Source organism: Actinoplanes sp. NPDC000266 (assembly GCF_042899005.1).
In the GTDB taxonomy this organism is placed as follows: Bacteria; Actinomycetota; Actinomycetes; order Mycobacteriales; family Micromonosporaceae; genus Actinoplanes.
The window spans coordinates 111,390-222,446 of the sequence record NZ_JBIAZI010000010.1; the positions used below are offsets into that span (position 1 = coordinate 111,390).

General features: G+C 69.5%; 118 protein-coding genes, 1 tRNA gene, 1 other RNA gene and 1 pseudogene (2 of these 121 running past the window's edge). 54 read left to right on the forward strand and 67 right to left on the reverse strand.

Translation table 11 applies throughout. From position 1 onward, the window contains the following. On the forward strand, positions 1–215 hold the 3' portion of the coding sequence (locus ACFY36_RS35865; protein ID WP_499750348.1) for an STAS domain-containing protein. 145 nt of this gene lie to the left of the window's left edge; 215 of the gene's 360 nt are visible here — the last part of the coding sequence; its start codon lies beyond the left edge, outside the window; the stop codon is at positions 213–215. A 3-nt stretch (positions 216–218) separates the two neighbouring features. On the opposite strand, the gene surE is transcribed toward ACFY36_RS35865, so the two are convergent. The 4 genes from surE to ACFY36_RS35885 all read right to left on the reverse strand — a co-directional run bounded on the left by surE (position 219) and on the right by ACFY36_RS35885 (position 3,424). Further along, positions 219–1,061, reverse strand: coding sequence for a 5'/3'-nucleotidase SurE (gene surE, locus ACFY36_RS35870; protein WP_499750349.1), 843 nt, complete (start codon positions 1,059–1,061; stop codon positions 219–221). Next, positions 1,061–1,990: a 1-phosphofructokinase family hexose kinase gene (locus tag ACFY36_RS35875; protein ID WP_499750350.1), complete on the reverse strand. Its 930-nt coding sequence runs from the start codon at positions 1,988–1,990 to the stop codon at positions 1,061–1,063. Before ACFY36_RS35875 ends, surE begins: the two co-directional genes overlap by 1 nt. Before the next feature lie 77 nt (positions 1,991–2,067). Further along, positions 2,068–2,400, reverse strand: coding sequence for a hypothetical protein (locus ACFY36_RS35880; protein ID WP_499750351.1), 333 nt, complete (start codon positions 2,398–2,400; stop codon positions 2,068–2,070). A gap of 109 nt (positions 2,401–2,509) precedes the next feature. Next, positions 2,510–3,424: a cation diffusion facilitator family transporter gene (locus ACFY36_RS35885; RefSeq protein WP_499750352.1), complete on the reverse strand. Its 915-nt coding sequence runs from the start codon at positions 3,422–3,424 to the stop codon at positions 2,510–2,512. Between the two features lie 168 nt (positions 3,425–3,592). On the opposite strand from ACFY36_RS35885, the gene ACFY36_RS35890 reads away from it, so the two are divergent. Continuing rightward, positions 3,593–4,486 (forward strand): SMP-30/gluconolactonase/LRE family protein, encoded by an 894-nt coding sequence (locus ACFY36_RS35890; RefSeq protein WP_499750353.1) that lies wholly within the window; start codon positions 3,593–3,595, stop codon positions 4,484–4,486. Here the strand turns inward: ACFY36_RS35890 and ACFY36_RS35895 are convergent. Next, a complete protein-coding gene (locus ACFY36_RS35895) occupies positions 4,476–6,605 on the reverse strand; it encodes a HelD family protein (protein ID WP_499750354.1) in 2,130 nt (709 codons plus the stop codon). The two genes, ACFY36_RS35890 and ACFY36_RS35895, sit on opposite strands and share 11 nt — an antisense overlap. 821 nt (positions 6,606–7,426) lie before the next feature. Next, positions 7,427–8,359: an alpha/beta fold hydrolase gene (locus tag ACFY36_RS35900; RefSeq protein ID WP_499750355.1), complete on the reverse strand. Its 933-nt coding sequence runs from the start codon at positions 8,357–8,359 to the stop codon at positions 7,427–7,429. A 162-nt stretch (positions 8,360–8,521) separates the two neighbouring features. Between ACFY36_RS35900 and ACFY36_RS35905 the strand changes: the two genes are divergently transcribed. Further along, positions 8,522–9,142, forward strand: coding sequence for a carbonic anhydrase (locus tag ACFY36_RS35905; protein ID WP_499750356.1), 621 nt, complete (start codon positions 8,522–8,524; stop codon positions 9,140–9,142). Positions 9,143–9,408: 266 nt separating this feature from the next. Here ACFY36_RS35905 and ACFY36_RS35910 read toward each other — a convergent pair whose 3' ends face one another. Next, positions 9,409–9,735 (reverse strand): hypothetical protein, encoded by a 327-nt coding sequence (locus tag ACFY36_RS35910; RefSeq protein WP_499750357.1) that lies wholly within the window; start codon positions 9,733–9,735, stop codon positions 9,409–9,411. A gap of 234 nt (positions 9,736–9,969) precedes the next feature. Between ACFY36_RS35910 and ACFY36_RS35915 the strand changes: the two genes are divergently transcribed. Both ACFY36_RS35915 and ACFY36_RS35920 read left to right on the forward strand, forming a co-directional pair. After that, positions 9,970–10,461, forward strand: a complete 492-nt coding sequence (locus ACFY36_RS35915) for a DUF3145 domain-containing protein (protein WP_360252233.1) — start codon at positions 9,970–9,972, stop codon at positions 10,459–10,461. Between the two features lie 85 nt (positions 10,462–10,546). Further along, the gene (locus ACFY36_RS35920; RefSeq protein WP_499750358.1) at positions 10,547–12,253 is read left to right on the forward strand and encodes a glycoside hydrolase family 3 protein; all 1,707 of its coding nucleotides are present in this window, start codon (positions 10,547–10,549) and stop codon (positions 12,251–12,253) included. 988 nt (positions 12,254–13,241) lie between these two features. Here ACFY36_RS35920 and fabF read toward each other — a convergent pair. The 5 genes from fabF to ACFY36_RS35945 form a co-directional block, all read right to left on the reverse strand. Beyond that, the gene (gene fabF / locus ACFY36_RS35925) at positions 13,242–14,468 is read right to left on the reverse strand and encodes a beta-ketoacyl-ACP synthase II (protein ID WP_499750359.1); all 1,227 of its coding nucleotides are present in this window, start codon (positions 14,466–14,468) and stop codon (positions 13,242–13,244) included. A 1-nt stretch (position 14,469) separates the two neighbouring features. Next, on the reverse strand, positions 14,470–14,712 hold the full coding sequence (locus tag ACFY36_RS35930; protein WP_097320124.1) for an acyl carrier protein: 243 nt from the start codon (positions 14,710–14,712) through the stop codon (positions 14,470–14,472). 54 nt (positions 14,713–14,766) lie between these two features. Then, on the reverse strand, positions 14,767–15,717 hold the full coding sequence (locus ACFY36_RS35935; RefSeq protein WP_499750360.1) for a beta-ketoacyl-ACP synthase III: 951 nt from the start codon (positions 15,715–15,717) through the stop codon (positions 14,767–14,769). Between the two features lie 11 nt (positions 15,718–15,728). Continuing rightward, entirely contained in the window at positions 15,729–16,655 is a 927-nt protein-coding gene (locus tag ACFY36_RS35940; protein WP_499750361.1) for an ACP S-malonyltransferase, read from the reverse strand. Between the two features lie 94 nt (positions 16,656–16,749). Beyond that, a complete protein-coding gene (locus tag ACFY36_RS35945; RefSeq protein ID WP_498695496.1) occupies positions 16,750–17,925 on the reverse strand; it encodes a PucR family transcriptional regulator in 1,176 nt (391 codons plus the stop codon). Positions 17,926–18,127: 202 nt separating this feature from the next. Between ACFY36_RS35945 and ACFY36_RS35950 the strand changes: the two genes are divergently transcribed. The 4 genes from ACFY36_RS35950 to ACFY36_RS35965 all read left to right on the forward strand — a co-directional run bounded on the left by ACFY36_RS35950 (position 18,128) and on the right by ACFY36_RS35965 (position 20,431). Further along, the gene (locus ACFY36_RS35950) at positions 18,128–18,352 is read left to right on the forward strand and encodes a hypothetical protein (protein ID WP_499750362.1); all 225 of its coding nucleotides are present in this window, start codon (positions 18,128–18,130) and stop codon (positions 18,350–18,352) included. A gap of 251 nt (positions 18,353–18,603) precedes the next feature. Continuing rightward, entirely contained in the window at positions 18,604–19,146 is a 543-nt protein-coding gene (locus tag ACFY36_RS35955; RefSeq protein WP_499750363.1) for a TetR/AcrR family transcriptional regulator, read from the forward strand. A 47-nt stretch (positions 19,147–19,193) separates the two neighbouring features. Beyond that, a complete protein-coding gene (locus ACFY36_RS35960; RefSeq protein ID WP_499750364.1) occupies positions 19,194–19,682 on the forward strand; it encodes a sigma factor-like helix-turn-helix DNA-binding protein in 489 nt (162 codons plus the stop codon). Further along, complete coding sequence (locus ACFY36_RS35965; protein WP_499750365.1) at positions 19,679–20,431, forward strand: hypothetical protein; 753 nt, start codon at positions 19,679–19,681, stop codon at positions 20,429–20,431. Before ACFY36_RS35960 ends, ACFY36_RS35965 begins: the two co-directional genes overlap by 4 nt. Here the strand turns inward: ACFY36_RS35965 and ACFY36_RS35970 are convergent. The 3 genes from ACFY36_RS35970 to ACFY36_RS35980 form a co-directional block, all read right to left on the reverse strand. Next, entirely contained in the window at positions 20,428–21,075 is a 648-nt protein-coding gene (locus tag ACFY36_RS35970; RefSeq protein WP_499750366.1) for a hypothetical protein, read from the reverse strand. The genes ACFY36_RS35965 and ACFY36_RS35970 overlap by 4 nt on opposite strands. Positions 21,076–21,288: 213 nt before the next feature. Continuing rightward, the gene (gltX, locus tag ACFY36_RS35975) at positions 21,289–22,695 is read right to left on the reverse strand and encodes a glutamate--tRNA ligase (RefSeq protein ID WP_499750367.1); all 1,407 of its coding nucleotides are present in this window, start codon (positions 22,693–22,695) and stop codon (positions 21,289–21,291) included. A 13-nt stretch (positions 22,696–22,708) separates the two neighbouring features. After that, a complete protein-coding gene (locus tag ACFY36_RS35980) occupies positions 22,709–23,950 on the reverse strand; it encodes an MFS transporter (RefSeq protein ID WP_499750368.1) in 1,242 nt (413 codons plus the stop codon). A 113-nt stretch (positions 23,951–24,063) separates the two neighbouring features. Between ACFY36_RS35980 and ACFY36_RS35985 the strand changes: the two genes are divergently transcribed. Then, positions 24,064–24,597: a dihydrofolate reductase family protein gene (locus tag ACFY36_RS35985; protein WP_499750369.1), complete on the forward strand. Its 534-nt coding sequence runs from the start codon at positions 24,064–24,066 to the stop codon at positions 24,595–24,597. Here ACFY36_RS35985 and ACFY36_RS35990 read toward each other — a convergent pair. From ACFY36_RS35990 to ACFY36_RS36000, 3 genes are all read right to left on the reverse strand, one after another. Next, a complete protein-coding gene (locus ACFY36_RS35990) occupies positions 24,594–26,705 on the reverse strand; it encodes a methyl-accepting chemotaxis protein (protein WP_499750370.1) in 2,112 nt (703 codons plus the stop codon). The genes ACFY36_RS35985 and ACFY36_RS35990 overlap by 4 nt on opposite strands. A gap of 90 nt (positions 26,706–26,795) precedes the next feature. Further along, positions 26,796–29,537, reverse strand: a complete 2,742-nt coding sequence (gene aceE / locus ACFY36_RS35995) for a pyruvate dehydrogenase (acetyl-transferring), homodimeric type (RefSeq protein WP_499750371.1) — start codon at positions 29,535–29,537, stop codon at positions 26,796–26,798. Positions 29,538–29,693: 156 nt separating this feature from the next. Continuing rightward, the gene (locus ACFY36_RS36000; protein ID WP_499750372.1) at positions 29,694–30,098 is read right to left on the reverse strand and encodes a YjbQ family protein; all 405 of its coding nucleotides are present in this window, start codon (positions 30,096–30,098) and stop codon (positions 29,694–29,696) included. 227 nt (positions 30,099–30,325) lie between these two features. Here ACFY36_RS36000 and ACFY36_RS36005 point away from each other — a divergent pair, with 227 nt between their 5' ends. The 6 genes from ACFY36_RS36005 (at position 30,326) to ACFY36_RS36030 (ending at position 39,202) form a co-directional block, all read left to right on the forward strand. After that, positions 30,326–35,569, forward strand: coding sequence for a fibronectin type III domain-containing protein (locus tag ACFY36_RS36005; protein WP_499750373.1), 5,244 nt, complete (start codon positions 30,326–30,328; stop codon positions 35,567–35,569). Positions 35,570–35,686: 117 nt separating this feature from the next. After that, positions 35,687–35,827, forward strand: a complete 141-nt coding sequence (locus ACFY36_RS36010) for a hypothetical protein (protein WP_499750635.1) — start codon at positions 35,687–35,689, stop codon at positions 35,825–35,827. Next, positions 35,788–38,040, forward strand: a complete 2,253-nt coding sequence (locus ACFY36_RS36015; protein ID WP_499750374.1) for a thiamine pyrophosphate-dependent enzyme — start codon at positions 35,788–35,790, stop codon at positions 38,038–38,040. The genes ACFY36_RS36010 and ACFY36_RS36015 overlap by 40 nt, the downstream gene beginning before the upstream one ends. A 99-nt stretch (positions 38,041–38,139) precedes the next feature. Next, positions 38,140–38,571 carry a DUF3052 domain-containing protein gene (locus ACFY36_RS36020; RefSeq protein ID WP_360923124.1) on the forward strand — a complete coding sequence of 144 codons (432 nt, stop codon included), beginning with the start codon at positions 38,140–38,142 and terminating at the stop codon, positions 38,569–38,571. A gap of 63 nt (positions 38,572–38,634) precedes the next feature. Then, complete coding sequence (locus ACFY36_RS36025) at positions 38,635–39,090, forward strand: peroxiredoxin (RefSeq protein WP_499750375.1); 456 nt, start codon at positions 38,635–38,637, stop codon at positions 39,088–39,090. 37 nt (positions 39,091–39,127) lie between these two features. Beyond that, a tRNA-Val gene (locus ACFY36_RS36030) sits at positions 39,128–39,202 on the forward strand. Positions 39,203–39,275: 73 nt separating this feature from the next. Here ACFY36_RS36030 and ACFY36_RS36035 read toward each other — a convergent pair. The 19 genes from ACFY36_RS36035 to ACFY36_RS36125 all read right to left on the reverse strand — a co-directional run bounded on the left by ACFY36_RS36035 (position 39,276) and on the right by ACFY36_RS36125 (position 50,494). Beyond that, a complete protein-coding gene (locus ACFY36_RS36035; RefSeq protein ID WP_499750376.1) occupies positions 39,276–40,523 on the reverse strand; it encodes a tyrosine-type recombinase/integrase in 1,248 nt (415 codons plus the stop codon). Next, positions 40,520–40,753, reverse strand: a complete 234-nt coding sequence (locus ACFY36_RS36040) for a helix-turn-helix domain-containing protein (RefSeq protein ID WP_499750377.1) — start codon at positions 40,751–40,753, stop codon at positions 40,520–40,522. Before ACFY36_RS36040 ends, ACFY36_RS36035 begins: the two co-directional genes overlap by 4 nt. Continuing rightward, complete coding sequence (locus ACFY36_RS36045; RefSeq protein ID WP_499750378.1) at positions 40,750–42,690, reverse strand: replication initiator; 1,941 nt, start codon at positions 42,688–42,690, stop codon at positions 40,750–40,752. Before ACFY36_RS36045 ends, ACFY36_RS36040 begins: the two co-directional genes overlap by 4 nt. 1 nt (position 42,691) lies before the next feature. Continuing rightward, positions 42,692–42,985: a hypothetical protein gene (locus tag ACFY36_RS36050; RefSeq protein ID WP_499750379.1), complete on the reverse strand. Its 294-nt coding sequence runs from the start codon at positions 42,983–42,985 to the stop codon at positions 42,692–42,694. Continuing rightward, positions 42,982–43,785, reverse strand: a complete 804-nt coding sequence (locus ACFY36_RS36055; RefSeq protein ID WP_499750380.1) for a DUF2637 domain-containing protein — start codon at positions 43,783–43,785, stop codon at positions 42,982–42,984. Before ACFY36_RS36055 ends, ACFY36_RS36050 begins: the two co-directional genes overlap by 4 nt. After that, a complete protein-coding gene (locus ACFY36_RS36060; RefSeq protein WP_499750381.1) occupies positions 43,782–44,072 on the reverse strand; it encodes a hypothetical protein in 291 nt (96 codons plus the stop codon). Before ACFY36_RS36060 ends, ACFY36_RS36055 begins: the two co-directional genes overlap by 4 nt. Continuing rightward, positions 44,069–44,521: a hypothetical protein gene (locus ACFY36_RS36065; RefSeq protein WP_499750382.1), complete on the reverse strand. Its 453-nt coding sequence runs from the start codon at positions 44,519–44,521 to the stop codon at positions 44,069–44,071. Before ACFY36_RS36065 ends, ACFY36_RS36060 begins: the two co-directional genes overlap by 4 nt. Then, positions 44,518–44,904, reverse strand: coding sequence for an RRQRL motif-containing zinc-binding protein (locus ACFY36_RS36070; RefSeq protein WP_499750622.1), 387 nt, complete (start codon positions 44,902–44,904; stop codon positions 44,518–44,520). The genes ACFY36_RS36065 and ACFY36_RS36070 overlap by 4 nt, the downstream gene beginning before the upstream one ends. A gap of 26 nt (positions 44,905–44,930) precedes the next feature. Next, positions 44,931–45,254 carry a hypothetical protein gene (locus tag ACFY36_RS36075; protein ID WP_499750383.1) on the reverse strand — a complete coding sequence of 108 codons (324 nt, stop codon included), beginning with the start codon at positions 45,252–45,254 and terminating at the stop codon, positions 44,931–44,933. Then, positions 45,251–45,694 carry a DUF6197 family protein gene (locus ACFY36_RS36080; RefSeq protein ID WP_499750384.1) on the reverse strand — a complete coding sequence of 148 codons (444 nt, stop codon included), beginning with the start codon at positions 45,692–45,694 and terminating at the stop codon, positions 45,251–45,253. Before ACFY36_RS36080 ends, ACFY36_RS36075 begins: the two co-directional genes overlap by 4 nt. Positions 45,695–45,806: 112 nt before the next feature. Then, a complete protein-coding gene (locus ACFY36_RS36085) occupies positions 45,807–45,980 on the reverse strand; it encodes a hypothetical protein (protein ID WP_499750385.1) in 174 nt (57 codons plus the stop codon). After that, positions 45,977–46,864 (reverse strand): FtsK/SpoIIIE domain-containing protein, encoded by an 888-nt coding sequence (locus ACFY36_RS36090; protein WP_499750386.1) that lies wholly within the window; start codon positions 46,862–46,864, stop codon positions 45,977–45,979. The genes ACFY36_RS36085 and ACFY36_RS36090 overlap by 4 nt, the downstream gene beginning before the upstream one ends. A gap of 85 nt (positions 46,865–46,949) precedes the next feature. Then, the gene (locus ACFY36_RS36095) at positions 46,950–47,309 is read right to left on the reverse strand and encodes a hypothetical protein (protein ID WP_499750387.1); all 360 of its coding nucleotides are present in this window, start codon (positions 47,307–47,309) and stop codon (positions 46,950–46,952) included. Between the two features lie 11 nt (positions 47,310–47,320). After that, positions 47,321–48,265 carry a hypothetical protein gene (locus ACFY36_RS36100; protein ID WP_499750388.1) on the reverse strand — a complete coding sequence of 315 codons (945 nt, stop codon included), beginning with the start codon at positions 48,263–48,265 and terminating at the stop codon, positions 47,321–47,323. An 84-nt stretch (positions 48,266–48,349) separates the two neighbouring features. Further along, on the reverse strand, positions 48,350–48,577 hold the full coding sequence (locus ACFY36_RS36105) for a hypothetical protein (RefSeq protein ID WP_499750389.1): 228 nt from the start codon (positions 48,575–48,577) through the stop codon (positions 48,350–48,352). A 96-nt stretch (positions 48,578–48,673) separates the two neighbouring features. Further along, positions 48,674–48,913 (reverse strand): hypothetical protein, encoded by a 240-nt coding sequence (locus ACFY36_RS36110; RefSeq protein WP_499750390.1) that lies wholly within the window; start codon positions 48,911–48,913, stop codon positions 48,674–48,676. A 15-nt stretch (positions 48,914–48,928) separates the two neighbouring features. After that, positions 48,929–49,486, reverse strand: a complete 558-nt coding sequence (locus ACFY36_RS36115) for a hypothetical protein (RefSeq protein WP_499750391.1) — start codon at positions 49,484–49,486, stop codon at positions 48,929–48,931. Positions 49,487–49,515: 29 nt separating this feature from the next. Next, on the reverse strand, positions 49,516–49,941 hold the full coding sequence (locus ACFY36_RS36120) for a DUF3307 domain-containing protein (protein WP_499750392.1): 426 nt from the start codon (positions 49,939–49,941) through the stop codon (positions 49,516–49,518). Between the two features lie 235 nt (positions 49,942–50,176). Further along, on the reverse strand, positions 50,177–50,494 hold the full coding sequence (locus tag ACFY36_RS36125) for a hypothetical protein (protein ID WP_499750393.1): 318 nt from the start codon (positions 50,492–50,494) through the stop codon (positions 50,177–50,179). A gap of 205 nt (positions 50,495–50,699) precedes the next feature. Between ACFY36_RS36125 and ACFY36_RS36130 the strand changes: the two genes are divergently transcribed. Beyond that, a complete protein-coding gene (locus ACFY36_RS36130) occupies positions 50,700–51,962 on the forward strand; it encodes a helix-turn-helix transcriptional regulator (RefSeq protein WP_499750394.1) in 1,263 nt (420 codons plus the stop codon). 65 nt (positions 51,963–52,027) lie between these two features. Further along, positions 52,028–52,624 carry a 2'-5' RNA ligase family protein gene (locus ACFY36_RS36135; RefSeq protein ID WP_499750395.1) on the forward strand — a complete coding sequence of 199 codons (597 nt, stop codon included), beginning with the start codon at positions 52,028–52,030 and terminating at the stop codon, positions 52,622–52,624. A gap of 544 nt (positions 52,625–53,168) precedes the next feature. Here the strand turns inward: ACFY36_RS36135 and ACFY36_RS36140 are convergent. Continuing rightward, complete coding sequence (locus ACFY36_RS36140; RefSeq protein WP_499750396.1) at positions 53,169–54,548, reverse strand: toll/interleukin-1 receptor domain-containing protein; 1,380 nt, start codon at positions 54,546–54,548, stop codon at positions 53,169–53,171. 798 nt (positions 54,549–55,346) lie between these two features. Between ACFY36_RS36140 and ACFY36_RS36145 the strand changes: the two genes are divergently transcribed. The 3 genes from ACFY36_RS36145 (at position 55,347) to ACFY36_RS36155 (ending at position 57,028) form a co-directional block, all read left to right on the forward strand. Then, on the forward strand, positions 55,347–55,667 hold the full coding sequence (locus ACFY36_RS36145; RefSeq protein ID WP_499750397.1) for a hypothetical protein: 321 nt from the start codon (positions 55,347–55,349) through the stop codon (positions 55,665–55,667). A 94-nt stretch (positions 55,668–55,761) separates the two neighbouring features. Next, complete coding sequence (locus tag ACFY36_RS36150; RefSeq protein ID WP_499750398.1) at positions 55,762–56,070, forward strand: hypothetical protein; 309 nt, start codon at positions 55,762–55,764, stop codon at positions 56,068–56,070. Positions 56,071–56,080: 10 nt separating this feature from the next. Continuing rightward, positions 56,081–57,028, forward strand: a complete 948-nt coding sequence (locus ACFY36_RS36155; RefSeq protein WP_499750399.1) for a zinc metalloprotease — start codon at positions 56,081–56,083, stop codon at positions 57,026–57,028. Positions 57,029–58,047: 1,019 nt separating this feature from the next. On the opposite strand, the gene ACFY36_RS36160 is transcribed toward ACFY36_RS36155, so the two are convergent. The 4 genes and pseudogenes from ACFY36_RS36160 to ACFY36_RS36175 all read right to left on the reverse strand — a co-directional run bounded on the left by ACFY36_RS36160 (position 58,048) and on the right by ACFY36_RS36175 (position 60,295). Beyond that, complete coding sequence (locus tag ACFY36_RS36160; RefSeq protein WP_499750400.1) at positions 58,048–58,575, reverse strand: hypothetical protein; 528 nt, start codon at positions 58,573–58,575, stop codon at positions 58,048–58,050. 40 nt (positions 58,576–58,615) lie between these two features. Further along, on the reverse strand, positions 58,616–59,245 hold the full coding sequence (locus ACFY36_RS36165; protein ID WP_499750401.1) for a maleylpyruvate isomerase family mycothiol-dependent enzyme: 630 nt from the start codon (positions 59,243–59,245) through the stop codon (positions 58,616–58,618). A 29-nt stretch (positions 59,246–59,274) separates the two neighbouring features. Next, positions 59,275–59,775: pseudogene (locus tag ACFY36_RS36170) on the reverse strand (MSMEG_1061 family FMN-dependent PPOX-type flavoprotein); the annotation flags it as partial. A 10-nt stretch (positions 59,776–59,785) separates the two neighbouring features. Further along, the gene (locus tag ACFY36_RS36175) at positions 59,786–60,295 is read right to left on the reverse strand and encodes a DUF402 domain-containing protein (RefSeq protein ID WP_499750402.1); all 510 of its coding nucleotides are present in this window, start codon (positions 60,293–60,295) and stop codon (positions 59,786–59,788) included. Between the two features lie 83 nt (positions 60,296–60,378). Here ACFY36_RS36175 and ACFY36_RS36180 point away from each other — a divergent pair, with 83 nt between their 5' ends. After that, positions 60,379–60,672, forward strand: coding sequence for a barstar family protein (locus ACFY36_RS36180; RefSeq protein WP_499750403.1), 294 nt, complete (start codon positions 60,379–60,381; stop codon positions 60,670–60,672). Between the two features lie 157 nt (positions 60,673–60,829). Then, the gene (locus tag ACFY36_RS36185; RefSeq protein WP_499750404.1) at positions 60,830–61,678 is read left to right on the forward strand and encodes a hypothetical protein; all 849 of its coding nucleotides are present in this window, start codon (positions 60,830–60,832) and stop codon (positions 61,676–61,678) included. On the opposite strand, the gene ACFY36_RS36190 is transcribed toward ACFY36_RS36185, so the two are convergent. Next, positions 61,641–62,456: an NAD(P)/FAD-dependent oxidoreductase gene (locus ACFY36_RS36190; RefSeq protein ID WP_499750405.1), complete on the reverse strand. Its 816-nt coding sequence runs from the start codon at positions 62,454–62,456 to the stop codon at positions 61,641–61,643. The two genes, ACFY36_RS36185 and ACFY36_RS36190, sit on opposite strands and share 38 nt — an antisense overlap. Before the next feature lie 47 nt (positions 62,457–62,503). On the opposite strand from ACFY36_RS36190, the gene ACFY36_RS36195 reads away from it, so the two are divergent. Then, positions 62,504–63,094, forward strand: coding sequence for a helix-turn-helix domain-containing protein (locus tag ACFY36_RS36195; protein WP_499750406.1), 591 nt, complete (start codon positions 62,504–62,506; stop codon positions 63,092–63,094). 39 nt (positions 63,095–63,133) lie between these two features. Here the strand turns inward: ACFY36_RS36195 and ACFY36_RS36200 are convergent, their stop codons facing one another. Further along, positions 63,134–63,823, reverse strand: a complete 690-nt coding sequence (locus ACFY36_RS36200) for a bifunctional DNA primase/polymerase (protein ID WP_499750407.1) — start codon at positions 63,821–63,823, stop codon at positions 63,134–63,136. Between the two features lie 241 nt (positions 63,824–64,064). Between ACFY36_RS36200 and ACFY36_RS36205 the strand changes: the two genes are divergently transcribed. From ACFY36_RS36205 to ACFY36_RS36240, 8 genes are all read left to right on the forward strand, one after another. After that, positions 64,065–65,297, forward strand: a complete 1,233-nt coding sequence (locus ACFY36_RS36205) for a helix-turn-helix domain-containing protein (protein WP_498657879.1) — start codon at positions 64,065–64,067, stop codon at positions 65,295–65,297. 70 nt (positions 65,298–65,367) lie between these two features. Next, positions 65,368–65,901 carry a flavoprotein gene (locus ACFY36_RS36210; protein ID WP_499750623.1) on the forward strand — a complete coding sequence of 178 codons (534 nt, stop codon included), beginning with the start codon at positions 65,368–65,370 and terminating at the stop codon, positions 65,899–65,901. Between the two features lie 45 nt (positions 65,902–65,946). Next, positions 65,947–66,774 (forward strand): Nif3-like dinuclear metal center hexameric protein, encoded by an 828-nt coding sequence (locus tag ACFY36_RS36215; RefSeq protein ID WP_499750408.1) that lies wholly within the window; start codon positions 65,947–65,949, stop codon positions 66,772–66,774. Continuing rightward, the gene (locus ACFY36_RS36220; RefSeq protein WP_499750409.1) at positions 66,771–67,505 is read left to right on the forward strand and encodes a zinc ribbon domain-containing protein; all 735 of its coding nucleotides are present in this window, start codon (positions 66,771–66,773) and stop codon (positions 67,503–67,505) included. Before ACFY36_RS36215 ends, ACFY36_RS36220 begins: the two co-directional genes overlap by 4 nt. Beyond that, positions 67,502–68,617, forward strand: a complete 1,116-nt coding sequence (locus tag ACFY36_RS36225; protein WP_499750410.1) for a bifunctional RNase H/acid phosphatase — start codon at positions 67,502–67,504, stop codon at positions 68,615–68,617. Before ACFY36_RS36220 ends, ACFY36_RS36225 begins: the two co-directional genes overlap by 4 nt. 16 nt (positions 68,618–68,633) lie before the next feature. After that, positions 68,634–68,924, forward strand: coding sequence for a barstar family protein (locus ACFY36_RS36230; RefSeq protein ID WP_499750411.1), 291 nt, complete (start codon positions 68,634–68,636; stop codon positions 68,922–68,924). 47 nt (positions 68,925–68,971) lie between these two features. After that, a complete protein-coding gene (locus tag ACFY36_RS36235; protein WP_499750412.1) occupies positions 68,972–69,748 on the forward strand; it encodes a DinB family protein in 777 nt (258 codons plus the stop codon). A gap of 62 nt (positions 69,749–69,810) precedes the next feature. After that, complete coding sequence (locus ACFY36_RS36240; RefSeq protein ID WP_499750413.1) at positions 69,811–70,077, forward strand: hypothetical protein; 267 nt, start codon at positions 69,811–69,813, stop codon at positions 70,075–70,077. A gap of 48 nt (positions 70,078–70,125) precedes the next feature. Here the strand turns inward: ACFY36_RS36240 and ACFY36_RS36245 are convergent, their stop codons facing one another. Continuing rightward, positions 70,126–70,647 carry a hypothetical protein gene (locus ACFY36_RS36245; protein ID WP_499750414.1) on the reverse strand — a complete coding sequence of 174 codons (522 nt, stop codon included), beginning with the start codon at positions 70,645–70,647 and terminating at the stop codon, positions 70,126–70,128. Between the two features lie 246 nt (positions 70,648–70,893). Between ACFY36_RS36245 and ACFY36_RS36250 the strand changes: the two genes are divergently transcribed. Then, positions 70,894–71,340 carry a DUF4231 domain-containing protein gene (locus ACFY36_RS36250; RefSeq protein ID WP_499750415.1) on the forward strand — a complete coding sequence of 149 codons (447 nt, stop codon included), beginning with the start codon at positions 70,894–70,896 and terminating at the stop codon, positions 71,338–71,340. After that, positions 71,337–72,197, forward strand: coding sequence for an aminoglycoside phosphotransferase family protein (locus ACFY36_RS36255; RefSeq protein ID WP_499750416.1), 861 nt, complete (start codon positions 71,337–71,339; stop codon positions 72,195–72,197). The genes ACFY36_RS36250 and ACFY36_RS36255 overlap by 4 nt, the downstream gene beginning before the upstream one ends. Here the strand turns inward: ACFY36_RS36255 and ACFY36_RS36260 are convergent. Next, positions 72,174–73,325, reverse strand: a complete 1,152-nt coding sequence (locus tag ACFY36_RS36260) for an MFS transporter (protein WP_499750417.1) — start codon at positions 73,323–73,325, stop codon at positions 72,174–72,176. The two genes, ACFY36_RS36255 and ACFY36_RS36260, sit on opposite strands and share 24 nt — an antisense overlap. A 34-nt stretch (positions 73,326–73,359) precedes the next feature. Then, entirely contained in the window at positions 73,360–74,739 is a 1,380-nt protein-coding gene (locus ACFY36_RS36265) for a stress response protein (protein ID WP_499750418.1), read from the reverse strand. A 311-nt stretch (positions 74,740–75,050) separates the two neighbouring features. Here ACFY36_RS36265 and ACFY36_RS36270 point away from each other — a divergent pair, with 311 nt between their 5' ends. Then, entirely contained in the window at positions 75,051–75,437 is a 387-nt protein-coding gene (locus ACFY36_RS36270) for a VOC family protein (protein ID WP_498695548.1), read from the forward strand. Here the strand turns inward: ACFY36_RS36270 and ACFY36_RS36275 are convergent. The 4 genes from ACFY36_RS36275 to ACFY36_RS36290 form a co-directional block, all read right to left on the reverse strand. Then, positions 75,422–76,006 carry a class I SAM-dependent methyltransferase gene (locus ACFY36_RS36275; protein WP_499750419.1) on the reverse strand — a complete coding sequence of 195 codons (585 nt, stop codon included), beginning with the start codon at positions 76,004–76,006 and terminating at the stop codon, positions 75,422–75,424. The genes ACFY36_RS36270 and ACFY36_RS36275 overlap by 16 nt on opposite strands. 1 nt (position 76,007) lies before the next feature. Continuing rightward, positions 76,008–77,651, reverse strand: coding sequence for a monocarboxylate uptake permease MctP (gene mctP / locus ACFY36_RS36280; RefSeq protein ID WP_499750420.1), 1,644 nt, complete (start codon positions 77,649–77,651; stop codon positions 76,008–76,010). After that, positions 77,648–77,884, reverse strand: a complete 237-nt coding sequence (locus ACFY36_RS36285) for a DUF3311 domain-containing protein (protein WP_499750421.1) — start codon at positions 77,882–77,884, stop codon at positions 77,648–77,650. The genes mctP and ACFY36_RS36285 overlap by 4 nt, the downstream gene beginning before the upstream one ends. A gap of 103 nt (positions 77,885–77,987) precedes the next feature. Continuing rightward, a complete protein-coding gene (locus ACFY36_RS36290) occupies positions 77,988–79,265 on the reverse strand; it encodes a glycoside hydrolase family 18 protein (protein ID WP_499750422.1) in 1,278 nt (425 codons plus the stop codon). A 157-nt stretch (positions 79,266–79,422) separates the two neighbouring features. Here ACFY36_RS36290 and ACFY36_RS36295 point away from each other — a divergent pair, with 157 nt between their 5' ends. The 3 genes from ACFY36_RS36295 to ACFY36_RS36305 are packed head-to-tail and all read left to right on the forward strand — an operon-like array spanning position 79,423 to position 81,467. Further along, positions 79,423–80,613, forward strand: a complete 1,191-nt coding sequence (locus ACFY36_RS36295; RefSeq protein WP_499750423.1) for an epoxide hydrolase family protein — start codon at positions 79,423–79,425, stop codon at positions 80,611–80,613. 30 nt (positions 80,614–80,643) lie between these two features. Then, complete coding sequence (locus ACFY36_RS36300; RefSeq protein WP_499750424.1) at positions 80,644–80,976, forward strand: PadR family transcriptional regulator; 333 nt, start codon at positions 80,644–80,646, stop codon at positions 80,974–80,976. After that, positions 80,973–81,467: a hypothetical protein gene (locus tag ACFY36_RS36305; protein WP_499750425.1), complete on the forward strand. Its 495-nt coding sequence runs from the start codon at positions 80,973–80,975 to the stop codon at positions 81,465–81,467. The genes ACFY36_RS36300 and ACFY36_RS36305 overlap by 4 nt, the downstream gene beginning before the upstream one ends. 19 nt (positions 81,468–81,486) lie before the next feature. On the opposite strand, the gene rnpB is transcribed toward ACFY36_RS36305, so the two are convergent. After that, positions 81,487–81,881: RNase P RNA component class A (rnpB, locus tag ACFY36_RS36310), an RNA gene on the reverse strand. Between the two features lie 39 nt (positions 81,882–81,920). Beyond that, the gene (locus ACFY36_RS36315; RefSeq protein WP_499750426.1) at positions 81,921–82,685 is read right to left on the reverse strand and encodes a sulfite exporter TauE/SafE family protein; all 765 of its coding nucleotides are present in this window, start codon (positions 82,683–82,685) and stop codon (positions 81,921–81,923) included. A 25-nt stretch (positions 82,686–82,710) separates the two neighbouring features. On the opposite strand from ACFY36_RS36315, the gene ACFY36_RS36320 reads away from it, so the two are divergent. After that, entirely contained in the window at positions 82,711–83,073 is a 363-nt protein-coding gene (locus ACFY36_RS36320; RefSeq protein ID WP_499750427.1) for a DEAD/DEAH box helicase family protein, read from the forward strand. A gap of 16 nt (positions 83,074–83,089) precedes the next feature. Here ACFY36_RS36320 and ACFY36_RS36325 read toward each other — a convergent pair whose 3' ends face one another. The 5 genes from ACFY36_RS36325 to ACFY36_RS36345 all read right to left on the reverse strand — a co-directional run bounded on the left by ACFY36_RS36325 (position 83,090) and on the right by ACFY36_RS36345 (position 87,844). Further along, complete coding sequence (locus tag ACFY36_RS36325; protein WP_499750428.1) at positions 83,090–83,521, reverse strand: hypothetical protein; 432 nt, start codon at positions 83,519–83,521, stop codon at positions 83,090–83,092. Between the two features lie 340 nt (positions 83,522–83,861). Next, a complete protein-coding gene (locus tag ACFY36_RS36330; RefSeq protein ID WP_499750429.1) occupies positions 83,862–84,773 on the reverse strand; it encodes a threonine/serine dehydratase in 912 nt (303 codons plus the stop codon). Between the two features lie 9 nt (positions 84,774–84,782). Further along, positions 84,783–85,841 (reverse strand): type I glyceraldehyde-3-phosphate dehydrogenase, encoded by a 1,059-nt coding sequence (locus ACFY36_RS36335; RefSeq protein WP_499750430.1) that lies wholly within the window; start codon positions 85,839–85,841, stop codon positions 84,783–84,785. Positions 85,842–86,169: 328 nt separating this feature from the next. Then, on the reverse strand, positions 86,170–86,598 hold the full coding sequence (locus ACFY36_RS36340) for a MarR family winged helix-turn-helix transcriptional regulator (protein ID WP_499750431.1): 429 nt from the start codon (positions 86,596–86,598) through the stop codon (positions 86,170–86,172). A 46-nt stretch (positions 86,599–86,644) separates the two neighbouring features. Further along, entirely contained in the window at positions 86,645–87,844 is a 1,200-nt protein-coding gene (locus ACFY36_RS36345) for an MFS transporter (RefSeq protein ID WP_499750432.1), read from the reverse strand. Positions 87,845–87,914: 70 nt separating this feature from the next. On the opposite strand from ACFY36_RS36345, the gene ACFY36_RS36350 reads away from it, so the two are divergent. Genes ACFY36_RS36350 through ACFY36_RS36365 form a run of 4 tightly spaced genes read left to right on the forward strand, consistent with a single transcriptional unit; the run spans position 87,915 to position 91,228 of the window. Continuing rightward, positions 87,915–88,817 (forward strand): LysR family transcriptional regulator, encoded by a 903-nt coding sequence (locus ACFY36_RS36350; RefSeq protein ID WP_499750433.1) that lies wholly within the window; start codon positions 87,915–87,917, stop codon positions 88,815–88,817. A gap of 10 nt (positions 88,818–88,827) precedes the next feature. Further along, complete coding sequence (locus ACFY36_RS36355) at positions 88,828–89,958, forward strand: ABC transporter permease (protein ID WP_499750434.1); 1,131 nt, start codon at positions 88,828–88,830, stop codon at positions 89,956–89,958. Between the two features lie 32 nt (positions 89,959–89,990). Further along, entirely contained in the window at positions 89,991–90,581 is a 591-nt protein-coding gene (locus ACFY36_RS36360; protein ID WP_499750435.1) for a GTP cyclohydrolase II, read from the forward strand. A 41-nt stretch (positions 90,582–90,622) separates the two neighbouring features. Then, complete coding sequence (locus tag ACFY36_RS36365) at positions 90,623–91,228, forward strand: M15 family metallopeptidase (RefSeq protein WP_499750436.1); 606 nt, start codon at positions 90,623–90,625, stop codon at positions 91,226–91,228. On the opposite strand, the gene ACFY36_RS36370 is transcribed toward ACFY36_RS36365, so the two are convergent. Further along, positions 91,225–92,022 (reverse strand): class I SAM-dependent methyltransferase, encoded by a 798-nt coding sequence (locus ACFY36_RS36370; protein ID WP_499750437.1) that lies wholly within the window; start codon positions 92,020–92,022, stop codon positions 91,225–91,227. The genes ACFY36_RS36365 and ACFY36_RS36370 overlap by 4 nt on opposite strands. A 112-nt stretch (positions 92,023–92,134) precedes the next feature. Here ACFY36_RS36370 and ACFY36_RS36375 point away from each other — a divergent pair, with 112 nt between their 5' ends. After that, the gene (locus tag ACFY36_RS36375; protein ID WP_499750438.1) at positions 92,135–93,157 is read left to right on the forward strand and encodes an aspartate-semialdehyde dehydrogenase; all 1,023 of its coding nucleotides are present in this window, start codon (positions 92,135–92,137) and stop codon (positions 93,155–93,157) included. A gap of 139 nt (positions 93,158–93,296) precedes the next feature. Continuing rightward, positions 93,297–93,503, forward strand: coding sequence for a hypothetical protein (locus ACFY36_RS36380; RefSeq protein WP_498695578.1), 207 nt, complete (start codon positions 93,297–93,299; stop codon positions 93,501–93,503). Here the strand turns inward: ACFY36_RS36380 and ACFY36_RS36385 are convergent. Further along, positions 93,496–94,653, reverse strand: coding sequence for a hypothetical protein (locus tag ACFY36_RS36385; RefSeq protein ID WP_499750439.1), 1,158 nt, complete (start codon positions 94,651–94,653; stop codon positions 93,496–93,498). The genes ACFY36_RS36380 and ACFY36_RS36385 overlap by 8 nt on opposite strands. Here ACFY36_RS36385 and ACFY36_RS36390 point away from each other — a divergent pair. Next, a complete protein-coding gene (locus ACFY36_RS36390; RefSeq protein WP_499750440.1) occupies positions 94,580–96,829 on the forward strand; it encodes a hypothetical protein in 2,250 nt (749 codons plus the stop codon). The genes ACFY36_RS36385 and ACFY36_RS36390 overlap by 74 nt on opposite strands. An 87-nt stretch (positions 96,830–96,916) precedes the next feature. Next, a complete protein-coding gene (locus ACFY36_RS36395) occupies positions 96,917–98,305 on the forward strand; it encodes an RNB domain-containing ribonuclease (protein ID WP_499750441.1) in 1,389 nt (462 codons plus the stop codon). A gap of 2 nt (positions 98,306–98,307) precedes the next feature. Here ACFY36_RS36395 and ACFY36_RS36400 read toward each other — a convergent pair whose 3' ends face one another. Further along, positions 98,308–98,850 carry a TetR/AcrR family transcriptional regulator gene (locus ACFY36_RS36400; RefSeq protein WP_499750442.1) on the reverse strand — a complete coding sequence of 181 codons (543 nt, stop codon included), beginning with the start codon at positions 98,848–98,850 and terminating at the stop codon, positions 98,308–98,310. Positions 98,851–98,935: 85 nt separating this feature from the next. Between ACFY36_RS36400 and ACFY36_RS36405 the strand changes: the two genes are divergently transcribed. After that, positions 98,936–99,775, forward strand: a complete 840-nt coding sequence (locus tag ACFY36_RS36405; RefSeq protein ID WP_499750443.1) for an alpha/beta hydrolase family protein — start codon at positions 98,936–98,938, stop codon at positions 99,773–99,775. Here the strand turns inward: ACFY36_RS36405 and ACFY36_RS36410 are convergent. After that, positions 99,768–100,562, reverse strand: coding sequence for an AAC(3) family N-acetyltransferase (locus ACFY36_RS36410; RefSeq protein WP_499750444.1), 795 nt, complete (start codon positions 100,560–100,562; stop codon positions 99,768–99,770). The two genes, ACFY36_RS36405 and ACFY36_RS36410, sit on opposite strands and share 8 nt — an antisense overlap. Positions 100,563–100,651: 89 nt before the next feature. Here ACFY36_RS36410 and ACFY36_RS36415 point away from each other — a divergent pair, with 89 nt between their 5' ends. From ACFY36_RS36415 to ACFY36_RS36430, 4 genes are read left to right on the forward strand one after another with little or no spacing between them, the layout of a single operon-like run. Continuing rightward, positions 100,652–101,377, forward strand: coding sequence for an ABC transporter ATP-binding protein (locus ACFY36_RS36415; RefSeq protein WP_499750445.1), 726 nt, complete (start codon positions 100,652–100,654; stop codon positions 101,375–101,377). Beyond that, positions 101,374–102,144 (forward strand): ABC transporter permease, encoded by a 771-nt coding sequence (locus ACFY36_RS36420; RefSeq protein WP_499750446.1) that lies wholly within the window; start codon positions 101,374–101,376, stop codon positions 102,142–102,144. Before ACFY36_RS36415 ends, ACFY36_RS36420 begins: the two co-directional genes overlap by 4 nt. A 17-nt stretch (positions 102,145–102,161) precedes the next feature. Further along, a complete protein-coding gene (locus ACFY36_RS36425; RefSeq protein WP_499750447.1) occupies positions 102,162–103,427 on the forward strand; it encodes a sensor histidine kinase in 1,266 nt (421 codons plus the stop codon). 14 nt (positions 103,428–103,441) lie between these two features. Beyond that, positions 103,442–104,086, forward strand: a complete 645-nt coding sequence (locus ACFY36_RS36430) for a response regulator (RefSeq protein WP_499750624.1) — start codon at positions 103,442–103,444, stop codon at positions 104,084–104,086. On the opposite strand, the gene ACFY36_RS36435 is transcribed toward ACFY36_RS36430, so the two are convergent. Continuing rightward, positions 104,071–104,454, reverse strand: a complete 384-nt coding sequence (locus tag ACFY36_RS36435) for a nuclear transport factor 2 family protein (protein WP_499750448.1) — start codon at positions 104,452–104,454, stop codon at positions 104,071–104,073. The genes ACFY36_RS36430 and ACFY36_RS36435 overlap by 16 nt on opposite strands. A gap of 88 nt (positions 104,455–104,542) precedes the next feature. Here ACFY36_RS36435 and ACFY36_RS36440 point away from each other — a divergent pair, with 88 nt between their 5' ends. Beyond that, entirely contained in the window at positions 104,543–105,301 is a 759-nt protein-coding gene (locus tag ACFY36_RS36440) for a helix-turn-helix domain-containing protein (RefSeq protein WP_499750449.1), read from the forward strand. 67 nt (positions 105,302–105,368) lie between these two features. Here the strand turns inward: ACFY36_RS36440 and ACFY36_RS36445 are convergent, their stop codons facing one another. After that, entirely contained in the window at positions 105,369–108,383 is a 3,015-nt protein-coding gene (locus ACFY36_RS36445; protein ID WP_499750450.1) for a hypothetical protein, read from the reverse strand. Next, positions 108,373–108,672 carry a hypothetical protein gene (locus ACFY36_RS36450; RefSeq protein ID WP_499750451.1) on the reverse strand — a complete coding sequence of 100 codons (300 nt, stop codon included), beginning with the start codon at positions 108,670–108,672 and terminating at the stop codon, positions 108,373–108,375. Before ACFY36_RS36450 ends, ACFY36_RS36445 begins: the two co-directional genes overlap by 11 nt. Before the next feature lie 107 nt (positions 108,673–108,779). Between ACFY36_RS36450 and ACFY36_RS36455 the strand changes: the two genes are divergently transcribed. Continuing rightward, positions 108,780–109,433 carry a M50 family metallopeptidase gene (locus ACFY36_RS36455; RefSeq protein ID WP_499750452.1) on the forward strand — a complete coding sequence of 218 codons (654 nt, stop codon included), beginning with the start codon at positions 108,780–108,782 and terminating at the stop codon, positions 109,431–109,433. A 97-nt stretch (positions 109,434–109,530) separates the two neighbouring features. Here ACFY36_RS36455 and ACFY36_RS36460 read toward each other — a convergent pair whose 3' ends face one another. Both ACFY36_RS36460 and ACFY36_RS36465 read right to left on the reverse strand, forming a co-directional pair. Further along, on the reverse strand, positions 109,531–109,956 hold the full coding sequence (locus ACFY36_RS36460; protein WP_499750453.1) for a DUF350 domain-containing protein: 426 nt from the start codon (positions 109,954–109,956) through the stop codon (positions 109,531–109,533). Between the two features lie 54 nt (positions 109,957–110,010). Further along, positions 110,011–111,057, reverse strand: the 3' portion of a protein-coding gene (locus ACFY36_RS36465) for a glutamine synthetase family protein (protein WP_498695642.1). Its footprint extends 306 nt past the window's final position; the window shows 1,047 of its 1,353 coding nt (coding positions 307–1,353); its start codon lies beyond the right edge, outside the window; it ends in the stop codon at positions 110,011–110,013.

Sequence of the window (111,057 nt, forward strand, 5' to 3'; positions counted from 1 at the left end):
TCAACCTTCAGAACGTCACCTTCATCGACTCCGTAGGCATCAGCGCCCTCGTGGCCGCCTTCCAGCTCGCCGCGGTGAGCGACGTCAAGCTCGTCGTCACGCGCCCCAGCCGTTTCGCTCACCGCCAGCTCTGGGTGACCGGCCTTCTCGGCCTGTTCGGCAACCCCGAGCCGTTCGCCGAGGGCACGGCCCAGCCGGCCGCCGCCAGCAGCTGACCGTCAGGACAGCGCCGGCGCGTGGACCTGGATCGTCTCCAGGTTGATGCGCACGTCCACCGCCTCCACGGGCGGGCGGATCGGTGTGACCACGGCGAAGTGCTCGGCCAGCGCGGCCAGGTCCGTGTCCGGTTCGAGCAGTTCGTCGGCGGCCTGCACGGCGGTCCGCACAAATCCCTCGCCGGCCTCGGCGATGCTCACCTGCACCTGGCCGAACGAGGCCAGTGACGTCCGCCGCAGCCCGCGGATGCCGTCGAGGTGCAGGTCGGGCACGTTGAGGTTGAAGACGGTGCCGACCGGGGTGTGCAGCAGCGTCGGCACCAGCCGTACGGCCAGCTCGGCCGCGCTCTCCCAGTGCCGCTTCTCGTCCTCCTCGTGGTCGAGGGCGGCCAGGGCGGCGCCGCCGCTGCGGGCCGACGAGGCGCGGGGCGAGAGCACGTCGAGCGAGACCGCCATCCCGTGCAGCCCGGCGTACGAGCCGGTCAGCGTGGCGCCGACCGTCCCCGAGTGCACGACGGCCGAGCCCGCGTTGGCGCCCCGGTTGATGCCCGAGAAGATCATCTCCGGTGGTTCGCCGAAGGCTTCCCGCAGGGCCAGGAGCACGATGTACGCCGGTGAGGCGGCGACGGCGTACGCCGGAATGTGTTTGGCGTGTGGCAGTTCCCGCTTGTGCAGGATGATCTTGCCGTGCTCCTCGACCGCGGTCATCGCGGCGCTGCTGCCGCTCGCCTCGGTGACCGGCGCGGCGACCACGACCTCGTGGCCCTCCCGGGCCGCGGCCCGGGCGAGGTGCCGCAGGCCGGGCGCGTCGATGCCGTCGTCGTTGGTGACCAGGATTCTCGTCATCACGCCTTCTTGATCGGGGTGAGCTTGACCCGCTCGGTGAGCACCTGGACCGCGTCCAGATGGCCGGTGCCGAGTCCGTGCCGGGTGACGTTGAGCGCACCGGCGGCCGCCCCGGTACGGACCGCGTCGTGCATGTCGCCGCCCTTGGCCAGCACGGCGGCCACGCCCGCGGTCATCGAGTCGCCGGCGCCGCGATGGTCGGCGATCGACAGCTTGGGGATGCCGACCCGGTAGATCTCCTCGTTGAACATGGCCAGCGCGCCCGCGTCGGCCCGCGACACCAGCACCGACTCGGCGCCGTCGTCGTGCAGCTTGAGCAGGGCGTCGGTCAGCTGCTTCTCGGAGTTGTCCTTGGCCAGCCCGTCCTTGATCAGCTCCTCATGGCTGATCTTGACGACGGTGAGGCCGGCCTTCAGGACCGCCTTGAGGTGGTTGCCGCACAGGTCGGCGATCACCCGGCAGCCGTTGGCCCGCAGGTCCTTGGCGAGGCGGCCGTAGACGTCGGCCCGGATCACCGAGGGGTGCGCGGGGCCGCTGAGGATGGCGTTGCCGGCCCGCAGGCCCTCGGCCAGGGCCAGGTTGTAGAGCTCGTCGAGCTCGTGCCGGGTGAACGGGGCGCCGGGCTGTTCCGCGATCTCCTTGCGCTTGCCGTCGCGGCGGTCGTGCACGTACCAGCCGCTGCCGCTCTCGCGCGGGACGGTGCGCAGCTGGACGCCCTTGAAGTCGAGCAGGGGCTTGAGCACCCGGCCGACCTCGCCGCCCACGGCCGCGCAGAGTGTCACCTCGGCGCCGAGTGAGGTGATCATCCGGGTCTGCCAGATGCCCTGGCCGCCCGGGTGGACGTGAAGTTCCGGTACGTCGTGTTGCTGTTCGATCGTCACCGTCAGTTGCGGTGCCGGCGCGAAGACCATGACCCGAGCGTCGCCCATAAACGACATTTAAGCCGCAAGTCTCGCTATGGGTGCCGATTCCCGCAAAAGTAGCCGGCGGCACCCATCGCGCCGATTCAGATCTCGAGGGCCTCGTTGGTCAGGCCGACGATCTCGCCGGTCAGGTCGGGCCGGGTGCGGAGCAGGTCCTCCAGGCGTACCCGCCACTTGCCGGCCTCGACGTCGGCCGCGTAGCGGTCGCCGCCGGTCTCGACCAGGGCGGTGAGAAGCCGCTGGCGGGTGTCGGCGAAGTGGCCGTAGGTCTCGCTGCCGAGCCGGCGGAGCACCCGGGCGGCGAACGCCTCGGACTGCGGGCTGCCGGCGGCCCGGACGAAGGCCCGGGCGCCGTCCCACGCCACCCGCGGCTGGTGGATGACCATGGTCATGCTGGTGTCCTCCCGTGTTCGCATGGTCACCAAGCGTAGTTAGCAGGCCGGGTTCCGGACGGAGGTCGGCGGACGCGGTGACCGATGTGATCAGGGTGCACCTTGAGGTGTGATGATCGCCATACTCTTTGGATCACCAACCGGCGGGGGAGCACCGCCCGTTCGCGCCGACCGGCTCGACCTGGAGCGTGGCGTGCTCGATGTGGAAGTCGTCGTGCAGCGCGTCGCGGGCGGTGGAGAGCACGGTGCCGAGCTCGGCCGCCGGTTCCAGGCTCAGGTGGGCCGAGGCCACGTCCATGCCCGAGGTGAGGGTCCAGACGTGCAGGTCGTGCACGTCGCAGACGCCCGGGACGGCGGCCAGGCGGGCGCGGACCCGGGTGATGTCCAGATGTTGCGGCGCGGCCTGGACCAGGATGCGCACGGCCGAGCGGCCCAGCGCGAAGGTGCGGGGCAGGATCAGCAGGGCCACGATGACGGCGACGATCGGGTCGGCGTACGACCAGCCGGTCAGCCCGATGACCGCGGCGGCCAGGATGACGCCGACCGAGCCGAGCAGGTCGCCGATCACCTCGAGATAGGCGCCGCGGACGTTGATGCTCTCCTGCGCGCCCTCGCGGAGCAGCCCGAACGCGATCAGGTTGATGATCAGGCCGCCGGCCGCGACGATCAGCATCGAGCCGGCCGGCACGTCCGGCGGGTCGGTGAATCGGCGCACGGCCTGCACGACCACGAAGCCGGCGACGGCGGTGAGCAGCACGGCGTTGGCCAGCGCGGCCAGCACCTCGAGCCGGTAGAGGCCGAAGGTGCGCTGCGAGTCGGTGGCGGCGCGGCCGGCCGCGGTGATCGCGGCCAGGGCCATGGCGATGCCGAGGACGTCGGTGAACATGTGCCCGGCGTCGGAGAGCAGTGCCAGCGAGCCGGTGGCCCAGGCCGCGAGGGCCTCGACGACCATGAATCCCGCGAGCAGGCCGGCGGCCCACCACAGGCGGGAGCGATGCTTCGCTCCTGCCCTCAGCGCTTGCCCACCGTGGTCGTGCCCGGCTCCCATGCATCAACCTTCCGTCGGCCCCGTAAGCCTCCGCCAATGTATGCGGACATTGCTATGTGTGCAAGGTCGAACCATTGTCAGACCCGTGGGGTATGAACTCTTGGACAAGTCAAAAGCCCCGCCTGGAAAGGACCTATCTCCGTGTCCAGACGTACCCTCGCGATTGTCATGGCAACGGTGCTCGCCGTGGTCGGCGCCGCGTCGCCCGCGGCCGCTCATTCCCCCGCACGGGGGCCTTCCGTGCTCGCCCTGCCCGACGGGTTCCAGCCCGAGGGCATCGCCATCGGCGACAAGCCGTACGCCTACTTCGGCTCCCGGGTCGACGGCGACATCTACCGGGTCAGCCTCCGCACCGGCAAAGGTTCGGTGCTGAGCCAGGGACCGGGCACCCAGTCGCTCGGCATGAAGATCGACAAGTACGGCCGGCTGTTCGTGGCCGGCGGCAACGGCGGCAACGCCCGGGTGATCGACACCCGCAGCGGTGCGGTGCTGAAGTCGTACACCCTCCAGACCGTCCCGTCCTTCATCAACGACGTCGTGCTCACCGGCGGCGCCGCCTGGTACACCGACTCCACCAACCCCGTGCTGTTCAAGCTGCCGCTCGGCCGGCACGGCAAGCTGCCCGCGGCGCCGGTGGCGGTCCCGCTGACCGGTGACATCGCCTACACCACCGGGAACAACGCCAACGGCATCGCGCCGTCGCCGGACGGCAAGGCGCTCATCGTCGTCCAGAGCAACACCGGAAAGCTTTTCCGGGTGACGTACGACGGCAAGGCCACCCTGATCGACCTGGGCGCCGAGAACGTGGTCAACGGTGACGGCCTCTGGCTGCGCGGCCGCACCCTGTACGTGGTGCAGAACCGGCTCAACGTGATCACCAAGATCGAGCTGAACCGGTCCGGCACCGCGGGCACGGTCGTCTCGCGGACCGGCAACCCGAACTTCGACGTGCCGACCACCATCGCCGAGTACGGCAAGCGGTTCTACCTGCCGAACGCCCGGTTCACCACCCCGGCCACGCCGGAGACCACGTACACGGCAGTGCGGGTTCCTATCCCCTAGGAAGCCAATCGGCGACGGTTCCGACAGTGGTCAGGCGCTGGGTGGCCCGGGAGAGGGCGACGTAAAGGGTGCGGATGCCGGCCGCGTCCCCGGTGAGGGACGCCGGTTCGACGAGCACCACCGCGTCGTACTCCATGCCCTTGGCCTCCAGCGCCGTGACCACCTGGACCCGCTCCGGCAGACCGGCCACCCAGCCGGCCATCTCGTCGCGGCGCGGCACCGGCGTGATCAGGCCGATCGTCCCGTCGACGTCCGCCAGCTGCTTCTCGGTCACCTCACGCACCAGATCGGGCAGCGCGGCGGCGCCGGCGACCAGGTCGACCGGATCCACGCCGGTGCTGCGCACCGCCCGCGGCAGCGGCAGGTCGGGCATGATCGCGCGGATCACCTCGGCCGCCACCGCGAAGATCTCCGACGAGTTGCGGTAGTTCGTGGTGAGCGCGTAGCTGTTGCGCTTGCGGGAGCCGAGCGCACGGTCGCGGGACCGGTCGAGCTCGGCCGGGTCACCGGCCCAGGCCGTCTGCGCCGGATCGCCGACGACCGTCCACGACGCGTACGAGCCGCGGCGCCCGATCATCCGCCACTGCATCGGCGAGACGTCCTGCGACTCGTCGACGACCACGTGGGCGTACTCCCGGTAGTCCTCCTCGCGCTGCACCTGCTGGGCCCGCTGCGCGGCCTGGCGGTCGGCGTACGTGCTGACCTCCTGGATCCCGTCCCGTACATGGAAGGGATTCTTGGTCTTCTTGGCCGCCTGCCGGGGACGGCCCAGGATCTCGTCGAGCTCGTCCAGCAGCGCCACGTCGGCGATGGTCGGCCCCTCGGACGCCAGCGCGTCGAACGACCCCTGCAGCCGGGCGATCTCCTCTCGGGAGAGGACCCCATTGGCGTACGACTTCAGGCGCGGCGCGACCGCAAGCCACCGCAGCACCCGCATCGGCGTGAAACGCGGCCACCAGGCGCGCAGGAAGTCGCGGAAGTCGCCCCGGTCGGCCAGCTCGGACTCGAACTCGCGCTTCTCGGGCAGGCCGCTCACCTTGTGCTGACGGGCCTGCGCCCACAGCGCGTCGAAGAGCCGGTCGAAGCCCACGCCGCGGACCTCGTTGCGCCGCGCCCCACGGGGCAGGGCGGCCCGGCGGATCTTGTCGAGCTCGTCCTTGCCGAGGCGCAGCAGCGTCCCCCGGTAGAGCATGCGCAGCTCGGTCGGCCCGTCCGGCACGGCGTCGTGCGAGGCCCGCTCGAGCACCCGGCGCATCCGCAGGGAGCCCTTGATGGCGGCGATGTCGCTCGGGTCGACCCGGGTCGCGTCGAAGCCCGGCACGAGCGTGCCGAGAGAACGCAGGGTGGCGGTGTCCTCGCCGAGCGACGGAAGCACGGTGGCGATGTATTCGACGAAGACGCCCGAGGGCCCGACGACGAGGATGCCGCCACCGGCGAACCGGTTCCGGTCGGAGTAGAGCAGGTAGGCCGCACGGTGCAGGGCGACGGCGGTCTTGCCGGTGCCCGGCCCGCCGGTCACGATCGTCACCCCTCCAGCCGGGCTGCGGATCGCGTCGTCCTGCTCGCGCTGGATCGTGGCGACGATGTCCCGCATGCCCCGCCCGGTCGCCTTGGACAGGCTGGCCAGCAGCGCGCCGTCACCGACGACCCGCATGTCGGCCGGAGCAGCGTCCGGATCGAGCAGATCATCCTCGATCCCGGTGACCCGCTCCCGGCTCGACTGGATCATCCGCCGCCGCACGACCCCCAGCGGCTCGGCCGCGGTGGCCCGGTAGAAGGCGGCGGCCGCGGGCGCCCGCCAGTCGACGACGAGAGGCTGCGAGCTGTCGTCGCGAATACCCATGCGCCCGACGTAATGCGTGGCCCCGGTCTTGAGATCGAGGCGCCCGAAGACCAGCCCTTCGTACTCGGTGTCGAGAGCATGCCGGCGCCGGGCAGCGTGGAAGACCATGGCATCCCGCTCGACCAGGGCGCCGAAGTTACCGACGCCGGCGAGCTGGTAGCCCTCCTTCTCAGCGCGCGAGGCATCCCGGCGAAGCTCGGCGAGCCGGGAGTAAACCCGGTCCACATGCTCCTGCTCGACCGCGATCTCCTGTTGCAGGACGGTGGCGTCGCTCAACTCCGTGGATCTCCCTATGTCCGCGCCCCCACGTGCAGGGGGCAATCGAACTTACTCCCCCCACGCACCCCGCGTCTGCTCCGACCCCCGCATACGCGCCTCCAAGTCAAACCTTTCCCCAACCGCGGCCCTTCCCACATCCACCGACGGCACCCCGTCAAACGGCCTCTGCCGCCCGCTGGACCTCCGCGCGCCGCACCGCTGTGGCTGGCTTCCCCGGCCCGCTCACCTTCATGCGCCGGGCCCGCTGACGCCCTCGAGCTTCGCGTTCGAGCACCTCCGACGCGGCCTCCGCGCCACGCACCGTGCGGCCCGCACCTCCGCGCCACGCACCGTGCGGCCCGCACCTCCGCGCCACGCACCGTGCGGCCCGCACCTCCGCGCCGCACACCGTCCGGCCCCGCGCTTACGCGCCACCCCTCCGCGCACTTCCATGTGCCCTTCCACGCCGCGCACCTCCGGACCGGAATCTCCGCGCCGCAGACCTTCCACATGGCCTTCCGCGCCACGCGCGTTCCGGACCGGCACTTCCGGCGTGGCCTTCCGCGTCGTGCGGCCTTTCAGCGCCGCGTACCTCCCGCGCCATCGCCCGGGTCGCGCCGTTTCCACCGCGCCGCGCCGCCTCCCCGCGCCGCCTCCCCGCGCCGCCTCCCCGGCCGCGCCGCCTCCCGGGCCGCGCCGTCGCCCCGAGCTGCCTTCTGCGGGCCAACCCACACAGCCCGCCCTCCCATTGGGGGCCCCCGCCAGCTCCAGTTTATGGAAACCGCGCGATCACGTGGCGGGCCCTGTGGACAGCCGCCAGCCCTGTGGACAACCGGGCGCTATGCGGCCTCGTCGAGGCGCTGTGTGGGGCGGCGGCTCCGTCGGGGGCGGGTCGCGCGGCGCACGATCGTGGCCAGGGCGGCCGAGACGTCGTCCGGGCGTTCCAGCGTCAGCATGTGGCCGGCGCCCGGCAGGACGGTCAGGGTGGCGCCGGGCAGGGCCTCCGCGATCGACTCGGCGCAGGCGGGTGGGGTCAGGCGGTCACGCTCGCCGACCAGCACCGCGGCCGGGACCCCTCTGAGCGCCGCCAGCGTGTCCAGGCGCTGCTGGGCGCCTATCGACGCTCGGAAACCGCCTATCGAGCGCAGTGACGTACGGCCCACGCAGCGCATCGTCACCTGCAGTGCCTTGTCGTCCAGGTCGTCGCCGAACAGCAGCCAGCGCACGGCCGGGCGCAACGCCGGCAACAGGAGCCTGTGCGGCGCCCATGGGCCGGAGCGGGCCAGTACGCCTGCCCCGATCGTCTCGCCTGCTCTCATCAGGGCGGCCAGGCGGGGCGGCAGCCCGTACCGGGTGTGGGTGTGGCCCTCGGCGGTCGTCGAGACAAAAAGAAGGCCGGCCACGCGGCCGGCGAACTCCTCGGGGTACGCGTGGGCGTACTCCATGATGGTCATCCCGCCCATCGAGTGCCCCGCGAGAACGACGGGGCCGCTGGGGGCGTACGTCCTGATGACCTCGGCGAGATCCTCGCCGAGCCGGCCCAGAGTGGCGCCGCCGAGCTCGGTCGCGCCGGAGCGGCCGTGTCCCCGCGCGTCGTAGGTGATCACCCGTGGGCGGCGCCGCCCACGATGACGCAGGGCGGCGACCTGCTGTCGCCAGGTACGCCGGTCGAGGCACCAGCCGTGCACGAGCACGACGGTGACCGGGGCGTCGGCCTCACCGTGGATCTCGACGTGCAGGTTCACGCCGTCGCTGAGGGTGAGCTCAGGCATCGGGGCACCTCCGGGAACTTGCGCGCCCCGTAGATACCCACGGGTACAAATCATCACTCCTGATCGACCGAATTGCCAGATCCGGGACCTTCGGCCCTGGCGCTCTACGTGAGTTGCCTCGCACTCGCTGTTCACATCGCCGTGCGGGGAGAGAATCCTCGTATGACGACGGACCCGGCAGCCGCACCGAGCGCCCCGATCACTTCCGCAGCCGACGCCCTGGCCGAGCTGCTGGCCGGCAACAAGCGCTTCGTCTCGGGCCACCCCGAGCACGGCCATCAGGTGGCCGCCGCGGCCGCCGCCTCCGGTGGTCAGCAGCCGCACGCCGTCGTGATCGGCTGCATCGACTCCCGGGTGCCCCTCGAGGCGATCTTCGACCAGACCTTCGGCTCGATCTGCGTGGTCCGCTCCGGCGCCCACGTGGTCGACCGCGCGGTCCTGGGCTCGGTCGGCTTCGCGGTGTCGGCCCTGGGCGTCCCGCTGGTGGTGGTTCTGGGCCACAAGCGCTGCGGCGCCGTGGCGGCGACGGTGGATTCCCTGCGCGCGGGCGCTCACCCGGCCGGCGACATCGGCTACCTGGTGGATGAGATCACCCCGGCCGTACGCGCGGTGGGTGTCGACGACCCGGACGCCCCCGAGAAGGCGATGCGGGCTCACGTGAGCCGTACGGTCCGCCGCATGCAGGCGATCGACGTGGTGGCCGACGCCATCGCCGCCGGTCAGGCCGACGTGGTGGGCGCCGTCTACGACCTGGACACCGGCCTGGTCGAGATCCTGCCCTGACCAGCTCTCCGTGTGGGTGCCGCAGGCGGCGTCACAGAAAGTCGCCGCCCGCTTTGTCGGTATCATCCCCGGATGATCTCCGTGGGCTGATCTTCACCAAACGCAAAAAGGCGCCTCTCGGCCACAAGGCCAAGGGGCGCCAATTTCGTTGTACGGCTGAGGGCGAGCCCGCAGCAGAGCGAGCCCGCCCGCCCGGCGAGGGCGGAACGGGCTCAGCCGGCAAGCGTCACGTCCAGGTGACGGCTGACCGCGGTGCTGGAGGGGGCTCAGCCCTCGAAGACGCCGGCCTCGACCAGGCGCTTCTCGGTGGCGTCCCAGCCGTCCTGCGGGTGGGCGGTCCCGAGGGCCTCGAGCTCGGCGCGGATCTTGGCGCCGTGGCCCGCGGCGGCGAGGAGACGGATCTCCTCGACGAACGCCTCGGAGTCGGTCTTGAGGTGCGCGGTCTTGCCATTGGTCAGGTTGCGCACGTACGCGAAGCGGCCGTTGGCGAGCGGGATGAGGTACTTGTACTCGCCCAGCACGCTGAGGGCGCCGCCCGAACCCTGTCCGGCGCGGACTGATGCGCGGGCGGTCTTTGAGGTGTTGCTCGCCACGGCGGGACTCCTTGAGGAAAACAGAAAAAAGGCCGTTCCAACACTACACGATGCTCGGCCGACCGTGCCGTCCGAGCAGGTTGAGGCGTTGTAACGGGTGTGCCACTACGGCCGATCCGATGTCGATGTTGCCGATTCTCTGGCGCACCATCCGTACCAACCGGCATCATGGGACACGATCAACCGCGGTCGAGGTCGTAGGGGAAGACGCACCTCGGTCTCCGGGAGGTCACCGTGCCAACGTGTGGCGTCGTATACGTCCACTCGACTCCACTCGCCGTGTGCCAGCACGTCGAGTGGGCGATCGCGCGTGTGCTGACCGCGCCGGTCACCCTGCACTGGACCGCGCAGCCGGTTGATCCCGGCATGCGGCGGGCCGAGTGCAGCTGGACCGGGCGGGCCGGCACAGGCGCCGAGCTGGCTGCTGCCCTCAGGCAGTGGCCCATGATCCGTTTCGAGGTAACCGAGGAACCCAGCCCCGGCGTCGACGGCGAGCGCTTCATGCACGTCCCGGGCCGCGGCTTGTTCCACGGGGTCATGGGCGCTTCCGGGGACATCCAGATCGGCGAGGACAGGCTGCGCGCGATCATGGCCTCCGCGCGAGCGCCGGAGGCCCTTTCCCATGCCCTGGAAAAGGCGCTGGGCACCGCCTGGGACGCCGAGTTGGAGCCGTACCGCTACGCCGGCGACGGCGCTCCTGTCACACTTCTGACCCGCGTCGGCTGACCGCGGCCCGGCCACGCCCGGGTGCCCTCGAACGGGCGCCCGGGTCCGGGCCCCGGACGGGCGGGGCTCGACGGGTGCTGCTTCGATGGCTGGCGTGATGAGGAATGCTCGCGCCGCTCTGGTCGTACCCCTGCTCCTAGCCGCCGCGGCATGCAGCGACGAAGCGCCCACCGCCGCACCTCCGCAACAGAGCGTGTCCGCGGTTCCGTCACCCTCCGTCACGTCGAGTGATCCTGTCGCCGCCGCCTTGGCTCAGATGTCCGACATTGATCTGGCCGGGCAGGTTCTTATGCCGTACGCCTATGGCAGCTCCGCGACCAGCGTCGACAAGACATCGGCGGCCGGGAACCAGGGGCTGGCCGGTGTGAACACCCCCGCCGAGATGATCGCCAAGTTCCACCTGGGCGGCCTCATCCTGGTCAGCTTCACCGCGCAGGACCCGACCGGCGCCACCAACCCGACCACCAACGTCGAAAACCCGAAGCAGGTTCGCGCCTTCACCGACGGCCTACAGGCGGCGGCCGCGCAGACCCCCGGCGGCGCCCCGCTGATGATCGGAATTGATCAGGAGTACGGCGTGGTCACCCGCGTCACCAACGGCGTCACCATGCTTCCCTCGGCGATGGCGGCCGGCGCCGCCGCCAAGCCGCAGCTGACCGAGAACGCCTGGCGCGCCGCCGGCGACGAGCTCGCCGCCATGGGCGTGACCGCCGACTTCGCCCCCGTCGCCGACACCCTCGGCCCACCGGACAACACGGTGATCGGCTCCCGCTCGTTCGGCGCCGACGCCAAGGCCAACGCCACCCAGGTCGCCGCCGCCGTCCGCGGCCTCCAGAAGGCCGGCGTCGTAGCGGGCCTCAAGCACTTCCCCGGCCACGGCCACACCAGCGGCGACAGCCACGACAGCCTGCCGGTGGTCACCCAGAGTCGCGCCGCCTGGGACACCCAGGACCTGCCGCCTTTCCGCTCCGGCATCGACGCCGGCGCCGGCATCGTCATGTCCGGCCATCTGGACGTTCAAGCCCTGGACAAGGGCGTCCCCGCCACCTTCTCGCACAAGGTCATGACCGACGAGCTGCGCGGCCGCCTGAAGTTCACCGGCGTGGCCGTGACCGACGCCATGAACATGCCGCCGGCCATGACGTGGCCCCCCGGCGAGGCCGCCGTACGGGCTCTCAACGCCGGCAACGACATGCTCCTGATGCCCCCGAACATCACCGCCGCCCGCGACGGCATCGTCACGGCATTGAAGGACGGCACCCTCAAGCGCGAACGCCTGGTGGAGGCGGTGACCCGAATCCTCACCCTGAAGCTCCGCAAGCCCGCCGCCCCCCGCCCCGACATCACCACCGTCGGCTCCCCGGCCCACGCCACCGCCGTGGCCCCCTTGGCCGCCGCGGCAGTCACCGTCCTCCGAGGCCCTTGCGCAGGCCCCTTGGCCACCGGCCCGGTCTCGGTCTCAGCCGACGACGTCCGCCAGACCGCCAAGCTGACCCTCACCAAGGAACTACAGGCCGCCGGCCTGACAGTCCAGCCCACCGGCGGCACAGTGATCCGCCTTGTCGGCTACGGCGACAAGCCCGCCGACCTGGACCAGACAGCCACCATCACGATCGCCATGGACACTCCCCACATCCTGGCCGCCTCAACTTCCAAAACCTTGATCGCCACGTACTCCTCCAGCAGGCTCTCCTTGACCGCAGCCGCCCAGCTGATAGCCGGAAAATCAAAGCCCCAGGGCAAGTCCCCAGTCCCCATCCAGTCCCTGCCCACCTCAGCCTGCCCTGCCTAACCCAAGATCCCCCCAACGAAGGAGCCAGCAAGCACAGACCACCAGCGACCCCGACGCAGCCGCAGACGTGCCGCCCTGCACCAGGACCGAAGCGGCGGATGGGGTGGGCGTGCCGCTTCCCCGGAGAAGCGGATCGGCGGGGCGTGCCGCTCGCCCGGTGAAGCGGATAGGGAGTGCGTGCCGCCCGCCTCGAGTTGGCGGGTTCAGAGACCAGCGCCCGGCAGGAGTGTGGCTGGACGGCGTGCAGCCTGCCCGGCATCGAGGGCGCGCGGCCCGAGGACGCACAGCGCCCGCGGTCGGCCCGGCGGGTATGGACAGCGCGAGCCCCACCCCACTGGCGGGCGTGGGCGGCGAGCCCCACCCCACTGGCGGGCGTGGGCGGCGCGCCTCACCCGGCTGGCGGGCGTGGGCGGCGCGCCTCACCCGCGCGGCGGCGGGTGCGCGCGGTGTGCGCCTCGCCTGGGTGGCGGACGGCGCCTGCCCGACAGAGGCTCGGCTTCCACTGCCGCCGCCCGGTCGAGGTCATGGCCACGAGGGGGACGGCCCGCCCGTCGCGCACGGGCAGGCAAGCCGTCCACTCGACGCCGAGGCGGTCGAGAGCCGCGCCTTCCCTCCCCATGAGGCGACCGGCAGCGTGACCACCGAACCCGCGCGACCGGCCTGGAATTGCCGACCGACCCACCGCTCAGCCCGGCCTGCGTGACTTGCTCCCCTACCCGCACCCTGGCGCGGATGCGAACCCCACCCCACCACGACCGCAAGGTGACCGCCGCCCGGTCCCACCCCCAGCTGCCGGCGACCAACCACCTGGCAGCGACCTGCTCCCCGCCGAGGTTGGGGGGATGGGGTGACCACTCGAGGCATAAAACGCTCCCCAGTCAGCCCGAGTGGTCACCCCATCCCCCCAACCGTCGTGCGCAAGAAAGCCCACCCCACACAGCTGAAGCCGGCCCCGCGATCGGGACCGGCTCCAGGTGAAGCACCAGACTCAGGCTCGGGTGAACACCAGAGCCACGTTGTGCCCGCCAAAGCCGAACGAGTTGTTCATCGCAGCCGGGATGTCCAAAGGCCGCGCCTTGTGCGCCGCCACGTCGAGATCCAGGCGGTCGTCCGGGTCGTCCAGGTTGATCGTCGGGGGGACCACGCCGTCGCGGATCGCCAGGATCACGGCGATCGACTCCAGGGCTCCCGCCGCTCCCAGCAGGTGGCCCGACATCGACTTCGTCGACGTCAGCACCGGGTGGGTGCCGACCGCGGCCTTGATGCCCACGATCTCGCCCATGTCGCCGACCGGGGTCGACGTCGCATGCGCGTTCACGTGGACGATGTCCGCGCCGGTCAGGCCCGCGTCCCGGATCGCCCTCGTCATCGCCCGGGCGCCGCCCTTGCACTCCGGGTCCGGCTGGACGATGTCGAAGCCGTCCGACGTGATTCCCGCTCCCGCCAGACGGGCGTAGATGCGTGCGCCCCGTGCCCTCGCGTGGTCTTCACGCTCCAGCACCACCGCGCCCGCTCCCTCGCCGAACACGAACCCGTCCCGGCCCTTGTCCCACGGGCGGGACGCCTTCTCCGGGTCGTCGTTGCGTGTCGACATCGCCCGCATGTTCGCGAAGCCCGCGAACGGCAGCGGGTGGATGACCGCCTCCGTGCCACCGGCCAGGACCATGTCGGCCCGGCCGGAGCGGATGATGTCCAGGCCCAGCGCCATCGCTTCCGCGCCCGTCGCGCACGCGCTGGCCATCGCGTGGACGCCCGCCTGCGCGCCCAGCTCGATGCCGACCCACGCCGCCGGGCCGTTCGGCATCAGCATCGGCACCGTGTGCGGGCTGACCTTGCGCTGCCCGGACGCCTCGAGGATGTCGTCCTGGTTGAGGAGGGTGAGCGCGCCGCCTATGCCGCTGCCGAGGCTGACGGCGAGGCGCTCCTTGTCGATCTCCGCGCCTTCGAGGCCCGCGTCGGCCCAGGCCTGCTTCGCGGCGATCAGGGCGATCGCCTCGGAGCGGTCGAGCCGGCGCATCTTGACCCGGTCGATGACCTCGGAGGGCTCGACCTTCAGCTGCGCGGCGATCTTGACTGTGAGCTGGTCGGCCCACTCCGCGGTGATGCGACTCACCCCGGAGCGGCCGCCGAGCATGGCGTCCCAGGTGGACGCGACGTCCCCGCCCAACGGGGTGGTCGCGCCGAGCCCGGTGACGACGACGTCGACGTTGCTCATGTCAGTGGTTCGCCTCGATGTAGCTCACCGCGTCACCGACGGTCTTCAGGTTCTGGACCTCGTTGTCGGGGATCTTGACGCCGAACTTCTCCTCGGCGGCCACCACGACCTCGACCATGGACAGCGAGTCGACGTCCAGGTCGTCGGTGAAGGACTTACCCTCGGCGACGTCGTCCGGGTTCACCCCGGCGACCTCCTCGAGGATCTCGGCGAGGCCGGAGGTGATCTCTTCGCGTGAAGCCATTACAGGTGTTTCCTCTCAATGGTGGGGACTGCTCCGTACAGGACGGTCAACTGCTCAGGGGCAGCGGACGACCTGGCCGGCGTAGGTGAGGCCGCCGCCGAAGCCGAAGAGCAGGACGGGCGCGCCCGAGGGCACCTCCCGGCGCTCGACCAGCTTGGACAGGGCCAGCGGCACGCTCGCCGCGGAGGTGTTGCCGGAGTGGACCAGATCCTTGGCCACGACCACGTCGGGGCCGAGACCGAGCCGCTTGACGATACCGTCGATGATCCGGGTGTTCGCCTGGTGCGGCACGAAGGCCGCCAGCTCGGACGGTGCCACCCCGGCCCGTTCGCAGACCTGCAGCGCGAACGGCGCCAGCTCGGTGGTCGCCCAGCGGAAGACCGTCTGGCCTTCCTGCTTGATGTACGGCTGCCAGCCCTCGATGAGCAGGGCGTCGCCCTTCTCGGGGGCCGAGCCCCACAGGACCGGGCCGATGGCCGCCTCTTCGCCGTCGGCCACGCCGGTGACGACCGCGGCGCCCGCGCCGTCGCCGAACAGGACGGCCGTGGTGCGGTCGGTCCAGTCGGTGACGTCGGACAGCTTCTCGGCGCCGATGACGATGGCGTTGCGGGCGGCGCCGGCCCGGATGGCGTGATCGACGGTGCCGAGCGCGTAGCTGAAGCCGGAGCAGGCGGTGTTGAGGTCGTACGCGGCCGGGGCCTTGACGCCGAGGCGGGCCGCGACCCGGCTCGCCACGTTGGGGCAGCGGTCGATGGACGAGCAGGTGGCGACCGTGACGAGGTCGATGTCGGCCGCGGTCAGGCCGGAGGCGGCCAGCGCCTTCTCGGCCGCGAAGGTGGCCATGTCGGCCACGGTCTCGCCGTCGGCGATGCGCCGCTCGGCGATGCCGACCCGGCTCTTGATCCACTCATCGTTGGTGTCGATCGTCGCGGCCAGGTCGTCGTTGGTGACGATGCGCGAGGGCTGGTAGTGCCCCATCGCGACGATGCGGGAACCCGCGGTCATGGTCATGCTCCTTAGTGGCGAGCTGAGTGCCGGGCGACGAGGTCGCGGGCGGCGGGCAGGTCGTCGGGGGTGTTGAGGGTGACGATCTCGGGGGCCCCGTTGCCCTTGAGCTCGCGCTTGACCAGGCCGGCCAGGGTGCCGGCCGGCGGCAGCTCGATCACGCCGGTGACGCCGAGCTCGGCCAGCGACTTCATGCACAGGTCCCAGCGCACCGGCGCGGTGACCTGGCGGACGAGTCGCTGCACCATCTCGGCGCCGTCGGTGACGGCGGTGCCGTCGAGGTTGGAGAGCAGGGTGCGCGCCGGGTTCCCGGCGCTGATGCCACCGGCGACGGCGGCGAGGGCGGTTTCGGCCGTTTGCATGTACGGCGTGTGGAAGGCCCCGGCGACTTCGAGCGCCCGGACCCGCGCCTTCTCCGGCGGGTCGGCGGCCAGCGCGGCGAGCCCGTCGAGCGAGCCGGCCGCGACGACCTGGCCGGCCGCGTTGCGGTTGGCCGGGTGCAGGCCGTGTTTCTCGATGGCCGCGAGCACCTCGTCGGCGTCGCCGCCGAGGACGGCGCTCATGCCGGTCGGCTCGAGGGCGCAGGCGGCGGCCATCTCACGGCCGCGCAGGCCGGCCAGCGCGATCGAGGCCTCGGCCGGCAGCACACCGGCCAGGGCGGCCGCGCCGAGCTCGCCCACGCTGTGCCCGGCGACCAGGCCGACGCCGTCGAGGGGCAGCTCGGAGCCGGCCAGCAGGGCGGCGGCGACCAGGAGGGGTTGCGTACGAGCGGTGTCCTTGATCTCGTCGGCTCCGGCCGACGTGCCGAGGTGCACCAGGTCGACGCCGGCCAGCACCGACCACCAGCGCAGTTTGGTCTCGGCGCCGGGGAGGTCGAGCCACGGAGTCAGGAAGCCGGGCTTCTGGGAACCCTGGCCGGGGGAAAGTACGGCGAGCACGTCTTCGACTCTTCCGGATAGGTCGCCGTTGCGGGGTTGCTGACGGCGACGAAACCCTACGACGGCTGTTGTAGGAACTCTACAAGTCGGTGAGCTATGTCGCAGGGTCGAGGCGGCCGACGGCCAGCGCCAGCCGCAGGGCGAACGCGTCGCGTCCGTCCAGGGGCGACAGCCCGGTGACCTCGGCCACCCTTTTGAGGCGGTATCGGATCGTGTTCGGGTGTACGAACAACTCGCGGGCCGCACTCTCGAGTACCCCGCCCGCGGCGAAGAACGCATCCAGTGTGTCGAGCAGTCCGCCGCCGGCGCGCGACAGCGCCCCGTACGCGTCGTGCCGTAGTTTGCGCCGCGCCTCCATGTCGCCGGCCAGGGTCCGCTCGGGCAGCAGGTCGTCGGCCGACACCGGGTTGGGCGCGCCCGGCCAGGCCGGCGCCGCCCGGAAGCCGGCCAGCGCGGCCCGCGCCGACTCGGTGGCCTGGTCGAGCGACGGCACGGCCGGGCCGACCACAATCGGGCCCTCGCCGAAGCTGGCGGCCAGGGCGGTCGCGGTCGCCACCGGGTCGGCGGCCCCGCCCATCACCACGACCAGCCGGTCGCCGTGCACGCCGCCGATCACCTCGATGCGGGCGCGCCGGGCGGCCCGGTAGACCGCGTGCAGCACGGCGGTGATGTCGCCGCCGGGGGAGCGGCCGACCACGACCGCGACCGGCGGGGCGTCGGCCCAGCCGAGCGCGGCGGCCCGGCTGGCCAGCACGTCGGAGGAGTCGCCACGCAGCAGCGCGTCGACGAGCAGGGCCTGGAGGCGGGCGTCCCAGGCGCCGCGGGACTCGGCGGCGCGGGCGTACACCCGGGCCGCGGAGAAGGCGATCTCCCGGGAGAATTTGAGGATGGCCTGGAGCAGCGGCTCCTCCTCGCCGGGCGCGGCGAGCGCGGCCACCTCGGCCTCGGCGACGTCGATGGTCACCTTGATCAACTGGACGGTCTGTGTCAGCGTGATCGAACGGGCCAGGGCCCGCGGCGCGGCCGCGAAGACCTCGTCGGAGATCTCCTGCGTGCTGTCCTCGGTGGCGCCGCCGGAGCGCAACCATTCGACCAGCGACCGTACGCCGGCCTGGGCCACCAGCATGACCCAGGAGCGCTGGTCGGCCGGCAGGGCGCGGAACCAGGGCAGGGTCTCGTCCATGCGGGCGACGGCCGAGGTGGCGAGGGACCCGGCGTGCCGTTCGATCCGGCGCAGGGTCTCGGCCGGTGGGGGTTTCGCCGATGACACGCCCACAGCCTGCCACGTCCGCGCCCCGGTGGAAAAAGTGGCGATTTGGGTTATTTGTCCGGTGTAGCGGTGCGCCTCTCCCGCGATTTCGGTCGGTGACCTGGCAAGGTGTCGTCCTAGCGTCGCCAGATTCGCGTCCGCCCCCGGTAAAGCAGGGGCCGCGTGCTGCCGATGAAAGACCGCGAGAGGGTGAGGAGGCGAGATGACGGAACGGGAGAACTGGCCGCTCGGCGAGGGTGAGCCCGCGCCGGAGGGCTCGCTGCCGATGGCGACCGTGGACGAGACGGACGCCGAGATCGTGCCGGTGCCGAGCCGGGGCGGCTGCCGCACGGAGCTGCACGGCTGGGCCGGCGCCCACCTGCACGGCGCCGTGCGCCCTCGACGCCGCGCCGCCGGCCGGGGCCGCCCGCCCGGCCGCTGGTGCTGAGCGCTCGCGCCATTCGCTGAACCTCATAAATCGGGCAAGCAATGAGGGCGCAATCGCGGCAAGGTGCAAGCGCGGCGAGGTAACGAGGACGCAGCGCGGCAAGGCGCAAGGTGGCAAGGCGCAAGCGCGGCAAGGTGGCAAGGTGCAAGCGGGGCAAAGCGGCGGGGCGGAAGTGGTAAAGCGCGCCCCGACCGGGTGGCCGCGCGGCGCGTCTTGGTTGACTTAGGCGAAATGCCGGACACGGTTGTTTGGTGGACGACAAGAGACGGCTGATTCTCGACCAGGCCCTCGCTCTCGTCGACGAGCGCGGCCTGGCCGCGATGTCCATGCGGGCGGTGGCCGAGCGGGTCGGTTTGACCTCGATGGCGCTTTACCCGTATGTCGGTGGGAAAGACGCTCTGCTCGACGGTCTCGTCGACCTGCTCAACATCGAACTGGGCGCCGACGTCGGTGAGCCCGCCGAGCTCGACTGGCGACGGCGGCTCCGGGCGCTGGGGCGGGCCGTGCGGGCGCTGGCCGACAAGCATCCGGGCGCGTTTCCCCTGCTGCTCACCCGGCCGGTCGCGGCCGCCTCGGCCTCCTGGCTGGCCGCCGCCCTCCGTAGTGTTCTTCATGACGCCGGGGTGCCCGAGAAGTCCGTACCCCGAATGGCTCGAATGATCTTGGCTTTCCTGCTGGGTCATGCGACCGGCGCGGTCACGGGTGGCCTGCCGCCGGCGGCGGACCCCGACGAGTTCGATGAGGACCTGGACGATCTCGTACGCCTCGTGGAGGTCGCCGTTCAGGTCGCGTGATCGGCGTTCCGCGCCCCGACACCCCCTTCCGCGCCTATAAAGGGCATATGTCCGGAAACGAGGGTGAGGAAGACGCCGCCCTGCGCACGTTCGTCGCGGCCCGCCTGCCGCACCTGCGCCGGTCCGCCTTCCTGATGTGCGGCGACTGGCAGCTCGCCGCCGATCTGACCCGCGCCACCCTGGCGCGCCTGGTCGTCGACAGCCGGCGCGGGGCCGTGGCCGACGCCGACGTCTACGCGTACGCCGACCTGATGGAGTCGTGCCGCAAACGCAACCGCCGACGCGAGCACGTCTTCGTGGCGTCGGCCGGCGCCGAGGGTGTCGCCGCCGAGTCGATCCTGCTGCTGGACGCCCTGCACAAGCTCGCGCCGCGCTGCCGGGCGGTCCTCGTGCTGCGCTACTGGGACGGCTTCGACGTCGACGCCACCGGGGCGATGCTCGACCTGGACGACGAGCGGGTCGGCGCCTACGAGCGGGCCGGTCTGGCCGCGCTGGAGAGGCTGCTCACCGAGTCCGAGGCGGCGATGGCCGGATGAGCGCGCCGACCGGGCCACTGCGCGAGCTGCTGGAGCATGTCCTCGAGGGGGAGCCGTCGGTCGGCGAGGAGGTCGACGCGGTCTTCCGCCGGGCCGACCGGCTGCGCCGGCGCCGCACGCAGCTGCTGCTCGGCTCGGGTCTGCTGGCCGCGGCGGCCGTCGTGACGGCCGGCTACCTGATCACCACCACGCTGCTTCCGGGCACGCCGTCCGCGGTCGCCCCGGCCGTGTCGGCCCCGGCCACGGTCCGGCCCGCGCCCGCCGTCTCGGAGACCTCTGACGGCGTACGGGAAATGGTCGAGCCGTTGATCGCCGGTCGTGGCCTGGGGATCAAGTCGGTCGAGCGGGGTGACGGCTGGCGGCGATATCACGTGATCGACGGGGACGAGCCGCGCGGCGCCATCGATGTGGCCGTCTATGACAAACCGGATGATTACTGCTTCCCGGTGAAGGCCGACAAGAAAGCTTGCGCGCGGGTAGACAAGGCCGGTGGCCTCGAGTTCGTCCGCTACGACGACGACGGCGACGCGGACTGGCAGGTGCGCCAGACGATCGCGCGGCGCCTGAGCGACGGCCGCACGGTCGCCGTGATGGCCACCGGCAAGCGTGACGTCGGCGCCGCACGTGGCAAGCCGGGGCTCACCGGCGCCCAGGTCGAGCAGGTGGCGACCGACGAGCGGGTCCTCGACGCGTTCGGCGCCGAGACGTGTGAGAAGGGCTGCCCGCCGTTCCGTACGCCGGTCGGCTAGACCTTGCGGCGGATCAAGAAGGCGATGCCGGCCAGGCCCACGAGGATGGACGCGAGGACCGCGCCGTTGAGCAGGAACAGGCGGCGCACCTCGCCCACGTACTCCTTGACGCCGGCCGGCTCCTTGGCCGCGTCGACCTCGAGGCCCTGCCCGATGCCGCCGCCGATGCCGCCGGTGACCACGTCGGGCTTGGACTTGAGCGGCACGCCGGCCACCCGCAGCGCCTCGGGCATGGTGAGCCGGCCGTAGAACCAGCCCTCGGTCTTGGCGCCGGTCGGCTGCTTGGCCAGACGGTGGGCCCGGGGACCGCCGGCGGCCATCGGGAACAGGTCGTACGTCTGCAGGGTCTGCTTGTTGTTGAGCAGGGTGACCGTGTATTTGGCGCCGAGCTTGTCGGCCTTGAGCGCCGTGGTCTGCGACTTGGCCGACGCCATCCAGCTGACCTCGCTGAGCAGGCTGTCGAAGAGCCGCTTCTGGGTCTTCTGGTCGACGAGGATCTTGCCGTCCACGTCCTTGCCGGTGATCTGCACGACGTTCGGCTTGGCCGCCGCCTTGGGCGCCGCCTGCGCGGCCGCCGCGGGCGCGAGCCCGACGGCGAGCACCGCCGTCACAGCCAGCAACCTGGTGATCGTCTTACCAACCATCGTCCGGCCTCCCCGCCCCGTGGTGGACATGGCTTGTGCCTAAGCCTTCCCGGAACCGCGCCCGGGCGCATCTCGAGCCCGACGTATTTGGAGCCATCTGGGGATGACCGCGAGACGACGACAGCCGTTGATCAGCGGCCGAATAGTACCTAGTCCGTGCAACACGAAGGTGGCCCGGTCACTCGACTGGGCCACCTTTGAGATCAAACTGTGTTACAAGCGTGCGCGTGCCGCGCGCAGACGGGCCAGGGTGCGCTCGCGGCCCAGGACCTCGATCGACTCGAACAGGGGCAGACCGACCGAACGGCCGGTGACCGCGACCCGGACCGGGGCCTGGGTCTTGCCGAGCTTGAGCTCACGGGCCAGCCCGACCTCCTCGAGGGCGGCCTTGAGCGGCTCGGCCGCCCACTCCTCGAGGGCCTCGAAGGCGGTCGCGGTGGCGTCGAGGATGTCGGCCGCGCCCTCCTTCATGGCCTTGGCCCACGACGCCTCGTCGATGGCCGGCTCGGGCAGGAAGAAGAAGTCGACGTAGTCCACGATCTCGGACAGCACCGCGATGCGGGTCTGCGCGAGCGGGGCGACGGCGGTGAAGACCTCGGCGTCGAAGGCCGACGGCTCCCACGGCGGGGCCGCGATGGTGTCGGTGCCGCTGAGCCACGGCGTGCAGCACTGGATGAACTCCTGCACGTCCAGGGCCCGGATGTAGTCGCCGTTGAACGCCCGCAGCTTCTTGACGTCGAAGAACGCGGGGGCGTGGTTGACCTCCTCGAGGCGGTACTCGTCCTCGACGACCTGCCACGGCACGATCTCGCGGTCGCCCGAGGGCGCCCAGCCCAGCAGCATCAGGTAGTTCTTCATGGCGGCGGCCAGGTAGCCCTCGTCGCGGTAGCTTTCCAGGGCCACCTTGTCGCGGCGCTTGGACAGCTTCTGCCGCTTCTCGTTGACGATGACCGGCACGTGGCCCCAGATCGGCGGGGTGTGCCCGAGCGCCTCCCACAGCAGCTGCTGCTTGGGGGTGTTGGGCAGGTGCTCCTCGGCCCGGATCACGTGGGTGATCCCCATGGTCATGTCGTCCACGACGTTGGCCAGCAGGAAGACCGCCGAGCCGTCGCTGCGGGCGATGACGAAGTCTTCCATCAGCTTGTTCTCGAAGGTGGGCTTGCCCCGGACGATGTCCTCGACCACGGTCTCGCCCTCGTCGGGCGTGCGGAAGCGCAGCGCGCGGCCCTCGCCCGGCCCGAGACCCCGGTCGCGGCAGAAGCCGTCGTAGCCGGTGTGCTGGTTGCCGGTGCGGGCGATGACGTCCTCACGCTTGCAGTCGCAGTAGTACGCCTTGGCCTCGCCGTAGAGGCGGGTGGCGGCGGCGGTGTGGTCCTGCGCGTAGGAGGACTGGAAGTACGGGCCTTCGTACGTGCCGCGCTCGATGCCGATCCAGTCGAGCGCCGAGATGATGCCCTCGGTCCACTCGGGACGGTTGCGGGCGGCGTCGGTGTCCTCGATCCGCAGCACGAAGACACCGTCGTGCTGCTTGGCGTAGATCCAGTTCTGCAGCGCGGAGCGCGCGCCGCCGACGTGGAACATGCCGGTCGGAGAGGGGGCGAAGCGTACTCGTACAGTCACGGGTCAAGGGTACCTAGGCGACCGAACGGATTTTCACCACCGCTACCGCTCCGGCGATCGTGACGAGCGCGGTCAGCGCGAACAGCGCCGGATATCCGCCGAGGTGGGTGACGATCGGGGCCGAGATGGCCGGGCCGATGGCCTGCGGCGCGGCGCTGGCGATGTTGATGACGCCCAGGTCCTTGGCGCGGTCGGTGGCGGCCGGCAGCACCTGGGTGATCAGGGCGGTGTCGACGGCCAGGTAGACGCCGTAGCCGGCCCCGAAGAGCAGGGCCGCGACCATCGAGACGGGCCAGGTCGGCCAGATGGCCAGCAGCGTGGCCGCGACGGCGATGAGCACGCCCGACCAGATCACGAAGATCTTGCGGCGGCCGAGCTTGTCGGAGAGGTGTCCGCCGACCATGGCCGTCGCGATCATGCCGACCGTGTAGAGCAGGATCATGATCAGCAGACCGGTGTCCGGATCGTCGAGCTTCACCGCGTCGGTCAGGAAGTACAGCAGGTAGAGCGTGCCGAGCGCGTTGCCCAGCTGGACCAGGAAGCGCGTGCCGAAGGCCCACATGAAGTCGGGGTTGCCGCGCAGGTCGAGCCGCCAGCTCGCCTTGACCCGGTGGCCGTCGGGCAGCGGCTCGTCCCGGGTGAGCAGCGCGAACGGGGCGGCCAGCAGGACCAGCCCGAACGCCAGCACGATGTAGCCGAGCCCGATGTCGGTGACCACCGCGGTGACCAGGATGGCCCCGAGCACCAGGCCGAGCGCCTGTGGCATGCCGATCCAGCCGGAGACCAGGCCGCGCTGGACCACCGGCACCCGGTCGGGCACGGAGGCGGTCAGCGAGGCCAGCATGACGTTGATGCCGACCTGCGCGGCCGCCCAGGCCAGCGTGACGGTCAGCAGGTTGGGCGCCTCGGCCAGCACGGACAGCGAGAGCACGGTGACGATCACGCCGCCGAGGGTCCAGACGTGCCGGCGGCCGTAGCGGCGGCCGAACAGCCGCAGGCGGGTGCGGTCGGACAGCGCGCCGGCCAGCGGGGCGATGATCACGGCGACCAGGGCGCCGATGCCGGTGACCAGGCCGAGCCACAGCTCCTTGTTGTCCTGGGTGAGCTCGGCGACCTGCTCCGGCAGCAGCACCTGGATGGGGGTGTAGCAGGCCATCCAGAGGCCGAGGTTGGCCGCGAAGAGCAGGCCGATCCAGGATCGGCGGACGGGGATCGTAGGCTCGGCGAGGGCCGTGGCTTCGTGCGCGACGGCCATCCGGCCTCCTCGAAAGGTGAAAGTTCCTCGGAGGTTAGAGGATCACCGATCCCCTGGGAAGAGAGCCTACGGAAAGTGGTCAACCGGTCGCAATACGAGATTGGGGTGTTCTGATGGGCAGGATCGTGGCAGTCGAATACACGACGCTCGACGGCGTCTTCGAGGAGCCGTCCTGGAGCGGGCCCTACTTCAACGACGAGCTGGGCGCCTGGCAGGACGCGAACCTGCACGAGGCGGGCGCGTTGCTGCTGGGCCGCAAGACCTACGAGGGCTTCAAGGCCGCCTGGCCCCAGATGGAGGAGGCGACCGGCCACTTCGGCAAGCGGATGAACTCGATGCCGAAGCACGTGGCGACGACGACCCTGCGCGAGCCCGAGTGGAACGCGACCTTCCTCCAGGGCGAGGTGGCCGACGCGGTGCGGGCGCTCAAGGCCGAGCCGGCCGACCTGCTGATCAACGGCAGCGCCGACCTGGTCAACTATCTGACCCGGCACAACCTGATCGACGAGTACCGGATCATGATCTACCCCGTGGTGCAGGGCGAGGGCCGCAAGCTGTGGGAGCCCGGTACCAAGATCGCGCTGTCGCTCACCGGAACGTGGCAGACCAAGACCGGGGTCGACGTGGTGACGTACGTGCCGGCCTAGACCGTGAAGCGGTCGACCAGGCCGGTCAGCTTGCGGGCGGTCGCGTCCAGCTCGTCGGCGGCCCGGTGTGAGACCGCCACCGAGGCCCGGGTGCCGTCGACCGCGCCGCTGACCACGCCGATGCCCTCGGCGATGTCCCGGCTGCCCGAGGCCACCTCGGAGATGTTGCGGGCCATCTCGGCGGTGGTCGCGGCCTGCTCCTCGACCGCCGCCGCGATCGCCGTCTGATAGTCGTTGACCTGCGCGATCCGGGCCGTGATGGCCTCGATCGCGTCGACCGCGCGGCTGGTGTCGCTCTCGATCGCCTGCACCCGCGAGGTGACGTCCTCGGTGGCCCGCGCGGTCTCCTGGGCCAGTTCCTTGACCTCGCCCGCGACCACCGCGAAGCCCTTGCCGGTCTCGCCGGCCCGGGCCGCCTCGATCGTCGCGTTCAGGGCCAGCAGGTTGGTCTGCTCGGCGATGCTGGCGATCAGCCGTACGACGTCGGCGATGGCCGCGGTCGAGGTGCGCAGCTCGCCGATGACGCCGGCCGCGGCCGCGGTCAGCCCGACGCCGTCCCGGCCGGCCTGGGCCGCGTCCTGGGCGTTGTTGGAGATCTCGGAGATCGAAGCGCCCATCTCCTCGGCGCCGGCCGCAACCGTCTGCACCACGTGCGAGACGCCCTCGGCGGCCACGTTGACGTGTCCGGCCCGGGTGGCCGCCTCGTCGGCCGATCCGGCCAGCTCGCCGCCGGTCGCGGCCACCTGCCGGGCCGTGCCGGCCACCTCGTGCGAGGCCGAGGTGACCTCCACCATCACGGTTCTCAGCTCACCGACCGCGCTGTTCAGCTCGGCCGAGGCGACCGCGATCTCGTCCTTGCCGTCGACCGGGACGACCACCGTCAGGTCCCGTTTGGCCAGCCGCGACAGGCCGCCGGTCAGGCCGGCCAGCCGGCCCGCGATGCGCCGGGCCAGCGTCGCCGCCACCAGGCCGCCGACCACGGCCAGCAGCACGGCCGCGATCACGAAGGCGACCAGCATGGCCTTGCGCCCGTCGCGGACCGCGTTGATCGGCCCGGCCGAGTCGGCGTCGTAGCCGCCGATCGCGATGGCCCACGAGTACGGCGCGTAGTAGGCGACCGTCGTGGTGGTCGAGCCGGCTTCGGCCCCCGACGAGCCCGGCAGCTTGTAGGTCGTGGTCCAGGTCGCGTCGTCCTCCAGGGTCGGCGCCTTGGCCACGATCTCCGAGACGTACTTGACGCCGTTGGCGTCGGCCGAGTCGATGTCGGTGGTGTCGGCGGTTCCCTCCATGCTCGACGCGACGACCCGGCCCGCGTCGGCCGAGGAGGTGCTGAATACCGTGGCCCAGCCGTTCTGCCCGAACGTGCCGGCCGAGACGGCCGCGGTCAGGTTCTCCAGCGCGGCCGACTGCGGAAGGCCGGCGAACAGCGAGCCGACCACGGCGCCGGAGGCGTCCTTGATCGGGTCGTAGGCCGTGATGTACCAGGTGTCGACCACCTTGGCCACGCCCCGGTAGGACTTGCCGGCCTTGATGGCGGCGGCCACGGCGTTCGCCTTGCCGTCCGAGGTGGCCGGGATGTACGTGCCGATCGCCCGGCTGCCGCTGGCCGCCTTGACGGTCGTGCCGACCCGCAGCAGGTCGCCGGCGGTGTTCATGCGCTGGAAGACGGTGACCACGGCACCCGAGACGGATGCCGCGTCGTCCACGAAGGGCGTGGTGACCTTGAGGTTCTTGTTCTGCCCGAGCCAGGTGCCGCCGACCAGCATCCGGGGCAGCGAGACCGTCGTCTTGGCGTTGGTGACCTGGTTGGTGGCGGTCCAGGACGCCGTACGGCTGGAGAAGGACACCCCGCCGCTGAGGGTCAGCAGCTTGTCGGCCGCGTTCATCGAGACGTCGACGCTGTTCTGCACCTCGTCGCCCACCGAGGACACCAGGGTGGTCACGTCGCTGGTGATCTGTTTGAGGTTCGCCTCGTTCTGGGCGACCACCTCGCGTTCGGTGCTCTCGGCGAAATCGCCGCTCTTCCAGGCTCCCACCAGCACGAGGACGCCGGCGGTGCCGATCACCCCGCCCAGGCCCAGAGCGAGGAGCTTGTGACTGATCTGCATGCCGCGTCCCACTCCGTACCCATCGGCACGTTCCGGAGACGACTGAGCCGGACCACCCCGTACGGGATGGTCCGGCTCGGAAATCGACCTTTAGCTGTCGCCGCCGGTCTCGCCGACAGGCGCCGCGGAGACGTCGTCGATCGCGTACTTCTTGGCCGCCTCGGCCGGAACGTGCGACGGCACCTTGCCGCGCAGCGCGAGCTGGCGCAGCGTGGCCACCGCGACCGACTCACCGTCCACGTGGAAGTGGCGGCGCAGAGCGTGCCGCGTGTCGCTCATGCCGAAGCCGTCGGTGCCCAGCGACGTGTAGTCGTTCGGCACCCACCGCGCGATCAGGTCGGGCACGGCCCGCATGTAGTCGCTGACCGCGACCACCGGGCCCTCGGTGCTCTCGAGCTTCTGCTCGATGTACGGCTTGCGCGGCTGGTCGCCCGGGTTGAGCAGGTTGTGCTCCTCGGTCTCGACCGCGTCGCGGCGCAGCTCGGTCCACGAGGTCACCGACCAGACGTCGGCCGCCACGCCCCAGTCCTGGGCCAGCAGCTGCTGGGCCTTGAGCGCCCAGGGCAGGCCGGTGCCGGAGGCCAGCAGCTGCGCCTTCGGGCCGGTCGTCCCCTCGGGCGCCGCCGAGTAGCGGTAGATGCCCTTGAGCAGGCCTTCCCGGTCGAGGTCGGCCGGCTCGGCCGGCTGGACGGCCGGCTCGTTGTAGACGGTGAGGTAGTAGAAGACGTTCTCCTGCTTCTCGCCGTACATGCGGTGCAGGCCGTCCTCGACGATGTGCGCGATCTCGAACGCGAACGCCGGGTCGTACGCCACGACGGCCGGGTTCGTGGCCGCGATCAGCAGCGAGTGGCCGTCCTCGTGCTGCAGGCCCTCACCGTTGAGCGTGGTCCGCCCGGCGGTGGCGCCGAGCAGGAAGCCGCGGGTCATCTGGTCGGCGGCCGCCCAGAACTCGTCGGCGGTCCGCTGGAAGCCGAACATCGAGTAGAAGATGTACAGCGGGATCATCGGCTCGTCGTGCGTCGCGTACGACGTGCCGGCGGCGATGAAGCTCGCGGTCGACCCGGCCTCGTTGATCCCCTCGTGCAGGATCTGGCCGTTCGTCGCCTCCTTGTACGACAGGAAGAGCTCACGGTCGACCGACGTGTAGGTCTGGCCGTGCGGGTTGTAGATCTTCTTGGTCGGGAAGAGCGAGTCCATGCCGAAGGTGCGGGCCTCGTCCGGGATGATCGGCACCCACCGGGCGCCGAACTCCTTGTCCTTCATGAGGTCCTTGAGCAGGCGTACGAAGGCCATGGTGGTGGCGATCTTCTGCTTGCCGCTGCCCCGCTTGACGTCGCCGAACGCCTTGGAGTCGGGGATCTGGAGGATCTTGCCCTTCGTCCGGCGGCTCGGGATCGAACCGCCGAGCTCGCGCCGGCGCTCCAGCATGTACTGCATCTCGTCGGACTTCTCGCCGGGGTGGTAGTACGGCGGGAGGTACGGGTTGTCCTCGAGCTGCTTGTCGCTGATGTCGAGGTAGAGCCGGTCCCGGAAGCCCTTGAGGTCGTCCAGGGTCAGCTTCTTCATCTGGTGGGTCGCGTTGCGCGCCTCGAAGTGCGAGCCCAGCGTCCAGCCCTTGATCGTCTTGGCGAGGATCACGGTCGGCTGGCCGGTGTGCTCCATGGCCGCCTTGTACGCCGCGTAGAGCTTGCGGTAGTCGTGCCCGCCGCGCTTGAGGTTCCAGATCTCGTCGTCCGAGAGGTGCTCGACCAGCTTGCGCGTGCGCGGGTCACGGCCGAAGAAGTGCTCACGGACGTACGCGCCGGACTCGCCCTTGTAGGTCTGGTAGTCACCGTCGGGCGTCACGTTCATGAGGTTGACCAGCGCGCCGTCGCTGTCGGCGGCGAGCAGCGGGTCCCACTCGCGGCCCCAGACGACCTTGATGACGTTCCATCCGGCGCCGCGGAAGAACGACTCCAGCTGCTGGATGATCTTGCCGTTGCCGCGGACCGGGCCGTCGAGGCGCTGCAGGTTGCAGTTGATGACGAAGGTGAGGTTGTCGAGCTCCTCACGCGCGGCCAGGCCGATCGCGCCCAGCGACTCGACCTCGTCCATCTCGCCGTCGCCCAGGAACGCCCAGGTGTGCTGCTGGCTGGTGTCCTTGATGCCGCGGTTTTGCAGGTAGCGGTTGTACCGCGCCTGGTAGATCGCGTTCAGCGGGCCGAGGCCCATGCTGACCGTGGGGAACTCCCAGAAGTTCGGCATCAGGCGCGGGTGCGGGTACGACGGCAGGCCGCCACCCGGGTGCGACAGCTCCTGCCGGAAACCGTCGAGGTCGTTCTCGGAGAGCCGGCCCTCCATGAAGGCCCGCGCGTACATGCCGGGGGAGGCGTGGCCCTGGAAGAAGATGTGGTCGCCGCCGCCCGGGTGGTCCTTGCCGCGGAAGAAGTGGTTCATGCCGACCTCGTAGAGGCTGGCGCTCGACGCGTACGTCGAGATGTGGCCGCCGACCCCGATCTCGGGGCGCTGCGCGCGGTGCACCAGCATCGCGGCGTTCCACCGGATGTAGGCGCGGATGCGGCGTTCGACGAACTCGTCACCGGGGAACCACGGCTCGCGCTCGGGCGTGATCGTGTTGACGTAGTCGGTGGAGGTCAGGGGCGGGATGCCCACCTGTCGCTCCCGCGCCCGCTCGAGCAGGCGCAACATAACGTAACGGGCTCTCTTGGCGCCCCGTTCGTCGATGACTCCGTCGAGGGACTCGACCCACTCGTTCGTCTCTTCGGGGTCGATGTCCGGAAGCTGGCTCGGCAGGCCGTCGCTGATCACCGGGCGCTTGCGCTCCGTGGCCACAGGCATTCCTCTTGGTCGGGTGTCGGACCGAGCGGCCCATTGTGTGAGTCGCGCGGTAATAACTCCATCCTGCCCCTTCGCAGTGTGCGTCGTCACGCCTACCGTGCGGGTACGCGATGCGCGACACACGTACTGACCAGTAACATCCTCTTAACGTCAGGCGGGCAGGAAACTGAACCGTACCTGGCGCTCCGGATTGTCTCCGTTGGTGTCCACCAGGCAGACCGACTGCCATGTTCCGAGTGCGATCCGGCCATTGATGACAGGCAATGAGGCGTACGGCGGGATCCAGGCCGGCAGAACGTGGTCGCGCCCGTGTCCCCGTGACCCGTGCCGGTGCCGCCACTTGTCCTGAGCAGGCAGAAGATCGTCGATCGCGGTCAGCAGATCGTCGTCCGAACCGGCGCCGGTCTCGATGATCGCGATGCCGGCCGTGGCATGCGGGACGAAGACGTTGAGAATCCCGTCTCCTTCGGACTCGGCGAACCGGGCCGCCTCGGCCGTGATGTCGCGGACGGTGGGCCGGTTGCCGGTGCGAACCGTGATCACTTCTGTGCGCATGGCGAAAGTCTGCCAGCCCCTCTACCAGGCCGCCCGCCGATGCATCAGCCCTATAAACCCGTTTCAGCCTTATTTACCCCCGAAATAGCTACCTTGTGGTGGTAGCAGTGGCCGGAACCGAGCACGGGGGTGTGAGGGCAGTGCAAGCAGAAGGGCCGCGCCGAAGGCGGCGAAACTCCAGGTGGGCGCTCGCAATCGCGAGCGCGCTGCTGTCGGTGGCGGGAATCGTGACGAATCCCGCCCCGGCGTCGGCGGCGCCGCCGTCGGATCCCGCCACCGTCACGGCCTCGCCGGGACGCCGGAGCATCCTCGTGAGCTGGACCATGCCGCCGAACCCGGGAACGGTGGGCGGCTATCGGGCGACCGCCAGCCCCGGTGGCCTGTCGTGCGACGCGACATCGCAGAACTACTGCACCATCACCGGGCTCACCGCTCTCACCTCCTACACGGTGACCGTCGTGGCCTGTACGGGCGCGCCCGGCACCGATTGTTCGAGCGGGGTGGCGGCCACGCCGGTGAAGCCCGGACCGCCGGCCGCGCCGACCGGGGTCACCGCGGCCTATCTGGACAACCCGAACAAGATGCAGGTGTCGTGGACGCCGGGCGACGCCGGCCCCGGCATCGCCTCCTACAAGGTGACGGCCAACACCACCGAGGCCCTGACCGGAACCTGCGCCACCCTGGTGGCGTCGACCAGCTCGTCCTGCGAATTCGAGGGCCTGGCCTCGGACACGTCCTACTCGTTCCGGGTGCAGGCCAACGGCGTCACGACCGACGCCGGCACCACCGGCAGCTCGCTGGTGAGCGCGGCCTCGCCGGCCAAGGTCGCCGGCCCGCCGCACAAGCCGGCCAAGCCCACCGTGGAGCGGCTGAGCGACAGCTCGGTGACGGTCACGTGGGACAAGCCCACCGGCGGTCAGTCGATCACCGGCTACTCGGTGGCCGGCACCCCGTCCGGAAGCTGCACCTCGGCCGACGCCGACGACACCACTTGCAACGTCACCGGCCTCACCGGAGCCACGAGCTACACGTTCAAGGTGACGGCGACCGGCGACGCCGGCGGCGCCTCGCCCGCGAGCGACGCCTCCGACGCGATCATCCCGGCCTATCCGGGCAAGCCCGATCCGCCGTCGGTGGAGCTGGGCGACGAGGCCGGCGAGGCGTTCGTCTACTGGGAGGCGCCCGCCGACGGCGGAACCGTCACCCAGTACATCGTGAAGAGCTTCTCGCCGGACGACCAGTCGACGGCCGATGTCTGCACCGAGAACGGGGGCACGTTCGAATGCACTGTCAACTCCCTCGCGAACGCCAAGTCGTACCAGTTCACGGTCACCGCGAAGAACACGGCCGGTGAGCAGACCTCGGGCCTGAGCACCCCGCCGATCATCTCGGAGCTGCCGGGTCAGCCGTCCACGCCCGAGGTGACGCTCGGCGACGCCAACGGCAAGGTCAAGCTGACCTGGGACGCGCCGGAGAGCGGCGGCACGCTCACCAGCTACGCGGTGACGGTCACCCCGGCCGGCGGCGTCAAGTCGGACGACTGCGGCGCCGACCTCGCCACCCCGACGTGTGAGATCACCGGCCTGGACCCGGCCACCGAGTACACCTTCCGGGTGGCCGCGGTCGGCGACCTGGGCGCGACGGCGTCCGGCGACAGCGCGGCGATCACCCCGTCCAAGCCGGGCGTGCCGCGGACCGTGGTCGCGGAGCTCGGTGACGCCGAGGGCGAGGCCACGGTGACCTGGGACCCGCCGAACACCGGCGGCACCGTCGTGACCTACGACGTGACCGCCAAGTCGGACGACGGCCCCGAGAGCTTCGGCTGCGCCGACCTCGCCGTCGGCGTGACCGAGTGCGAGATCGACGGCCTGGACCCGGAGACCGAGTACACCTTCACGGTGACCGCCACCAACGCGGCCGGCGACTCGGCCGGTGTGGACAGCAACGCCATCGTGGCCAGCGCGCCCGGCAAGCCGTCCACCCCCGAGGTGACCCTGGCCGGCAGCGGCGCGGTCGACCTGGCCTGGGACCCGCCGGCCGGCGGCGGCGCGGTCACGAGCTACACCGTGAACGTCATCCCGGCCACCGGCGACGACGTCGGCGACCTCGACCCGGCGTGTGCCGACGACCTCGACAACCCGGCCTGCTCGATCACCGGCCTGGACCCGGCGGTCTCGTACACCTTCACGGTGAGCGCGGTCGGCGGCCTGGACACGATCGTCTCCGACCCGAGCGACCCGATCATCCCGGCCGCGGCCGGCGTGCCCGCCGACGTGGAGGCGGAACTGGTCGCCGCGACGGCCGGCCGGATCAAGGTGTCCTGGACGGCGCCGACGGGCGGCACTCCGCTCGACTACACGGTGCGGGCCGTCAACCTGAACGGCGCCACGGCTCCCAGCAACGACGCGTGCGTCGTCGCGGGCGACGCCGCCGAACTGGCCTGCACCATGGTGGGCCTGGACCTGAGCGGCCAGTACCAGTTCACGGTCGAGGCCAGGAACGCGCTCGGCACGGGAACCCCCTCGGCACCGACCACCGCGGTCGTTCCCAACAAGCCGAACGCGCCCCAGACCGTCGACGCCACCCTGGTCGAGGACACACCGGCCGCGATCGAGGTGACCTGGACGGCGCCGTCCGCCGGCGGCGGCGCGCCGTCGAGCTACGTGGTGACCTCCGCGTCGACCGAGGACGGTGCCGAGACGTTCGGCTGCCCGGACGTCGCGGTCAACACCACCGAGTGCCTGATCACGGGTCTGAGCAAGACCAAGCACTACACCTTCACGGTGAGCGCGAAGAACGCGGTCGACAGCACGGCCGCCGGCGCCACCGCCGCGATCGTGGCTGACAAGCCGGGCGCGCCCACCGGCGCCGAGGCGGAGCTGGACACCATCGCCGGCGCCGGCAACGCGCTGGTGACCTGGGTCGAGCCGGTCACCGGGGGCGAGGTCGAGGGCTACAAGGTGACGGCCACGTCACCGGACGGCGGCACCCTGCCGGTCGTGTGCGAGGCCGACCCGGGCGAGGAAGAGTGCCTGGTGGCGGACCTGGACGAGGACAAGCAGTACGTCTTCACGGTCCAGGCGTGGAACCTGGCCGGTGGCACCGACTCGGCCGCGACCGACGCGATCGTTCCCGGTGTCCCGCTCGCGCCCACCGACGTGCGGGTCGGCATCAGCCTGACCCCCGGCACGGTCGTGGTCGACTGGGCGCAGCCGCCCGGCACGATCGTGAACAGGTGGACGGTCACGCCGGACTCGGCCGACGGTGGCAACGAGCCGGCCGCGTGCCAGATCACGCCACCCCAGCAGCTGCGGTGCGGGTTCGAGAACCTGAGCCTGGACAAGCACTACACGTTCTCCATCACCGCGGTGAACGACCTGGGCAGCCTGGCCCAGCCGTACGTGACCGACCCGCCCGTGGTCCCGAACCTGCCGAACGCCACGGGGGCGCCGACGGCCGAGATCGTCGCCGTCGACGAGATCGCGGAGACCGGCACCGTCACGGTGAGGTGGCGGCCGGCGCCGCGCGGGGCCACCCCGATCGTGAGCTACACGCTCAGCGCGTACGCCGAGAGCGACGCGGACACGCCGTACCGCATCGACACCTGCGTCGACCTTCCGGCCGACGGCCCGCTCACGTGCGACTTCCCGGGTCTGCCGGTCGAGGACACGTACACCTTCGTGGTGACCTCGACCGTGGACGGCGGCGCGACCGCCGACAGCGAGCCGAGCGAACCGGTCGACCTGCGCGGACCGGGTGAGCCTGGCGTGCCCACCGTCGAGCTCAGCGGGGCCAACGCCGTCCGCGTCAGCTGGACCGCACCGGTCGGCGGCGGGCCGATCGTCAGCTACGACGTGAAGTCGAGCCCGATCGTCATCACCCCGCAGAACTGCACCAACGTGGGTGACAAGATCCGGAGCTGCATCTTCACCGGCCTGACCAGCGGCAACCGGTACAGCTTCAACGTGCGGGCCAACGGCACCGGCGGCCGGTTCGTCGAGACCGGCTACTCCCTGCCGATCCTGGTCGGCGCGCCGGACATGCCGGAGCGGCCGTCGGTCGTGCCCGGAGCCACGACCAACCAGGTCACGGTCAGCTGGGCCCGGCCCGGGGACGGCGCCGGCATCGCCGGCTACACCGTGCAGCTCGACGGCTCGGCGGTCTGCACGGTGTCCGGCGAGGACAACACCTCCTGCTCGGTCAGCGGTCTCACCACGACGCGGTCCTACCGCTTCCGGGTGCAGGCCAACGGCGTGACCGGCGCCGGGGACTCGGCGTTCAGCCCGCTCTCGGACGCGATCGTGCCGGGCGCGCCCGGCCGCCCGCAGAACGTCGACGTGGTCGGCGGCGACCGCCAGATCGCGGTCTCCTGGTCGGCTCCGCTGTACGCGGCCGACCGGGTCGTCTCCTACCAGGTCGCCGCGACACCGGGCAACGGCACCTGCACCACGCTGGCCGCGGTCCGCGAATGTGTGATCAACACCGGGGTCGAGAACCTGACCTCGTACCGGGTCACCGTGGTCGCCATCGCGTCCACCGGCCTGCAGTCGCCGGCCAGCGCCCAGTCGGCGCGGGTGCGGCCCACGGCCGGCGCGCCGGGTGCGCCGACCGACGTCACGGCGACCAGCCTCAACGCCGGCACCAAGGTCAACTGGGTCGCTCCGGCGGTCGTGGGCGACGGGATCGCCGGATACACGGCCACCGCGGTCAACGCGGGCGGCAGCTCACGCAACTGCTCGACGACGCAGCTGACCTGCACCATCGCCGGCCTGGAGAACGGGCAGACGTACCGGGTCACCGTGGTGGCCCTGGGCCGGGGCGCGAGCGGATATTCGGCGCCCAGCGCGGCGGCGACGGTCGTGCCGAGCGTCGCGCCCAGCCCGCCGACCGGCGTGGGCGTGGTCGTCGGGGCCCGGACCTTCGCGGTCAGCTGGACGGCGCCGACCAGCGCGGCCGAGCTGCTGAAGGACTACACCGCCACCGCCACCAGTGGGAGCCAGTCGCTCACCTGCACCACGACGGCCACCACGTGCACGATCTCCGGGCTCAACCCGGGCAGCTCGTACGCGGTCTCGGTGGTGGCCAACGGCCAGCAGGCCGGGGTCGCCTCGGCGGCGGCCACGCCGGCCGGCGGTGAGATCGTGGCCCTGACCGCGATCGCGCCGGTGCTGCCCAGCACGGTGCCCGTCTCGGCCGGCCTGCTGACCAGTTCGGCGGTCTCGCCGCTGCGGGTCGGGCAGACCCTGACGATCAACGGCACCGGGTTCGCGCCGCACACCGGGGTCACCCTGGGCTTCTACCCGAACGCGGTGCGGCTGGGCACGGTGGTGACCGACGTCAACGGCGCGTTCTCCCAGTCGGTGACCCTCTCCGGGGTCTCGACCGGCACCAGCCGCACGATCGTCGCGGCCGGCATGTTCACCGCCGGCACGGTGCGCTACAAGACGCTCACCGTGACCGTCAACCCGTAGGACAGCTCGGCGGACGGGCCGGAGGGGACTTCCCCTCCGGCCCGTCTCACGTGTACAGGTCCAGGATCAGGAACGCGGCCGGGCACAGCGCGGCCAGCAGCAGCACTCTCAAGATCATTGAGCGAGTACAGCACCGGCCGCTCCGGGACGTGGCGAAATTCGCTCCACGTCATCCCGCACGTCACGGGCCTGATGCGGACCATCCGCCGGTTTCCGGCATGGCAGGGCTCGCGCGCCTGCGCGATGCTGGTCGTGTGACCACCCCGCAGAACCTCGACGAGCGTTTCCGCGACGCCGTGTCGGCCCTGCCGTTGCCCGGCGCCCGTCGCGCGCCCGGCGATCCCGTCCGCGACGGCTCCACCCTCACCGGCGCCCGAGCGATCGAGCTCTTCGACGCCCAGCTCGCCAGCCGCCATCTCGACCTCGCGGCCCGCTGGCTGCGCAGCTTCAACGAGGGCTTCTACACCATCGGGTCGTCCGGCCACGAGGGGAACGCGGCGGTCGCGGCCGCGCTCCTGCCGACCGACCCGGCCCTGCTGCACTACCGTTCCGCCGCGTTCTTCACCGCCCGGGCCAAGAGCCTGGCCGACGCCGCCCGTGACGTGCTGCGCGGCGTCGTCGCCTCGGCCCGCGAGCCGATCGCCGGCGGCCGGCACAAGGTCTTCGGCAGCGCCGAGCTGAACATCGTCCCGACCACCTCGACGGTCGCCTCCCACCTGCCCCGGGCCGTCGGCCTGGCGTTCTCGCTGGGCCGTTCCTCCCGCGACGCCATCGCGGCCGCCTCCTTCGGCGATGCCTCGATCAACCACGCGACGGCCACGGCCGCGCTGAACTCCGCCGGCTGGTTCGAGCGCACCGGCGTACCCCTGCCCCTGCTGTTGATCTGCGAGGACAACGGCCTGGGCATCAGCGTGCCGTCACCGGACGGCTGGGTCGCCGCCATGCTCGGCTCGCGGCCCGGCCTGCGCTACACCGCGGCCGACGGCGGCGACCTGGCCGCCACGTACGACGCCGCGACCGACGCCGCCGGCTATGTGCGCCGCGAGCGGCGGCCGGCGATCCTCCACCTGTCCACGGTGCGCCTGATGGGGCACGCCGGGGCCGACGCGGAGGTGGGCTACCGCCCGGCCGACGACATCAAACGCGACCTCGAGCGCGACCCGCTCGTCGCCACCGCCCGCACGCTCGTCGAGGCCGGCCTGATGACGCCCGACGAGGCCATCACCCGGTACGACGAGGTGGGCTGGCAGGTCCGCAAGCTGGCCGAAGAGGTGATCGGCGAGCCGAAACTGACCACCGTGGCCGAGGTCGTGGCGCCCCTCGCCCCGCGCCGGCCGCTGCGCTCGGCCCACGCGATCACCGAGACGGCCTCGCGGGCGCTCGGCCCCGGCGCGTCCGCCCGCTCCAAGGTGTTCGGCGGCAAGCTCCCCGAGAACGCGGGCCCGCTGACCCTCGCGCAGACCGTCAACGCCGCCCTCACCGACGCGCTGGCGGCCGATCCCGGCGTCCTGGTGTTCGGAGAGGACGTGGGCCGCAAAGGCGGCGTCTACGGCGTCACCAAGCACCTTCAGGAGCGTTTCGGGGCCGAGCGGGTCTTCGACACCCTGCTCGACGAGACGACGATCCTCGGGCTCGCGCTCGGCGCCGGGCTCGACGGCATGCTGCCGATCCCCGAGATCCAATATCTGGCCTATCTGCACAACGCCGAGGACCAACTGCGCGGCGAGGCGGCCACGATGTCGTTCTTCTCCTCCGGCGCTTATAAGAACCCCATGGTCGTACGGGTCGCCGGGCTGGCCTATCAGCAGGCGTTCGGCGGCCACTTCCACAACGACAACTCGGTCGCCGTGCTGCGCGACGTGCCCGGCCTCGTGCTGGCCGTGCCGGCCCGGGCCAGTGACGCCGCGCCGATGCTGCGCTCCTGCCTGGCCTCGGCCGCGGCCGACGGCAGCGTCTGCGTCTTCCTGGAGCCGATCGCGCTCTACCACACCCGCGACCTCCACGAGCAGGGCGACGGCGAGTGGCTGGCGCCGTACGCGGGCCCGCACGCCTGGTCGTCCGAGCATGTGCCGATCGGCCGCGCCCGCACCTATCCGGTGGGCGGCGCGTCCGATCTGACCATCATCACGTACGGCAACGGGCTGCGCATGTCACTGCGGGTCGCGGCCCGGCTCGCCGAGCAGGGTTACGGATCCCGAGTGGTGGACCTGCGCTGGATTTCCCCGCTGCCGGTGAACGACCTGGTGAGGGAGGCCGCCGCGACCGGCCGGGTGCTGATCGTGGACGAGACCCGCCGATCCGGCGGCATCGGCGAGGGAGTCCTCGCGGCCCTGGTCGACGGCGGTTTCGTAGGCTCGGCGAAGAGGATAGCGTCGGCGGATTCGCTGATTCCGCTGGGTCCGGCCGCGCAACAGGTGCTGGTGGGGGAGGATGCCATCACACAGGGTGCCCACACCCTGCTGGCACGGTAAATTGCCTCACACTCGGTGCGCCACTTGCGCCCGGGCGCGCAAGTGTGTGGACTACCCCCAGGTTCACGCACCGATTTCTTGGCTAGGAGGACTTAGACAGTGAGCGCGACCGCTGGTCAGGCCGACGGCGTACGCAGCCTGGCGGACCGGTTCGGCTTCGAGCCGAACATGGTGGTCATGGAGATGGGCTACGACGACGATGTCGACGAGGACCTCCGTGACGCCCTGACCGAACGCGTCGGCGATTTGGTCGACGAGGACACCGACGAGGTCGTCGATGCGGTGCTGTTGTGGTACCGCGATGGCGACGGAGACCTCTTCGAACTGCTGACCGACGCCCTGGGCCCCCTCGCCGACAACGGCGTGGTGTGGCTGCTGACCCCCAAGGCCGGCCGTGACGGCCACGTCGAGCCGAGCGAGATCAGCGAGTCCGCCCCCACGGCGGGCTTGCAGCAGACCTCGACGGTGAACGCCGGCAAGGACTGGACCGGGGCCCGCCTGGTCTCACCCAGGGGTGCGAAGAAGAAGTAGCTCACTGCCCCTTCCCGAGCCGACCGGCGTCCTCGTGACGCCGGTCCAGCTAGGGTTGTGCCCATGCCGCTTCCCGTCGGCGCCGAGGCGCCCGACTTCTCCCTGAAGGACCAGAACAACCAGGTGGTACGCCTGCGTGACTTCCGAGGTCGCAAGGCGGTCCTGCTGGTGTTCTACCCCTTCACGTTCACCGGCACGTGCCGGGGCGAGCTGGCCGCCGTCCGCGACCACCTGGACGACTTCCAGAACGACGAGGTCCAGGTCCTGGCGGTCAGCGTCGACTCGGTCTACAGCCACAAGGTCTGGGCCGGCCAGGAGGGCTTCGACTTTCCGCTCCTGGCCGACTTCTGGCCACACGGCGAGGTGGCCCAGGCGTACGACGTCTTCAACACCGACGGCGGCATGGCCAACCGGGGCACATTCCTCATCGACCGCGACGGCATCATCCAGTTCTCCGAGATGATCGGCCCCGGAGAGTCCCGCGACGTGAAAGCGTGGCTGGCCGCGGTCGGCCGCTGAAATCCGCTCAAGGTACGATGGCGCTTCCCGGTGATCCGGGCGCGTAGCTCAGTGGGAGAGCACTCGCCTTACAAGCGAGGGGTCGTAGGTTCGAAACCTACCGCGCCCACCACTCTGAACAGCAAGGCAGCAAAGCGTAAGATCGAATAGACTGGGTTTGACAGCAACGCTGACAGCAACAGTCGTCATGACAGTTGCCCGTCCAACTTGCCAAGCGCCTGGCGCATCGCGTCCAGGTTGGCATGGGAGTACACCTTCAGGGTGATTTTGACGTCGGCATGCCGGGCGATGGCCTGCACGACGTGCGGTGGTACCCCCAACTCCATCAGCATGGAGACCACGGTGTGACGCATGTCATGCAGCCGAATTGTGGGTAGGCCGGCCTTTTCTCGGGTGGTGGCGAAGTGCCGATTTAGGTTGCGTGGCTCCATGGGCGTGCCATACCCGGATGGAAACACGAGTCCATGTTCTTGCCATACGGCAGCCAATCGCTCGCGTTCGGCCTGTTGAGCGTCTTGATGTTCGAGGAGCACCAGCCAGGTCCACTCCGGGAGCGGTAACGGAGCTTCGGAGTCCTCCGTCTTGGTTCCGGTGAGGAGGAGTTCCCCGTTGACACGTTGCACAGTCTGTTCAACGGTCAGCGTGCCGTTGTCCAGGTCGAGATCCGACCAGCGCATACCGAGCAGCTCGCCCCGACGAAGTCCCATGGTGGCGGCAACCACATAGAGCGGATAAAGGCGATGTCCTTCCGTCGCCTTTAAAAGGGCCCGGACTTGATCTACTGAGAGACTCTTGCCGATTTTATATCGCGGTGACGGCACCCGAACCAACGTAGCAACATTCCGTGATATCAATTCTTCTCGAACTGCCTGCTGAAGTGCATTCCGAAGAACGTCACGAACGTACTGAATTTGTCGAGCGCTTGGATAGTGTGCACAACAGTTTCCTGCCGAACAGCACTGCTTCTCTGGTGGCCGTTTGGCATCAGCCTTACTGGCGCAGCAAAGACACTTGTTTCGGAAGCTGCTGAGAAAATCTCGAACATGCTTGATTTGAAGCGAATCCAGCCTCTTTGTTCCCAGTGCTGGAAGAAGGTGTAACCGGACCGCGCTCTCGTACCCGCGACCGGTAGTGGCTTTGAGCTCACTCACATACGTTGTCAACCAGTAGGGAAGGTACTCATTCAGCTTCCAGGCTCGATCGGGCAGCGGTATCCCGCGTTGGATCAGGGCCTTAAGCTGGACGAGCTTGGAGTGCGCGTCCTCCCAGTTCTCGCCGTAGACATACTTGCGCTTGCGGGTGCCGTCAGCGGTGACGGCGTAGGCCTGTCCCACCCAACGGCCGTCACTCTGGCGTTGGTAAATGGAGCCCTCGCCGTTAGCGTTCTTGCGTCCAACTGCTTTCCGGGAGCGCGGCGATTCTGCCACGGTCATTCCTCCCTGCTGAGATTTGCGATCGTCTCCTCGATCGCAGCAGCCGGGATTAGCCGCCGACTGCCCACCTTAAACGACCGGAGGCGCCCGGTGCGAATAAGGTCATAGACCAGAGAGCGCCCGATGCGAAGCTCGCGCGCTGCCTCCTCCACCCGCAAGACGCGCGGGGAGGTATCAGATCTGTTGCTCAAGACTGTGCCTTTCCGTGCGTCGACAAGTGATGAAGTCACGCCGCTGTTGGAAAGTCGAGCGGCAAGGCAGACCCAACCTGGTGGGCCATTTCTTCGTGTGCTGCCTCTTGTCGAGCACGGGCCATAGCGGCCGCAGTATTAGCAAGCAGGGCGTCGCCGTTGTTGTGCCAGCCGACTCCGGCGAAGGAGAGGGCGCCGACGATCAGCGTCGTGTCGTCGGGGTGGTCGATGGCGCAGACGGCACCGGACTCGGTGACGGCCTGGTCCTCGATGCGTCGGAAGGCGATGCGGGTGTCTCGCAGGGTCGCGAAGCGCACGACGCGGCGGCGGGTTTTGGTGAGGAAGTGGCCGGCGAAGCCAAAGCGGTGTGCCCATCGACGTAGCCGTGCATACGAGTTGGTGGGTGTTCCACCGTTGGCGCTTTTGGTGTCAAGGTTGGCTTGACGTTCGGCGACGCAGACAGGGCAGGCGCGGTAGCGGGTATGGGTACCGCAGGCCGGGCAGTCCCAGGCGGTGTCAAAGACGCGCCGGTCTGCGGGTTCAAGGGCACGCCGGGGACGGTCGATCAGCTTGCGCCTGACGTAGGTAGTGGATATCGAGTGCAGCAGAGCAAGGATTTCGGTGATCGGGGTGGTCTTGTCCGTGGCCCGCCGGGCGAACGTGCTGAGCAGTCGGCCGGTGATTGGTGCGGGGATGGTCGGACGGCCGATGCGCCAGCAGGCGGCGACGAGTCGGGAGATGTGGTCGCCATCGGGGTCGTACTGGCCGACGGTGTCCTCGGTGATGCGGGTGGAGGAGAAGCCGGTGGCGTCGGTGCTCTTGGTCGTGTACTTGGCGAGGTAGCCGGCCTTTTGTGAGGCGAGCTGTTCGCTGACCATGTCGTCGGTGATGCTGCCGTCCCCGGCGAGGGTGAGGGCCTGAATGTCGAAGCCCTTGTCTGGGTCCCCCCACCGGATGTCCCAGCCTTCAGGCCTGTCGGGGTGGGCCGGGGTGGTGAAGGAGATGGTGCGGACCGCGTGTTGGAAGGCGGCGATGATGTCGTCGACGTCCACGCCTGGTGGGGGGACGAGGACAGCGTCGGGGTCGTCGCGGTGGACGCCGTCGAGGCGGACCAGGGCGTGAAAGTGCACGACGGCGCGGCGTTGCATCTCGGCGGCTTTGCCATGGGTGAGCTGCGCTGGTGCGACCATGCGTATTTTGCCACTCGGGGTGCTCTTGGCGACCTGGGGTAAGCCGCGGGCTTTGCAGAGCTGGATGAGAAAACGATCGGCAGCTTGCTTGGTGCGGTGCCACAGTTCGGTGGAGAACAAGTTCCAGACAACGTGGTGGTCGTAGTCGTAGCAGTCGAGACACAGCGGCTGGCCCAGGATCGGGTCGTCGGCGGTGTGGCGTCGCCAGCAGATCACCGGTAGCCCGTGTTCGCAGGGACCGGGGGTGTCGCGGCGGGCGTGGCAGGGTTCGGCTTGGCAGGTACAGCGTTTGCGGTTCGTGCAGGTGTGTTTGCGCACGACGCGGGTGTGCACGATGCCAAAGCTGGGGGCGGTGAAGGTGGGAAATACGGCCGGGTGTTTGGCGACCGATGCGGGGATGCCTTTGCCGCCAACGAGGAAGCTACGCAAGATTTGGTAGGCGTCACGCTGGTAGGTGCGGGCGCAGGACGGGCAGACCGAGGCGAGCCGGGTGCCGCAAGCTTTGTAGATGGCGGCATCCGGGAGCTGGTCGGTGTGCCGAGAGTCCAGGAGCCGACCGGTGGCGGCTTCGATGGTGTCGAGGGTGCCGGACAGCCGGATCGGGCGGGTGCAGCCGGAGGCGGCGCGGACGTGCTCAAGCCAGTCGAAGTAGTCCGGGCTCGAGGCGCGGGCGAGGGCTTGTCCGGCGGTGTAGTGCGGGTCGGGGGCGTACCAGGTTTCGGCGTTCGAGCCCGTACCCCGGGCAGGGTGCTCCCGGGGTACGAGGTCCAGCGTCGAAGTGCTCATGTCAGGCAGCGGTCCCGTTGCGGGGGCGCTGAGGGCAGGTGTCGCGCCGGTATTCGGTGGTTAGGTGCCGTTCGATGACGGTGATACGGCAGGCCGCACATTGACGTTCGGCGGGTAGGCGTCGGCCGCAGGCGACCTTGACGGTCATGTTGTTGAGCCGGACCGTGATCGGCTGGCGGCAGGGGCCGCCGGGTATCACGGCGACGATGCTGCGTCGGGTGTCGACGACGTGCGGTTGTGGGTCAGCGGGGCAGGTGTGGGTGATCCGGTGAATATCGACATGGACGAAGGTCATCGGATGCCTCCGGCCAGTGTCGGGGTGTGCCCGTTGATGCGTCCCGGGATCGGTTGGGTGGAGCGGATGGCGTCCAGAAGCTGTCCGGCCGTTGCCAAGGTGACGCTCATGCGGACGGCGAGTTCGTCGGCGGTGATGGGCTGTCCGGTGGTTTGTTCGTGCTGGACGACCGAGAACCGGGCGACGGGCAGTAGGTGTTGTGGCACGCCGGCGGATGCCGCGTTGTCTTCGTGGATTTGCGGATCGGGCACGGCGGTGGCCGACCGTACGGTTGCGGCGGCAGGAGGAGCCAGCATGCGTGAGGTCGTCTTGCTCGGGGCAGCCGAGATGGTCGTCGGGTTGGTGCTGGCCATCTGGTTTTCATGGGTTTCGATGGCTTTGAAATCGGGCCGAATTTTGCCGGAGACCCATTCGACTCCGGCGACCAGGGCGACGACGACGGCGAAGATGATGCGCATGATCAGTTCGCCGGGGGCGAGGAAATTGACAGTGCCGGAGATGAGCACCACGACGATGAGGATTTTGAGTGCGGCTTTTTTGGCTTCCTCGGCCATGCCGACGGTTTGGGTGACGGTGAGCATGGAGACGATGCCGAGGTCGAAGACGCCCGGCACAATCCAGGAAAAGATTCCCGCGCCGAGGGTTTCGAGGAAATGTGCCTGGTGAAGGTAGCTGGCGGCGATTGCGCCGATGAGGATTCCTTTGTTGGCGAGCTTGTTGATGCGGATGGCGCGGAGCACGCCGGGGACGACCTTTTTGGCGTACTCGGTGGCGAATTGCTGGGTCAGTGAGGTAGTCATCGGATGCCTCCGTCGTTGGTGACGGGGACGACCGCGGTGATGCCCATGCAGTGTTTGCACCAGACGGCGACGTAGCCGTCTTCGAAAAGTTCGTTGATGCGGTCGTCGAGGGTTTCGTATTCGGCAGGGAACAGCGACAGGTCGTTGCATTCCTCGCACCAGTGCTGGGTGGGGCACAGCCGCAGAACCGGTCCGAGGTCGTCGTGGATGCCGGCGGGGGTCATGCCGCCGATGCAGTAAAGACAGTTGTCGGTGGCCAGATGCGGGCCGAGGTCGTTGAGGCTCATCGCGAGCCTCCCGAGATGAAGCTGTGTCGGGTGACGTGAGTGTCGAGGCCGAGGCGTCGTCGTGAGTCGGCGATGACGTAGACGCTGCGTCCGGTTCGTAGGGCGATATCCGTGTCGGACAGGCCCAGCCGCCACAGGTGGTGGACAGTCGCGTCGAGTTCGGCGCGTTGAGCTGCGTGCCGGTGGCGGGCGTTGGGCACGGATTCGGGGTGGTCGGTCGGTAGCAGGGCACGGATGCGGCCGGTGCCCCACTGGAAGTGCCGGGCGAGAAAGGTGATCGTCATGCCACGGGCCAGGCCGGTGAGGATTACCTCTCGCTGTTCTTGGCGTTCCAGTCCGCCGATGCGATTGGGTTGGTCGGTCAGAGCACGGTCGACGGCGACGTGGTCGTAGGGGTAGTTGTCCGGCAGTTCTTGAAGACAGGCCGGGCAGAGGGTGATGTGGTTCATCGGGGTCCTCCCGGCTCGCAGATGAGGCATGCGCCGGTCAACCGGGGGATGTAATAGGGCTGAGTGATGCCGCAGTGCCGACAGGTACGGCGGGCGGTCAGCATTTTCGCCACGGTGGCGAGCTGGGCCGGGCTTGGTACACGCTTGGGCACGGCGAGATCACCTCGGTAGAGGTGGGCTGTGCGGATTTGCTTGCGGTGTCGCCACAGGATCTGTGCGACGGGGTCGTGTCCGCCGGGGCATAGGCCTTGACGGCGAAGCTGTCGGCGGGTGGCCAGCGGGGATGGCGCTTGCCGGTAGGGGAAGGTGGGGAATCCGTAGCGGCTGCCGGTGGGGTCGTAGAATTCGACCTTGATCCCTCGATTGGCCAGGGCGTCCAGCATCGGATTGGTCAGGGCGGTAGCGGTGGTCATTTGTCGGCTCCCCAGCGTTGCTGGGCGGCTTGGCGGCTGATGCCGAGCCGATCGCCGATTTCGGCCCAGGAATAGCCGTGGGCGCGAAGGCCGATGACGGCGTCGTTGATGGCTTCGTCGAGCAGGCCGGATAGGCCGACCATGTCGCGGAGGGCTTCCACGTCGCCGGTGGCGACACGACGAGCGAAGGCACGAATGATGCGTCGGACGAAGGCGGCGTATTCGTCGTTCTCGACGACGTCACGGCGGCGCGGGGTGTTTGGCCGGCTGTCGCCGGAGGGCTGGAGTGTCAAGACCTGGTTGACGTACGACATGCTCACCGGGGACCTCCGATGTGGTGGATGGCGTCCCAGTCGTTGGCCGCATCGGTGAGGGTTTCGATGACCTCAGCGACGGTGCGGTCGTCGTAGTCGTTCCAGTCGCCGATGACGTCAATCGCGCTGTTCTCTAACGCCATCGGCGTGTATTCGAGGTCGACCCAAGCGGCGAGTACGCGCAGGGCGAGCAGAGCTGCGATGGTTTCCTCGTCGCCGCCAAGGCAGGAGGAGCCGGAGGGCAGGCATTGGCCGGTAGCGACGGTCATGATGGCGCCGGAGGTGCAGGCAGGCGGGAACGGCCCGTCGGTGTCGGCGAGCAGGTCGTAGAACTGGTGCTGGGTCCAGCCGTGGGTGTCGAGGTAGGTGGCGGCTCCGCGTAGCAGGGCGGAGGGCCGCATCGGGTCGGGGAGGAGTGTGGTGGTCGGTTGGCGGGTAGGCTTCACAGCAGCCACGTCCTTTCGAAAGGGCTGGTGGGGGTCGGCAGAACCCGCTGCTTGCAGGCGTGTGGGGTTCTGTCGACCGTTTTCTTTTTGGGATGGGTTGAGGCCGGGCCGGTTAACGGCCGAGGCGAGAAGCCCGGGTGCGGGCGATGCTGACGAGTAGCGCGGCTACGGCGAGGCGTACCGGATGCCGGTAGGCGTATTCGGCCGCGATGCCGGTGAGGTAGGCCGCGACGCTGCCGATTCCGGCGGCGGTAGCGGCGGTGGTCTCGATTGGCCAGCGGTTCATGCGGCCATCTCCCACTCGATGGGGGTGAGGTCCCTCGGCGGTGCCTTGGGTGTCTTGTTGCCGGGCCGTCGAGTCCAGGCGACGTAGTCCGAGATGGCGTAGATCTGGTCGTCGGACAACCAGGAGACTTTGATCCGGCGAGGGTTACCTTTGTTGGCGAGTAGGAAGGCTTCGCCGGGGTTATCGGGGTTGATGTCCATGGCGTTGTAGCCGCGTTCTTCCCAGCCGGTGCCGAGGATGACCTCGGAGGATCCGGGGGTGGTGCAGTAGAAGGCGCACCGATAGCCGAACAGGTCGCGAAGGTTGGGGTCGATGACCTTGGCTGAGGTTCGCTGGGATGCTCCGACGACGGGCATGGCGCAGGCACGGCCGAGGGCGACAAGTCCCGTAAGTAGGGTTTCGAATTCTTCGCGTTTTTCCTTGGTGTCAAGGATGCGGGTGAACATGGCGAGTTCGTCGACGACTGTCAGGATGGTTGACAGGCCGTCGGTGCGGACGACTTTGCGTCGGCGCTGGGAGAGCAGCCACCGGTAGCGATTGCGGGCGACGGTGAGCAGCCGTCGCATGACGCGGATGCCTTGGTCAATGTCGTCGCCGATGAAGGCATCGCAAATGGGTTCCCAGGGGCCGAGTTCGACCCATTTGGCGTCCAGGCAGACAAGCCGGGTGTTGTCGCATAGGGCGGCGGTGCCGGTGACGGTGTTGACCAGGCCGGACTTGCCACCGCCGGGTAGTCCTCCGATGAGCAGGTTGTGGTAGACGACGTCGAGCGTGACGTGTTCGCCGAACTCGTTGATGCCGATGAACATCGGGTCGAACATCGACAGGCCGGGACCGACAGGGACCCGGTCGTTGCCCGCTGTGTCGTGGGCGATGGTGGACATGCGCTATCGCCTCCTCCAGGGGCGGTAGGTGGCCCGGAACGCCCCAGAAAAAGGCATTCCGGGGCCGGTAGAAGGATCAGGCCGATTACGGCGCGATCAGCGGGTCATAGCCGCTGGACCGGAGCGCACTGCGGCGTTGAGCTTCCTGAAGGAAGAGGCCGGCGTTGTGTGCGCAGGTGGAGGCGGCGGCCAGAACCGAGGCACGGTCCGGGCCAAGGCCCGCTTGGTGCGCCGTGGTGCTGTCGTAGCTGTCCTCGGCATAGGCCTGGGCGAGCTTGCACGACATGGCCGTCAGGTTGACGGCGGCTTCCAGCAGATACGCCAGCACGGCGCGTTCGGTGTCGGTCTTGGCGACCGTCTGCGCCTTGGCGTAGACCTGCCGGGGAGTGAAGCAACGTACGACCGCTTCACGGTCGAGAGCGTTCAGATCGATCAGCAGAGGCATGACAGGTCGCCTCAGATCCACTGACTGACGTCATCGTCCGCCGCATCGTCGGCGCGGTCGGCTGTCTTCTTCTTGTTGTTGGAGCTGTTGCCGTTCGGCTTGGCCGTGGCCGCCGTGGCCGCAGGTTCATCGTTGGGAATGTCAGTCAGGTCGAGACCACCGATGACGGTGGCCGACCTTTTATCGGCGACCTCGAAATCGAGCTCGGGACCGAGAAAGTCGATCAGCGGGGAGTCCACCTGAGCGGAGAGCACCTCGCGGCGTTTGATGTCGAACCGCACGAAGGCGGCGCTGCCGGAACCGGCCTTGTCCACCACGACGCCACCGGGCAGGGCGTGACAGGCCACGGCGATCTTGTCGAGTTGCTTGGTCAGCAGCTCCAGCGACAGGCCGGGACGCAGGACGACCCAGACGCGTTCACCGACGCGCGTTGGTATCGCGGCAAGGATCAGCGGCAGGCTGCCGGACTTGTTGGCGATGATGAACTGCGAGAAACACACCCGCAGGCGGTGCCGCACGATCACACACCAGGCCAGCGCCACGAACCATCGGCGAGTAACCGGAACGGCAGCCGGGAGACCGACGGACACGGCCAGGATGGCCAGCGTGACCAGAGCCGGCGTAGCGGTGGCGATGGCCGTCCACAGCCACGCGGTGGTGACTGTGGCGAAGATTTCCGGGGTCCACCACCAGATCAGCCGCAGAACCGGCCAGATCCGGACCAGGAGCCACACCAGAGCGCCGCAGAAGGCGGCGATGGGGGCCGCAACGAAGACGGCCAGAAGCGGGTGCATGTGATCGGAGGCCACGGTCAGGGCGACCAGGCTGACCACGATGGCGGTGAGGATGAACGCGAAGCGCGCGTTCTCGGCAGCCGAGCGATGTACCCGCTGCTCGATGACAGTGACGGTTCCGGACCCTCGCCCGAAACCACGTCGTCCGCTAGATTTGGACATGACACGTCCTCCCTTTCGGGTGGATGGGTTGGAAGGCGCGGGGTCGGCAGGTGTAGGAGCCAGTACCGACCCCTCGCTGTTCTTCTATTTCACATACGGATACGGGTACTTGTCGCGGTCAGGGAACATCCCGGCGGTCTTGATCGCCGTGTGGAGATCAACCTGTAGCAGCCATCTGCGGTATCCGGGTCCCGCGAGTTTCTCGATCAGGTCCAGCATCTCGATCGCTCGCAACGGCTGCTCGTTGCTGATGGCGTCATCGAGGCTCTCCAGCAGTTGGCGGAGAACTTTTTGACCTACGGTGCGTTCCATAGCAGTCAGAACCCTTCTTCTCATAAGGGATGCGGCTATCCACAGGCGGCATTCAGGTGAGACCTGGTCCGCGCGGCGCGTATGCCCAGCGACATATCAAGGACGGCGGCCTTTACGGCGAGCATGATCAACGCTGTCGCGCGAGGTGTCGGCCTTGCGGCCATAGAGGGAAAAGGCGAGAATCGTGACCTTGAAATATCCCTGCGCGGTCAGGTATTGCGTGGCAGCGACGAGGTCGTCGACATCGGTGATGCGCTCAGGGATCTGCCAGTCCATGGCGCCGATGCCAAATCTGCTGGTTTCTTGGTGTGAGAAGCTGATGTAGTAGCGAAACACGTCGATGTCCCTCCTTCAGGCATCTGCCTTGATTTCGGCATTCGCGGCCATCTGCCAGATGGCGATGAGGACAGTGGCGGCCTCTAGGGCGGAGGCGGACACCAATACGGCATTCGCGGGGCCGCTAGCCCAGTACCAAACGAGGCCAGTAGCAGCCGGGACAATGAAAACCGTAAGATCGACGGCGAGTTGAATGCTTTTTCGTTGGCAACGACGGTGATCGTGACGATGGATGTTCTCCCACCGCAATACGTCAGCGCCGACAAGGGCGCTGAGCCTGGGGCCGAGGTCAGTACGAAGGTAACGGCCGATGGCGGATACCTTGTGGTCGTTAACCAGATAGGTCCAGCCCAACGCAAGTGCGACAGGCGGCAGGATCAACGCGACAGCCGGTCCACCGAATTTGGTGCCACCGGCAACAGCGGCAATCGCGACGATCAGGGAATAGACCAGATTGTCACGGGCGCGAATACGGTCGCGTTGTTCGTCCTTGAGAAACTTGAGTTCGTCACGGAGAACATCGAGTTGTCCACCGCAGTCGGTGACAGGAGTTCGGATGTTGTCGGTCGACATGGTGACTGATTCCTTCGGTCGTAAGGACTTCAGACAGCGGCGATGAGGATTGCGGCGATCCACAGGCAGAAGTAGTGGAGTGCCTGGTCGGCGAGGTACATGCCGCAGATGGGCGTCTGCCTGTCGGCGAACGCGGCGGATCCGGTGTGGTTCAGAATCCAGCGGATCGGCCAGCGCCGATCGAGGAAGGCATGGGTAACCGCGGAGAAGCTCAGTCCCGCGATAATGCCGCTGACGCTCAGCGATATATCGAGAGCGACAGCCGTGATGACGAGCATGACCAGCGCGGTCAGGTGGTAGGTGCCGATGTGCACCAGTAGGTGACGCCAGCCGTGCCAGCCAGGCGCAGCCTTAGTGCTGGCGTCTGTGTCGGTCTGGATGATGTGGTCGGCGAGCTGGTGCGCCGCGATGAGGGTCGCCATCGAAACGGCGAACACGAGAGCAGAAGTGGACATGGTCAAGCGCCCCTTTCCGGGGTGCAGGGTTGGAAGGCGACGAGGCCGGCAGGTGTAGGAGCCAGTACCGACCCCGTGCCACACTTCGAGAGAGATCACTCAACGGTGATCGGTTGAACCGGTGAAACAGGAGCCAGAATCCTCACCGGGTTGAACAGGAGCAGAGCAAACGCTGCTCAGTGTTGGAACTGCTTGACTGTCATGGCCTTACAGGACGGCCTACCAGCCGAAGCGCCTACTTCGCCGAGCTACCAGCGAGCGGCTTCAGCGACACCGCGCGGAACGCGACGCCGTTACGCCCGTTGGTCGCCCACGGAATGGCCTCGAGCTGCTCGATGGCGACGAGCTGTCCCACCGTCACGTCCGGCTTCTCTCCTGCCGTAGTGATGGCGATGACCTCACCGCCGGTCTCGTCGAGCACGATGACCTGGGTGGACCACATGGGCCGGCCAGTGTTCTTCTCGGAACGCTGGTTGCCGCTCTGGTCGTTCTTCGGCTCAGTCTGCCTCGACACCGTGACCTGCTTACCGGTCGTGTCCACGTACAGCTTCACGAGGAACCTCCTCTGCCTTGAGCGCGTCCCCTGATGGACGACTGCTCGCACAAGAAATTCAACTCGCTAATGCGAAATACGTAGAGGTCCCGGCGGGTAGTCCCTCGTCGAGTGCCTTGTAGTCCCGTATGTAGTCCCGAGACTTTTCATGCGAGCGCCACACGACTACATTGGTACCTGTCAAACTGACTCACCTGGGGGACTGATGAAGCGATCCGGGTTCGGCCCGCTTTTAGGTCAGGCTCGCACACGCTTGGGCCTCACGCAGCAGCAGGTCGCAGACGAACTCATCAAGATCGCATGGGCGCACAGGAAACTTCGTGTCGGCGTCGACCGTCAAATGGTGTCGAAGTGGGAACGAGAAAAGAAGCATCCTGACGCTACCTATCGAGAGCTCCTGTGCCTCCTCTACGGAGCAAGCGAGGAGTCACTAGGTTTTAGGATCCCTGCTCAACAAGCAGTCATGCTTAGTGCAGGGCTTCTGCTGCCAACCGACATGCAGCAGCTCGAGTCCCCCATTGAGATTGTCGAACGCATCCAAGACATCTTATCAACCAAAGTCAGTGATGAATCGATCGACCGCTTGGACGAGATACTCAACATCGTCGTGCAAAGCTACGAGTCGTCTGGGCCGGATTTCCTGGCAGCACGCGTAGTTAAACAGAGAAAGATGGTCGCCGATCTTCTGTCTGGCCCGGTCCTTCCTCGCCAGAGAGATCGGCTCTACGTTATAGCATCGAAGCTTTCAGCACTGCTCGGCTACATGGCGGTAAATCTTGGAAAATTTCCAATCGCAGAGGCCTACAATGAGGAAGCATTCGCTCTCGCCGAGATAACAGGTGCGACCGACATGCAGGCTTGGGTTCGAGGAACGGAAAGCTTCTGCGCCTACTACAAGCAGGACTATCAACGAGCAGTAGATCTCGCCCGCGATGGGATGCGCTACGCCGACAATGGACCCCAGGCTGTCCGACTAGCCATCAACGGCGAAGCACGAGCGCTTGGCAAGCTAGGAGACGAGGCCGGCGTCAGTCGGGCTGTTGACTTGGCCTACCAAATCACGGACCGGTTCGATACCGTTCCCGGGGTGTCATCCTGTATCTCGCTGGGGATCTACAGCCAAGCACGGACAGCGGCCAACGCTGCAACAGCGTTCGTTTCACTTGGGATGCCAGATAGAGTTACGGAGTTCTCCCAGCAGGTGACCCCAGCTATGGAAGCTTCTGACTCATGCTGGACGCAGTCACTGGTCCGGCTTGACATCGCAACAGCGATGATCATGGCAAAGGCTCCTGAGCCCGAACAGGCCGCTCAGCTTGTACAGGAGGCTCTCACGATCTCCGCAGAGCGGCCGATCACGTCCGTCCTAGCGCGTAGCCAAGAGTTCCTTGTAGCCGCCGACCGATGGCGCAAGCTGCCGGCCATGATCGAAACAGTCCAAACACTACGGATGGCGACCACAAGGTGAGTCATGAGGCTGGCACACACCTAGAGGTGCACGAAGACTGGCGACGGTTTCAAGCGGTTCCTTCGATGGTTGACCACTGGGACCGTCCAGGCTGGTCGGCAAACCGAGAGGCCTACTACTGGTACCTGACGTTCGATCAGCCAGACCTGGTCCAACTCGCTGCGGCGTGCCAAGACCAGTTACGTCTTCCGTACCTCGACCCTGTACCCCTGAACGCGTTGCATCTGACCCTTCCGAGGGTCGGATGGACAGACCAGATAACCGAGGAACAGGTTGACCGCGTTGTCGAGACGGCCAAGAACCAATGCGCCGACCTTAGCGAGTTCCGCTTAACGATCGGACCGCTCTCTGGCTCTCCTGGCGCTGTCCGTTTCAGTGTCTCGCCGTGGGATCCTGTCTTAGCGCTTTACGAGCGGCTTCGTTCATCCGTTACTGCTGCTCTTAGTGAAGAGTACCTCGAACCCGCGTTCGAGTTCAGGCCCCATATTGGAATCGCATATTGCAACACCCCGATACCGCCTATGTATCTCGTTAGCGCCGTTTCGAAACTGCGTGTCCTGCCACCGATCAGCGTGATGGTCAAACAAGTTGAGTTGGTGCGGCTGCGTAGGGAGAACAAGAGCTACCTCTGGTCGACCGTAGAAGCGATCGCGCTCGGCTAGAACGCCCGGTCGGCCACCGGGATCTTGTTCAAACTTTCTGTACGTCTTCAAGGCGGCCCGAAACGGGCCGCTCACGCCGCCGCCAGGGCGCGTGCCCGCGCCGCCGCTGGCGCTTTGGCCCGGACACGCAAGCAGCCCGTCGGCTGGCGTGGAACCGCGGAGTCGGGCCGCGTCGACGACAGGTACAGCGGTGGGGTTAAGGGGTTGGGAGGTTTGGCCGGCGGCCGACCGACACGGCCTGGGCGACGCGGACCAGCTGCCCGCGCCCGGCCCACAGGGCGAGTTGCGGCCGCCGGGCTTCGGGTGCGGCGGCGCGCATGGTGTCCGGGCCGCCCCTCCACCGTCAAGGGCGCTTCGCGTCGCAAGCGACGGCCACAAACCGGGCCGCCCTGGACGGCGGAGCCTCTGCGACCCTGAGCGGTCAGGGGTCAAGCGGCAGGCCGGTGGCCTGCCCGCACAGAGGCGCGCGCCGCCGCACCCAAGGCGTTGAAATGACTTTTCACACCTGGGGATGTCAAGTCTGGATTGACGATGAACGTCGGCGTTACTGGGATTCTTCCAAGGTCTCCAACTCGGCCTTCCAACCCATGAGGAGGCCACGAATGTCGGCCATGCTGAGGCACGCCTCCCGGATGGTTCGCAACGGGATATTAAGACGCTTGGAAAGTCCGAGTACTCCGCCAATCGCCGTATCTAGCTCCTCGACAGAGGCAAGTGACTCTACACCCGCCGTCGCCAAGTCGCCTACCGTAGCTAGGAACTCTACATTCGACTCCGTATCATAGAAATGCGGATCGGCCTTAGCTTGACCAATAACATAGTTAACGACCTGGTCCCAGTCGCCGTAGTTATCAACCAGCCGTTCCGCAGTCTCGCGCATCTTGTTTGCGATGGGGGTCAAGGTTGACGCCAGGCTGTTCGTTACGGCCAGTCTCTGACTGAAAGATGTGGCTTTGTTAAGACCGGGTGTTGCTTTGTTGGTGACCTCGCTAAGTTCTTGCAGGGATTGCGTAAAACTATTCATGTCTTCAAGAACTTGCGGAGCCCGGTCTTCGACCTCCGCAAATCGTTCAAGCATGCCGTCGCTGACTTCATCTGAAGGGATCGAAGTTATCATTTCTTGATCGGTGCCTTCGATAGATGAAAAGTCCGCAAGCCTATCCTCGATTAGCTCCGCAATCTTGGTTGTCTCGCGTACCCATTCTGCCGATCCGATGTCGACAAAGCGAAGGTGGGAAATGTCCGTGGCTTGGCGTTGAGTGATCTTTGACCATAGGGGATCGCTTGCAAACATCTTCTCAATGCGTTCGCGATCGGCGTACAAGAGTGGCATGACTAGCCTTGCGCTGGAGTTTGCGTCTAGGAATCCAAAGAACTCATTTAGTTCCTCTCGGCATTGAGCGCTTCTAAGGAATGCTGGAGAGACGAAAGCAAGGAAAATCGACGACGATGAAAGCCCGAGTCGAATTCGATCGCGCCAATTTTCTCCTAGCGAGATCGATTGAATATCAAAAAATACACCGACTAAGTGGCCCGTCATGCTTTGGTACGCATTGCCGATGTCCTTGACAAGTTGCGAGACGCGCCCGTGTGTGGCTTCGTCGTCAACGCGTGCATATGAAACGAAGACCGACACGTCTGACCCCGGCCCGGCCGACGCCGGCGTGTCGTCAGGGTTCTCCCGCGTCTCGATCCACAACCTTTGGAACTCCGGGAGGTCCCCTCCGAGCTCTTCGATGATCCTAGCCAAGACGGGCCAGGATGGGATCTTCGTGCCCTTAAGGGCAGAGTTGACCGTTGTGTGGCTCATTCCGCCAATCGCGGTTGCAATGGCTCGACTGCTCGGCTCACCGGCGCGCCGATGCGCTTGCCGAAGAGCTTTCAGGAGCGCTCGCTCTGCATCGGAAACCTCGTACGCCCCCACGGTGCTCCTCCCTCTGGACACCGCCGTACTCTCGTGTACTCTGATGGACGCGAACGGCAAGTTGCCGAACGCGTACGGGCAATCCACGGCGGAGCCGGGTGCCCACTGAGGCGCGGCTTTGCCGCGGAGAGGCGGTGTACAGAAATGTACTTTACCGTAAAGTTGGTATGGATCGTGTTCATGGTGATCGTCTTCGGGCTGGCGACGATTGCCTGGAAGTGGCCCAAGAGCGCCGTGCCGATTGGAGTGGGGATCGCGGCAGCCTCGGCCCTTGCCATGATCCTTAGCTTGTAGGTGAGTCTGGAGTTCGCGGCAGTCGCCCGGGCGGAGCTCTGCTTCCGTCCCGGGGCGGCGCCGATCGACCCGAAGGACTACCTCCTCCGTGACAGCAACGCTGACAGCAACCGTCCCAGATGACCTAGCATGAGCGCGGGACGCGGCAAACACCGTTCCGAGGTCACAACCTCGTGCGGACGACGCCGGACGCCTCGCCCAGGACTTACAAGCGAGGGGTCGTAGGTTCGAAACCTACCGCGCCCACGAGTCGGAGGATCCCCCTGTCCGCGGAACGCGCGGACCACTCCGACCCGTCATATCTTCTCCGGGGCCGAGCCCCGGAGACCCCACGTTCCGTCCGGCTGCGGCTGGGTGGGTGGCGGTGGTGGGGTCCTGTGCCCTGCTCGTCGCGTGGGCTGGCGTTTTCCCCCCATGGTGCCGGTTGGGTCAATGGTGTCCGGGGTTGGGGGAATTGTGCGCGCTCGGCATGAGCTTGGGCTTGACGGGGAGCGGCGGTACTCGGTGATTCTGCCGGTCCGGCGGTGGCTTCTGGTCGAAAAGGTGCTGGACGACTACGAGAGCGTCGAAGGTGACCTGGTGGTCGACCGGAGCGCGGCGATGGCCGTTCGGGAGAGTGTGTACGGGGACGATCTGCGGGCGCTTCCGGGGGACCGGGTGACGACCGTCGAGCTGTCGGGGGTCGAGTGTCAGCTGGTGGCTGACTCGTTGGCTCATCGGGCGGCGGCGGCCGACATCGAGAGCCACGATCACGGCATCGATGTCAGCGGGTCGGAGATCTGGGATCTGCTCCGGGTGCTGGATGCCCAGCTCACCCGTCAGTGACGGCTTGTCGGATCACGGACGGTAAGGGTCTTGGAACCATGCGGGGCTGGGAGTCTGGCCTTCGCATCACCACCCAACGTGCGCGGGCGGTCATATGTCTGATCTCTCTCCGGATCTTTATCAGCGCTGGTACCACTCCTTCGAGGAGGACACCGACGAGGAGGCCGTCTACCGGCCCGCGGATTTCCCGTTCCCGCCGCGGCGGGCGCCCCGGGAAAGCCTCGAGTTCCGGCCCGGCGGTGGCTACATCGAGTACGGCCCCGGACCGGCCGACCGGTCGGCGCCGAGCCGGGGGAGCTGGGAGGCGGAGCAGGCGGACGCGGTTCGGGTGCGGGCCGGCGCGGGTTCGCGCCTGCTGCACATCACGGCGCACGACGGGCAGGTGCTGAAGATCCGCAAGTGACCGACAGGAGATGAGTTCAGTGGACTCCGACGAGATCATCGAAGCTCCCGCACGACGCCGCTGCGCTACCGAGGACGTCCACCGACGGCTGCTGAACGACAGCATCAGTTACCGCGTGGCCCGCACCGACATAGAGAACCTCGCCTTCGCCTACGCGAGCGGCGAGAAGCGTGACGACCGCACCGAGGTCGTGAACATCCCGGTCGTGATCCACGTCGTCTACAGCACCGAGGAGCAGAACGTCTCCCGGGAGCAGATCGACAGCCAGATCGCGGTCCTCAACGAGGACTTCCGGGCGGTGAACCCGGACGTCAAGGACGTGCCCCCGATCTGGCAGGGCCTGGTGGCCGACCTGAAGATCGAGTTCCGTCTGGCCACGGTGGACCCGCAGGGCAACCCGACCGACGGCGTGACCCGGCGGCAGACGACCCGCACCTCCTTCGGCGGCAACGACACGGTCAAGTTCGCCGCGACCGGCGGCACCGACGCCTGGCCCAGCGACCGGTACCTGAACATGTGGGTCTGCCAGCTCAGCGCCGGTCTGCTCGGCTACGCCCAGTTCCCCGGCGGCCCGGCCGAGACGGACGGCGTGGTGATCACCCACACCGGCTTCGGCAAGACCGGCACGGCGCGGGAGCCGTTCGACCTGGGCCGCACGGCCACCCACGAGATCGGCCACTGGCTCAACCTCTTCCACATCGGCGGCGACGACGGCACCGGCTGCGGCGGCACCGACCTGGTGGCCGACACCCCCAACCAGTCCGACCAGAACGTCGGCCGCCCCAGGTTCCCCCGGATCACCTGCGGCAACGGCCCCAACGGCGACATGTTCATGAACTACATGGACTACGTCGACGACGCCGCGATGTTCATGTTCACCAAGGGCCAGCTCGAACGCATCGACGCTTGCCTGGCCGGCCCACGCCAGAGCCTGAAGGGCACCGCACCCACCTCCTGACGGACCCCGGCCGCCGAGCCGGCCGCCGCTCTCGGCACGGCTGCCACGCTCGACACCGGCGGCCATCGGGGAGGGCCGGGCGCAACGGCGCGCCCGGCCCGCGACCCCGTCACATCCCGGCCTCCCCGCCCACCACACCGCGGACGCCACGCCCGCCGCACCCGCGAACGATGCGGGCGGTGTACCGGCGGAGGACGCGCCCGCCGCACCCGCGGACGCCACGCCGCGCCCGCGCACGCCACGCCGCGCCCGCCGCGCCCACCACGCCTGCCGCGCCCGCGGACGATGCGCCCGCCGCGCCCGCGGACGATGTGGGCGGTGTGCCGGTGGAGGGCGCGGCCGCCGCACCTGCGACGACACGCCCGCCGCACCTGCGACGACACGGCCGCCGTACCTGCGGACGCCACGCCCGCCGTACCTGCGACGCCACGGCCGCCGTACCTGCGACGCCACGGCCGCCGTACCTGCGACGCCACGGCCGCCGTACCTGCGGACGCCACGCCCGCCGTACCTGCGGACGCCACGGCCGCCGTACCTGCGGACGCCACGGCCGCCGTACCTGCGGACGCCACGCCCGCCGTACCTGCGGACGCCACGCCCGCCGTACCTGCGGACGCCACGCCCGCCGTACCTGCGGACGCCACGCCCGCCGCACCTGCGGACGCCACGCCCGCCGCACCTGCGGACGCCACGCCTGCCGCACCCGCGGACGATGTGGGCGGTGTGCCGGTGGAGGGCGCGGCCGCCGCACCTGCGACGCCACGCCCGCCGCACCTGCGACGACACGCCCGCCGCACCTGGGGACGCCACGCTCGCCCGCATCCGCGAACGATGCGGCGATGTTCCAACGGAGGCCGCGCCCGGTGTGCCCGTGGATGATGCGGGCGGTGTGCCGGTGTGCGAAGCGCCCGGTGTGCCTGCGAACGATGCGGGCAGGGCGCTGGTGGGCGGCGCGGCCGGTGGCCCGGCAGACGACGCACCGGCGTGCCGGTGGGCGACACGCCCGGCGCGTCCGCGAGCTATGCGGGTGGGGCGTCGTCGGGTGACGTGACCGGTGTGCTGGTGGGCGGTGCGGGCCTGGTGGTGGGGGAGTGCCAGCGTGCGCCCGGGGCCAGCTCGCCCAGGTATTCCAGGCGGGACCTGATGCCGCCGTTGCTGCGGCCGAACTCGGACATCAGGTCTCGGGGGCGGGCGCCCTCGCGGTAGCGGGTCAGGAGGCGGTCGTCGTCGTCCGGGGTCCAGCGGGCGCCCTGGTTGGGGTGGCGGCGCTCGGGAGGTGGCGCGTCGCGGGCCGAGGAGGACGGCTGGGTCATGGCCAGCAGGCCGGCCAGGGTGGAGGTGAGCACGTCGGTCAGGCCGGGCAGGTCGGACGGCTCTATGCCGGCGCTGATCTCGCTCAGCACGTGGCCCTCGGCGTCGCTGCTGACGATGCAGAGGTCGAAGCGGTCGTCCTCGGCGGGGAACGAGGTCACCTGATATGCCGTGCCGTCCAGCACGAGGCGGCGGTCGAGGGTGATCGGTGCGGTTCGGAACGCGGTGTCATTCATGGCCGGGAAGTTAGACCCACCCCCCGACAGTTTCGGGTGATCACTCCAGGCGGGACGCCAGCAGCCGTACCCCGGGACCGTCCAACTCGCCCAGGACCGTCCGCCGGCCGGTCATCGCCATCATCAGGGCCTCCGCCGGAGCGGTCACCGGCTGGCCCTCGCCGAAGCTCCAGTCCAGGTCGGACGCCTCGAAGCGCAGGCCGGCCAGCCACGCCTTCTTCGTGAAGCCGACCGGGCGGCCCGTGGTCAGGAAGTCCAGGGCGATCCGCAGCGAGTCGAGCGGCAGGTGGTGGGGCAGGCCCAGCGGCCGCCGGATGTCCTGCCCGTGCACCAGCAGGTCGGTGAGCTGGCCGGGATAGCCGACCACCGGTGGCTTGAAGTCGTTCTCGGCGTTGCGGCGCAGGCCCTCGGCGATTTCCTCGACCGGCAGCCGGCCCAGCGACTGTGCCAGCAGCGCGTTCGCCCGGTGCAGCCGGAAGCCCGAGCGCATCATGGCCGACAGGGTCGCCCCGCGCGGCGCCTCGACCGCGGCCAGCAGGTGGGCCGCCACCTCGCGGACCGTCCAGTCGCCGCAGAGGCTGCGGACCGCCAGCTGCGACGGCGTCAACGATTCGAGAAGGTCGGCGATGGCTCGCCGCTGTTCGGCGATGGCTTGGCGGACGAAGCTCATCCGTAGAGCTCCTCCAGCGCCGCCGCGGACGGCGCCCACGAGGCCGGCTCCCACAGCGCGGAGCGCAGGAACGCCTTCGAGCAGTGGTAGAAGACCTCTTCGATCTCCACGAGCAGGGCCAGCTCGGGCCGATGGCCGTGTACCACCATGCGGTCGAAGAGGTCGTCATCGCGTACGAGGGAAGCCTGGCCGTTGATCCTCAAGGTGTCGCCCCGGCCGGGGATCATGAAGATGAGGCCGACGTGCGGGTTGTCGATGATGTTGTGGAATCCGTCGGCGCGCCGGTTGCCGGTCCGCTCGGGGATCGCGATCGTCGTGGGGCCGAGCACGACCGCGAAACCGGGCGGATCGCCTTTAGGGGAGATGTCCGTGTTGCCCTCTCCGTCCGACGTGGCCACCAGGCAGAACGGGGACGCCGCGAGCCAGTCGCGGTCGAGGTCGTGCAGCTCGGGTCGCACCTTGGACGCCACTCGGGGGATCGGTGTTCCGATGATGTCGCGAAGCTCGTCGTGCGTCGTGATCCGCTGCATGCCGACCACTCTAGGTAGGCGACCCAAGCCATTTGCGATAGTGCGACGCGAACGGCTCCCGATCGAGCTCGAGGGCCTCGTGCAGGGCCGCCGCGCCGGCCAGCGCGCCCGCCACGATCTCCGGTGGATAGCCGAGCTCGCGACGGTGCTGTTCGAACTCGTCCTCGTCCTCCACCTCGACCCGCTTGCCCTTGCGGTAGCGGACCAGGTCGATGTCGAGGTCGATCACGGTGATCTCGGCCGGGCCGGTCCAGCGGGCCGGGGTGATGATGTCGCAGTAGAGCTCGCGCCTGTCCGGCTCGGCCAGGAACATGGCCATCCACCAGCCCTCGGCCGGGATCAGCCGGACGGCGTCGACCCTGGTCACGCCGGTCGGGCGGCGGCCGTAGTGATAGGTGACGACGGTGCCGCGCGGCGTGGACAGCCACGTGCCGAACTCGTCCTCGCCGAGCAGCCGCGCGGTCACCTGCCGGTGCGGTCGCCCGTCGAACTTGCGCAGCACCAGATCGACCGCATCCACCCGGCGAGGCTACATCGATCACCATCGGGGGACATGTCCGGCCGCCCCGATCCGGCGCGCCGCCGTGATTCGTTTCAAAGGCCGTGAAGGTCGTCATCGACGGCAGATTTGTGCTGGACGAGGCTGACCTGCAGGCGCGACTGGCCGGGGCGTTCGGCTACGGCCCCTTCTACCGGCGCGATCTCGCGGGCCTGCGGGACCGCCTGTGCGCCGGCGACCCGCGTCCGCTCGAGCTCACCTGGATCCACGCCGGCGCCGTCCGGCTGGCCCTGGGCGGCGCCCTCTTCCGGGACTACCTGGCGGTCTTCGAGGCGATCGAGGTCGCCGACGAGCGCAAGCACTGGGCCGAGCGTTTCATCTTCCGGCTGTACGAGTAACCGACTCGCACCCGATCGCCTCCTCAACCCGCCACCGTCGCCACCGATTGCTGAGGGTGCCGGCAGGGAGAACCTGCCGGCGGGCGGGCCCCGACCGGTTTCCCCCTGGCGATCGGGCCCGCCCGGACACCCGAAGCGAACGAGCGAAGGAGCGTCGATGGACCGCGACCTGCACGTCGGCATCGACGCCACGAAGATCGTCGTCAGCGCACAGCCGATCAAGGCCCGCGCGGGCCGGGCCACCCGGCACCGCGCCGGATCGCTGACCGAGATGATGCCGGTGGCGCCCAGCGGCGCCACCCGCGAGGAGCGCACCGCCTTCGCCTGCCGCCTCAGTCTCCCGCTGGCCTTCCTGACCGCCCTGGCCGCCGCGGCCGGCGCGCCGTGGTGGCTGCCGGCCCTGGCCTCCGTCGCGACCGTCGCCGCCGTCTGGCGCCGCCAGGCCCGCGCCGCCGCCGAGACCGACTTCGAGCTGCCCCGCGACCCGGAGGGCCGGGTGCTGGTCGCGGCCGAGGAGCGGGCCGTCTTCCAGCGGGCCGTCCGCGTGGCCCGCCGCGTCCGCCGCGCCTGGCCGGCGCTCCCCGGCATGATCGACTCCACCGCCGACCACTCGCTCACCCGTGCCCTGGACGATCTGGCCACCCTGCTCGTACGCCGTCAGGAGCTCCGTCGCCTCCGGGCCGGGCTCGCGGCCGTACCCGATCAGAACGTCCCCGCCGACAGCCCGGCCGTTTCCGCCCTGTCCGAGCAGCGTGACCAGGCCGAGCGGCTCTGGCGCGAGGCCGGCCGGGAGGTCAACCGGATCCTGCGCGGCCTCGACCGGACCGCGCTGGCCCAGGAGTCGCTGCTGCGTGAGCGGCACATCGGCGAGACCGCCCGGCACGCCGAGCTGGCGCTGGCCGGCCTCACCCCGGCCCTCCCGGCGGCCGACCCGGACCTGGAGCTGGCCGAGCGTACGGACGCCGTGATCACGGCGTATCGGCAGCTGGCAGCAGGTCGAAATTGATCATCGCGCCCGCGGTCAGCCCGGCCGCGGCCGAGGTGATCACCTGGGCCATGGGGTCGGCCACGTTGCCGGCGACCCAGACCCCCGGGACCTCGGTACGCCCGGACGGGTCGACCGCGGGGATGTAGGTGCCGATGCCCATCGGGTGCTCCACCGGCTTCAGCCCGATCTCGTCCAGAAATCCGCCACGCGCCTCCATACGGGTGGTCACGACCAGATAGTCGCGTTCCACGAAACGGCCGTCCTTCAGCCGTACGCCTCCGTCCTCCACCGCGGCCACGTCGTCCTCCGCCAGCGGGATGACGTCGGAGCTCCACTGCTTCCACAGGCGTACCTTCTCCGCGTCCCCGAAGACGCCGATCGCCCTGCCCCGGACCTCGTAGCCGTGGCAGTAGGGGCAGTGCAGGACCATCGAGCCCCAGCGCTCGGCCAGGCCCGGAATGTCCGGTAGCCGGTCGGCAAGCCCGGTGGTGATCAACAGCCGTTTCGCCCGGAACGTCCCGCCGTCGGAGAGCTGGACCTCGAAGCCCGGGCGAACCGAGACCACCGAACCCTCGATCACCTCACCGCCGTACTTCAGCACCTCGGCCCGGCCCGCCGCGTGGAACTCGGCCGGGGTCATCCCGTCCCGGGTGAGGAAGTTGTGGATGCCGTCGGCCGGCGCGTTCCGCGGCGCCCCCGAGTCGATCACCAGCACCGAGCGCAGCGCCCGGCCCAGGGCCACCGCGCCGCTGAGGCCGGCCGGTCCGCCCCCGATCACCATCACGTCGTAAGTCATGACCCGATGGTGGACGCTCCGTGCCGAAATGCGGAAACATCTTTGCCATGACGGCAAAAGAAGACGATGTCCTGGCCGAGGTCGGCCCCCGGCTGCGGCAGCTGCGCAAGAAGGCCGGGATCACGCTGACCGCGCTCTCCGAGACCACCGGCGTCTCGGTCAGCACCCTGTCGCGCCTCGAGTCGGGACAGCGCAAGGCCACCCTCGAGCTGCTCCTGCCGCTGGCCCGGGCCTATCGGGTGCCCCTGGACGAGCTGGTGGGGGCGCCGCCCACCGGCGATCCCCGGGTCTACTCGCGGCCGATCAGCGCGTTCGGCCAGACGATCATCCCGCTCTCCCGGCAGCCCGGCGGCCCGCAGGCGTTCAAGCACCTGATCCCGGCCGGCCAGCGGCAGGTGCCCGAGCCCAAGACCCACGAGGGGTACGAGTGGCTCTACATCCTCAGCGGCCGGCTGCGGCTGATCCTCGGCGAGCACGACCTGGTGCTCCCACCGGGCGAGGCGGCCGAGTTCGACACCCGGGTGCCGCACTGGTTCGGCAGCGCCGACGGGCAGGCCGTCGAGTTCCTGACGATCTTCGATCGGCAGGGCGCCCGGATCCACGTTCGTGCCAAATCCAGAAAGCACTCCGACGAGTGACTTCACCCGCCCTTGTTACGGGACTAGGGTTGTTACCCATCATGTGCCTCTTCGTGTGGTCGACAGTTGCCTGGGGACAGTGACGTGCCGCTCCGGGAGCGTGCCGAGCGCGTCCACCAGAAGGCTCTGCACGACCTCGGCGTCGGGCAGCCACCACTGTGCCCGCTCCGGGGGCACGGCCCAGCGCACCGGCCCCTCGATCATCCGGCTCGGCGCGGCCGGCACCCACGAGCCGGTCCCGTGACGCACCACGTCCAGCCGATGGTCCAGTTCGGGCCGCAGCGGCACGCCGGCCCGCACGAGGAACATCCACCGCCCGGCCGCCGTCACCGCGACCGGGCCGCGGGCGTCGGCCCGCTGAACTCCCAGCACTCCGGTGTGCAACCGGGCCGTGCCCAGCACCCGCAGCCCGAGCGCCGCCGGCACCTCCAGCGCGTCGAAAAGCCGCCCGGTCGCCAGCAGCACGCTGTGCGGCCGATGCCGCCACCACGCCTGCACCTGTGCGGGATCGGCGCTCGCGCTGTCCTCCCACGACTCCAGCGCGGGATGGCAGGCCATGATCGGGCATCCGGGCCGTCCACAGACGAGCCGGTGCCCGGCGAGCCAGGCGCCGGGGGTGACCGCCCAGCCATGCGCGGCGTACCGCAGAGCGGCCCGCCGCAGGCGCCGCCGTTCGGCGATCTCCATGATCGCGGGTGGTACGAACGGCCGACTCACGGTCCACTGCATGGCTCGATAACCCCCGATCTGGGTGGGCCGGTGCCATATCAGCTCCGAGTGCCGTATCCAAGCGCGACACGCATCGTTGTTTCCGGCAGATCCACCCTTTGCAAGTTGCAACAAAAACTACGAGCATCGGTGAGCAGGCGATCACACACGCTGTGCGACGTGAGCACACGTGGAGGGTCCAGACTGCAGATGACACAAGGGCTCGCCGGCGGGGGTCGCCGGGCGAGTCGGGGGAGGCACCGTGGACGAGCTGCCGATCGGCCGCCGCGTCGCCTATTGGCGCGGCCGGCGCAAGATGTCCCAACAGGTCTTCGCTGACCGGTTGGGCAAGTCCAAGAGCTGGGTCGACAAGGTGGAACGAGGCGTCCGCCGGCTCGACAAGTTCTCCGTCGTCTACGAGATCGCCGACGTCCTGCAGGTGGACGTCCAGCTGCTGCTGGGCAAGGACGTGGAACGGCGTCCGGAGACCCAGAACTGCATCGACCAGGTCGAGGTGGAGGAGATCCGCGCCGCCCTGGAGCGCTACGACCAGATGAGCGCGTTCTTCCAGGCGGTGCCACACTCGCCGCCGCTGGTCGAGATGCGCAAGGCGGTGAGCCACGCCTGGCTGACCTATCAGCACGCGAAGTACGGCGTCCTGGCGAGGATGCTGCCCAAGCTGCTGCGCGACGCCCAGGCGGCGGACAGCGCCTACGCCACCGGCTCGGAGGCCAAGGACGCGGCCCACCTGCTCGGGCAGGTCTACCAGATCGCCTCGTCGGCGCTGCGCAAGGTGGGCGAGCACGAGCTCTCCTGGCTCGCGGCCGACCGTTCGATCGCGGTGTCCCAGCGGGCCGGCGACCAGCTCCTGGCCGGGCTGGCGTCCTATCGCGTGGGCAGCGCGCTGCTGGCGCTCGGCCGGGTCCGCCCGGCGCTCGAGGTCAACGTCAACATCGCGAACCGGCTCGCGCCGAGCTTCGATCGACCCCAGGGCCAGGGCGAGAGGCTTTCGGTGTACGGCATGTTGCTGCTCAACGGGGCGATGGCGGCCGCGCGTATCGGCGACAGCGCGACCGTGCGCGATCTGCTCTGCGGCGCCGATCAGGCGTCGAAGGAGCTGGGTGGCGACTTCAACCACTACTGGACGAGCTTCGGCCCGACCAACGTGCAGCTGCACCGCTGCGCCACGGCGGTCGAGCTGGGCGACGGCCGCACCGCGGTCGAGGCACACGAGAGCCTCGACATCGTCGGCTTCAACGCCATGCTGCCGGAACGCCGGGCGCACCACTTCCTCGACATCGCGCGCGGCTACACGCAGATCGGCAACATCGACAAGGCCAGCGAGATGCTCCTCGAGGGCGACCGGCTCGCTCCGTCGGAGATCCGTTGCCGCCCGCTCGCCCACGAGGTCCTTTCCGACGTGCTCCGCCGTACGCGGGGCGCGCCACCGGCTCCGATCGCGGAGCTGGCCGAGCAGATGGGAGTCGGCGTATGAGGGCGGTCCGCAGGTGACGATCGGCAACCCCGCACCCGGCGTGCTGTACGTCCTGGTCTGTGGTTCTCCCATGGCGCGCGACGTCGGCATTCTGGTCACCCTGGCCCAGTCGGAAGGCTGGGAGGTCTGCGTGATCACCACGCCCGACGGCCGCAAGTTCGTCGACGTGGAGGCGCTACAGGCGCAGACCGGCCATCCGGTGCGTACCTACTACAAGAGTCCCGGCGACCCCGACGTTCTGCCCGACGCGGACGCGATGATCGTCGCGCCCGCGACGGTGAACACCGTGAACAAGTGGGCCGTCGGCATCACGGACACGCTTGTCCTCGGCCTGCTCGTCGAGGGCTATGGATACGGCGTGCCGACGGCCGTGGTGCCGTACACCAATAAGGTCATGGCCTTGCATCCCGCCCTGCACGAGAGTCTGGCGAAACTCCGGGACTGGGGCGTGCACGTGCTGTACGGCGAGGACGTGTGCCGGCTGGGCGGTCCCGGCCAGACCGATCGTTACCGGGGGCAGTTCCCGTGGCGGCGGGCCCTCCAGGCGGTGAGCAACCCGGTGACCATGAGCGGCAGCCGGGCCGAGCCCGGCGCGGTGGGCTGAGCTACTGACCACCTCCACCCCTTCGGCCCGATAGAGTTGTCGGCCGTGACCGACACTGCCGCCGTACCCACCGTCCGGGACGTCATCGACGCGCTCGACCGGCGTTATCCCCGCGAGTGGGCGGAGTCCTGGGACCGGGTCGGCATGGTGCTGGGCGACTTCGACCACCCCGTCCGGCGGGTCCTGTGCGTGGTCGACTGCGTGCCCGAGACGGCCGAGGAAGCGATCTCCGTGGGCGCCGACCTGATCGTCGCCCACCACCCGCTGCTGCTCAAGCCGGTGTCGTCGATCGCGCCGGACACGTACAAGGGGCGCATCATCCACCGGCTGATCCGGTCGGACGTCGCTCTTTACGTCGCGCACACGAACGCCGACGTGGCCAATCCCGGCGTTTCGGACGCGCTGGCTGTTCTCCTTGGCCTGCGAGATCTCCGACCGTTGGTTCCTGGGGATGACGGCCGCGGTCTGGGGCGCATCGGCGTGCTCGACCCTCCGATGGATTTGTCGGAATTAACGGGATTTGTCGCATCGCGGCTCCCGGCCACCTCGGCCGGGGTGCGGTCGGCGGGAGATCCTTCATTGGTCGTACGGACCCTGGCCGTCTGCGGTGGCGCCGGTGACACCTTCCTGGCCGACGCCGCGCGGGCCGGCGTGGACGCGTACCTTTGCGCTGATCTTCGTCACCACCCGGCGAGCGAACACGTCGCCGGCGAAGGCCCGGCGCTGATCGACGTCGCCCACTGGGCGACGGAACGTCCCTGGCTCGACGACGTCGCGGCGTGGCTGCGCGGCGAGTTCGGCTTCGACGTCGTCGTGTCCGACCTGGACACCGACCCCTGGACCCTTTTTCGAAAGAAGGAGCCCCTGCCGTGAAGGCCTCCCCGGAAGCCCAGCGCCGCCTGCTCGACCTTCAGGCCGTCGACACCGCCCTGGCCCAGCTCGCGCACCGGCGTAAGACGCTGCCCGAGCTCGCCGAGATCGACACGGTGTCGCGGGAGCTCTCCGCGCTGGAGGACGAGCGGGTCCGCGCCCAGGTCGCCGTCGACGACCTCGAGCGCGACATCAGCCGCTTCGAGAAGGACATCGAGCAGGTACGCATCCGCAAGGACCGCGACCAGAAAAGGCTCGACGCCGGTGGCGCCCTCAAGGAGATCGAGGGCCTCCAGCACGAACTGGCCACCCTCAACCGGCGCCAGTCCGAGCTCGAGGACGCCGAGCTCGAGCTGATGGAGCAGAAGGAGTCGGCCGAGTCGGCGCTGGCCTCGGTCCGGGAACGCCTCGACGCCGCCCTGGCCCGCCGGTCCGAGGCGGAGGCCCGCCGCGACGAGACCCTGGCCGACATCACCAAGGAGCAGGAGTTCAAGCAGTCGTCGCGGGCCCCGCTGGCCGCCGACCTGCCGGCCGACCTGGTCACCCTCTACGACAAGATCCGCCTCGACTCGGGTCTCGGCGCCGCCCTGTTCCAGTCGGGCCGCTGCGGCGGCTGCCGCATCGAGCTGTACGGCGCCGACCTGGCCCGCGTGAAGGCGGCCGCCGCCGACGACGTGGTGCGCTGCGAGGAGTGCCGCCGCATCATGGTCCGCACCAAGGAGTCCGGCCTGTGAGCCTGCGCGTCGCGATCGAGGCCGACGGCGGCTCCCGGGGCAACCCCGGCCCGGCCGGCTACGGCTCGGTGGTCCGCGCCCACCCGACGGGCGAGGTGCTGGTCGAGCGGTACGGCGCCCTGGGCGTGACCACGAACAACGTGGCCGAGTACACGGGTCTCATCGAGGGCCTTCGCGCCGCTCGCGAGCTCAACGCGACCGAGGTCGACGTCCGGATGGACTCCAAGCTGGTCGTCGAGCAGATGTCCGGCCGCTGGCAGATCAAGAACGCCGGCCTGCGCCCGCTTGCCGCCGCCGCGGCCGCCCTGGTCAGCGAGTTCGAGCGGGTCTCGTTCGAGTGGATCCCCCGCGAGCGCAACAAGGCGGCCGACGCCCTGGCCAACCGGGCCATGGACGAGGCCGCGGGCAAGCCGGTGCGCGAGGTCGTGGTGGAAGATCTGGTCGCCTCCTCCGCTGTTCCGGCCCCGCGCTCCTGGGCGCCCCCGTCCCTGGACAACGCCACCCGCCTCATCCTGGTCCGCCACGGCGAGACGGCCCTGACGAAGGAGGGCCGCTATTCCGGCCGGGGCGACGTGCCCCTCTCCGACGAGGGCGAGGCCCAGGCCATGGCGGCCGGCGGCCGGGTGGCCGGCATCTCAAGGGACGTCACGGCCATCGTCAGCTCACCGCTGAGCCGGTGCGTGCGCACGGCCGAGCTCATCTCGGCCGAGGTCGGCGGTGTTCCCGTGACGGTGATCCCCGACCTGATCGAGTGCGACTTCGGCGACTGGGAGGGCCTGACCTTCGCCGAGGTGAACGACCGCTGGCCGGCCGAGATGGCAGCGTGGCTGGAGAAGACGAGCGTGGCCCCGCCGGGCGGCGAGTCCTTCCAGGCCGTGGCCAAGAGGGTGCGGGGAGCCTTGCAGGCGGTCCTGGACTCCTACCCGAGCGGCGTGGTCGTCCTGGTCTCCCACGTGACCCCGATCAAGCTGATCCTGCGAGACGCCTTGGCGGCCTCCGACGCCTTCCTCCACCGCCTGTTCCTGGACGCGGCCGGCGTCTCCACCATGGACATCTGGCCCGACGGAAACATCGCGGTCCGCACGGTCAACGAAACGGCCCACCTGCGCTGAGCCCTCTGGAGCGATTGTGCTTGGAGAGATACAAGGGGCCGACATAGGGTCCGAGCTCGATTTTCACCGCGCGGTGGCCGGTGCCCTCGACCTCGGGCCCTATCACGGGCGCAACCTCAGCGCCCTGTGGGACGCGCTTTCCGCGAATGTCGAGCGGCCCGTGTGCCTGATCTGGCGGGACGCGGACATCAGCCGGCGGCGATTGGGCGACGATCTCTTCGATCGGATCCGGGACATTCTCGACCGGGTGGTCGAGCAGGATCGATCTTCCGGCTGGGTCGAGCGTTTCGAATACGAGCTTCGGTGAGCCGTTTCAGGAAGGCTTTCGTCCGGAACTGGGGCTAGCGTGCGGGCATGGCTGACTTCGAGGGAGATCTGAGTGGCTCCCGCTTCCAGCACGTCAATCTCAAGGGCGCCGAGCTGCGGGACGTCGATCTGGCCGGCAGCCGGTTCCGGGAGGTCAACTTCTACGACGTGACCATGCGGGGCGTGTACATCGGAAGGGTCGACATCAACGGCGAGGTCGAATCGCTGGTGATCAACGGCGTGGACGTCGCTCCGTTCGTACAGGCGGAAATGGATCGCCGGGAACCCGAACGGGTGAAGATGCGGCCCACGGAGCCGGACGGCTTTCGTGAGGCCTGGGATCTGGTCGAGACGCGGTGGGCCGGGACCGTCGAGCGGGCGCGGCGGCTGCCGGAGGCCATGCTGCACGAGTCCGTGGACGGCGAATGGTCGTTCATCGAGACGTTGCGGCATCTGGCCTTCGCCGAGGAGTCATGGGTGTCGCGGGCGATGCTCGGCGAGCGGTCCCCGTGGCATCCGCTGTCGCTGCCGTGGGACGGCATGGAGGACACTCCGGGCGTTCCCCGCGATCGGGCGGCCCGGCCTTCGCTCGACGAGGCGCTCGCGCTCCGGCTCGACCGCATGGCCACCGTGCGGCGGGTCATCGACGGGCTCACCGAGGAGCTGCTGGCGTCCGACACCAAGCCGGCCGAGGGTCTGGGCTGGCCTCCGCCCAACGAGACTTTTCCCGTACGGGAGTGCCTGCTGACCGTGCTCAACGAGGAGTGGGAGCATCGTCGCTACGCCGAGCGCGACCTGGCCGTACTGGAGTCACGGCACGCCTGAAGCCCTTTCATTCACGTCGTACGGCCGGACGCCCTCGCGCGATCGGCCTAGGCTGAACAGCCATGACGGATTCTGAGCTGTCGGAGTTGCGTGAGCGGGCCGCCACCGGGGACCGGGACGCGGTCGATCAGCTGGTCGAGTTGGCGGGGGAACGCGGCGACATGGCCGAGTTGCGCCGGCTCGCCGACGCGGGCAGCGGCGCCGCCGTGGACGAGCTCGTGCAACTGGCCAGCGAGCGCGGCGACACCGGCGAACTGCGCCGCCTGGCCGACGCCGGCAACAGCGACGCGGCCGAGCTGCTGGCCGAACTGACCGACGAGGACGACTGACCGACCGTGCCGGAGCCGGTGGCTGAGGTCGTCGCCACTGGTTCCGGGCTATGACGTCCAGCCCTTCAGGACATCGAGGGCGGGGCCGGACAGCCAGTTGACGATGAAGCCGAGCAGGAACGCCACGACCAGGAAGACGATCTGCTGGATGAAGCCGGAGCGGCGCTCGCCGACGAATCGGCGGGCCAGGCGGCGGTCCAGGGCCTCGACCTGGTCGGTGGTGAGGCCGGCCAGCTGTTGCTGCTCGTCCACCCGGGCGTTCAGGGTTTCCATGGCGGTCAGCCGGTCCACCAGGTAGCGCTCCAACTCCCGTGACACCTCCTGCGCCTCCCGCACCATGTGCTGCAGGGCCATGACGCGCTCGGCGAGGATGATCTGATGTCGCCGGCGCCGGTCGCGGCGGGTCTGCAGCCAGCGCGCGATTCCCCAATAGGCCCCGCCCAGGACGCCCAGGATCACGGGCGCCGCGAAGAACAACCACCAGAAGTAGCGTGTGACGAACTCCTTGGACTCCTCTTCCGAGAGCCCCATGAACGACGCCGTGATGGCCAGGATCACGGAGTTGGCCACGCACCATCCGAGGAGCCCGCCGATCATCCAGCCGATCCAGCTCTCGCCCTTCGGAGGCTGTGTGGCATCGGGTTCAGGCGTGACGCCTTCGCCTGGACCTGCTTGCTCCGCAGGTGTTGCCACACGTCCACGGTGGGACAGCCTCCGCGGCCGGGCAAGGCCTTGTCACTTATCCGGCTCAGGACCGTCGAGTCAGGCTCTGGCTCGGGCGATTCGGGGGCGGATCGACGATGGATACTGTTCCGCATGACGCAAGGGGATGACGACGTCAGTGCGGCCGAGGTCTATCGGGTCGCGCGGGAGCGCTATCTGGCGTACGCCCGGACGGCTCGTCGGTCTTATCAGGTTTCCGAGACTCTGCTGATCGTGTTCGCGGCGGCCATTCCGGCCAGTGTCGCCTTCACCGATGATGCCCGCGTGCCGGCTGTCCTGGGTGGACTCGTCGTGGTGCTGACCGGGCTCCGGACGCTTTTCCGGTGGCACGACAACTGGATCCGGTACATCGAGACACTCGTGCAGCTCGAAGCGGAATGGGCCCGTTTCCGGCACCGGCTCGGCGACTACGACAAGCCGGAGCGGGAAGCTGTTTTCGTTCAGGCGGCCAAGCAGCTCGAGCTTTCCGAGACGCAGGGGTGGGTGGGATTGCGGCGTACGGCTCAGGAAGCCCGCGAAATCTCCACGGCCGAGCAGTGAGCTTTCGGCGCAACATTGTCGAGAACTGGGGCGCGGAAGGCGAACGCTGGCTCGACGGGTTGCCGGCGCTGATCGACGAAGTGACCCGCGAATGGGGCGTCGACGTCGACGAGCTTCTGCCGATGACGTTCCATTGGGTCGCGACCGTGAAAGGCGGGGGCGTTCTCAAACTCGGCGTCCCGGACGGGCACCTCGACGGTGAGGCCGAAGCCCTGCGGATCTTCGATGGGCGCGGCGCCGTGCGGCTTCTGGCCGAGGACGCGGCTCGCGGTGCGTTGTTGATCGAGCAAGCCCTTCCGGGTACGCCTGTGGCCGCGCTCGACGACGACGCGGCCGCCACTTCGGTGCTTGTGGAGGCGGCGGAGCTGCTCCACGTCGTACCTCCGGAAAAATGCACCCTGCCGCACCTGCGCACCCTGCGTGGGGGTTTCGAGCGCTATGGCCCGGACGGGCCGATTCCTCAGCGGATGGTCGACAAGGCGGCCGAGCTCTTCGACGATCTCTGTGCGGACGCGCCGCGCGAGACCGTGCTGCACGGCGACCTGCACCACGGCAACGTTCTGCGGGCCGAGCGCGAACCGTGGCTCGCCATCGACCCGTCGCCGCTGATCGGCGACCCCGGCTTCGACTGCGGGGCGATGCTCTACAACCCCGATCCGGAGCGGCACGATCCGGCGCTGCTCGATCTGGTGCCGGCGCGGATCGAGCGGCTGTCCGCGCTCGAACCGGTGGACCGGGTCGTGGCCTGGGGATTCGTGATGGGCGTGCTGTCCGAGGTGTGGACGGTGGAGGCGTCCGGCCAGGCCCGCAGCCGCGCCATCGAGGTGGCCGCCCTACTGGAGCCGCGGCTCCGCTGAGCGCGCCCGGAGCACCTGCGCGCCCAGCGTCATGACGACCATCAGCGCCACGATGACGCCGAACGACACCGTCAGCGACGACACGTGGGCGATGCCGCCGATGATGCCCGGGGCGATGAGACCGCTGCCGTACGCGATGCCGGCCACCCCGGCGATGCCCTTGCCGGGGCTGCTCTCGGTGCGGGCGGCGGCCGCGAACACGAGCGGGACCACCACCGCGATGCCGATGCCGAGCAGGCCGAAACCGGCGATGACCAGCGCCACCGGTTCGGCCAGGACGATCGTCAGGGCGCCCACGGTGGCGCACACCCCCGAGATGCGGACCGTGGTCACCGGGCCCAGTTGACGTACGACCCAGTCGCCGCCGAAGCGGGCCGCGGCCATGCACACCGAGAAGATCGAGACGGTGGCGGCGGCGGTGGCGGCCGGGTGGTGCAGCAGGTCGCGGACGTACACGGCGGCCCAGTCGAGGCTGGCCCCCTCGGCGAAGACCGCGCACAGGCCGATCAGGCCGATCGTCAGCACCCGGCCGGTGGGCAGCGCGAACGCCGGCGGTTCCTCCAGCTCGGGCGCGGGCCGGTGCGGGATGAGCCACATCGACGCGGTCAGCACGATCACGAACAGCGCGGCCACGGTGATCAGGAAGTGGGTGGGCGCGGACAGGCCGGCCCGGGTCGCGAGCACGGCCACGGCCGAGCCGGCCAGGCCGCCGATGCTCCACCAGCCGTGGAAGCCCGACATGACCGATCGCCCGTAGCGCTCCTCGACCAGCACGGCGTGCGCGTTCATCGCCACGTCGGCCACACCGGCCGCCGCCCCGTAGACGATCAGGCACAGGCAGAGCGCCCACAGTGAGGTCGGCAGCGCCGGAAGCAGGAGCGCGGCACACCAGCAGAGCATGAGGAGACGTACGAGGGAACGCAGGTCGAACCGATGCACGAGCCGCCCCGACAGGGGCATCGCGATGAGCGCGCCCACCCCCGGCATGAGCAGGGCGAGCCCGAGCCCGCCCGGCCCGACCCCGACGTGGTCGGCCACCCACGGCACCCGCGCCGCGAACGTCCCGGTGACAGCCCCGTGCGCCGCGAAGATCGCCGATGTCGCGACCCGCGCCTTCCTCTCGATCATGACCCGACCGTAGGCGACGCCCCTGTAGCGCCCGCTATGGGGAGTGCGGAGCCGGATCGGCAGCAGACTCTTGCGGCTGTGGACCGTCCTGGGAAGAGATCGCCGTCGATACAAGTGCTGCGGCGACTGGCTCCGACTCGATCACCTCTTCGGGGGCGCGCAGCTTCGGGGGTGCGGCCATCCACGGTTTGAGGTTCTGAATGACCTGTTCATAGAAGTCGTCGATGGCCCCAAGCACTGAATCAATGAAGGATCCTCGCCCAGTTCCGCGCTTAGTGCCGGCCGCGGAGTTGGCAGCCACCCGGAAGGATTTCAGTTCCCTTGAAGGTTCGCCGACGAGGCGACCCGGTTCCTCACGGACGGTCTTGAGTAACTCAGCGCTGCCGGCGCCACGTGAGTATGCCGCGAAAGACTCCAAGCGGAGCGTCTCCGGTGCGTGCTTGAGTTGTCGCACCAACCAATTGACGCGCGTGGTCTGGCGGCCTTCTCGCGGCGCCTCGACATCAACGTGGCACGTGATCTTCGCTGCTCGTAGATCAGCAGTCACGAAAAGCGCGCCGACCGCGCCTGGTATACGAAGGGCGGCGGTCATCGTGCCGTTGGTCGCTAGTTGCGCGACAAGAGCCTGGGTCCGGATCGATGGGTCAGCCAGCTCTCTACGTGCAAGGGCCGGAACGATTTCCGTGCCCAACTGTCGGCCGAGCTTAAGGCCGGCGAAACGTACGAGGGCGTCGAACCTTCCCGCAACCTCTGCCACCGTTGGGTCGGCAGCTCGAAGGGTGCCCGCATTGACGGACTCTCTTACCGGAACCCAGCTGGAGCCCATGTCACTGAACTCCAGTGCACCCGACCGGGGATGTTCCAGGTAGCGGATCAGTTCACCCAGGACCCAGGCCTGATCGGGATCGGCGACGCCGCGATACTCCTTCTGCATGACGGCTGCCGTAAGCACCTCCGACCACGGCAGATGGTGGAGTGCAACCCTCTTCAGCTTCCGCTTGTCGACAGCGGTGGGATGTTGCCCCGGTACGGGCGGGATCTGATTGGAGATGGTGATGAGGGCATCGAAGCCCTGTTCTCGTGCGATGTCGAGATAGTGCTCGAGCTGGTCGACGCGGAGCTCATTGCTGCCCGTCTTTACCTCGACGAGTGCCGTCCACTGACGTTGCCCGCGAGTGATCCGAATGAGCCCGTCTGGGAAGAACTTGCCATCCCCGAGCTTGAAGGGAACCTCGATGTAGGTCTGCACGGTCCCGGCCGGGGCGCCGATCGGCTGGGTCAACGCTCGGCCGAACTCCCGCACGGCACTCATCACGGCTAGGAGAGCCGACGTAGCTCGCCGTTCCTGCTCATCGGCCCCATTGATTCCCGACGTGGGAATGAGGCGGGCAGCAAGCCAGACATCTTCGCTCATCAGTCACTCCTCGTAGTGCGGCCTTGACGCAGGTTACGCTCGGCAGACGGTAGCGAGCGGATCGATCGACACGTCGATCAGTTACGAGAAGTTGACCGGATGGCCTATCGCGAAGAGGAACTACATAGGACTTTGACATTCCTGCAAACAATTGATCTTAGTATCTGGCGTCCGGGTGAATGTACCGCCATCTCCGCCCTACCATTGATGATCTTGATTTGCAAGGGGAGTCCGCATATAGCTGATCCGGTCGCGCTGGGCCGGATCTATCGCTTGAATGGAGTGGGAGCAGAATCAGAGGGGAGTTGCTTGTGCCGCTCAGGAGCCGTAAGCAGTGGTGGGGTGTGACCCTGGACGCGCCGGACGGGGTGGAGTTGGGACGCTTCTACTCGCGGCTGCTCGGCTGGAATTTCTACCCGGCGGACAACGGTCTGGGCGGTGCGGTCGCGCCGTCCGACAACGCGGGATACAACCTCGGGTTCCAGACCGAGAAGCAATACGTACGGCCGGTGTGGCCGGCCGAAGCGGGCAAGCCGCAGATGTCGATGCACCTGGAGATCGAGGTCGACGACCTCGAGGAGGCCGTCGCGCACGCCATTTCGGTGGGCGCGGAGGAAGCCGGCTATCAACCCCAGGAGACGGTACGGGTGATGCTCGACCCGGCCGGGCATCCGTTCTGCCTCTACACGGACGATTGATTCAGGAACCGGAAGAGGCGCGTGCCGGGAATCGGTGGTGTCGGAGCCGCCGACAACCGGTGCGTGCCCACCCGGAAACGGGCGTCGGCGGGCTCGGTGAAGGCGACCTCGTCGAAGCCCGACTCGGCGAAACAGGCGCGCACGAATGCGCTCTCGTCGCCGGCCCGGGTCCAGACGACCCGGCCGCCGGGGGCCAGCAGCATCGGCAGGGCCTGAATGGTGCGGCGGACGTCGTCCGGGCTGATGTTCCCGAAGACACCGCAGGCGAGCACGAGGTCGGCCGGGCCGAAGGAAAGGTACGCGTCGATCGTGCCGGCGTCCTCAATCCGTACGGAAACGTTGGTTTGACCCATCGCCCGTCGTGCCAGCGAAGGGTCCAGCTCGACCAATAGGGCTCGGGCATCCGCCGGCAGCAGGGGAAGAACGTCGCGGCCGTCGCCGGCGCACATGCTGATCACGCGTTTGCCGAGAGCGTACCGAATGTGGTCCTGCACAACGGCCAAGCGGCGGGACAACGAGGAGCCGGGAATCCCGTACTCCTCGTGCCATTGAACCCAGTCCCTGGTCATTTTATGTGGACGACGGCGTCTCGACGGTCGTGAGGTCGCGGTCGACGCGCGGGTCGCCCTCGTCGGCGAAGTAGTCGTCCTTGGTGGTGCCGTCGACGCCGGCCGGGGTCTTGGCGGCCCGCAGGATCAGCGTGACGATGACCGCGATCAGCAGGTTGACGATCACCGTGACGAAGCCGACGTAGATGGTGCGCTTGGTGTCGAAGCCGAACTCGGACAGCGGGAACGCCGACCCGCCGAAGTGGGCGCGCTTCGTGGCCGGGTTCGGGATCTGCCACAACATCCACATCGACAGGCCCATGCCGGCCACCCAGCCGGCGATCAGCGCACCCCGGTGCAGCCACCGGGTGAACAGGCCGAGCGCCACCGCCGGAGCGGTCTGCAGGATGATCACACCGCCGATGAGCTGGAGGTCGATGGAGAACTGCGGATCGAGGAAGACGATGCAGGCGACCGCGCCGACCTTCACCACCAGCGAGGTGATCTTCGAGACGCGGGCCTCGTCGGCGTGTGACGCGTCCTTGCGCAGGTATTCCTTGTAGATGTTGCGGGTGAACAGGTTGGCCGCGGCGATCGACATGATGGCGGCCGGCACGAGCGCGCCGATGCCGATCGCGGCGAAGGCGACCCCGGCGAACCAGGCCGGGAACTGCATGTCGAACAGCAGCGGCACGACCGTGTTGCTGTCGACGGTGCCCGCGGTGGCGCCCGGCAGCGGCTTCACGCCGGACGCGATGGCCGCGTATCCGAGCAGCGCGAGCAGGCCGAGCAGGAAGCTGTAGGCCGGCAGGGCCGACATGTTCCGCTTGATCACGTTGCGGTTCTTGCTGGCCAGCACGCCGGTGATGCTGTGCGGGTAGAGGAACAGCGCCAGCGCCGAGCCGACCGCGAGGGTGATGTACTGCAGCTGGTTGTTGGCGTTGAGGGTGATGCCGTCGTTGGGGTTCGGGCTGGCCGTGAACTTGGCCTCGGCCGCGTCGAAGATGCTGCCCCACCCGCCCAGCTTCGTCGGCAGGTAGATCACCGCCACCAGGATGACGATGTAGATCAGCGCGTCCTTGACAAAGGCGATGAGGGCCGGGGCCCTCAGACCCGATTGATAGGTGTACGCCGCCAGGATGGCGAACGCGATGATGATGGGCGCATGCCGTGCGAGCACACTGTCGCCGGTCACGCCCATGGTCTTGAGGACCGCCTCGATGCCGATGAGCTGGAGGGCGATGTACGGCATGGTGGCGACGATGCCGGTGATCGCGACGACCAGGGCCAGCGTGGGGGAGTCGAACCGGCTGCGCACGAAGTCGGCCGGGGTCACGAAACCGTGCCGGTGCGACACCGACCAGAGCCTGATCAGGATCAGGAAGAACATCGGATAGATGATGATGGTGTACGGCACGGCGAAGAACCCGGCCGCGCCGGCGCCGAAGATCAGCGCGGGTACGGCGACGAAGGTGTACGCCGTGTAGAGGTCACCGCCGACGAGGAACCAGGTGATCCAGCCGCCGAAGTTGCGCCCGCCCAGGCCCCATTCGTCGAGGTGGGCCATGTCCTTGGGGGCGCGCCAGCGGGCGGCCACGAAGCCCATGCCGCTGACCAGCAGGAAGAGCAGCGTGAAGACGACGATCTCGGTGATGTGGTCGCTCATGGCCGGCGTCCCCGCTTCGTCATCTGGTACACGATCGTCGTCGTGCCGACGCCGAGCAGGATGAACAGGAACTGGATCCAGTAGAAGGCCGGGAAGCCGAACAGCCGCGGCTCGTCGTGGTTGTAGAGGAACGTCAGGACCGGCACCACGATCGGGATGAGAAGGAGCCAGTTCCAGGGACTGCTGTCGGTGCGGGGCTTGCTCTCGGGTTCTTTGGCTTCAGGTTCCGCCATGGCCCCTCCTCATCAGCGCTTGTGCTGTACGTCACGCTAACGAGGAGGGGTCAAATCGGGCGATCACCGTGCGCCGAGCGGTTTCGGTCGTGCGCCGAACGGCTTATCGCAGACCGGCGGAAACCGCCTTCGTGAGTGACGCGTTCGCGTCGTCACCGTCGAGTGACCACATCATCGCGCCGCCCAGGCCCTTGGCCCGGATGTAGAGAGCTTTCTGGATCATCTGGGCCGGGTCGTCGTACGTCCAGAAGGTCGTGCCGTCGAAGAGCCAGGCGTGCCCGCTTCGTAGATCCCGGTGGATCTTGAAATTGGGCAGCGTCTTGACCGTCTTGTAGTCCTCCGTGCCGGCCGCGAAGATTCCCGGGGCGGGACCAGTGGCCGGCTGGAAGAGGCCGTTGTTCTGGTTCGTGACGCCTGTCCAGCCCTGGCTGTAGTAGGGCAGGCCCAGGACCAGGTCTTGCCTCGGCGCGCCGGCCTTGATCCACGCGTTTATGGCGACATCCACTGAGAAGTCGGGATTGTCAGGTGCGTTGCGCGGGACAAATAGGGCGGATTGCTGGTTGGCGCGATTCTCCCAGGAGCCGTGGAAGTCGTACCCCTGCACGGTCCCGAAGTCCAGGTACTTGAAGATCTTGTCGCCCTCGAAGCCAGCCGTGATCTTGGCGGGTGCCGCGGGCAGGAAGGCCGTCAGGTCGTACTGGTGCCTCGTGGTCCTGGAAAGCTTGTCGAGCTGAGCCCGGAACTCGGCCGTGAGCAGGGTGAAGTTCCGCTTGTCCTCGGGACGGATGACATTGCCGGCGTTGCCCTCCGACCCGGGCCACTCCCAGTCGAGATCGACCCCGTCGAAGATCCCCGCGGCGACCCCCGCGGGCAGGCCGGGCAGGTTGCCCTTGATCCAGAGATCGAGGCAGGAGCTGACGAGCTTCTTGCGCGAGGCGTCGGTCAGGACGGCGTCGGAGAAGTACGCCGATCCGGTCCACCCGCCGAGCGAGATGAGCACGCGCAGCTTGGGGTTCTTCTTCTTGAGCTCGGCCAGCTGGTTGAGGTTGCCCGCGATGGGCTGCCCCGCCACATCCCCGACGCCGTCCACACTGTGCGCGTCGTCGAAGCTGGTCTGCCAGTCGGCCCAGGGGTCGGCGCTGGCACAGACCCCGTCCGCCGTCACCGGCCCGAACGCGTAGTTGAGGTGCGTGAGCTTCGCGGCGGCGCCGGAGCTCTGCACCTTGCTGAGCTGGAAATCGCGGCCATAGATACCCCACTGCGTGAAGTACCCGACCTTGACGTATGACTTGCCGCCCGCCTGAGCAGGCGTAGCCGCAACCGTGGCCCCCACCGCGGCCAGGGCGGCCACAGCAACGAGACGGCGTTTCAATCCGCGCATGAGTCCTCCAGGAAAGAAAGTTTCCTAATCGAGGAAGTTAGAGGTCTCACTGCGTTGAGGCAATGGTTGCGCGTTCATTCGTCAGGGATGAGGTGGGGAAACTGGGACGCGGGACGATGGGCCACTTACCGACTTCTCGCATCGGCAGGTGGGGACCATGTCCGGCGACCGTGAGATCCGTCCGTTCCGGCTCGACACCCCGGAGGAGTCGATCTCTGATCTGCACCGCCGGATCGCGTCGACGCGGTGGCCCGGCCGCGAGCTGGTGGACGACCGCTCGCAGGGGGTTCAGCTGGCGGCGCTCCAGGAGCTGGCCCGCTACTGGACGGCGGATCACGACTGGCGCGCCTTCGAGACCAGGCTGAACGCCCTTCCGCAGTTCACAACAGAGATTGATGGCGTACGGATCCACTTCGCTCACGTGCGTTCACCACACGAGGACGCCCTGCCGCTGATCATGACCCACGGCTGGCCGGGCTCCGTCGTAGAGCTGCTGGGCGCGGTCGGGCCTCTCACCGATCCGACCGCGTACGGCGGGCGGCCCGAGGACGCCTTCCACTTGGTGCTGCCGTCCCTGCCCGGCTACGGCTTCTCGGGCGAGCCGGCCGAGCTCGGCTGGGAGAACGGCCGGATAGCCCGCGCCTGGGCGGAGCTGATGAGCAGGCTCGGCTACCAGCGCTACGTGGCCCAGGGCGGTGACGTGGGCGCCGCCGTAACCGACTTCATGGGCCGGCAGGGCCCCAATGGCCTGCTCGGCATCCACGTCAACTTGCTGGCCCCGGCCCTGGACCTGGTGAACCACTTGCCGGCCGCGTCCGACCAGGAGCGCAAAGCTCGAGACGCGGTCATGACGTTCAGCACGGACGGCTTCGCCTACTTCCTGGAGCAGTCAACCCGCCCGCAGACCATCGGATACGCCCTGCTGGACTCGCCGGTGGCCCTGGCCGCCTGGATGCTCGACCACGACACCGACAGCTACTACAAGATGGCCCGCGCTTTCGTGGACAAGCAGCCCACAGGCGGCCTGACCCGAGACAGCATCCTCGACAACATCACCCTGTACTGGCTCACTGGCACTGGAGCCTCGGCTGCCCGCTGGTACTGGGAGTTCGGCCGTTTCCGCGCCGCCGCCGCGGGCCAGCCGCCCCCACCCCTCCAGGTCCCGGTAGCTTTCACGACGTTCCCCGGCGAGCTATGGGCAGCCCCACGCAGCTGGGCCGAAGCCGTCTACCCAGGCTTGGCCTACTTCAACGAGGCCGACCGCGGAGGCCACTTCGCCGCCTGGGAGGAGCCAGAGCTGTTCGCCGCCGAACTGCGGGCCGCCTTCCGCCCCGTACGACAGCCCTGATCGGCTTATTTCACCTAGTACACTTACGGCGTGAGTCAGGGTCCCGTGCGGATCACCGCACCCTTCCTGGATGTCCTTGAGGTCTTCATCGCGGCCGGCGGCGCCGAACTGCACGGATGGGCGATCATCAAAGCCAGCCACCGCGGAGGGCCGACCGTCTACAAGATTCTCGAGCGGCTCGATGGCATGGGCTGGGTTTCAGCGCGGTGGGACGACGAGCCGGCCGACCCCAACAAGCCGAGGCGACGCTATTACAAACTGACGGGCGAAGGCGTGACGCAAGCCCAGCTCCTTTTGGCCCGACATCGTCCTCAGCGAGTCCCGGGCTCGCTGCGGCCTGCCCTCGGCGGGGGACCCCTGTGACGGCCTTCTGGTTCGGCGTCCTCGTCTCCATCGCTACCGGCGCTCTGGTCAACGAGTTCTGCGACGTGTCTCCCTGGCTGGCCGACAAGATCGCACGTCGTGCCGCGCGTCTCTGGTCCGCGGGCGACTCGGCGCTCGAAGTGGAGTGGGCGGCGGTAATCCAGGACTGTCCCGGAAAGTTGACGAAACTCTTCATCGCACTTCGCTTCGGCGCCGGCGCGGCGAGCAAGGCTCAACGCCGCTGGCTCAAGCGGGCCCGAGCAAGAGCATCTCGCAAGCCGATTTCCCGCCCCGGAGCGACGCGGCCGATCGCTTTGGCCCGAAAACTGGTAGCGGCGGTGATGGCCATCATCGCGGTCTTCGCGCTGGTTCTCGGGATCGGTATGGCGAGTTTTTCAGTGGCCCTCTTCGGGCTCACCCTTCTGGTGCTTTCCGTGACGGTGGGTGTCGTCAGGTTCGTACCTCGACCACAAGATCGATCCCACTCATGACTCATGGGTGAGGAGGCGACGGACGAGTCGGCCTGTACGCCGGATTCTGTTCCAGCCGAGGCTGGTGGCGGCCATCCATCTCGGCCTGCCGTTGCCGGCAGGCTCTTGCGGCCTACCCGCAGGCTCGGGCGAGCAGCCCTCGAACGCCTGCGCCGGTCGCTCCCTTGCGGGGGCGGCCTTGCTTGGCCTTGCTCCGGGTGGGGTTTACCTAGCCACCCCGGTCGCCCGGGGTGCTGGTGAGCTCTTACCTCACCGTTTCACCCTTACCGGCCTGGTGGGGCCGGCGGTCTGTTCTCTGTGGCACTGTCCCGCGGGTCACCCCGGGTTGCCGTTAACAACCACCCTGCTCTGCGGAGTCCGGACGTTCCTCGGCGGCGCCCCTGAAGGCGCCGACGCGACCGCCCAGCCGACTCGTCCGTCGCCTGTTCATCCTACGGGGCCGCGGGTGGGGAATCAGGTGAGGGCCCGGTACAGCAGGAGCAGGCCGATCACCGTGCCGAAGGTGACGATCAGCGTGCGGAGCACGTGGGCCGGGAGGCGCCGGGCCAGCTTGGCGCCCAGATATCCGCCGACGACCGTGGCCGGGGCCAGGGCCAGCACGGCGGCCCAGTTGACCGGGGCGAAGAACGCGAAGACCAACAGGGTGATCAGGCCGACGACCGCCGACAGGACGTTCTTGAGGGCGTTGATGCGGTTCAGGGACTCGTCGAGGATCAGGGCCAGCGCCGCGACGTACATGACGCCCAGCGCCGCCCCGAAGTAGCCGCCGTAGACGGCGCCGATGAAGACGACCGCCTGCAAGGTCACGGCGGCGCGGCGGGGTGACAGGTGTCGCGGGTGGCCGACCAGATCGCGCAGGCGCTGCTGGAAGGCCAGGGTGGCGGCGGCGCCGAGGACCAGGAACGGGACGATCAGCTCGAACGCGCGGGCCGGGGTCAGCAGGAGCACGGCGCAGCCGGCCGCGGCGCCGAGCACGGCGGCCGGCACGATGGCGCGTAGTCGGCGCGACTGGCCGGCCAGGTCGGCGCGGCTGCCGGCGACGCTCGAGACGTACCCGGGAAAGACCGAGATCGAATTGGTGACGTTCGCGGCCACCGAGGGCAGGCCGGTGGCGATCAGCGCCGGGAACGTGATGAGGGAGCCGCCGCCGGCGATGGCGTTCACGGCTCCGGCGGCGAGGCCGGCGGCGACCAGCAGCAAAATGTGCGCGACATCCATGATGGGAGGAATCTACGCTCCGCCGATGGGGGATCTGCTGTTCGTGGTCGGACCGCCCGCGGTCGGCAAGATGACCGTGGCGAATGAGATCGCGGCGCGTACGGGGTGGCGCGTCTTCCACAACCATCTGGCCGTCGAGCCGGTGCTGCGTTTCTTCGAGTTCGGCACGCCGCCGTTCGCACGGTTGGTGGACGGTTTCCGCATGTCGGTGCTCGAGGAGGTGGCGGCGAGCTGGCGGCTTCCCAGGAGGAGCGTCTGCGGCGAAACACGGGTGAGTCGCGCCTGGCCGAGAAGCCGTCGAAGCGGAACGTCGAACGTTCGCGCGCCCTGCTGCTGCAGGCCGACCAGGACTATCGGCTCGGAGCCAGGGAAATCGCCGAGCTGGTGATCGAGCGGCTGGGCCTTTAGAAGCCGACACCGCCCCGCTCGTCCCAGGTGAGGGCGGGCACCGGCACGCGCAGCGGCGGTCGGCGCAACGTCTGGCGGTAGCCGGCCGCCCGTACCTCGAAAGCGAAGTTGTGCCCCTCGATGTGCCAGACCGGCTCCGGATGCTGGTCGGGGGAGGGGAGCCGGTGGATGTCGGCGATGTCGAGGGGTTCGGCGAGCGGGCCGAAACCGCCGCCGATGCCCCACGGCTGATCGAAGACAAGGGTGGCCGGGGCCACCAGGAAACCGTCCTCCGGGTCGCCGCCGATCACGTAGTCGATGTCGAGAAGCAGCCTGACCTGCGGCTCCCCGGCCAGGCTGATGGCGTGGACGCGGCTGTCATGCCATCCCATGCGGGGATAGTCCGCCTCGGTCCAGGTCATGAGGTCGGCAGGCGTGGCAACAGTCATCGCGCCAGTATCCGGCATCGTTCAACAAACCTACCGAAACGGAAATGTCGGATTTGCGCGCGAGAGGGGCGCTCGCGACGGCGAGGGGCGAGGGGCGGGGGTGGGGGTGAAGGACGAAGGGCAGCGGGCAAGGGACCAGAGACGAAGCGCAGCGGGCAAGGGGCCAGGGACGAAGGGCGGCGGGCAAGGGGCGAGGACCCGGCGGCGCAGGGGCGAGGGTGCGTAAGGGGCCGGGCGCGGCGAGGGTGCGTAAGGGGCCGGGCGCGGCGAGGGTGCGTAAGGGGCCGGGCGCGACGACTGGCGCCGAGGGCGGCAGGGACGGCGGGGGCGGCGGGGGCGGTCAGGCCAGGTCGGACGGGTCGGTGTTGGCGCCGCAGATCAGGACCACTACTCGCTCGCCGGGGGCCGGGACGTAGGCGCCCGATGTCAAGGCCGCGTAGGCGGCCGCTGTGCCGTGTTCCACGGCCAGGCGGTAGTCGTCCCACAGGGCGCGGCGGGCGTCGATGATGGACTGGTCGTCGACCAGCAGTGACGGGATCTTGAACGCTTGCGCCAGGTCGAAAGCTATCTGCCCGGCGCGCCGGGCGCCCAGCGAGTCGGCTGCCACTCCTGAGACCGGCACGTCGACCGGGGCTCCCGCCTCCAGGGCCGCGTGCAACGCGGCCGATGTCACCGGCTCCACCGCCACCACCTTCACGGCGGGGGAGAGGGCCGCCATCAAACCCGCGATCAGGCCGCCTCCTCCGGCCGCCACCAACACCGTGTCGAAGCCGGCTGGGAGCTGCTCGGACAGTTCCAGGGCGATCGTGCCGTTGCCCGCCACCATGTTCGGGTCGTCGTACGCGTGGCAGAACAGCGCCCCGGTGGCCTCCGCTTGTTCGACCGCCGCCGTGTAGGCCTCCGCGTACTCGTTGCCCACCTGCGTGACCTTGGCGCCCAGCTTGCCCAGCTTCGCCACCTTCACCGGCGGCGCCGTGACCGGCACGAAGACCGTGGCCGCGACGCCCAGCTCGCGGGCCGCGTACGCCGCCGCCAGGCCCGCGTTGCCGCCCGACGCGGCCACGATGCCGGCGGGGGGCAGCGTGCCCGCCGCCAGGATCTGGTTGACCATGCCCCGCGTCTTGAACGAGCCGGCGTGCTGTGTCTGCTCCAGCTTGAACCACGTCGTCGGCGCTACCTGGAGGATCGGCGTGCGCCGCACCCGTGCGCCGATCCGGGTGGCCGCCGCCCGTACGTCCTGAATGTCGATCACTGATGAACCCTAAGCGATGCTCCAGCTCACCCGCCGGGACGCGACGGGTGATCGTTCACCCACGAGGCGCGCTATGTCGAGTAATCGGTTGGAGAAGCCCCACTCGTTGTCGAACCAGCCGCGGACCTTCACCCCGCCGTCCGCCGTCGTCTGTGTGCCCGAGGGGTCGAACAGGCAGGAGGCCGGATTGTTCTTCACGTCGATCGAGACGGTGGGATCCGGGTCGTACGCCAGAACGCCCCTCAAAGGTCCCGCCGCGGCCTCGGCCATCGCCCGGTTGACCTCCTCGACGCTCACCGCGCGCCCGGTCTGCCCGGACAGCTCGGCCAGCGAGCCGATCGGCGTCGGCACCACGTAGTAGCTGTAGCGCATCTCGCCGATCTGCGGCAGCACCACCCGGACGAGGTCGCCGACCACGAAGTTGTGCGGGATGATGCTGTCGCCGGTGGACCGGCCCAGCCGCGGATCGTCACGCGACGTGCCCATCAGGGAGTCCTGCGGTTTCTGCCAGCCCTGGGTGGCGAGCACCACCGTCGAGTTCACCGCGCGTAACCCGAACCGGTCGAGCAGGACCTTCGCCATCACCGTCAGCGCGTTCACCCCGCACGAGCCGGGGGAGACCACATCGTGCTGATCCGAGTCGTACGTGTCGTGGTTGGCCCCGTAGACCAGGAACGCGTCCGGCTCGTCGGCCGAGGCGCTGATCACGACCTTGCGGGCGCCGCCGTGGGTGATGTGGGTGCGGGCCGTGGTGCCGGCCCGGAAGCGGCCGGTGGCCTCGATGACGACGTCGACTCCGGCGTCGGCCCACGGAATGCGCTCGGGCCGTTCGTGATGGAACGCGCGGATCGCATGGTCATTGACGACGAGGTGATCGGCGCGGGCGGTGACGGTGCCCGGAAATGCGCCACGAATGCTGTCCCGGCGCAGCCCATAGGCCAATTTCTCGGTCGAGGCAAGGTCATTTACCGCCGCAATTGATATTCCCGGATCGGGTGATGCCGCGACTATCCGGGTGATGCTGCGGCCGATACGACCGAATCCATTGATGCCGATCGTGACAGTCATCGAAGGCTCCTCGGCCGCTCTGAATCTCGTTGTGCCGTGCCGGCAGGGGCCCGTGAGTACCCGGTTTCCACCCGCCGTCACGCCCTCGACACTAAGAGTCGTGCAAGTTGCACGTCAACGGAGGACGCGTCACACGGTGTTCTTGATCCACATAAGACCTGGTGGGGCAGGGCCATAGCGCTGCGAACCTCCTAATGGTCACCGGCGATGCCCGGTGCGCCATCCGGATGAACGGTGCGCATTCCGGCCATCGGCGCCCGGCGGGCGCGGCTAATTCGTTTCCGAGAATTCCAACCCGGAGCGAGCCCCTACGGTATTCCGAAATCGATCAGCGAGTGGCCGCAATCACCCGCGTGAGTGCCGTGTGCAACGACTCGAGTTCCTCGATCGGCATCCCCAGACGGGCGACGATCGCGGGTGGGATTTTCTCCGCCTCGGCCCGCAGCGCGCGGCCCTGCTCGGTCAGGTCGACCGCGAGGCTGCGCTCGTCGGAGGGGTCCCGCTCGCGGGTGAGATAGCCGACCGCCTCGAGTCGCTTCAGCAGCGGCGAGAGCGTTCCCGGGTCGAGTTGCAGGAGCCGGCTGATGTCACGGACGGAGAGTGGCGCGTGCTGCCAGAGGGCGAGCATCACCAGATATTGCGGATGGGTGAGGTTCATCGGCTCGAGCAGCGGCCGGTAGAGCCCGATCACGCTGCGCGACGCCACCGCCAGGGCGAAGCAGACCTGGCGTTCCAGTTCCAGAGGGTCGTCGGACACCGTTGAAGCCTAACGCTTGGGGCGGCAATGATTTGTACCCCAAGCGTCAGCGGCGACTGAAGATCACGGCCGAGCCGGCCAGCAGGATGCCGGTGAACCACAGCATCGCGGTGGTGGAGGCGACGAACAGGGTCGCGACCCCGAGCCCGAGCACCGGCACGGTCAGCCCGGCGTACCCGACGAGGAAGAGCCCGGCCAGGGCGCCGCCCCGCTCGGCGGGCGGGGCCGCCGCGGCGATCCGGCCGACCGCCGACTTGAAGAGGATCCCGGCGCCCGCGCCGGCGATCGCCCCGCCGATCAGGAAGAGCCACAGCGAGGTGGCGAGCATCCCGGCCGCCAGCACGACCAGACCGGCGGCCTGCGCGGCCAGCCCGATCGTGAAGCGCCGGGCCGCCGGGAGCAGGCCCGCCGCCGACTGGGCGGCCGCGCCCGCGGCGAAGACCAGGAAGGCGACGAACCCGGCCAGCAGCCGGCTCGGGTGGTGCAGCCCGGACGCCACGAAGCTCGGCGCCAGCGAGGTGAACAGCCCGAAGACGGCGAACGCGGTGAACGCTCCGGCCGCTGCGACCAGGGACTTCCCGCTCATCCGGACCCGCTGCGGCCGGTACTTCGGCTTCACCGCGGGCGCGGTCACCGTCTCGGGCACGGCGACGACGGCGATCACGCTCAGGACCAGAAGGACCAGGAAGACGATGTACGGCGTACGGAGCGGCGCGGTGACGTACTGAGCCAGGAAACCGGCGATCAGCGTGCCGGTGCCCAGGCCGCCCAGGTTGGCCGCCGCCGAGACGACCTCGAAGCGGGTGCCGGCGGCCTGCGGCCGGTGAGCGGTGTGCAGTTCGAGCAGATAGGCGGTGGCGGTGGCGGTCAGCATGCCGACGCCGAGGCCGGTCAGAAGCCGGGCCACGATCAGGCCGGTCAGCGACGGCCAGGCCAGGAAGAGCACCCCGGCCGCGATCTCCAGGGCCAGGGCCGGCAGGAGCACGCGGCGCCGGCCGACCCAGTCCGAGATGTGCCCGGCCAGCAGGAGGGCGACGATCACGCCGACCGCGTACACGGCGAAGACGATGGTGACGGTGAACGAGGAGAACCCGTCGGCGGCCTGGTAGAGCGGATAGAGCGGCGCCGGGATCGTCGAGAAGGCGAGCGCCACGAGATAGACGACGGCGACCAGCCAGAAGGCGGCGCCGTGACGGGCCGACCCGGTGGGAGCACCGGTGGGGGCAGGCTTGGTCATCACGGTCATGAGCCGAGAGTGCGCCGCCCCAAGCATCGAGTCCAACGATGATCCATGCTGCGTAGCATCATCATCCGTGATGGAACTGCGGCACTTCGAGTACTTCGTGGCGGTGGCCGAGGAGCGCAACTTCACCCGGGCCGCGGCCCGGCTGCACGTCGTCCAGTCCGGCGTATCGGCGGTGATCAAGGCGCTCGAGCACGAACTGGGCGTCACGCTGCTGGAACGCACCTCGAAGCGGGTCGCGCTGACCGACGCCGGGCAGGCGTTGCTGCCCCGGGCCCGGGCCGCGCTTGAGGCCGCCCAGGCCGCCCGGGACGCGGTCGACGAGGTGCGCGGCGGCCTGCGCGGGACCATCCGTGTGGGCACCCTCACGTCCATCCCGCTGATCGACATGCCGGCGCTGTTCGGCGACTTCCACCGCGAGCACCCCGGCGTCACCCTGCGGCTCAGCGTCTCGCCGCGCGGCTCGCGCGGGCTCATGGAGATGCTCGCCGAAGGCGGACTCGACCTGGCGTTCGTCTCCTGGCCCGGCCGGCCGCCCGCCGGCGTACATCTGCGGCAGGTCGATCACCGCCCGCTGGACCTCGTCCTGCCGATCGGCCATCGGCTGGCCACGGCCGGCGAGGTGCACATCGACGACCTGCAGGGGGAGCCGTTCGTCGACTTCCCGGCCGGTTACGGCAACCGGATCGTGGTCGACCGGGCGTTCGCCGCGGCCGGGGTGCAGCGGCAGGTCACCATCGAGGTCACCGACATCAGCAGCGCGGCCGACTTCGTACGGGAAGGCCTCGGTGTGGCGATCGTTCCCCAGTTCGCCGTGCCCGACAAGAGCGGCCTGATCATCAAGCGGGTGCCCGGCGCCGACCTGGTCTGGCCGCTCGGCATCGCCATCCCGGCGCTGCGGCAGCCCAGCGCGGCCGCGCGGGCGCTGCTCGCCCTGATCGACCGAAACGGTCCCACGAAGGCGGTTCGTCCGTAAACATGAAGAAATGGCGGAAGAACCCCAAGCCGAGTCGGTGCTGCAGTTCCGGCGGTTCGCGCTGGCCGTCTGCGTCATCGGCGTGCTCGTCCAGCTCGGCCTGACCGCGTACTACCTCGGCATGGGCCACAAGGCCCAGCCCCACCACGTGCCGGTCGGGCTGGTCGCGCCCGCGAGCGAGCGGGCCTCGGTCGTCAGCCTGCTGACCGAGAACGGCTACTTCAAGGTCACCGACTACGCGACCGCGGACGACCTGGAGATCGCGATCAAGCGCCGGGACGTCTACGGCGGCGTCGACATCACCGGCAACGAGCCGCACCTCTACGTGGCCAGCGCGGCCGGGGTGTCCGCCTCCACCCTGCTCAAGACCACGTTCACCACCGTCGTGCAGCAGCAGACCGCCGCCGCCCTGGCCGAGTTGGCCACCAAGGGCGACACGATGCCGGTCGCGCAGGCGGAGGAGCTGAACTCGCCGCCGCCGGTCACCGACGTGGTGCCGCTGCCCGACGACGACGTCAACGGCGTGTCGCTGGGCTACCTCACCCAGGCCCTCGCGCTCGGCGGCACGGTGGCGTCGATGGGTCTCGGCCGCCTGATCCCCCGTACGAGAAGGTCATGGCGCCGTGGAATTGCTCACGTCAGCATCCTGGCCGTCTACGCCGTGGCGTCGGCCGCGGTGATCCTGTGGTCGATGGGCTGGTTCGGCGTCGGGACCACGGCCGACCGCGGCGAGATGCTGGCCATCTTCTCGCTCATCTCGCTGGCCATCACCGCCTCCACCGCCGGCGCGGTCGCGCTGCTCGGCCCGGCCGGCGCGCTGATCGGCGCGATGTACTTCACGCTCGGCACGGTGATCTCCGGCGCCAGCATCCTGCCCGAGTTCCTGCCCGCGTTCGGCCGCGTCCTCGGCGAGAACCTGCCGACCGGCGCCGGCGTACAGGCGGTCCGCGACAATCTCTACTTCCCGAACGCCGAGATCCGGTCGCACCTGATCGTTCTCGGTCTCTACGCGGGCATCGGCGCGCTGATCGTGCTGATCACCAACATGCTGCCGAACCGGCGGAACAGCACCTCCGAGGTCGAGCTCGAACTGGTCGAGCGCCTCGAAGGCTCCGAGCGCCGCGAGTCCGTCAACATCTAATCCGCCCGCCGCCGTGTCCGATCAAAGGCGGCATGTCCGTACGCACCCGGGTCCGCGTCCCGTTCCGCTTCCCCGACGGCTTCGCCGTCACCGCCGACGTGATCACCTTCACCGGCCTGGTCGACGGCAAGGAACACCTGGCGCTCTTCTTCGAAGGACCGTCGGAGATCCCGCTCGTACGCCTGCACTCCGAATGCCTCACCGGTGACGTCTTCGGCTCCGAACGCTGCGACTGCGGTCCCCAACTACGGGAATCCGTCGAGCGTCTCAGCGCCACCGGCGGCTACCTGCTCTACCTGCGCCAGGAAGGCCGAGGTATCGGGCTCTACGCCAAGCTCGACGCCTACGCCCTCCAGGACCAGGGCCTCGACACGTACGCCGCCAATCGCGCCCTGGGGCACGAGGACGACGAGCGCGACTACACGGCGGCGGCGCAGATGCTGGCCGACCTCGGCGTCCCGGTGATCGACCTGCTCACCAACAACCCCGACAAAGCCCGTCAACTGCGACTGCACGAGATTGCCGTACGCCGGGTGCTGCCCACCGGCGTACACGCGAACCCGGCCAATGTGCGCTACCTCCAGGCCAAGATCGACCACACGCGTCACACGATCCGACTTTAGATAGGGCCTCAGGTTTCGGTCCCGGTGCCGATCAGGAGTGCGTGGGGATCGAGAGAGTGAACTCGCGCATCGCCGACATCCAGAGCCGGATGATCGCGTTACAGACCCAGCAGGCCGGCAAGACCGCACAGGCCCAGCCGACGACGGTGCAGGGCGGCGGCTCCGGCAACGACTTCGCGGCCAAACTCCAGGAAGCCATGTCGGGCACCACCAACGCGGCCGCCCGCTCCTACACCCTCAACGCCAAGGGCATCCCGACCGAGCTGGCCGCCTACGGCAACGGCAAGATCCCGGCCAACGCCCTCGAGCAGGTCGGCAGCACCCGCCATAAACTGTGGGCGCCGGCCGCGCAGGGCCTCAACCAGATGATCGCCGACGCCAAGCGCGAAGGCGTGACGATCGGCATCACCGACTCCTACCGCCCGTACGAGGAACAGGTGGACCTGGCCCGCCGCAAGGGCCTCTACTCACAGGGCGGCCTGGCCGCCAAGCCCGGCACCAGCGAACACGGCTGGGGCATGGCCACCGACCTGGACCTCGACTCGAAGGCCCAGGCCTGGATGCGCAAGAACGCCGACAAGTACGGCTTCTCCGAGAACGTGCCGCGGGAGCCCTGGCACTGGGAGTTCAAGCCCAAAACCGCCTAGACCTTGGCTATCAGCTCCCCGTGGAGCAGGGACATCCAGCCGTCGGGGTCGGCCGCCCAGGTGCGCCACGCGGCGGACAGGCGTGACAGGTCGGCCTCGGTGGCGGCGCCGGTCTCAAGGGCGGTCGTGGCCATGGCCGACTGCAGGATGCGGTCGGCCCACATGCCACCCCACCAGTCGCGGTCGGGCTGGTCGGCGAAGCACCACGTGCTGGAGGTGGCCGTGACATCGGTCAGGCCGGCCGCGTGGGCCCAGGCCAGCAGCCGGCGGCCGGCGTCGGGCTCGCCGCCGTTGCCGCGGGCCACCCGCTGATAGAGCGTCATCCACTCGTCCAGCTCGGGCAGCTCCGGATACCAGGCGAAGGCCTGATAGTCGCTGTCACGAACGGCGATCACGCCGCCCGGCCTGGTGACGCGGCGCATCTCACGCAGCGCGGCCACCGGGTCGGTGACGTGCTGGAGCACCTGGTGGGCGTGCACCACGTCGAACGAATCGTCGGCGAAATCCAGGGCGTGCACGTCGCCGACCGCGAAGTCGACGTTGGTCAGGCCGCGCCGGGCGATCTCGGCGCGGGCCAGGTCGAGCGCCTCCTCCTTCACCTCCAGGGCGGTCACCCGGGCCGGGGTGACGAGGGCCGCGAAATCGGCCGTGATCGTGCCGGGGCCGCAACCGATGTCCAGGACCGTGACGCCGGAGGAAAGATGCGGCAACAGGTAGGCCGCCGAATTCTCTGCGGTGCGCCAGCGGTGTGAGCGCAAGACCGATTCATGATGACCGTGCGTGTACGTCGCCATGCCACCGACGGTAAGCCCGGCGTCCCCCGATGTGGGACAAAAATCTCGGCATGTGGAACAAGGGCAAAGAACTGATTTCTCCGTACGCACGTCAGGCCGTACTTTTGTCGCTATGAGGATCGGCATTGTGGGCGCGACGGGACAGGTGGGCGGCGTCATGCGGCGCATCCTGGCCGAGCGTGCCTTCCCCGTTGAGCAGCTTCGTCTTTTCGCGTCCGCGCGCAGCGCCGGCCGCACTCTCCCGTGGGGCGACGGCGAGGTGACCGTCGAGGACGCGGCAACGGCCGACTACCGCGGTCTCGACATCGTCCTGTTCTCGGCGGGCAAGGGCTCCTCCAAGGAGTACGCGCCGCGCGTGGCCGAGGCCGGCGCCGTGGTCGTCGACAACTCGTCGGCCTGGCGGATGGACCCCGACGTGCCGCTCGTCGTCTCCGAGGTCAACCCGGACGCGGCCCGCAACCGGCCCAAGGGCATCATCGCCAACCCGAACTGCACCACCATGGCCGCCATGCCGGTGCTGCGCCCGCTGCACGACGAGGCCGGGCTGGTCGCGCTGGTCGCCACCACCTATCAGGCCGTCGGCGGGGCCGGGCTGGCCGGCGTGGCCGAGCTCGACGAGCAGATCAAGAAGGTCGCCGACCGGGCCACCGAGCTGACCTTCGACGGGTCCGCGGTGGAGTTCCCGGCGCCGCGCTCGTTCGCCAAGCCGATCGCCTTCAACGTGCTGCCGCTGGCCGGCTCGCTCGTCGACGACGGCTCGGGCGAGACCGACGAGGAGCAGAAGCTCCGCAACGAGAGCCGCAAGATTCTCGGCCTCCCGTCGCTGCGGGTCTCCGGCACGTGTGTCCGCGTTCCGGTCTTCACCGGCCACTCCCTTCAGCTGAACGCCCGCTTCGACCGGCCGATCAGCCCCGCGCGGGCCCGCGAGCTGCTGGCGAACGCGCCCGGCGTCGAGCTGTCCGACGTGCCGACCCCGCTCGAGGCGGCCGGCCGCGACCCGTCGTACGTGGGCCGGATCCGCGCCGACGAGACGGTGGACAACGGCCTGGCCCTGTTCGTCTCGAACGACAACCTGCGCAAGGGCGCGGCCCTCAACGCCGTCCAGGTGGCCGAGCTGGTGGCCGCCGAGCTCTGAGCTCCGCTTTCACGACCGCCCCGGCCGGGTTACGGCCGGGGCGGTTTTTGTTGCGTACGCCTCATCCTCCATTGTGGAAATCTAGGACTTTTTGCCCGAATCGGTGGCGGATGGTCGGTTTGAGGTGCAGAGTGATTGCATGAACGACAGTGGGCCCGGCGGAGGCGGCTACTTCTGGTGCCTTCGCGACAGTCGGGTCGAGACCGGCGAGGACGTGTGTCCCGCCCAGTACCGGCTCGGCCCCTACGCCACGGCTGACGAAGCGACGCGGGCTCTCGAGACGGTCGAGAAGCGCAATGCCGATTGGGATGCCGAGGATGCCCGCTGGACCGGGGAGGTCAGCTGACAGCCGGCTCCGACGTCCCTGAGTCCAAGCCGGATCTTCGCAGTCTCCAGGCGGAGACGAGCCCGCAGTCATTCGCAAGGAGGAACACCCTGATGGCCGCTGCCAAAAAGGCCCCGACCAATCTCGCCACAAGAGCGGGCAAAAAACCCCTAACCACCACATCGGCCCGCTCCACCGGCACGCGCGCCACCGCCGCGTCGACGCCCCGCTCGGCCACCGGGAAGCCGTCCACGGCGAAGTCCACTCCGGCCCGGTCCGCCGCGGCCAAGCCGTCGGCCGCTCCGGCCCGGTCCGCCGCGGCCAAGCCGTCGGCCGCTCCGGCCCGGTCCGCCGCGGCCAAGCCGTCGGCTGTGAAGTCGGCTCCGGCCCGGTCTGCCGCGACCAAGGCATCCGCGGTGAAGGCCGTTCCCGCCCGGTCCGCTGCGGCTAAGTCGGCCTCCGCGAAGGGCGCCGCTTCGAAGAGCGCTGCCGTGAAGGCGACTGCCGGCGCGACCGCCGCCGCGACTGCCGGCGCGACTGCCGGCGCGAAGAAGAGTGCCGCTGTGAAGGCGACTGCCGCTGCGAAGGCCGGCGCCACGAAGATCGCCGCGGCGAAGGCGGGCGCGGCGAAGGCTGCTGCCGCGAAGACCTCCGCGGCGAAGACGGTGGCGCCGAAGCCGCGCAGCGCGGCGAAGAGCGCGGCCGCCAAGCCGGTCGCGGCGCGGGCGCTCGCCGCCAAGGGCGCCGGACCGAAGGTGACCACGGCCAAGGTGGCGCCCGCCGCGAAGTCGTCGAGGACGGCCGCCGCCAAGCCGGTCATGCCGAAGCCGACGGCCCCGAAGCCGGCCGCACCCAAGCCGGCCGCCGTGCGCGGCGCGGGCGCGAAGGCGGGCGCGGGCGCGTCGAAGGCGACCGCTTCCAAGGCGGGCGCGGGCGCGTCAAAGGCGACCGCTTCCAAGGCGGGCGCGGGCGCGTCGAAGGCGACCGGAGCCAAGTCGGGTGTGGGCGCGAAGGCAACCGTCTCCAAGGCGGCCACCTCCAAGGCGGGCGCGGCGAAGAACACCATGACGAAGGCGGCCGGTACGAAGGTGGCGGCCGTGAAGAACGCCAAGGCGGTCGCGCCGAAGCAGGCCGGGAAGTCGGCGACAGCCTCTAAATCGGCGGCGGTCAAGACCGGGGCGGTCAAGCCGGTCGGGAGCAAGGCGCCGGCGCGGGTTTCCGGGCGGACGGCGCTCACGGGCGCGGTGCGAGGGGCGGCGGCGGGTGAGGCCGTACGGCCGGCGCGTGCGGCCGGGGCCCGAGGCGGCAAGCGGCCGGTGACGCCGCGGCGGACGGCGGCGGCCCTGGGATCCGGGCCGAACATGACGACCGCGTCGATCGATGAGGGGTCGGCGCCGGCGGCGGACATGGAAGAGGATTTCGCCGCGGCGCCCGACATGGAAGTGGCTACCGAGTCCGGGGTTCGGCCGGCCAAGCGGGGTACGCCGAAGCGCGCGCGGACCACCGGCAAGGGCGCCGCCCCGGCCGGGTCGGCCCGGCCGAGCGCCCGCAAGGCGGCCGGCGGCACGGCGCCCGCGAACAAGGCCGCCGCCAACACGGCGCCCGCGAACAAGGCGGCGACGCCGGCGCGAAAGGCGGCCACCAAGGCGACGGCAGCCGCGGCGAAGAAGGCGGCGACGGCAAAGGCCACGACAGCCGCGGCGAACAAGGCGGCCGCGAAGGCAGCCACTGCTACCAAGGCGACCGGAGCGAAGGTGACCGCTAAGAAGGCAACGGCGACCAAGGCTGCTGCCACCAGGACGGCGGCGACGAAGGCAACGGCGGCCAAGGCCGCGGCGACGAAGGCCACGGCGGCCAAGGCCACGGCGGCGAAGGCAACGGCGACGAAGGCCACGGCGGCGAAGGCAACGGCGACGAAGGCGGCTGGCACGAAGGCTGCTGCTGCGACGGCTACTGCGGCGAAGGCCGCCGGTGCGCGGGCCACGGCGGCCAAGGCGAGCGGGGCCAAGGCGAGCGGGGTCAAGGCGACCGGGGCCAAGGCGGGCGCGGCGGCCAAGAAGGCGGCCACCGCCCAGACGGCGGCGGCGAACACCGCGGCGGCCAAGAGCGCGGCCAAGAAGGCGGCGGAGTCGGCGCGGAAGATGGCGGGGCGTTCGTCCGAGGTGGCCAAGACGGCCAGCGCCAACGTCGGTGCGGCCAAGAGCGCGGCGTCGCGGAGTGCCGGTACGGCGCGGAAGACGGCTGGGCGGGCGGCGGAGACGGCGAAGACGGCTGCGGCCAACGCGGCGGCGGCCAAGAGCGCGGCCGCTCGTTCTGCTCGGAAGGTCGCGGGGCGTGCGAGCGCGATCGGCGAGACGGCGATCGCGAACACGGCGGCGGCCAAGAGCGCGGCCTCGCGCCGGGCGGCGTCGGCCAACAAGGTCGCCGGCCTGTCCTCGTCGATGGAGGAGACCGCGGCCGCGAACACCGCCGCGGCCAGGAGCGCGCGCGCCGGAACCGCTTCGGCCCGCAAGGCCACGGCCGGCGCGGCCCGCGCCGGCGGCAAGGCGACCGGCAGCAAGGCGACCAGCAGCAAGGCGACCGGCAGCAAGGCGACCGGGGGCAAGGCGACCGGGGGAGTGGCGGCCGGAGGTAGGGCGACCGGAGCCAAGGCCACGGCCAAGGTCGCGACGGCGGCCAAGGCGGCAGCGGCCAGCACGGCGACAGCCACCCGCGCCACAAAGGCCGCAAAGGCGACAACCGCAAAGGCGGCGAAGGCCACAAAGGCGACAGCGACGAAGGCCGCCGCCACAAAGGCCGCCGCCACAAAGGCCGCCGCCACGAAGGCCGCCGCCACGAAGGCCGCCGGCGCGAAAGCGTCGGCCACCAAGGCCGCGGCCGCCAAGGCGGGTGCGACAAGGGCTACGGCGGCGGGTGGCCGGAGCATGGGCGTGGCCAAGAAGGCCACGACCACCCCGGCGCCCGCCAAGAAGGTCGTCGGGACCGCCGCGGTGGCGACGGCCAACAAGCGGGCGGCCGCGTCGGCGGCTCCGCGTTCGGCCGTGGCCAAGGTTGCCGGTCTCAGTCCGGTGGTGGCCAAGGGCGGCAACCGTCCGGCGGCCGCGCCCTCCGCGAAGCGGTCGGCGGCCAACGAGACGACCGCCGGGCGGACCCGGGCCGCCAAGGCTACGAACACCCGCCTTTCCGGTCCGACCGCGAAGAACTCGTCCACCAACGCGTCCAAGGTCGCCAAGGCGACGTCGAGCGCCGCCGCCCGCCGGGCCGCCGCCGGCAACACCCCGGCCGCGGACATGCTCGACGCCCGGCCGTCGACCGGCCGGAAGGTGGCCGCCAAGCGGGCGCGCTGACCGGAAACCGGCGGAAAGCAGGAGCAGAGGAGGGCCGTGCCGTATGGCGCGGTCCTCCTCTCGCGTCTGGGCTGGTAGGAATGAGCCGTGCCGATCAGACGGGTGTGGGCTCCGGAAATCGACTTCGCCGGGCTGCGGCGGGAGTTGAAGCTGCCGGGGGAGTTTCCGGCCGGGGCTCTGGCTGAGGCGGAAGCGGCGGCCGGGCGGTCCCTCGCGGACGCGGCCGACCTCACCGATGTTCCTTTTGTGACCATTGATCCGGCCTCGTCGCGGGATCTCGATCAGGCGATGCATCTGAGCCGCCGCGACGGCGGCTACCGGGTGCTCTACGCGATCGCTGACGTCGCCTCCTTCGTGCGGCCGGGTGGTCCGCTCGAAGCCGAGACCTGGAGCCGGGGGCAGACGATCTATCTGCCGGACGGGCGGATCCCGCTTCATCCTCCGGTGCTCAGCGAAGGGGCGGTGAGCCTGTTCGCCGATGTCGAGCGGCTCGCCGTGGTCTGGACCATCGACCTGGACGCCGACGGCGGCATGACCGGCGTCGAGGTCGGGCGGGCCCGGGTGCGGAGCCGGGCCAAGCTCGACTATGTGGGCGTGCAACGGGAAGTGGACGCCGGCACCGCCGCCGAGCCCTATGCGCTGTTGCCCGAGTTGGGGAGCCTGCTGGCCAAGCGGGCCGGTGAGCGTGGCGCCGTCAACCTGCCCCTGCCCGAGCAGGAAGTGGAGCGGGACGGCGACGGCTGGCGGCTGGTGCTGCGGGCTCCGCTGCCGGTCGAGGAGCACAACGCTCAGATCTCGCTGCTCACCGGCATGGCCGCGGCCGATCTGATGCTGCGCGGCGGTGTCGGGCTGCTGCGGACCATGCCGCCGCCGAAGGCCGAGGCGGTCGTGAAGCTTCAGGCCGCCGCGAAATCGCTCGGGGTGCTGTGGCCGGCCGGCGCGCCCGTGGGCGAGGTCGTGGCCACGGCCGATCCGGCCACCCCGCGCGGTGCCGCGTTCCTCGAGCAGGCGGCCGACCTGCTGCGGGGAGCGGCCTACACGGCCTTCGACGGTTCGGCGCCGGCTCTGACCGGGCACGGCGGGGTCGGTTCGCCGTACGCCCATGTCACCGCCCCGCTGCGACGGCTGGCCGACCGCTACGCCACCGAGGTCTGCCTGGCCCTCGCCGCCGGTCAGCCGGTGCCCGACTGGGCCCGGGAGGCCCTGCCCAAGCTGCCGAAGGTGATGGCCGACTCCGACCGGGTGGCCGGCGGCGCCGACCGGGGCGCCATCGACCTGGCCGAGGCCGTGCTGTTGCAGGGCCGGGTCGGTGAGGTCTTCTCGGCTGGTGTGCTCGACGCCGACGGGACCATCGCGATCGACGACCCGGCCGTGCGGGCCCGCTGCAAGGGCGGGCTGCCGGTGGGCACCCGGGCCCGGGTGCGCCTGACGTCGGCCGACCCCGCCACCCGCAAGGTCCAGTTCGAGCCGGCCTGACCTCAGCTCGTGCGCAGGCCCTCGATGAGGAAGCCGATCATCTGCCGGGCGTCGTAGCCGTCGTCGCGGCCGGCGCCGATGCACAGGTTGCCGACGCCGCGCAGCAGGCCGACCGGGCTGACGCCGGGCACGATCTGGCCGGCCGCGGTCGCGGCGTCCACGATCTCGGCGCAGACGGGCACGAGACGTTCCAGGAAGTACGCGTGCAGGTCGCCCGCGTTCAGCGCCTCGGGCAGCCCGTGCTTCGTGACGAGGAAGTCGGCGAACAGGTCGATCCAGCGGCCGAGCGCCTCGTGCGGCGACGCGCTGCTCTTCAGCAGTTCCGGCCCGGCCGCCGCGCACTCCTCGACCTGGTGCCGGAACACCGCGACGATCAGGTCGGAGCGCGCGGGAAAGTGGCGGTAGATCGTCCCGACGCCCACTCCGGCCTTCGCGGCGATGTCGCGCACGGGCGCGTCCACGCCTGATTCCACGAACGCGGCCGCGGCCGCGTCGAGCAGGGCCTTCTCATTCCGCCGGGCGTCGGCGCGCTTCGTCACAGTCACCCTCCTTGCTAACCGGAACCAGGTTCCGTATCGTGGCTAGCGGAACAAGGTTCCGCTTGTTCATGATGTCAGAGCAGGAGCCCCTATGAACACCATCGTTTCGGTCAAGCCGGTCGCCGTTGAAGGTGCTGACTTCGACGTACGGGTCACCGCGCCCACCGCCGGCGAGAACCTCCCGGTCGTCGTCTTCTCGCACGGCTTCGGCAGTTCCCTCGACGGGTACGCCCCGCTGGCCGACCACTGGGCCGCCAACGGCTTCGTCGTGGTCCAGCCCACCCACCTGGACTCCCGGACGCTGGCCCTTCCGCCGTCCGATCCCCGCACGCCGCTGATCTGGAAGATCCGGGTCCAGCAGCTGAGCCGGATCATCGACGAGCTCGACCTGATCGAGAGCGTCATCCCCGGCACGATCGACCGCGACCGCATCGCCGTCTCCGGCCACTCGTGGGGCGCACAGAGCGCCGGCATGCTGCTGGGCGCCCGGGTCGACGGCGACGACTTCGCCGTGCCCGACCCGCGCGTCAAGGCGGGCGTGCTGCTGGCCGCGGCCGGCAAAGGCGGCCTCGTGCCATTCGCCGAGGAGCACTTCGCCTTCATGAACCCGGACTTCTCCACGATGACCACACCGGCCCTGATCATCGCCGGCGACAACGACCAGTCGGCCCTGACCACGCGTGGCCCCGACTGGTTCACCGACGCGTACTTCCAGAGCCCGTCCCCGAAGTCCCTGCTCACCGTCGTCGGCGCCGAGCACTCCCTGGGCGGCGTCTCCGGCTACAACGCCGCCGAGACCACCGACGAGAGCCCGGATCGCGTGGCTTTGATCCAGCGGGTGAGTACGGCCTATCTGCGCTCCGCCCTGGGCCTCGCACCCGAGTCCTGGCCGCTCGAGGCCGGCGACCTGGGCAAGCTCGAGCTCAAGTGAGCCGATGCCGGCCGAGCCAGCCGGTGGCGAAGTCGACCAGGGCACGCTGGGACATCAGCCGGGACTCGGCGCCGCCGACACGTCCCAGCCGCACCGGGGCCGCCGTCGCCTCATAGGCGGCGCCCAGCTCGGCGAAGTCCGAGGCGTCGGCGTCGGGGGCCCGCCAGGTGACCCAGCGGCTGCCGCCGGACGGGTCGCGGACGGCGGCTCCGTGATCGGCCATCGCGGGTTCCGCTTGCCGGCATTCGCCCAGATGCAGGGACGTGTTGCGGTCGTGGCCGCAGCCGAGCAGCAGGACCTTGCCGTCGGCCCGGTAGACGGCGCCCAGCGGCGAGCCGTCGCCGAGCCCGTCCTCCAGTGGGTGGTCGTCGACGACGGCCGCGGCCCGGGCGCCGACCGCGGCGAACGACACCTGCGGATGAGAGCTGCGGCGGGCGCCGGGCCAGGCCCGGACCACCTCCGGGAAGGCTCCCATGCGGTGGCTGGGGGTGCGGGCCGGGTCGAAGCCGGGACCCTGCTCACGGATCACCGGCCACCACGCTGCCGGCACGGGCGGGTTCTCCCAGTCGGCGGGGTCGGAGTTGGCCGGTGTGTGGGTGGGCACCACGAGCGTTCCCTCAGGGCCGAGGACATCGAGCATTGCCTGTACGACGGCCTGGACGTCCCCGGCCACATAACCCACCGCCCGCATCGAGGAGTGCACGAGCACCGTGTCGCCGGCGGACAGGCCGAGCGCGCGAAGATCGGCGGCCAGGGTGCCGGTGGTGTGCGGAAGCGACTGCGTCATGCGGTCATTGTGGAGGGTGGAAAACCCCCGGGTGGAGTCGGGTGGTTTCCGGCTTCATCGATGCGGTGGCGGTGCCTAGCGTCGAAGAGGTGATCGAACTACGTGAGGTGAGCAAACGCTACGGCGGGCGGGTCGCCGTCGACGGGCTGAGCGTCCGGGTCGAGCCGGGGGTGGTGACCGGCTTCCTCGGGCCGAACGGGTCCGGCAAGTCGACGACGATGCGGATGATCCTGGGGCTCGACGCCCCGGATCGGGGTGAGGCTCTGGTGGGCGGTCATCCGTACACCCAATTGGACTGGCCTTTGAAGACCGTGGGGGCGCTGCTGGACGCCGGGGCCTTCCATCCGGGGCGCAGCGCGCGGGCGCATCTGGCCGCGCTGGCCGCGAGCAACGACATCGCGGGCTCGCGGGTCGAGGAGGTGCTGCGGATCGTCGGGTTGACCGGCGCGGCCGGGCGGCGGGCCGGGACGTACTCGCTCGGCATGCGGCAGCGGCTCGGCGTCGCGGTGGCGCTGCTCGGTGATCCGGCGGTCCTGCTGCTCGACGAGCCGGTCAACGGGCTCGACCCGGAGGGCATCCGCTGGATCCGGGAGCTGCTGCGCGGGCTCGCGGCCGAAGGGCGGACGGTCTTCGTGTCCAGCCACCTGATCGCCGAGATGGCGCTGACCGCGGACCGGCTGATCGTCATCGGGCGGGGCCGGCTGCTGGCCGAGACCACCGTGGCCGAGCTGGCCACGGGCGGTGACAGCCTGGAGGACGCGTTCTTCCGGCTCACGTCGCAGGTCACGGACTATCGAGGATCGGAGGCGGCATGAGCGGGTACGGAATTCGGCACGCGGCCCGGATGGAGCGGATCAAGCTGCGCAGCGTCCGGTCGACGTGGTGGCTGGCGATCGCGGCGGTGGTCTCGATGGCCGCGGCCGGCGCGGGGGTCGGGCTCGGCTATCGGTCGCACACCCCGGTCGCGACGGCCGCGCAGATCCTGAACAACAGCCTGGGCGGGGCGATCCTGGCCCAGCTGCTGCTGGGCGCGCTCGGCGTGCTGGTGATGACCGGCGAGTACGGCACCGGGATGATCCGCTCGACCCTGGCCGCCGTGCCGCGGCGGCGGACGCTGCTGGCCGCGAAGGCCGCCGTGTGCGGCGGGGTGGCGCTCGCCGTCGGGCTGGTCGCGAGCTTCGCCGGCTATCTGAGCGGGCAGCTGGCGATCCGCGGCACGGCCATTCCGTCCGCCTCCCTGAGCGACCCGTCGGTCCTGCGGCCGGTCGTGCTGACCGGCGTTTACCTGGGCGCCACGGCGCTGATCGGGGTCGGTGCGGGGACCATCATGCGGCACTCGGGGGCCGCCATCGGCACGTTGTCCGGGCTGATGTTCGTCCCGATGATCGTGATCGGGCTGTTCGGCGAGAGCGGCATCGCGGTCGGCCGCTTCGTGCCGCTGCTGATGCTGCTGAACTCGATCGCGGTGATCACGCCGACGCCGGGGCTGTTCTCCGGCGGGGTCAGCGTGCTGCTGATGTGCGGTTACGCGGCGGTGGTGATCGCGGCCGGCGGCCTGCTGCTGCGCCACCGGGACGCGTGAACGGCCACAATGGGGCGATGACGGCCCTGCGGCGAGTGGTGTTCTGCGTCGCCGGCGTGATCAGCGCGGCCGCGATCCTGGCCGTGCCGGCGGCGGTGCCGGCCCTGGCCGTGCTGATCCTCTGGGCCACCGGGGCCATGGACGAGCAGCCGGCGCCGGTGGTGGCGCCGGTGTTCCTGGTCCTGTTCCCGCTGACCCTCGTGCTCCTCGTCGCGACGGCCACCTCGTTCGGGCGCGCGACGGGAGCGGTGCATCGTGGGCTGGCCCACCGGCTGCTCGGCGAACACATCGACGCGCCGCCGCCCCGGCGGTCGAGGCGGATCTCCGACGGGCCGGGATGGCGCGCCCTCGGCTACGGCGTGCTGAAGGTGCCACTGGCCATCCCCGAGGGCTACGGCGCTTTCTGTTACGTGTTCGGCGTGGTCAATCTGAGCTATCCGTTGTGGTGGCCACTGTTCCGCAACCATCCGCCGGGCACGACCCTCGGGCCGGTGTGGGCGCTGACGCCGTTCGGCCCGATCGGCACGCGGACGTTCGCGGGGACGTTCCTGATCGCCGCCGCAGGGCTGGCCATGCTGCTGGTGGCGCCCTGGCTGACGCGGGCCGGCGTGAGCCTCGACCTGGCCGCGATGCGGCGGCTGCTCGGACCGGGCCGGCTCGCCGAGCTGAGGGTCAGCCGGGCCCGGGCCATCGACGACGCGGCCGCCATGATGCGCCGGCTGGAACGGGACCTGCACGACGGCGCCCAGATCCGGCTGGCCACCCTGGCCATGAACCTCGGCATGGCCAAGGAGAAGCTCGGCGCCGACGGGCCGCCACCCGACCTGGACCAGGCCCGTGAACTGGTGGCGCTGGCCCACCAGGGCGCCAAACAGGCCCTGGCCGACCTGCGCGACCTGGTGCGCGGCATCCATCCGCCGGTCCTCGACAACGGCCTCGGCGACGCGCTGGCCACCCTGGCCAGCGGCAGCGCCATCCCGGTCACGGTGCGCGTCGACCTGCCCGTGCGCCCGGCGCCGGCGATCGAGACCATCGCCTACTTCTGCGCGGCCGAGCTGCTGGCCAACGCGGCCAAACACAGCGGGGCGACCAGGATCGACCTGTACGCCGGCGGGGGTCTGAAGCTGACCGTGGAGGACGATGGTGCCGGCGGGGCCGACCCGGACGGCCCCGGACTGTCCGGCCTGGCCCGCCGTATCTCCGTCGTGGACGGCCGGATGAGCGTGACGAGCCCGCCCGGCGGCCCGACCCGGGTCGAGATCGAACTGCCCACACACGTATGAACGGGGACATGCCCATGCGGGTGGTGATCGCGGAGGACGCCGCGATGATGCGCGAGGGCCTGGTCCGGCTCCTGACCGACCGGGGCTTCGAGGTGTGCGCCGCGGTGGCCGACGCGGAGGCGCTGCGCGCGGCGATAGCCACCGACGTGCCCGACGTGGCCATCGTCGACATCCGCATGCCCCCGACCCACACCGACGAGGGCCTGCGCGCCGCCATCGACATCCGCCGCGACCATCCCACCGTCGGCGTGCTGGTCTTCTCCCAGTACGTCGAGACCCGCTACGCGACCCGCCTGCTGGCCGACCGCCCCACCGGCGTCGGATATCTGCTGAAGGACCGGGTCGCCGACGTGGCCGACTTCGTGGACGCCCTGACCCGCGTCGCTTCGGGCGGCACGGCCCTCGACCCGGAGGTGGTCGGCCACCTGATGCGGGCCGGCCGGGAGACCACCGGCATGGCCACCCTGACCCCACGCGAGCGCGAGGTGCTGGCCCTGATGGCCGAGGGCCGTTCCAACGCCGGCATCGCGGCCGCCCTGGTCATCACCCCCGGCGTCGTCGAGAAGCACGTCGCGAACATCTTCACCAAGCTCGGCCTGCCACCGTCCGACACCGACAACCGGCGCGTGCTGGCCGTCCTCCGTCATGTCGGCGGCTGAGCCCACCATTCGAGGTTGGCCGGAACGTGCGACAGGGGCTCGATCAGCTCCCAGCCCTCGGCGATCAGCCCGTCGGCCAGGCGCCAGATCTCGATGACGGCGATCTCGGCGCCTGTGGCGGGCAGGCGGCGCTGCGAATGGACGATGACGTGGTCGCCGTCGGCCAGCAGGTGGGTGATGGTGACGCGCATGCCCTCCAGCGGCGCCTGGGCCTTGCGGAGCGCGGCCAGCCACTCCCGCTTGGTCGAGGTGATCGAGCCGGGGCGGTGGTGGCGGAAGTCGTCGCTGAGGGCGTGGGCCACGACGTCGACGTCACCGGTCGCGACGAAGCCGGTGAGGGTGCGCTCGACGATGCTCTTGTTGGTCATGGTGGACAGTGTTTTCGCCTGGTTGCCGGCTTGTCGATGAAACGGCATTTCATGGCGTACGCCTGGAGAATGCGTACGCTCCATCGACGTGGACACGGTCGGGGAGCTCCTGCGGCAATGGCGGCAGCGCCGGGCGCTCAGCCAGCTCGACCTGGCGATCGCCGCCGACGTGTCGGCGCGGCACGTCAGCCTGGTCGAGACGGGAAAGTCGCGGCCGAGCGCCGACATGATCCTGCGCCTCGCCGAGCAGCTTCACGTGCCGCTGCGCGACCGCAACCGGCTGCTGCTCGCGGGCGGGTTCGCGCCCCGCTACCAGAGGCGCCCACTCGACGACGCGGCGCTGACAGCGGCCCGGGACGCGGTGCGGAGGGTGCTGCGCGCGCACGAGCCCTATCCGGCGCTGGTCTTCGACCGGGGCTGGAACATCGTCGAGACCAACCGGGCCGTCGACCCGTTCCTGGCCCGGGCCGACCCGGCGCTGCTGCGCCCGCCGGTCAACCTCGTGCGGCTGGCCCTGGACCCGCGCGGCTTCGCCCCCATGATCGTCAATCTGGGCGACGTCCGGGCGGTGTTCCGCACCCGCATCGGGCGCCAGCTCGCCACCGCGCCCGACCCCGAGCTGACCGCCCTCTACGAGGAGCTGCTGGCCGAGCCGGCCGGCCCCCGGGTCGACGCCGACGTCGTGATCCCGATGATCCTGCGCGTCGACGGCCGCGAGCTGCGGCTGTTCTCGACCATCACCACGTTCGGCACCCCGCTCGACATCACGCTGGACGAGGTCGCCATCGAGTCGTACTACCCGGCCGACGACCAGAGCGCCGCGTACTTCACCGAGCGGCGCGGGTAATAGATCTTCATCGCGTCAGGGGTTCGGGGTACGGAGCTTCAGCCCCGCAGAACAAGCCGCTCCGTCACTACGCGCGGGGGAAAGCGCGGCCAGGGTCGTAACCGAGCCGGCGGATGATGGCTTCGGCCTGCGCGGGCCTCAGAAGCCGTAACACCGCTGAGGCTGTTCCGATGGAGAACTTGTCGAGGACCGCGGCTGCCGTCGCGGGAGTGCTCCGATCCAGGATGGGGACCAGATCGCTGTCGGGGATGGCCCTCAGCAGCGGGGTCAGATATCCGAGCAGCATCGTGTCGCCCAGGAGCGCGTCGTCTCGCATGAGCCACTTCACGATCGTCAGCCGCTTGTCCGGGAGTAATCCGCGGAACATGAGATCGAACCAGTCGTAGCCGGGCCTGATGGCGAGGATCAGCGCGGCGACCTCCCGGGAGGGCAACTGTTCCAGCCGGATGCGGGCCAGATAGGGCGCCAGGTTGCCGATCGTGCGAGCCTCCTTGATCACGTCGCCCGGCGCCGATGGGGCCTGCTTCGGGGGCGCCGGGCGGTGCATCTGGCCGCGCACGGCGTCCGCGTCCGTGTGCCGGCCGGCCGCGTCGAGGAGGTCGGCGCCGATGGAGCGGGCGGTCAGGACCAGGCGGTCCCGGACGTCCGCGTACCGGGGCGCCCGGGCCATCTCGATCACCTCGTCCAGTGCGGCCAGGGCGGCGTCGGTCCGCGATCCGCCGTCGTGGCAGATGCGAGCGAACCTGATCTGCGCGTGCATGAGTTCGAGCCCGTGCCGTTCCGCGCTGATCCGCACGAGACGCCGGCGGATCGCGACCGTCTCGGCTTGCGCGTCGAGCGCTTCCCGCCATCGGCGCCGGCCGGCGTGGATGCTCGCCTCCACCTGGCGAGCTTGAGCCAGGTCGTCGTCGTAGAGGACGTTCACCTCGGCCAGCCGCCGGAACACCTCCACCGCGCCCGAGACGGCGAAAGCCGCCTCGTCCGTGCGGCCCAGCGATTGCAGCGTCTTCGCCCGCCCGAGAAGGGCCGCCGCGAAATCAAGCTCCAGCCCGGCGCCGGCGTTTCCGGCCACCGCCCTCAGCAGGTCCAGGGCTTCGTCGATCGCGTCCAGCGCGTCCTCGCGGCGGTCGCCGTGGCGCAGCTGATCGGCCTGCTGGACCAGCACGCGAATCAAGGTCAGCCGGTGCCGGCCGTCGACGGCGACCAGGCGCCGCAGCTGAGCGATCGCCCGGTGCCGGACGGAGAGGGAGGACGTGCCGCGGCCCTGGTGCCACAGGGCGAGGCTGAGATCGGCCAGGCAGGCGGCGACGTCCTCGGCCGACGGTGTGCATCGTGCCCGGCCGTCGGCCCACAGCCCGACCGCCTCGCCGAGCCGGTCGGCGGCCGGAGCCCAGTCCTTGGCGCGGGCGTGAGCCAGGCCGAGGCTGCGCACGGCGAACTCGAACTGGGCCGCGTGGGCGGCCCGGTCGTTGTCGATCAGCTGCCGTGCGATGGCCACCGCCTCGGTGAGCAGGGCGATGCCGTCCTTGACCCGGCCCGAGTCGAGCCTTCGCCAGCCGAGTTTCACCGCCAGGGCGATCGTGCGCACCGGATCGCCGGTATGGCCCGCCACCTCGGAGGCGAGCCGCTCGGTGATCGCCGCTATGCCCGCGTGGAGATCGGTGGTCGGCTCGGCCGGGAACGCGGACTCGATCGCCACCAGCACGTCCAGCGGCATCGTGGGGGCCGACGCGATCGCCGACAGTGCCGCCGCGCCGGCCCGGACCGCGAGTTCGGGATGCTTTCGCAGTACGGGCACGAGCTGTTCCGCCGACAGATGCGGCCACCGCCGGGCGGCCTCGATCAGGAGCGGCAAGGCGGTGCCGGCGCTCCGCGCGTCGTGGGCCAGCAGGGCGCCGAGCGCGCCACCGGCCCACGGATCGGGCCGGAATCCGCCGACCGGGTGGCCGGGGGTCTGCAACGCGACGAAGTCCTCGGCCAGCCGGTCGGGATAGAGCGGTTCCAGCACCGTGTCCGGGTCGTGCGGCGGATAACACATCGCGTGGTCGGCGAGGATCCGGCCGGCGACGTCGGCCCCTTCGGCCACGGTGACCGCCTTCAGCACCGGGACGGCCGACGCGTAGTCGAGCGACCGGGTCAGCGCGGCCACGTACACCGTCCGGCCCATCACCTGCGGGCTGGACTCGACCCGCCGGTCGTTGTCGTACATCGACTGCCAGTGGCTCCGCTCCCGCGACAGCAGATATGCCGACAACTGCCCAGGATCGGTCGGCGGCGTCTCACCGTGCGCGACGGCGAGGACGTGGGCCAGGGCCGCCATGTGCACGGTAAGGAACGAACCTTCGATCTCCGGCACGTGACCGCCGGGCTCGGCCACGGTCAATGCCCGCGCGAAGCACTCGCGCGCGACCTCGAACACCTCCCGGTAGCCGATCCGGGCCGTGTCCAGTGTCGTCAGCTCGGTGCTGTCAGCGTGCACCCCCAACGCCTCGGCGAGCCGGTAGGTGAGCGCGTCCCACCAGGCGCTGAGGGGCCGGGCCAGCAGGAGGATCCGCAGCGCCCGGCCGGCGTGCAGGCGCCGGTCCAGCAGGAGCGCCAGCAGATCGGACAGGGGCCACCGCTCGGCGTAGTCGACCACCACGAGCAGCGGCTTCACCGCGACCAGGGCGTTTCCGGCCGCCACCTCGACCGGCTGGATCACGGCGTCGCGGCTGTGCCGGGCCCGCACGGTGACCCACCCGGCGCCGTGCGAGAGCTCGGCGAACCGGTGGGCCAGCCGCGTCTTGCCCAGCCCGGCGCCGCCGTGCACCAGGCGGACCGCCATCGCGGCGCCGGCGTCACGCCAGGCGGTCAGCTCGGCCAGCTCCCGCTCCCGGCCGGTGAAGCGGACGACCCGGTTGCCCGCGTTGAGAAGCCGGCTCGGCTGCTGTCCGGACGGCATGGTGACGGCGCCGAACGACAGCTCGTCGATGAAATGGGTGCCGATCCGCTGATGCACGTGCAGGTCGCCGTTCTGGACGGCGAGCAACGTGGCGGCGTCACCGGCGATATTCACCTGCTGGGGCGCCACCTCACGTCTCATCGGGCCTCGCCGGCGCGCCAGTGTGCAGGTCGCCGTCCTGGACGTTGTACATCGTGGCGTTTCCGGAGGCCTGGTTGATCTGCACCTGACCCGCGTCCTGGCCGGAGGCGGGGCGCAGCGCGGCCCACAGCCCAGCGACACCCAGAGCGGCGGCGATGATGGCGCCGACCACGCTGGACAGTTGGTCGGCCCGGTCCAGGCCGTTGCGGGCGAGGAAGGCGATCCACCCGCCCAGGAGCAGCACACAACCGACGATCGTCATCGATGCCCACAGCCGGCGCCGCGTCATTCACCCAGTATGGCCCGTGATCGCTCGTGATCCGGACGTCGCGTCGCAGAACGGGTCGGGTGAACGGACCGTGGTGCGGTGCGGGATGGGGTCGCTAGCTTGCGGGGGTGGCGGCGGGGAATGTTGCCTGGACGGCGGCTCTGCTGGCGTGGGTGCTGGCCGTGCCGCTCTGGTTCCTGAGCCGGTTCTTCGTGGTCGTGGCCCATGAGGGCGGGCACGCCCTGCTGGCGGTTCTGCTCTTCCGGGCGGTCAAGGCCATCCGGTTCGAGCGCGGCGGTGGGGGCTCGACCGAGCCGAAAGAGGCGCTGCCGTGGCTGGTGGACATCTTTGTGACCATGGCCGGCTATCTCGGGCCCTCGTTGTTCGGGCTGGCCGGGGCCTGGATGCTGCTGCACGGGCACGTCGACGGGGTGCTGTGGGCCAGTCTGGCCTTTCTCGTGCTCATGCTGATCGCGGTGCGCGGCTTCCTCGGCTGGCTGCTCGTGCCGGGGCTGATCGTGCTGATCTGGATGATGGCGACCAAGGCCGACGGGCCGGTGCAGGCGCTCTACGCGCACGTCTGGGTGTGGCTGCTGCTGATCGGGGCCGTGCAGCGGATGCTCGTCTTCATGACGTGGCGGGACTACACCATCGAGGGCGGCGACGCCGACGTGCTGCGGCGGCGGACCCTGGTGCCCAGGGAGATCTGGGCCGTGGTCTTCCTGGCCGGCACCGTCGTCGCGCTCGTCTGGGGCGGTGGGCTGCTCCTGCGGAATGCTTGAAGCTTTCGTTGCAGGACAGCCCGGCAGCCGCGGCAGAGAGGCCGGGACGCGCGGACCCGGGCCCGTCGAAGCGGGCTCGGGTCCAGGATGCGTACCTCTAAGAGATGCAGGCGCAGACGATCAAAGCCGCACCAAAGTGCGAAGCGGCGCTGACCAGGGCGCCGCCGTGGCGCTCGGGGGTGCAGATGACCTCGCCGAGCTTGCCGGGAGTCATCCAGTCGAGGACCAGGAAGGCCAGGCCCATGATGCCGATGCCGATGATGCCGAACAGCACCGTCGAGGCCAGGCCCTGGCCGAAGTCCTCATAGCTGGTGAAGATCGCCGTGGTGACGATGGCGGCGATGCCGAGCTGGTTCGCCGCCAGCAGCAGCGAGGCGTTCGGGTTGCGCTCCACGAAGATCAGGTCGCGCAGTTTGCCCGGAGTGAGTACGTCGATGAGCAGATAGCCGACGGCCATGAGGCCGATGCCGACGATACCGAAAACGATGCTGCGGCCAGCACCTTCAAGCAGATCCTCGAGCACGGCCTCTCCTTCACGTGATGTCAGGAGAGACCGTACAAGAAGGCGTCTACATAACTACAGCGCGCCCAGGTAACGCTGCCGCTCGTAGGGGGTGACCTCGCGGCGGTACTGCTCCCACTCGGCCCGCTTGTTGCGCAGGAAGAAGTCGTAGACGTGCTCGCCGAGGACCTCGGCGATCAACTCGGACTTCTCCATCACGTCGATGGCCTCGGACAGGTTTTCCGGCAGCGCCTCGTATCCGGCGGCCTTGCGCTCGGCCGGCGACAGCGACCAGACGTCGTCCTCGGCGCCCGGGGGCAGCTCGTAGCCCTCCTCGATGCCCTTGAGGCCGGCGCCCAGCATGACGGCGAAGGCCAGGTAGGGGTTCGTGGCCGAGTCGATCGAGCGGACCTCGACGCGGGCCGAGCTGGGCTTGCCGAACGCGGGCACCCGGACCAGGGCCGAGCGGTTGAGGTGGCCCCAGCTGACGAAGGCGGGGGACTCGGTGATCGCGTTGGGCAGCTGGAGCGGGAAGAGCCGCTTGTACGAGTTCACCCACTGGTTGGTGACCGCGGTGTACTCACGGGCGTGCACCAGCAGGCCGGCGATGAACGAGCGGGCCGTCTTGGACAGCTTCATCGGGTCGTCGGCGTCGTAGAAGGCGTTGCGCTCGCCCTCCATCAGCGACAGGTGGGTGTGCATGCCGCTGCCGGGCTGGTCGGTGTACGGCTTCGGCATGAAGGTGGCCCGCACGCCCTGCGACAGCGCCACCTCCTTGACCACGTGGCGGAACGTCATGATGTTGTCGGCCGTGGTCAGCGCGTCGGCGTAGCGCAGGTCGATCTCCTGCTGGCCGGGCGCGACCTCGTGGTGGCTGAACTCGACCGAGATGCCGATGCGCTCCAGGGCCAGCACGGCCTGCCGGCGGAAGTCGCGGGCGATCGAGTGGGTGGTGTGGTCGAAGTAGCCGCCCGAGTCGACCGGGATGGGCAGCGAGCCGTCGAGCGGGCCGTCCTGCACCAGGAAGAACTCGACCTCGGGGTGGGTGTAGAAGGTGAAGCCCTTCTCGGCCGCCTTGGCCAGGCCCCGGCGCAGCACGTGGCGCGGGTCGGCCCAGGCCGC

Coding starts and splice junctions, on each gene's coding strand:
- ACFY36_RS36095 (WP_499750387.1), bottom strand. CDS start 47,309: ATGCCTCTGCTGATCGATCTGAACGCTCTCGACCGTGAAGCGGTCGTA.
- ACFY36_RS36295 (WP_499750423.1), top strand. CDS start 79,423: ATGTCCGGCGACCGTGAGATCCGTCCGTTCCGGCTCGACACCCCGGAG.
- ACFY36_RS35980 (WP_499750368.1), bottom strand. CDS start 23,950: ATGGCCGTCGCGCACGAAGCCACGGCCCTCGCCGAGCCTACGATCCCC.
- ACFY36_RS36120 (WP_499750392.1), bottom strand. CDS start 49,941: ATGTCCACTTCTGCTCTCGTGTTCGCCGTTTCGATGGCGACCCTCATC.
- ACFY36_RS36370 (WP_499750437.1), bottom strand. CDS start 92,022: ATGGCGACGTACACGCACGGTCATCATGAATCGGTCTTGCGCTCACAC.
- ACFY36_RS36090 (WP_499750386.1), bottom strand. CDS start 46,864: ATGTCCACCATCGCCCACGACACAGCGGGCAACGACCGGGTCCCTGTC.
- ACFY36_RS36070 (WP_499750622.1), bottom strand. CDS start 44,904: ATGCTGGACGCCCTGGCCAATCGAGGGATCAAGGTCGAATTCTACGAC.
- ACFY36_RS36350 (WP_499750433.1), top strand. CDS start 87,915: ATGGAACTGCGGCACTTCGAGTACTTCGTGGCGGTGGCCGAGGAGCGC.
- ACFY36_RS35930 (WP_097320124.1), bottom strand. CDS start 14,712: ATGGCTTCACGCGAAGAGATCACCTCCGGCCTCGCCGAGATCCTCGAG.
- ACFY36_RS36435 (WP_499750448.1), bottom strand. CDS start 104,454: ATGACCAACAAGAGCATCGTCGAGCGCACCCTCACCGGCTTCGTCGCG.
- ACFY36_RS35965 (WP_499750365.1), top strand. CDS start 19,679: ATGAGCGCGCCGACCGGGCCACTGCGCGAGCTGCTGGAGCATGTCCTC.
- ACFY36_RS36445 (WP_499750450.1), bottom strand. CDS start 108,383: ATGAGACGTGAGGTGGCGCCCCAGCAGGTGAATATCGCCGGTGACGCC.
- ACFY36_RS36045 (WP_499750378.1), bottom strand. CDS start 42,690: ATGAGCACTTCGACGCTGGACCTCGTACCCCGGGAGCACCCTGCCCGG.
- ACFY36_RS36035 (WP_499750376.1), bottom strand. CDS start 40,523: ATGACCGTGGCAGAATCGCCGCGCTCCCGGAAAGCAGTTGGACGCAAG.
- ACFY36_RS36320 (WP_499750427.1), top strand. CDS start 82,711: ATGGGGGATCTGCTGTTCGTGGTCGGACCGCCCGCGGTCGGCAAGATG.
- ACFY36_RS36325 (WP_499750428.1), bottom strand. CDS start 83,521: ATGACTGTTGCCACGCCTGCCGACCTCATGACCTGGACCGAGGCGGAC.
- ACFY36_RS36410 (WP_499750444.1), bottom strand. CDS start 100,562: ATGACGCAGTCGCTTCCGCACACCACCGGCACCCTGGCCGCCGATCTT.
- ACFY36_RS36015 (WP_499750374.1), top strand. CDS start 35,788: ATGGCAGGGCTCGCGCGCCTGCGCGATGCTGGTCGTGTGACCACCCCG.
- ACFY36_RS36130 (WP_499750394.1), top strand. CDS start 50,700: ATGAAGCGATCCGGGTTCGGCCCGCTTTTAGGTCAGGCTCGCACACGC.
- ACFY36_RS36425 (WP_499750447.1), top strand. CDS start 102,162: ATGACGGCCCTGCGGCGAGTGGTGTTCTGCGTCGCCGGCGTGATCAGC.
- ACFY36_RS35920 (WP_499750358.1), top strand. CDS start 10,547: ATGGCTGGCGTGATGAGGAATGCTCGCGCCGCTCTGGTCGTACCCCTG.
- ACFY36_RS36275 (WP_499750419.1), bottom strand. CDS start 76,006: ATGACCAGGGACTGGGTTCAATGGCACGAGGAGTACGGGATTCCCGGC.
- ACFY36_RS36345 (WP_499750432.1), bottom strand. CDS start 87,844: ATGACCGTGATGACCAAGCCTGCCCCCACCGGTGCTCCCACCGGGTCG.
- ACFY36_RS36105 (WP_499750389.1), bottom strand. CDS start 48,577: ATGGAACGCACCGTAGGTCAAAAAGTTCTCCGCCAACTGCTGGAGAGC.
- ACFY36_RS36420 (WP_499750446.1), top strand. CDS start 101,374: ATGAGCGGGTACGGAATTCGGCACGCGGCCCGGATGGAGCGGATCAAG.
- ACFY36_RS36160 (WP_499750400.1), bottom strand. CDS start 58,575: ATGAATGACACCGCGTTCCGAACCGCACCGATCACCCTCGACCGCCGC.
- ACFY36_RS36200 (WP_499750407.1), bottom strand. CDS start 63,823: ATGCAGTGGACCGTGAGTCGGCCGTTCGTACCACCCGCGATCATGGAG.
- ACFY36_RS35900 (WP_499750355.1), bottom strand. CDS start 8,359: ATGCCTGAGCTCACCCTCAGCGACGGCGTGAACCTGCACGTCGAGATC.
- ACFY36_RS35935 (WP_499750360.1), bottom strand. CDS start 15,717: ATGACCGCGGGTTCCCGCATCGTCGCGATGGGGCACTACCAGCCCTCG.
- ACFY36_RS35985 (WP_499750369.1), top strand. CDS start 24,064: ATGGGCAGGATCGTGGCAGTCGAATACACGACGCTCGACGGCGTCTTC.
- ACFY36_RS35960 (WP_499750364.1), top strand. CDS start 19,194: ATGTCCGGAAACGAGGGTGAGGAAGACGCCGCCCTGCGCACGTTCGTC.
- ACFY36_RS36290 (WP_499750422.1), bottom strand. CDS start 79,265: ATGCGCGGATTGAAACGCCGTCTCGTTGCTGTGGCCGCCCTGGCCGCG.
- ACFY36_RS36100 (WP_499750388.1), bottom strand. CDS start 48,265: ATGTCCAAATCTAGCGGACGACGTGGTTTCGGGCGAGGGTCCGGAACC.
- ACFY36_RS36050 (WP_499750379.1), bottom strand. CDS start 42,985: ATGACCTTCGTCCATGTCGATATTCACCGGATCACCCACACCTGCCCC.
- fabF (WP_499750359.1), bottom strand. CDS start 14,468: ATGAGCAACGTCGACGTCGTCGTCACCGGGCTCGGCGCGACCACCCCG.
- ACFY36_RS36375 (WP_499750438.1), top strand. CDS start 92,135: ATGAGGATCGGCATTGTGGGCGCGACGGGACAGGTGGGCGGCGTCATG.
- ACFY36_RS36240 (WP_499750413.1), top strand. CDS start 69,811: ATGACGGATTCTGAGCTGTCGGAGTTGCGTGAGCGGGCCGCCACCGGG.
- ACFY36_RS36055 (WP_499750380.1), bottom strand. CDS start 43,785: ATGACTACCTCACTGACCCAGCAATTCGCCACCGAGTACGCCAAAAAG.
- ACFY36_RS36185 (WP_499750404.1), top strand. CDS start 60,830: ATGGACCGCGACCTGCACGTCGGCATCGACGCCACGAAGATCGTCGTC.
- ACFY36_RS36190 (WP_499750405.1), bottom strand. CDS start 62,456: ATGACTTACGACGTGATGGTGATCGGGGGCGGACCGGCCGGCCTCAGC.
- ACFY36_RS36235 (WP_499750412.1), top strand. CDS start 68,972: ATGGCTGACTTCGAGGGAGATCTGAGTGGCTCCCGCTTCCAGCACGTC.
- ACFY36_RS35970 (WP_499750366.1), bottom strand. CDS start 21,075: ATGGTTGGTAAGACGATCACCAGGTTGCTGGCTGTGACGGCGGTGCTC.
- ACFY36_RS35890 (WP_499750353.1), top strand. CDS start 3,593: ATGGCAACGGTGCTCGCCGTGGTCGGCGCCGCGTCGCCCGCGGCCGCT.
- mctP (WP_499750420.1), bottom strand. CDS start 77,651: ATGAGCGACCACATCACCGAGATCGTCGTCTTCACGCTGCTCTTCCTG.
- ACFY36_RS36085 (WP_499750385.1), bottom strand. CDS start 45,980: ATGAACCGCTGGCCAATCGAGACCACCGCCGCTACCGCCGCCGGAATC.
- ACFY36_RS35885 (WP_499750352.1), bottom strand. CDS start 3,424: ATGGGAGCCGGGCACGACCACGGTGGGCAAGCGCTGAGGGCAGGAGCG.
- ACFY36_RS36285 (WP_499750421.1), bottom strand. CDS start 77,884: ATGGCGGAACCTGAAGCCAAAGAACCCGAGAGCAAGCCCCGCACCGAC.
- ACFY36_RS36065 (WP_499750382.1), bottom strand. CDS start 44,521: ATGAACCACATCACCCTCTGCCCGGCCTGTCTTCAAGAACTGCCGGAC.
- ACFY36_RS36265 (WP_499750418.1), bottom strand. CDS start 74,739: ATGAGCGAAGATGTCTGGCTTGCTGCCCGCCTCATTCCCACGTCGGGA.
- ACFY36_RS35990 (WP_499750370.1), bottom strand. CDS start 26,705: ATGCAGATCAGTCACAAGCTCCTCGCTCTGGGCCTGGGCGGGGTGATC.
- surE (WP_499750349.1), bottom strand. CDS start 1,061: ATGACGAGAATCCTGGTCACCAACGACGACGGCATCGACGCGCCCGGC.
- ACFY36_RS35950 (WP_499750362.1), top strand. CDS start 18,128: ATGACGGAACGGGAGAACTGGCCGCTCGGCGAGGGTGAGCCCGCGCCG.
- ACFY36_RS36360 (WP_499750435.1), top strand. CDS start 89,991: ATGTCCGTACGCACCCGGGTCCGCGTCCCGTTCCGCTTCCCCGACGGC.
- ACFY36_RS36195 (WP_499750406.1), top strand. CDS start 62,504: ATGACGGCAAAAGAAGACGATGTCCTGGCCGAGGTCGGCCCCCGGCTG.
- ACFY36_RS36405 (WP_499750443.1), top strand. CDS start 98,936: ATGAACACCATCGTTTCGGTCAAGCCGGTCGCCGTTGAAGGTGCTGAC.
- ACFY36_RS35880 (WP_499750351.1), bottom strand. CDS start 2,400: ATGCGAACACGGGAGGACACCAGCATGACCATGGTCATCCACCAGCCG.
- ACFY36_RS36450 (WP_499750451.1), bottom strand. CDS start 108,672: ATGACGCGGCGCCGGCTGTGGGCATCGATGACGATCGTCGGTTGTGTG.
- ACFY36_RS36315 (WP_499750426.1), bottom strand. CDS start 82,685: ATGGATGTCGCGCACATTTTGCTGCTGGTCGCCGCCGGCCTCGCCGCC.
- ACFY36_RS36135 (WP_499750395.1), top strand. CDS start 52,028: ATGGTTGACCACTGGGACCGTCCAGGCTGGTCGGCAAACCGAGAGGCC.
- ACFY36_RS36335 (WP_499750430.1), bottom strand. CDS start 85,841: ATGACTGTCACGATCGGCATCAATGGATTCGGTCGTATCGGCCGCAGC.
- ACFY36_RS36165 (WP_499750401.1), bottom strand. CDS start 59,245: ATGAGCTTCGTCCGCCAAGCCATCGCCGAACAGCGGCGAGCCATCGCC.
- ACFY36_RS36210 (WP_499750623.1), top strand. CDS start 65,368: ATGGCGCGCGACGTCGGCATTCTGGTCACCCTGGCCCAGTCGGAAGGC.
- ACFY36_RS36250 (WP_499750415.1), top strand. CDS start 70,894: ATGACGCAAGGGGATGACGACGTCAGTGCGGCCGAGGTCTATCGGGTC.
- ACFY36_RS35905 (WP_499750356.1), top strand. CDS start 8,522: ATGACGACGGACCCGGCAGCCGCACCGAGCGCCCCGATCACTTCCGCA.
- ACFY36_RS36150 (WP_499750398.1), top strand. CDS start 55,762: ATGTCTGATCTCTCTCCGGATCTTTATCAGCGCTGGTACCACTCCTTC.
- ACFY36_RS36025 (WP_499750375.1), top strand. CDS start 38,635: ATGCCGCTTCCCGTCGGCGCCGAGGCGCCCGACTTCTCCCTGAAGGAC.
- ACFY36_RS35875 (WP_499750350.1), bottom strand. CDS start 1,990: ATGGGCGACGCTCGGGTCATGGTCTTCGCGCCGGCACCGCAACTGACG.
- ACFY36_RS36260 (WP_499750417.1), bottom strand. CDS start 73,325: ATGATCGAGAGGAAGGCGCGGGTCGCGACATCGGCGATCTTCGCGGCG.
- ACFY36_RS36060 (WP_499750381.1), bottom strand. CDS start 44,072: ATGAGCCTCAACGACCTCGGCCCGCATCTGGCCACCGACAACTGTCTT.
- ACFY36_RS36355 (WP_499750434.1), top strand. CDS start 88,828: ATGGCGGAAGAACCCCAAGCCGAGTCGGTGCTGCAGTTCCGGCGGTTC.
- ACFY36_RS36380 (WP_498695578.1), top strand. CDS start 93,297: ATGAACGACAGTGGGCCCGGCGGAGGCGGCTACTTCTGGTGCCTTCGC.
- ACFY36_RS36155 (WP_499750399.1), top strand. CDS start 56,081: ATGAGTTCAGTGGACTCCGACGAGATCATCGAAGCTCCCGCACGACGC.
- ACFY36_RS36430 (WP_499750624.1), top strand. CDS start 103,442: ATGCGGGTGGTGATCGCGGAGGACGCCGCGATGATGCGCGAGGGCCTG.
- ACFY36_RS36000 (WP_499750372.1), bottom strand. CDS start 30,098: ATGCGCACAGAAGTGATCACGGTTCGCACCGGCAACCGGCCCACCGTC.
- ACFY36_RS36115 (WP_499750391.1), bottom strand. CDS start 49,486: ATGTCGACCGACAACATCCGAACTCCTGTCACCGACTGCGGTGGACAA.